This is a genomic window from Rhodanobacter sp. G1 (assembly GCF_055397855.1).
Genome location: NZ_AP039674.1, coordinates 2030749 through 2143710, shown reverse-complemented (window position 1 = coordinate 2143710; position 112962 = coordinate 2030749). Strand labels below are relative to the sequence as shown.

Here is a 112962-nt window from a genome sequence, read left to right as displayed (position 1 = left end):
GTTCGGCGATGCGCTCGGTGGCGCCGGCGGCGCGCAGCACGTCGCCCCACACTTCGGACAGCCCCGCCACCGAGCCGGCGGCGAGTACCGCGTACACCACGAACTGGGTCAGCACGCCGGTGCTCAGCGTGCCGGCCATCACGTCGCGCGCGCCGGCCCACAGCACCAGCGTGATCGCGCCGAAGAACAGCACGATCACCGTGGCGGTGAGCCAGGCGCGCATGCCGATCCGCTTGCGCGCGGAAGCCAGCGCGCGGGTGATGGCGCCGGTGTAGCGCGTGCTTTCGATGTTCTCGCGCGCGTAGGCCTTCACCGCGGGCGCGGCGTTGAGCGTTTCGTTGGCGATGGCCGCGGCGTCGGCCAGGCGATCCTGGCTGGTGCGCGACAGCTTCTGCACGCGCCGGCCGAACACGAGGATGGGCAGCATCACCGCGGGGATCACCAGCGCGGTGAGGCCGGCGAGGCGCGGGCTGGTCCACGCCATCATCGCGCTGGCGCCCAGCAGCATCACCACGCTGCGCAGTGCCACCGAGATGCCCGAGCCCACCAGCGCCTGGATCACTTCGGTGTCGGTGCCCAGGCGCGAGTTGAGTTCGCCCACGCGGCTGCGCTCGAAGAAGCCCACGTCCAGCCCGATCACGTGCGCGTAGAGCTGGCTGCGCAGCGAGGCCAATGCGCGTTCGCCCAGCAGGGTGATGCAGAAGTAGCGCGCCGCGGTGGCCACGGCCAGCACCAGCGCCAGCGCGAACAGGCCGAGGAAGGTGGCGTTGACCGCAGCGGGGTCGGCGTGCGCGAAGCCGTGGTCGATGATGCGCCGTATCGCCACCGGCAGCACCAGCGTCGCGCTGGACGACAGGCCGAGGAATACCAGCCAGCCCACCGCCAGCCGCCAGTGCGGCCTGAGGTACGGCCACAGTTGGCGCAGCGCGCCGATGCGGCGGGTGGGGCGGGGCTGGTCGGAATCGCTCATGGGCTCGATGGGGTCGGCTGGCAACCCGTTCCAGATGGGGCCGGCACGGCGCGATTCAATCAGGCCGCCTGCATCGCGGCCTGATTGCGTGCGCCCACCGCCAGCCGCGTGCGCAGGCGCAGGAAGGGGCGTTCGACGGCGTAATGCAGCAGCGCGCCGGTGGCGAGGATGGCCAGCGCATACGCGGCGAAGGCGGCCAGTCCGTGCAGCGCGGGCCAGCGCGGCAGCGCTTCGTGCACCGCATGCATCGCCAGCTTGTGGCTGAGGTAGAGGCTGTACGAAATGCCGGCGATCCAACCGGCGCCGGGGATGCGCCAGCGACCCAGCCAACTGCTGCTGCCCGCGCCCGCGGCCACCAGCAAGGCCATCGCCAGCGCCAGCAGCGGGAAGCCGAACACGCTGGCGGCGAAGCCGGTCTTGTCGCGGAACAGCCAGATCGCGGCGGCGACCAGCAGCAGGCCCGCGACGGCGAATGTGTTGGCGCGCCGTTGCACGCCCGCCCACCAGTGCGGCCGGTAGGCCTGGATCGTCGCCAGCAGCACGCCGGCCAGCAGGCCGTCCAGCCGCGTCCAGGTCGGGTAGTACACGCTTTCCAGCCAGTCCTTGCCGTGCAGCACGGCGTAGCCGCGCAGCAGCATGCCCATCGCCACGACCAGCACGCCGCAACCGACCACCAGCGCGCGCGACGAACGCCGGGCCAGCCACCAGGCCAGCAGCGGGAACAGCAGGTAGAAATGCTCCTCCACGCACAGCGACCACGCGTGCGAGAACGCCTGGTTGTGCTGGTAGTCGATCAACAGGTTCAGCGTGAAGGTGACGAACTGCCACGCCGGCTGCATGCCCGGCGCCTCGCGCCAGCCGGGAAACAGCAGGTACAGCGCCAGCACGGCGAAAAACACCGGCAGGATGCGGAACGCGCGGCGCAGGTAGAACGCGCCGAAGCGCAGCGGTTCGCCGCGACTCAGCGGTTCCAGCAACTGATGGCCGATCAGGTAGCCGCTGAGCACGAAGAACAGATCCACGCCCATCCAGCCGTAATCGACCATCGGCTGCAGCGGCCCGCCGATGCCGCCGATCATCCACGAGTGGAACAGCATCACCCAGACGATGGCGATGGCGCGCAGCAGGTCGAGGCCGGGCAGGCGGCTCATGGATTCCCCAAGGTGCGAAGGCATGTGGCCGGGCAGTATGCCGGCCGTGTGGGGCGAAAATCTGGCGCGCCGAAGGCTTTGTTCAATCCAGTCGGCGCGCTTCGATGCGGCCGCGGCTGAGGTCGCCGATGCGTGCCTGCGCCTCGGCGAAGCGCTGTGCCGGCAGCTCGAATTCCAGCGCCACGCCGTCCGCATCGAAGGCTTCGCGCACCGGCTCGGCGTCCAGTTCGCGCAGGCGCGCCTTGAACAGAGCCAGCTCCGCGAAGTCGCAGCGGAAGCCCAGTCGCGCCATCGCCACGATGGCCACGCGTTCGGCGATGCGCAGGCACTCCGCCGCGGTGCCGCCGTAGGCGCGGGCGAGGCCGCCGGCGCCGAGCTTGATGCCGCCGTACCAGCGCGTCACCACCACCACGACGCGGTCGCAGCCCTGGCCCTCGATCGCCTGCAGGATCGGCCGGCCCGCGGTGCCGCCGGGCTCGCCGTCGTCGTTGAAGCGGTAGTCCTGGCCGATGCGGTAGGCCCAGCAGTTGTGCGTGGCGTCCGCGGCGGACACCGCGCGCACGAAGGCCAGCGCCTGCTCCGGCGTGGCGACTGGCGCGGCTTGGGCAAGGAAGCGGCTTTTCTTGATGTCCTCGGCGTGACGGCAGGCGGCAACGAGGGTGTGCGGCGTTTCGCTCATGGGGCGCAGCGTAGGCGATGCGCGCCGCGGCGTCATGCCTTGCATTACCCTCACACCCTTGCCGCAGGCTTGGGCCGGCGGCCTCGATGGATGGAGCGGATGCGATGTCGATGGACATGCTGATCGTGCTCGTGCTGCTGGGCCTGGCACTGCGCGCGCTGAAGTGGCGGCGCACGGCGGGCGCCGCGCTGTGGCTGGCCGTGCTGCTGTTCCTGGCGACGGGCTGCGGCCTGCTGCCGGCATGGTTGCTGGGCAACCTGCAGGGGCCGTACGCGCGGCGCCCGACGATAGCCTGGGCGCCGCGCAACGCCATCGTGCTGCTGGGAGCGGGCACGGTGCGCACCCCGGACGGCGCGGTGGAACCCACGCTGTTCGCCAACGGCCGCATCAACGAGGCGCTGGCGCTGTACCGCGAGTGCAAGGCCAGCGGCAACGATTGCAAGCTCGAAGCAAGCGGCGGCGATGCGCTGCATACCGGCCAGCCGGAGGCCACGGTGTACGGCGCGCTGCTGCAACGCCTCGGCGTGCCGGCGGCCGACCTGCTGCTGGAGCCGCGCAGCATGAACACCTGGCAGAACGCCCAGTTCAGCGCGCCGCTGGTGCGCGGCTACGGCGCGCAGCGCGTGCTGCTGGTGTCCTCGGCCACGCACCTGCGTCGCGCCAGCCTGTATTTCGCGCACTTCGGCATCGCAACCACGCCGGTGCGCGGCGACTGGCTGAAGGAGCGCATGGACTGGTGGCCGCAGTCGTGGAACTTCGCGGTGACCGATCTGGCGTTGCACGAATACCTCGGCGTGCTGCGCTACCGCGTCTACAACGCGATGGGCTGGAACGCGGGGGCGACCAGCCCCGGCGACGCGTGAATCAGCTTCTGCGCATCACCATCAGGCGCAGTTCGCTCATGTCCTCGATGGCGTAGCGCACGCCCTCGCGGCCGAGGCCGGAGAGCTTCACGCCGCCGTAGGGCATGTTGTCCACGCGGAAGCTGGGGATGTCGTTGACCACCACGCCGCCCTGTTCCAGCTCGTCCCAGGCGCGCATGGCGTGCTCCAGGCTGTCGGTGAAGATGCCGGCCTGCAGGCCGTAGTCGGAGTCGTTGACCAGCGCGATGGCCTCGTCGATGGTCTGGAACGGCGCGAGCAGGGCGAACGGGCCGAACGCTTCCATGCGGTTCGCCTTGGCGTCGGTCGGCACGTCTTCCATCAATGTGGCGTCGAGCATGTTGCCGCTGCGCTTGCCGCCGCAGAGGATCCTGCCGCCGGCCCGCTTCGCCTCCATGATCCAGTCGTGCAGGCGCGTGGCGGCGGCCTCGTCGATCATCGGGCCGAGGAACACGCTCTTGTCCCTGGGGTCGCCGGCCTTGAGCTTCTTCGTGGCCGCGACGAGCTTCCTTTTCAGCGTCTCGTAGACGTCGGCGTGGGCGTAGATGCGCTGCACGCCGATGCAGCTCTGGCCGGACTGGTAGAACGCGCCGAAGATCAGCCGCTCCACCACCTTGTCCAGCTTCGGCCCCTGGTCGGCATCGACGATGCAGGCCGCGTTGCCGCCCAGTTCCAGCGTCACCTTCTTGTGCCCCGCGCGGGCCTTGAGATCCCAGCCGATCTGTCCGCCGGTGAAGGAGAGCAGCTTGAAGCGTTCGTCCTCCACCAGCGGCGCAGCGTGCGCGCCGTCCAGCGGCAGGATGGAGAACGCGCCCTTCGGCAGGTCGGTTTCCGCCAACACCTCGCCGATGATCAGCGCGCCGACGGGCGTCTTTTCCGAGGGCTTCAGCACGAACGGGCAGCCCGCCGCGATCGCCGGCGCCACCTTGTGTGCCACCAGGTTCAGCGGGAAGTTGAACGGCGTGATGAAGGACACCGGCCCCAGCGGCACGCGCTTGGTGTAGCCGTGGTAGCCATCGAGGCGTGCGGCGAGTTCCAGGTTCAGCGTCTCGCCGTTGATCCGCACGGCTTCCTCGGCGGCGATGCGGAAGGTCTCGATCAGCCGCGTCACTTCGCTGGCCGCGTCCTTGATCGGCTTGCCCGCCTCGATGCACAGCGCCTCGGCCAGCTCGTCGCGGCGCGTCTCGAAGCGATCCACGCAATGCTGCAGCACCGCCTGCCGTGCCCACGGCTTGAACTCGCGCATCGGCCTGGCCGCCTTCACCGCGGCGGCGATGGCCTTCTCGGTGACCTTGGCGTCGGGCATGGCCACGCGCGTGGCGAGCTTGCCGCTGTACTTGTCGAAGACGTCCAGCAGGGTCTTCGACGTCTGCGGCTGGTTGGCGAGGTAGTAGGGGTAGGTCTTGGCTAGCATGGATTTCTCCGGATCAGAGCGCCGCGCTCAGCTGGCGGATTTGTTCGTCGAGAATGCGATGGTTGTCGGAATAGTCGATGGCCAGGTCGATCAGGTGCACGCCGCCGGCGTCGAACGCCGCGCGCAGTGTGGGCAGGAAGGCGTCGGCGCTGGCCGGGCGGTGGCCGTGCGCGCCATGCGCCTCGGCGAACATCACGAAGTCCGGGTTGCCGAACTGCATGCCGTAATCGGCGAAACCCATGTCGGCCTGCTTCCAGCGGATCATGCCGTAGGCGTCGTCGCGCAGCAGCAGGATCACCAGGTCGAGCTTGAGCCGCACCGCGGTCTCCAGCTCCTGCGCGTTCATCATGAATCCGCCGTCGCCGCAGATCGCCAGCACCTTGCGGCCCGGATGCACCAGCTTCGCGGCCATCGCCGAGGGCAGGCCGGCGCCCATGGTCGCCAGCGCGTTGTCGAGCAGGATCGTGTTCGGCTGGCGGGCGCGGTAGTAGCGCGCGTACCACAGCTTGTACATGCCGTTGTCCAGGCATAGCACGCCGTCGTCCGGCATGCAGGCGCGCGTGTCGGCGACGACACGCACCGGATGCATGGGGAAGCGCGGGTCGTCGACGTGTTCCTCCGACTGCGTGCGGAATGCCTGGCGCACCTTACCGAAGAAGCCGAAGTCCCAGTGCGGCTGTTTCTGCAGCGCGTCGGTGAGCCGCTCGATGGTGTGCGCGATGTCGCCCACCACCTCGATCTGCGGGAAGTACACCGCATCCACCTCGGCGGCGGAGAAATTGATGTGGATTACCGTGCGCCGCCCCTTGTGCATGAAGAACGGCGGCTTCTCCACCACGTCGTGTCCGGCGTTGACGATCACGTCGGCGGCGTCGATCGCGCGATGCACGAAGTCGCCGTCGGACAGCGCGGCGTTGCCCAGCCACAGCGGGTGATCCTCGTCCACCACGCCCTTGCCCATCTGCGTGGTGAAGAACGGAATGCCCAGCTTGTCGATGAAGGCGCGCAGCGCCACCGCGGTGCGCTGGCGGTTGGCCGCCGCGCCGATCATCAGGATCGGATGCCGCGCCCGGCTGATCGCCTCGCCGGCCTGCACCAGCGCGGCGTCGTCGGGAGAAGGGCGGCGCGCGTACTCGGTGGGCAGCAGGATCGGGTCGTCCACTTCGTCGCGCGCGATGTCTTCGGGCAGCTCCAGGTGCGCCGCGCCGGGGCGTTCCTCCTCGGCGCGGCGGAACGCCTCGCGTATCCGCGCTGGTATCGTCGCGGCGGATACCAGCTGGCGCGTGTACTTGGTCAGCGGCTGCATCATGTCCACCACGTCCACCAGCTGAAACAGGCCCTGCTTGTGCAGGCGGATGGGTTTCTGCCCGGTGATCATCAGCATCGGCATCGCGCCGAGCTGCGCATAGGCCGCCGCGGTGACCAGGTTCGTCGCGCCCGGCCCCAGCGTGGACAAGGCCACGCCGGCCTCGCCGGTGAGCCGTCCCCAGGTGGCCGCCATGAAGCCCGCGGCCTGCTCGTGGCGGGTGACGATCAGCCGGATCGAGGACTCGCGCAGCGCTTCGACCAAGTCGAGATTCTCCTCGCCCGGCACGCCGAAGATGCAGCGCACGCCTTCGGCCTCCAGCGCCTTCACGAACAACGATGCAGCTTTCATGCACTCTTCTCCGCAGGAAGCAGACGGACAGGGTGCGTGATGCCATGTTCAATGCGTGTGAGCGGCTTTCATGCGTCGCCTGCGTGCGGCATCGGCATCGCGGATGCCGCGGAACTATTTGTCGAGCACGCGCAACTTCAGTTCGCCATCCGCGAGGCGGGCAAGCAGGTCGTCGCCCTCGTTCACGTCGGCTGGGGCGCGCACCACCTTGCCTTCGTCGTCGAACAGGATCGCGTAGCCGCGTTCCAGCGTGGCCAGTGGGCTCACCGCGTGCAGTGTGCGGGCGGCCTGTTGCAGGGCGTGGCGCTCGCGTTCCAGTTGGCGGGCGATGGCCTGGCGCAGGCGTTGCGATTGTTCGGCGAGCTGCCGTTGCAGCAGCGGCAGGCGCTGTTGCGGGTGGCGCGCCAGCAGGCGCGCATGCAGGCGATCCAGCCGGGTGCGTTCGCCCTGCCGGCGTTCGCGCAGCACGGCGAGCAGGCGGTGCCGAAGGTGGGCGAGCCGTTCGCGGTCGCGCGACAGCCGCGCCTGCGGACGCTGCGCCTGCAGGCGCGCGAGCAGGTGATCGACACGCTGGGTCAGCGATTGCAGGCGGCGCTGTTCGAACAGCGCCAGGCGTTGCCGCAACTGGCGCAGATGGCGCAGCGTGGCCTGCGCGTCGGGCACCAGCAGTTCGGCGGCAGCCGAAGGAGTAGGCGCGCGCAGGTCGGCCACGAAGTCGGCGATGCTGAAGTCCACCTCGTGGCCCACCGCGCTCACCACCGGCACCGCGCAGGCGTGGATGGCGCGCGCCACCGCCTCGTCGTTGAAGGCCCACAGGTCTTCCAGCGAGCCGCCGCCGCGGGTGAGCAGCAGCGCGTCGTAGCGTGCACTGGCCGAGGCTTTCTTCAGCATGGCGACGATGGCGGGCGGCGCCTCGCGGCCCTGCACCGGCACCGGCAGAACGTCCACTTCGGCCAGCGGCCAGCGGCGCGACAGCACGCTGAGCACGTCGCGGATCGCCGCGCCGGTGGCGGAGGTGATCACGCCGATGCGCCGCGCGTAGCGGGGCAACGGGCGCTTGCGCGCGGCGTCGAACAGGCCCTCGGCATCGAGCTGCGCTTTCAGCCGCTCGAACTCGCGCTGCAGCGCGCCTTCGCCAGCCGGCTCCATGTGCTCGGCCACGAGCTGGAATTCGCCGCGCGGCTCGTACAGGCCCACCCGCGCGCGCAGCAGCACCTGCATGCCGTCGGCGGGCCTGAAGCGCAGCGCGGCGCTCTTCGGGCGGAACATCGCGCAGCGCACCTGGGCGCCGCTGTCCTTCAGCGTGAAGTAGAGATGCCCGGAGGCGGGGCGCGCCACGTTGGACAGTTCGCCCTCGATCCACACCAGCGGCAGCGCGTCCTCCAGCAGCCCGCGCACCAGCCGGTTCAGCGTGCTGGGCGTGAGGATGTGGCGGGGCGGGGCGGTGTGGTCGTCGGGCGCGTGCATGGGCTGGCGAGACTAGCATGTCCGGACGGTGCCAGCGCTTGCGCAACAGTGGCTTGGCGGCGGTTGTGCATGTGATGCCTGATGTGCCGGTCGGGCGATTGTCACGTGCGTTGACTCGCTGCGTCCGCAGCTCGCCCTTCGGGCCATTCGCTGCGCGAATGTTCGCTTCGGCATTCTGCCTTCGCAGTCGCTAGACTTTCGACTTCACGCCGCAGCTTTCGCGGCGACGGACTTCCGGTTGCACGCAATGAACGATTCCATCAACACCAAGCCGCGCGAAGCCCTGCCGCTGGCGCGCCGTCCCAATGTCGGCGTGCAGATCGGCAAGGTGCGCGTGGGCGGCGGCGCGCCCATCGTGGTGCAGTCGATGACCAATACCGACACCGAGGATCCGGTGTCCACCGCGAAGCAGGTCGCCGAATTGGCGCGCGCGGGTTCCGAGCTGGTGCGCATCACGGTGAACACGCCGGCGGCGGCGGCGGCGGTGCCGCGTATCGCCGAGCGGCTGGCGATGATGGGCGTGGACGTGCCGATCATCGGCGACTTCCACTACAACGGCCACCAGCTCCTGGAGCAGGAACCGGCCTGCGCCGAGGCGCTGGCGAAGTACCGCATCAACCCCGGCAACGTGGGCTTCGGCAAGAAGAAGGACGCGCAGTTCGGCGCGATCATCGAGAAGGCGATCCAGTACGGCAAGCCGGTGCGCATCGGCGCCAACTGGGGCTCGCTGGATCAGAGCATGGTCGCCACCCTGATGGACGAGAACGCGCAGCGTGCCGAGCCGTGGGACGCGGGCCACGTGGCCCGCGAGGCGCTGATCCGCTCGGCGCTGGACTCGGCCGCGCTGGCCGAGAGGATCGGCCTGCCGCGCGAGCGCATCATCCTGTCGTGCAAGGTGTCCGGCGTGCAGGAGCTGATCGCTGTATATCGCGACTTGGCTCTGCGCTGCGACTATGCCTTGCATCTTGGCCTGACCGAGGCCGGCATGGGTTCCAAGGGCATCACCGCATCGAGCGCGGCGCTGGCGGTGCTGCTGCAGGAAGGCATCGGCGACACCATCCGCATCTCGCTCACGCCGGAGCCGGGCGCGTCGCGCACCGGCGAGGTGATCGTGGCGCAGGAGCTGTTGCAGACCATGGGCCTGCGCTCGTTCACGCCGCTGGTCACCGCCTGTCCGGGTTGCGGCCGCACCACCAGCGAGTTCTTCCAGGAACTGGCCAAGACCGTGCAGGAGCACGTGCGCGCGCAGATGCCGGCGTGGCGCGTGAAATACGACGGCGTGGAGAACCTCACCCTGGCGGTGATGGGCTGCGTGGTGAACGGGCCGGGCGAATCCAAGCACGCCAACATCGGCATCTCGCTGCCGGGCAACGGCGAGGCGCCGGCGGCGCCGGTGTTCATCGACGGCGAGAAGGCGATGACCCTGCGCGGCGACAACATCGCCAACGAATTCGTGGGCATCCTCGACGACTACGTGGCGCGCAAGTACGCCGCACGCGGCGGCTGAGCCGGGTGGCTGCCGGCGCGCAGGAAAGCCTGATCCTCGACGCCTGGCACGCGAACGCGCAGGCGTGGGAGCGCGCCGTGCGCGAGGGGCGCATCGAAAGCCGCAGGCTGGCGACCGACCAGGCCATCCTTGATGCCGTGCTGGCGCGTTCGCCGCGCTCGGCGATCGACGTGGGCTGTGGCGAAGGCTGGCTTGCTCGGGCGCTGGCCGGGAAGGGCGTGCAGGTGCTCGGCGTGGATGCGGTGCCGGCGCTGGTCGAAGCGGCGTGCGCCAAGGGTGGCGGCGAGTTCCGCGTCATGGCCTACGAAGAGATCGCCGCGGGTGCGCTGGATCGGCGGTTCGATGTTGTGGTCTGCAATTTTTCCCTGCTCGGCGGGGCGTCGGTCGATGCCTTGCTTGCTGCGTTGCCCGACCTGCTGGAGCCGGGCGGTGCGCTGATCGTGCAGACACTGCATCCGGCGATGGCCGGTGGATCCTATGAGGATGGCTGGCGCGAAGGTTCATGGGTTGGGTGCGGCGAGGGCTTCGGTAAAGCGGCGCCCTGGTATTTCCGCACCATGGGCAGTTGGGTGGCCGTTTTCGAGCGAGCGGGACTGAGTCTGGTGCGGCTTGTCGAGCCACTGCATCCGGACACGGGATGCCCAGCTTCGGTGATCTTCATTGCCGTGGCGCGCTAAGCGCAGTCGCCAGGCTGGATTCGTGATGCGCAGCCGGCCCAGTTGCCCATGCGGCCGGGCAGGGCGGCGAGCCGCGCCGCTTCGCGCAGGTAGTCCTCCCGAGGGATTTCCACGGCGCCCAGGCTGAGCGTGTGCGCATTTGCCACCTGCGCGTCGATCAGCGGCCAGCCCCATTGCCGCAGCAGTGCGGCCAACGCCATCAGCGCGAGCTTGGAGCCGCCGCTCTCGGCGCTGAACATCGACTCGCCGCAGAACAGCTGGCCGACCGCCACGCCGTAGACGCCGCCCACCAGCCGCACGTCGTCCCACACCTCCACGCTGTGCGCGTGGCCCAGGCGATGCAGCGCGGCGTAGGCGGCGATCATCTCCGGCACGATCCAGGTGCCGCCGCGACCTTCGCGCGGTTCGGCGCAGGCGCGGATGACCGCCTCGAACGCGGTGTCCACGCTCACGCGCCACGACTTGCCGCGCAGTTGCCGGCGCAGGCTGCGGTTGATGCGCAGCGTTTCGGTGCGGAACACGCAGCGCGGATCGGGCGACCACCACAGGATCGGCTCGCCCTCGCCGTACCACGGGAAGATGCCTTGGCCGTAGGCGGCCAGCAGCCGTGCGGGCGAGAGATCGCCGCCGAACGCCAGAAGGCCGTTGGGATCGCGCAGCGCATCGCGCGGATCGGGAAAGCGCTCCGGTGTGGCGGGATCGAGCAGGGGCAGGCGGATCATCGCTGACCGGCAAAGGGCGAGGGGGCGAATCTACTGCTTGCGCACGAAGCTGCGCATGGTCAGGCCCATGCTGGTGCGGAAGGCCGTGGGCCGCGGCATGCCTTCGTCGGCCGCGACAAAGACGAAGCGGTCGCCTTCGAGCCGGTAGATGGCGGGCAACGGCTTGCCGGCATCCGCGCCGATCGAATCGACCCAGGTGATGGACTTCGGCGTGGTGGACGCATCCAGCGTGAAGTCGCCTTCCAGCAGCAGTTCGCCCGGGACGGTGCGCACCTCGAAATGCTTGCCGCGGATCAGGGTGAGTGCGCCGGGAGCGCCGTGGTCGTCCGGCGGATCGATGATGCCGTTTTCCTCGAAGCCGGTTTGCTCCCAGACGCCTTGCAGGGCGGCAAGGTCGTCGGCTGAATCAGTCGGGTCGTTGTCGAGCGGCGAGGCCATGGCCATCCTTCGGTTGCGTGCCGCACCATGATGGCATGTCAGTGCCGGGCATAGGGGCTGCGTGCCATGCACTCGTCCGCGTAGCGATCCACGGCCTTCGCTTCTTCCCGCAGGGCCGCGCGCACCGCGGCACGGAAACCCTCGTGCACCAGCAGGTGCCGTGAGTGCGTGCGCATCGGGAGAAAGCCGCGCGCCAGCTTGTGCTCGCCCTGCGCGCCGGGCTCGAAACGCTGCAGGCCCTGCGCTATCGCGTATTCGATGCCGCGGTAGTAGCACAGCTCGAAGTGCAGGCCCGGCACGTCGATGCGGCTGCCCCAGTAGCGCCCGTACAGCGCGCCGTCGCCTTCGAGGAACAGCGCCATCGCGGCGATGCCTTCCGCATCAAACGCCAGCGCCAGTTGCGCCATGCCGCCCAACTGGCGGAAGAACGCGGGTGTCAGCGCGGCGTGGTTGCCCTTGGCGTCGAAGGTGGTGAGGTAGAGCGCGTGCACTGCGTCCCACTCGGCGGCCGTGAGCGTGCCGCCATCGCGCCAGGCGATGCGCAGGCCGCTGGCGGCGACGCGGGTGCGCTCGTGGCGGATGTTCATGCGCTTCTTGTGGCTGAGCGCGGCGAGGAAATCGTCGAAGTCGCGCCAGCCGCGGTTGTGCCAGTGGAACTGCACATCCGAGCGCGCCAGCCAGTCCGCATCGAAAGCACGGGTTTCATCGGCCGGCAGGAAGTTGGCGTGCAGCGACGAGAGTTGCAGGCGCTCCGCTTCGCGGCGCATCGCATCGACCAGCGCGACTTGCAGCCCGACATCGCCGCCGGTGAGCAGGCGCGGGCCGGTGATCGGCGAGTAGGGCACGCCGCAGAGCAGCTTGGGGTAGTAGTCGCCGCCGGCGCGTTCCCAGGCGGCGGCCCAGCTCCAGTCGAACACGAACTCGCCGTGCGAATTGCCTTTGAGGTAGAGCGGCGCGGCCGCGCGCAACTTGCCGTGCTCGTACAGGCCGAGATGGTGCGCCTGCCAGCCCCAGTCGGCGCGGATGCAACCGCTGTCTTCCAGCGCATGCAGGAAGGCATGCGAGACGAAGGGATTGCCATCGGGGCGCAGCGCGTCCCAGTCGGCGGCCGGGATGTCGGCGATGCGGTCGTGGAAGCGTGCTTCGGTCACGCGCAGAGGTTAGTGCAGCGCGGGCAACTGCGCGGCGAGCATCTGCACGAAGGCATCGGGGCGGCCGTAGCAGGTGTGGTGCGGCAACAGCGCGCGGCGCCCCTCGGTTTCCAGCAGCAGGGTGGGGAAGCCGTGGCCGCCCGCTTCGTCCAGCAGGCGACGGCTGGCCTGCACGTGTTCGAACACGGCATGGCCTTCGGCACGCATCAGGGCCTCCGTGAACTGCACGCCGTCCAACCCCGTTTCTTCGGCCAGTTCGGACAGCACCTGCGGTTCGACCACGCGCAGGCCACGCTGGTAGTGCGCGTTCTGGATCGCCACCAGCATGGGGTAGGCCTTCGTGGCGTCCAGCGCTTCGGCGGCCAGCACGGCGGCGATCGGCGGCAGCGAATACAGCACGGTGCCGTCGTCGGCCAGCAGGCCTTGTTTGTAGGCCTCGCCGAAGGGTTGGCCGCTGAGCTGGGCGATGCGTTCGTCGGAGTGCACGATGTGCTGCGCCAGCGCGGCGTCAACGTGGCGCGGCTCGCCGAACAGGCCGCCGCCGTGCAGGCGCAGCGCGAGGCGGCCGCCCAGTTGCGCCACGGCCGCGCTCACCAGCGGCTGTGCGGCGTAGCACCAGCCGCACAGCGGGTCGTGGATGTAATGCAGCGTGGCGGTGCTCATCGGGGGGCGATCCAACATCTCAAACTTCGTGGAGTCTTTGGCTTTTGCCCGTCATCCCGGCGAAGGCCCACTACTGTCCGGAATAATTTTGAACATTCGTGGCCGCGTTCTTTCTCGTCATTCCGGCGCAGGCCGGAATCCAGTGGCCGTGCGGCCTGAGCGAACATGGTCGCTACTGGATCCCGGCCTGCGCCGGGATGACAGTCTGGATAGGTGGTCGTTATCGGAAATGAAGTCGCCTTCTCGCAATGCTTCGTGCAAGCGGCGCGGGCCTTCATCCTTCGACACCATCCCCAGATTATTCAGGACAGCAGTGGGCGAAGGCCGGGATCCAGTAACCGCATCGCTCGAACAAGCGTGACCGTCACTGGACTCCGGCCTTCGCCGGAGTGACGAATGAAAAGCAGGTTCAGCCCGCCGGCTTCTGCTGCTCCAGCCAGCGCTCGGCGTCCAGCGCGGCCATGCAGCCGAAGCCGGCCGAGGTGATCGCCTGGCGGTAGACGTGGTCGGCCACGTCGCCGGCGGCAAACACGCCGGGCACCGAGGTCATGGTGGCCATGCCGTTCTGGCCGCTCTTGATCTTCAGGTAACCGTCGTGCATTTCCAGCTGGCCGGCGAAGATGCCGGTGTTGGGCGTGTGGCCGATCGCGACGAAGAAGCCGGTGGCGGCGATGTCGCGGGTGGCGCCGGAGTTGACGTCCTTCACGCGCACGCCGGTGACGCCGGAGTCGTCGCCCAGCACCTCGTCCACGGCGTGGTTCCACACCAGCTCGATCTTGCCGGCGGCGGCCTTCTCGAACAGCTTGTCCTGCATGATCTTCTCCGCGCGCAGCTTGTCGCGGCGATGCACCAGATAGACCTTGCTGGCGATGTTGGAGAGGTACAGCGCCTCTTCCACGGCAGTGTTGCCGCCGCCGATCACCACCACTTCCTGCTCGCGGAAGAAGAAGCCGTCGCAGGTGGCGCAGGCCGATACGCCCTTGCCCTTGAACTTCTCCTCGCTGGCGATGCCGAGGTACTTGGCGGTGGCGCCGGTGGCGATGATCAACGCGTCGGCGGTGTACTCGCCGGAGTCGCCGGCGAGGCGGAACGGGCGCTGCTTCAGATCCACCGTGTGGATGTGATCGAAGATCATCTCGGTGTGGAAGCGCTCGGCGTGCTCGGCCATGCGCTGCATCAGCGCGGGGCCCTGCAGGCCTTCCACGTCGCCCGGCCAGTTGTCCACGTCGGTGGTGGTCATCAGCTGGCCGCCCTGCTGCAGGCCGGTGATCATGGTCGGCTTGAGGTTGGCGCGCGCGGCGTACACCGCGGCGGTGTAGCCGGCGGGGCCGGAGCCGAGGATCAGCAGGCGGGTGTGCTTGGGCGTGGCGGTCATGCGCGGGTTCCTCAGGATGGTCGGCGGTTGCTGGCTATTCGCCGCAACCGGCGTGCAGGTTTCATCGCCGCGGCAGGCGCGGCGCGGAACCGCAAGGATGGGGAAGGTGGGCGGCCGATTCAAGGGACGGGTCGGCTACTGAAGCCTGCGCCGCCTGTGTAGACTTGCCCGGACTATCGACAACACGGAAGCACGTCCCGGTGGCGCCAAGCGCAAACGTCAAACAGAAGAAGGAGTCGGCCGGCCTGAGCGACGAGCTGAAGCGCCGCCTGCGCGAGGCCGGCGCCCTGGTGCTGCTGGCGCTGGCGCTGTACCTGCTGGTGTGCCTGTTCAGCTACGACGCGCAGGATCCGAGCTGGTCGCACGCCGGCGTGGTCGCGCACAGCCGCAACCTCGGCGGCACGGTGGGCGCCTACGTGGCCGACCTGCTGCGCTACCTGTTCGGCGCCGTGGCGTATTTCTTCCCCTTGCTGCTGCTGGCGCTCAGCGTGCCGGTGCTGCGCCAGCGCGGCGTGCTGCCGGTGCAGCCGTGGGAATCCTCGCTGCGGCTGGTCGGCTCGGTGTTCTTCTTCATCACCGCGCCGGGACTGTGCTGGCTCAATTTCCCGCTGAGCACGATGGCGCCGGAAGGCGCGGGCGGCGTGATCGGTCGCGCGGTGGCGCACGGCCTGCTTGCCGCGTTCGGCGACAAGGGCGCGCCGCTGCTGCTGCTCGCGCTGTTCCTCGTCGCGGTGACGCTGGCCACCGGGCTGTCGTGGTTCAAGGTGATGGACTGGACGGGCCAGGCCACGCTGCGCGCGGTCGCATGGCTGCGCGGCAAGCTGCGCGAAGCGCCCGACGCGATCAAGGCGCAGCAGGCGCGCGCCGAGCGCGACGTGGCGAAGAAGGCCGAGGCCGTGAAGCAGGCCAAGCGCGAGCCGGTGCGCATCGAGACGCCGCCGGCGCCGGTGGCCAAGAGCGAGCGCGCCAAGCTGGAAACGCAGATCCCGCTGTTCACCGGCGCCTCCGCGCCCGGCGAGTTGCCGCCGCTGTCGCTGCTGGACGAAGCGCCGGAGCAGGGGCCGGGCTATTCGGAAGAGACGCTGGAAGTGCTGTCGCGCCAGGTCGAGCTGAAGCTCAAGGACTTCCGCATCGAGGCCAAGGTGGTGGGCGTGTACCCCGGCCCGGTGATCACCCGCTTCGAGCTGGAGCCGGCCGCCGGCGTGCGCGGTTCGCAGGTGTCCAGCCTGGACAAGGACATCGCGCGCGGCCTGTCGGTGGTCAGCGTGCGCGTGGTGGACGTGATCCCCGGCAAGAACGTGATTGGCCTGGAGATCCCCAACACCAAGAAGCAGGTCGTCTACCTCTCGGAGATCCTGCGCTCGGACAAGTACGACCAGACCAAGTCGCCGCTGGCGCTGGCGCTGGGCAAGGACATCGGCGGTCGTGCGGTGGTGGCCGACCTCGCCAAGATGCCGCACCTGCTGGTGGCCGGCACCACCGGCTCGGGCAAGTCGGTGGCGGTGAACGCGATGGTGCTGAGCCTGCTGTACAAGGCCAGCCCCAAAGACGTGCGCATGATCATGATCGACCCGAAGATGCTGGAGCTCTCGGTGTACGAGGGCATCCCGCACCTGCTGGCGCCGGTGGTCACCGACATGAAGGAGGCGGCGAACGCGCTGCGCTGGTGCGTGGCCGAGATGGAGCGCCGCTACAAGCTGATGGCCGCGGTGGGCGTGCGCAACCTCGGCGGCTTCAACAAGAAGGTGAAGGACGCCGAGAACGCGGGCCAGCCGCTGCTGGACCCGCTGTTCCGCCCGAACCCCGAGATGCCCAACCTCGCCGCCGAGCCGCTGGAGCCACTGCCCTACATCGTCATCATCATCGACGAATTCGCCGACATGATGATGATCGTCGGCAAGAAGGTGGAAGAACTGATCGCCCGCCTGGCGCAGAAGGCGCGCGCCGCCGGCGTGCACCTGGTGCTGGCCACGCAGCGCCCGTCGGTGGACGTGATCACCGGCCTGATCAAGGCCAACATCCCCACCCGCATTGCGTTCCAGGTGTCGAGCAAGATCGACTCGCGCACGATTCTCGATCAGTCCGGCGCCGAGGCGCTGCTCGGTCACGGCGACATGCTCTACCTGCCGCCGGGCACCGCCATGCCCGAGCGCGTGCACGGCGCCTTCGTGGACGACCACGAGGTGCACAACGTGGTGAACTGGCTGAAGGCGCAGGGCGCGCCGCAGTACATCGAGGGCGTGCTGGAGGAAGTGCAGGCCACCGCCGACGGCAAGTTCATCAACGACTCCGGCCTGCCGCAGGAAGGCGAGGAAGGCGGCGACGCCGACGCCCAGCTCTACGACAAGGCCGTGGCCATCGTCACCCAGACCCGCCGCGCGTCGATCTCGGGCGTGCAGAGGCATCTGCGCATCGGCTACAACCGCGCCGCCCGCCTGATCGAGCAGATGGAGCAGGATGGCGTGGTCAGCGCCCCGCAGCACAACGGCAACCGCGAAGTACTGGCGCCGCCGCCGCCCAAGGGCTGAGGCTTTTGCTCCCTCTCCCCTCCGGGGAGAGGGCTGGGGTGAGGGGCCAGTCTTGCGGGGAACCAACAAGGTAGATCGCTCCAATCAGGCGGCCAGGCAAGATTCTCCCCTCATCCCAACCTTCCTCGCTCCTCAAAGCCGACGCCATCCATGGCGTCTCCCCGCGTACTCCCCGCAGGGGGGAAGGAGTGCAGCGTCGAACGGTTAAGCCTTCCCCTCTACAATGCCCGCACCGCATCGCGCACAGGGCTTCCATGAAACGCCTCATTCTCGCCGCCGCCGCCCTCCTGCTGTCGTTGGCCGGCACGGCCCAGGCCGCCACCGGCGCGGCCCGCGCACGGCTGGACGCGTTCGCCACCGGCCTGCATTCGCTCACCGGCAGCTTCACGCAGACCCTGGTCGATCCGAACGGCAACGCCGGCAAGACCAGCAGCGGCACGCTGGCGCTGGAGGCGCCGCGGCAGTTCCGCTGGGAAACCACGGCGCCGTACAAGCAGACCATCGTGGCCGACGGCAGCCGCGTGTGGATGTACGATCCGGAGCTGGAGCAGGTGACCGTGCGCATCCAGTCCAGCGAGGAATCGCATAGCCCGCTCACCGTGCTCACCGACCTCAGGCAGATGGACAAGGAGTTCAAGGTCAGCGAGCAGGGCACGCATGACGGCCTGGCCTGGCTGCGCCTCACCTCCACCGCCAAGGATCCGCAGTTCGCCTATGCCGACCTGGGCTTCGACGCGAACGGCCTGGCGCGGATGACCTTCAAGGATCAGCTCGGTTCCACCACCGACATCCGTTTCTCGGACTGGCAGCGCAATGTGGCGATTCCGCCGTCGGTGTTCACCTTCGTGCCGCCCAAGGGCGCCGATGTGATCGGCGATGCGCCGGTGCTGCAGGTCGAGCCGCTGAAGAACTGAGCGTGAGCCGCTGATGCCAGTACTGCGCCAATTGCCGCGCTGGGCCTGGTTCGGCACGGCCGTGCTGTCCTTGATCGCGGGACTGGTCAACGCCGCGGGTTACCTCGGCTTCCGCCACCAGTCGATCAGCAACATGACCGGCAACACCAGCCTGCTCGGCATCGCGCTGGGCAAGGGCGACGCCGGCGAGGCGCTGCACTGGGCGCTGACCATCGCCGCCTTCGTGCTGGGCGCGATGCTGAGCGGCATGATCGTGCAGCAGAGCACGCTGCGGCTGGGCCGACGCTACGGCGCGGCGCTGCTGCTGGAATCCCTGCTGCTGTTTGCCGCGGTGCCGCTGCTCGATGCTTCCGATTCGCTGGGCCTGTACCTGGCCTCGGCGGCGGTGGGGCTGCAGAACGGCATGGTCAGCGCGTACAGCGGCATGGTGATACGCACCACGCACGTCACCGGCATCTTCACCGACCTCGGCATCTACCTCGGCCACCTGCTGCGCGGCCTGCCGGTGGACAGGCTGCGCCTGCGCGTATGCGTGCTGGTGGCGGGGTGCTTCATGTTGGGCAGCGCCGTCGGCGCGGTGCTGTTCGCGCGCATGCAGGATCACAGCCTGCTGATCCCGGCGGCGCTCACCGGCATCTGCGGGCTGGCCTACGGCCTATATCGGCATTTCACGCCCGCCGCGGATCCGGGCGAGCCGTAGGGGCATGCCGCGACGCCGTCACTGGGCGAGCGTGCAGCAGTCGCGGCCGTGGTGCTTGGATTCGTAGAGCGCGGCGTCGGCGCGCGCCAGCCAAGAGTCCATGCTCTCGCCGGGCTTGAGCACGGCGACGCCTATGCTCACGGTGACGCTGATGTCGCGGCCTTCGTGCTGTACCCGGGTATTGCGCAGCGACTGGCGGATGCGCTCGGCGACCGCCATGGCGTGTTCGCTGGTGCTGTCCGGCAGGCACAGCACCAGTTCCTCGCCGCCGTAGCGGCCGACCAGGTCGTCGGCGCGCAGCTGCTGGCGGATGACGTTGGCGGTGGCGCGCAGCACCGCGTCGCCGCCGAGGTGGCCGTACTCGTCGTTGATGCGCTTGAAGTGATCCAGATCCATCAGGGCGGCGCAGGCCGTGTCGGAGGCATGCCGCACGCCCTCGGCCTGTTCGAGGAAGCGGCGCCGGTTGGACAGCCCGGTGAGTTCGTCGGTGCCGGCCAGCAGATCCAGCCGCTGGTTGGCGGCGCGCAGTTCGCGGGTGTGCTCGTCGATCTGCGCCTGCAACTGCTCGGCGCGGCGGCGCAACTGGATCGTACGCAGGTGCGCCAGCAGCGCGACCAGCGCCAGCACCGCCATCACCGCCAGTGCGCGCGCCCACACGGTTTCGTACCACAGCGGCGCCACCGTGATGGCGAGCGTGCTTTCCACCGTGCGCGCATGCCAGCCGCGCGGCACGGCGCGCAGGCGCAGCACGTAGCTGCCATGCGGCAGGTTGGTGTAGATCGCGCTGGGCGCGCTGCCCTTGGGCACGTCGATCCAGCCGTCGTCGAAGCCGTCCATGCGGTAGCTGTAGGAGGTTTCCTGCGGCGCCTGGTAGTCGAGCAGGGCGAAGTCCACGCGCAGGCTGCGCTCGTGCGCGGACAGCGCCAGCGCGTCATGCTCGCCGGACAGCTGGGTGAACGGCAGCGGGTGCCCGTTCACCAGCGCGTTGGTGATGCGCAGCGGGGCTTCCGTGACGCTCGGTTCACGCCACGTCGGCCGCACCACGGTGAGGCCGCCGAGGCCGCCGAACAGCAGCGTGTCGCCGGGCATGCGCGCGGCGGAGGCGTAGAAGATGTAGCTGGCGATGCGCTGGCCGTCGCGCATGCCGAGGTTGCTGATCTGCAGGGTGGTGCCGTCGATCTCGGCGATGCCGTTGGACGTGCTCGCCCATACGTTGCCGCGGTCGTCGGGCAGCAGGGCGGTGATCTTGTCGCTGACCAGGCCAGCATCGGTGCCGAAGCGCTGGAAGCGCCAGGGCGGGGCATTCCCTTGCGGCAGCATGGCGAGCCCGCCCAGGGTGCCCACCCAGACCCGGCCGCGCGTGTCGGTGGCGATGGAGGTCACCAGGTTCTGCGGCAGGCTGGTGGGGTCGCCCGCGCGTTGCGTGAGGGTGGCGAAGCCGCTGGTCTGCAGCGGGTCGCGCGCGATGCTGATGCCGTTGTTGGTGGCGTACCAGACCTGCGTGCCCACCAGCTTGATGTCGTGCACCGTGTTGTTGGCGAGGCTGCCGGGTCGGCCGGCATCGTGGGCGAAGTGGGTCAGTTCACCGCTGCGCGTGTCGTAGCGGTAGGCGCCGTTGTAGGTGCCGATCAGCATGTACGGGCCCACGCGCAGCAGGGTCAGCACGGGGCTGCCGTCCAGCGCGGGAAGGATGGCGTCCTGGATGTCAAAGGTCTGCGGGTCGATGCGCGCGATGCCCTGCGTGCCGACCCAGATCGAGCCGTCGGGCGCCTCGGCGATGCTCTGGATGTCGCGTCGCACCTGCGTGCCGGCCAGTTGCAGCTGGCGCACGCTGGCGGTAGCCGGATCGATGACGTCGATGTTGCCCGTGGCCATGCCCAGCCAGGCCCGGCCACGGCTGTCCACGTACACGCTGCGCACGTTGGGGTTGGAGAGCGCATGCGAGGTGTCGGCGGCGGGCGGCAGCGAGAACGCCACGCCGATGTTGGCCGAGGTGCGCGCCACGCCGAAGTCGGTGGCGGCCCAGGCATTGCCGGCGTTGCCGAGCAGCAGCGCGCGCACGGTGTTGCCGGGCAGGGAGGAGGGCAGCGAGGTGTCGTGGTCGAAGATGCGGGTGGCGGTGTCGCCGGCCGTGTAGGCGATGATGCCGTTGCCGTCGGTGCCGATCCACATGCGGTTGGGCCGCACTTCGAGGAAGTCGCGCGTGGTGGCCTGCCGCGCCATGCCGGCCAGGCCGCTGTAGCCGGGAATGGTGTGCCACTGGCCGCCGGTGTCGCGGTACACCGCGCCCATCTGCGCGCTGCCCACCCACAGCCGGCCTTCGGCGTCTTCGCGCACCGCCCAGATTTCGTCATGTAGCACCTGGTTTATCGTGCCGGCCGGGTATGGCGGCCGCACGAAATTCCGCTTGCCCGCGTAGCGCACGAACAGGCCGTTGTCGTTGCCCAGCCATACATTGCCGGCACGATCCTGGTACACCGTGAAATTGCGCAGCGACCGCATCGGCCCGATATCCACCGCGCTGATGCGGTCGCTATGCAGATCCAGGTAGTCCAGCCCGCCGTCGGTGGCGATCCACACGCCGCGGGCGCCATTCGGCGCAAGGGCGTAGATCTTGCGGTTGCCGGTGCCGCCGGGGCCGATCGGGTAGGTGCGGAAGTGGCCGGTTCGCGGATCGAAGCGCGTCAGCCCGCCCGCATTGGTGCCTATCAGCAGGCTGTCGTCCGGCAGCGAGAGCAGGCAGCGCACGTAGGTGTCGGGCAGGCCGGTGCCGGTGGCGCCGGTCAGTTCGTAGGCCTGGACGCGGTAGCCGTCGTAGCGTGCCAGGCCGCCCATGGTGCCGATCCACAGCAGGCCCTGACGATCCTGCGCCAGCGCGGTGGTGATGGTGTGCGGCAGGCCCTGGGCCATGCCCAGGCTGTCGAACCATGGCCGTTCCAGCGGGCGCCATGGGTCGGGGACGCTGGCCGCGCGCAGAACTGGCAAGGACAACAGCGTAAGCAGCGCCGCCAGCAGGATCGCGCGCAGGCCGGCGGATCGGTTCATGCGCGCAGCGCCTGCCCGTCGTTGTGCTTCAGGCGGCGGCGATGCGGATCGGAACGGAGACTGGTTCCACCGGACATGCGGGCCGTTTGGTGCGATGCGTGGTTCACGGCCGGATGATAGCCCGCAACATTCCCATGCGGAGCAGTGGTGGTCGCGGTCGCCGTATCATGTCGCCCATGTCGCGCAGCCCCTTGCAGCCCACGTCCTCCCTGTTCGCCGAACCCGAAGCGCTCAAGCCGCTGGCCGAGCGCATGCGCCCGCGCAACCTCGACGAGATCGTCGGCCAGCGCCGGCTGGTGGCGCCGGATCGTGCCCTGCGCCGCGCGCTGGAGGCGGGCCGGCTGCACTCCATGGTGCTGTGGGGGCCGCCCGGATGCGGCAAAACGACGCTGGCCCTGCTGGTGGCGCAGTACGCCGATGCCGACTTCAAGGCGATCTCCGCCGTGCTCTCCGGCCTGCCCGAGGTGCGCAAGGCGCTGGCCGAGGCCGAGGGGAACTTCGCCCAGGGCCGGCGCACCGTGCTGTTCGTGGACGAGGTGCACCGCTTCAACAAGACCCAGCAGGACGCCTTCCTGCCGCACATCGAGCGCGGCGTGATCCTGTTCGTGGGCGCCACCACCGAGAACCCCTCGTTCGAGCTGAACTCCGCGCTGCTTTCGCGCTGCCGCGTGCACGTGCTGGAGGCGGTGTCGGCGGACGACATCGTCGCCGCGCTCAGGCGCGCGCTGGCGGACACGGAGCGCGGCCTCGGCGCGCAGCAGTTGCAGGTGGACGACGCCTCGCTGCAGCTGATCGCCCAGGCCGCCGACGGCGACGTGCGCCGCGCGCTCACCCTGCTGGAAATCGCCGCCGAGCTGGCCGAGCACAACCGCATCGACCAGGCCACGCTGGAACAGGTACTTGCCGACCGCACGCGCCGTTTCGACAAGCAGGGCGAGCAGTTCTACGACCAGATCTCGGCGCTGCACAAATCCGTGCGCTCCTCCGACCCCGACGCCGCCGTGTACTGGCTGGCGCGCATGCTCGACGGCGGCTGCGACCCGCGCTACCTCGCCCGCCGCCTGACCCGCATGGCGGTGGAGGACGTGGGCCTCGCCGAGCCGCGCGCCTGGCGCATGGCGCTGGATGCCTGGGACACCTACGAGCGCCTCGGCAGCCCCGAGGGTGAACTGGGCCTGGCCCAGCTCGCGATCTGGCTGGCCGTGGCGCCCAAGAGCAACGCCGCCTACACGGCCTGGAACCAGGCACGCGCCGCGGTGCGCGAAACGGGCACGCTGGACGTGCCCATGCACCTGCGCAACGCGCCCACCAAGCTGATGAAGGGCCTGGGCTACGGCAAGGGCTACCAGTACGACCACGACGCCGAAGGCGGTATCGCGCTCGACCAGCAATGCCTGCCCGACGAACTGGACGGCACCGTGTTCTACGAACCAGTGGAACGTGGGCTGGAACTGCAATTGCGCGACAAGCTGCTGGCGCTGCGCGAAGCACGCCGCAAGGCGCGCGGCAAGGGCTGACGGAAATCCCGGGAAACTGTCGTCGTTCCTGCGCAAGCAGGAACCCAGCGCCTGTCGGCGCCCGAAGCCAAGGACACTGGACTCCAGCTTTCGCTGGAGTGACGGTGAGGCTCAGGCACGCCATCGAGCAACTTGCCGCGTTGCGGCGCAGCCGGCACGAAAGCGATAATCGCGGCCTTCGACCGCTTTCCGGATACCACCCATGCTCGACCCCGCCCTGCTGCGTTCGCGCCTCGCCGAAACCGCGGCGCGCCTCAAGGAAACCCGCGGCTTCGAGCTCGACGTGTCCGCCGTGGAAACGCTGGAAGCCGAACGCAAGCGCCTCGCCACCGAGACGCAGGACTTGCAGAACCTGCGCAACACCCGCTCCAAGGCGATCGGCCAGGCCAAGGCCAAGGGCGAGGACACCGCGCCGCTGATGGCCGAGGTCGCCGGCATCGGCGACAAGCTCAAGGCCAACGAGGCCCAGCTTGCCGAGGTGCAGGCCAGGCTCGCCGACATTGCGCTGCGCGTTCCCAACATCCCGCACGAGTCCGTGCCGCTGGGCAAGGACGAAAGCGGCAACGTCGAACAATCGCGCTGGGGCACGCCGCGCGCGTTCGACTTCGAGGTGAAGGATCACGTCGACCTTGGTGCGCGCCATGGCTGGCTCGACGCGGATGCCGGCGCCACGCTGTCCGGCGCGCGCTTCACCGTGCTGCGCGGAGAGCTGGCGCACCTGCACCGCGCGCTCGGCCAGTTCATGCTCGACCTGCACACGCGCCAGCACGGCTATCTCGAATGCAACGTGCCGGTGCTGGTCAATACCGACACGATGTACGGCACCACCCAGTTGCCCAAGTTCGAGGAAGACCTGTTCGCCACCCATGTGGGCGACAGCAGGCGTTACCTGATCCCCACCGCGGAAGTGGCGCTGACCAACCTCGTGCGCGACGCTATCGTCGAGGCCGACGCGCTACCGATGCGGCTCGCCGCGCATTCCATGTGCTTCCGCGCCGAGGCCGGCAGCTACGGCCGTGACACTCGCGGCATGATCCGCCAGCATCAGTTCGAGAAGGTGGAGATGGTGCAGGTCGCCACCGCCGGGCATTCGTATGCCCAACTGGAGGAAATGGTCGGCCACGCTGAGAAAGTGCTGCAACTGCTCGGCCTGCCGTACCGCAAGGTGCTGCTGTGCACCGGCGACATGGGTTTCCAGTCGAGCAAGACCTACGACCTGGAAGTGTGGCTGCCCAGCCAGAACACCTATCGCGAAATCTCCAGCTGCTCCAATTGTGAGGATTTCCAGGCCCGCCGCCTGCAGGCGCGCTGGCGCAACCCTACCACCGGCAAGCCCGAGCTGGTGCACACCCTCAACGGCTCCGGTCTCGCCGTGGGCCGCACCCTGGTGGCGGTGATGGAGAACTTCCAGAACGCCGATGGTTCGATCACCGTGCCCGAGGCGCTGCGCCCGTACATGGGCGGACAAGAGCGCATCGCGTGAACGTGCCTGCCGGGCGAAGCTGGGACAAGGTCGAGTACTGGAGCAGCTACTTCCTGCTGGCCGTGCTCGGCTCGGTGATCCTCACCCGCCTCGGCTTCGCCTCCGTGTGGTCGGTGCCGGCGCTGGACATCGCGCTGGGCGGCATCGCGTTGCTGTTGATCCTCGCCAGCCCCTGGATTGCCCGCCGCCGCCGCGGCCTGCGCATGGCCATCGTGGCCTACGCCGCCGCCACCCAACTGGTGCCGATGAGCGTGCGCCACCCGGCTGTGCTGCTGCCGCTGCTTGGCGCACTGATCCCGGTCGCCATCACGGTTTGGGCGCTGGTCGCACTGTCGCGCAAGGGCCGCGCGGGGCAGGGAACGGGGCATACCTGATAGGATGCGCGCCGGCCGCGGGTGAGCGGCCAGCGGAACAAATTCGGAGAGATGGCCGAGCGGTTTAAGGCACCGGTCTTGAAAACCGGCGAAGGGTCAAACCTTCCGTGGGTTCGAATCCCACTCTCTCCGCCAGTATCAAAAAAGCCCTGAAAATCAGGGCTTTTTTGTTGTCCTAGAGAAAGGCGCTTGGTCAAGTCGGTTGGTCAAATCCAATGCGGCTTGCACACCATCTTCTGCGCCATGTTTCGGGCGTGTTCCACTTCCGCCTGATCGTTCCGGCCGATCTTCAACCCCTCCTTGGGCGGCGAGTCATCAAGAAATCGCTGGGCACCCGCGACCCCACGTTGGCACGCTGGTGGGCTTACACGCTGGGCGCGCGCTATGCTCAACTCTTCGCCACGGCACGGAGCAGGGGGAGCGATATGGCCAAGGAACCCATGGAAGACGGCAGGTCGGCGCCGCCCGCGAAGAAGCAGGAAGTCAAACTCTGCACGGGCAGCGGCGATGAGCTGGTGGATTACGCCTGCGAGATACGCGCCGATGGCTCCATGCGTTTGGAAGCCAAGGACGAGGCCGACCACGCGCGCATGATGGCGGCGTTGAGGGAAGCCAAGGAAAAGCCAGCATGGTTGACGCAGGCGCCGGCGACCTCACGAATCTCCCCCGATGCGGAGGGGCTGGCCGGGGTGATGGAGCAACTGGGCGCCTCGCTCGCTCAATCGCTGTCCACGCCGGCCGCGCCCGCCGCGGCAGTGCCTTCCCGGCCCCGTGCGATTGGCCTGGCGGCGGATCAGTGGCTGAAAAGCATTGAGGCCGAGACGCTGCGCAAGACCCTGACGATCAAGTCCGCGGCCATCATGGGCTTTGCGCAGCACGTCGGTTTGAAGAAGCTGTTTCACGAGGTGCAGCGTGAGGATGTCCATGCGTGGGTGGAGGCGTTGCGGGCGAGTGGCTTACAGACGCCCACCTTGGTCAACAAGACCTCCTACTTGCGTGGCTTCTTCAACTGGGCGGTGCAAGCCGGGCATTACCCCAAGTTTCCCAAGGACGAAAACCCCGCGAAGGGGCATGTGATCTTCGGCAAGCGAGAGAAGTTGAAGCGGAAGGCGATGGGGTTCCGGGCCTTCACCCAGGAACAGATCCAGACGCTCTACGCGTCGGAGGCCTTGGCGACGCTGAGCGAGGGCGCGCGGTGGGGCGCGCTCATCGGTCTCTACACCGGGGCCCGCGTGTCGGAAGTGGGTCAGCTCGCATTGGCCGACTTCACCACCGTGGACGGGGTGCCCTGTTTGACCATCACGGACGACGGGGAAGGGCAGAGCATCAAGAACGAGGCCAGCCGGCGCACCATCCCCATCCATCCCGACTTGCTGACCTTGGGGCTTATGGAGCGGGTCGAGCAGTTGCGGAAGAAGGAGGAGACACGGCTGTTCCCCAAGGTAAAGGTTGGAGCGGTGAACGGGCAGGGCCAATGGCTCAGCAAGGCGTTCACCCGGCACATCGAGGCGGTCGGAATCACGAAGCCCGCCAAGGGCAAGTATGGGTTCCACAGCCTGCGGAAAACCGCGATACAGACGATGAAGTCAGCCAAAGTGCCCTTGGAGTGGCGTTGCGCCTACGTCGGGCATGACCTCGATGAGGAACATGTGGAGACGTATAGTGGGGAATACGGGCCGAGGGAGATGCTCGACATGACGGCCTTGGGCCTGAGCTGGGCATTAGGGCTTGCCTCAATGCGCAAAGTTTTATGGAGTGATAAAATGTAAGAGGCGCAGGCAGCCACATGGCTCCCTGAGAGCCACGAACCCGGTCGAGATGTTTGCCGCGCGTTACTCTGGTGTTTCCTCACTTTTCAAAAGACTAAATCTGATGACGATAAACTCAACGTTAGCAGTGCGTGATGCCGTGAAGCAAAGGCTTGCAACCATCAAAACCCCGATAGCTCCTGAAGCGGTGGCAAGGGTTGCTGTGCAACTGCTTGAGATTATCCAAATGCAGCCGCAGAAGTATCAGGCGCCTGCCACTGCCGACGTGTTCGGTTGGATGGTGGAACAGCTTGTGAGCAGCGCTGATGAGTACAAGCCAGGCTATCGTGTCTTGGCTCATGGCCTTGCCGGTGGGCTCTACGTAGGGGCTGACACTATCTGAGTAGGTCTCAACGGCCGTGAGATGATGACCTAACAGCGCAGACCTGCATTCACGTTGGTGGGAGCGGCCACCCTGGCAGCCTCTGAATATCGCACAAAGGCTTGCTGGAAGTAGGCAGTTAGAGGTCAAGAAGCCTGCTTGACAGTATTCAATGATTTTGATAGGGTATTAGCGAGATATCCTCTTGTGTAGGAAGCGAGGAAAAGCTATGTGTCAAGAAAACGATTTTGGTTTTGACTAAAAAGCGGCCCTTGGGCCGCTTTTATTATGTCTGTTTTTCACTTCCTCCATGTCAATCCTACATTACCAATCATATCGGTAGGAACGCTTGTGGCTGCGTGGGGCGTGAAGTCTCAGCAACGATTTGCGCGTATTAAACACACTCTGGATTTTGACAAAGATTTCAAGGATAACGAAAACGATAAGTTACTTGCGGCAAGGGACGTCTTAAGGAGATATTCTTGTCTTGAGTTGAGTGAACTTGCCTCTTCGGGTAACCGCAAAGATGCTAATTTTCAAGTTGTCGCACTTCAGTTGAGTGTTTGGGAAGGTGTCGCAATTGGCATTAAAGCTAAAGTCTATGATGAGAAGTTTCTTTTTGATGCGTATGCTTCAACAGTCGTCTCCCTGTATAAGATGGCGTTGCCATTTATAAAAGGTAGGCAAAAGTTAAATTCCAGACTTTATGCAAATTTTGTGTGGCTTGGCGTCAAATGGTTTTCCGAGCTTTCGGTGCCTCTTGAAATAGAAAAACATCGCCTAGAAATTGAGTCAAACGAAAGAATGGCGCAAGAGCTTCAGAGAGAAAAGATGCGTGAAGATTTGAGAAGAGAGATGGCGCAAGAATCCTCAGAGCGCGTCTTAGTGTTCTGCGAACACGACGCTCAGAGCCAAAGCTTTCCCCCGCAACGCTAAGCGTTGCTCACGCAGCAAGCGCCTGCCCTTCGGGCAGATCTGCGATGAACGCCGCCATGGTTTGCCGACCTTCCTTGTCCGGAGCGAAGGGGATGAGCTGGCGAAGATTGGCTTGGGTCAGCAATCGCCGACCTGCGGCGACAGCTTCCGTAGCCTGAACCAAGTTGGGCTCAATCCGCTCGCTCCACTTGGCCAAGTCCCGAAGCGTCTTTTCCTTGGCGCTGTCTACGTCTAGCCCCTTCACCGCCGCAAGACTGGTCATCTCGTCTACTAAGAGTCGACGCAGGTCATTCTCTTTGTAGAGGGCCGCTACTCCATCCAATTGCCCCACCGGATCCTCGATGTAGTTGATGCCCGGCTGGATGCGCTGCCTCATGGCCCGCATCCGTTCCAAGTCGTCTTTGGTGGCGACCCGGGAACGCGTAAGCACAGGGCTGCGTCGTCGCACCAGGCCATCTACGATGGCAATGATGGTGGGCGGCAATCCCTTCATCGGGTTGAGCAGATACTGAACTTGTTTGTAAACCCAGTTTGCGCCCAGGGGGTCGTTCCTGAGTGCGGCAATCCTGGCTTCGATCTGTGGGATGCGATGTTGCAACGCCGTCAGGGCATCCCGACGTTCTTTGTTGCGCAGATCCCGATCAAAAGCCTTGGCCAACCGCTTGAACTCAACATCGAAATACTTCTTGCCGCAGTCCTTGCCGATGTTCGTCACCTGCCCGGCGCTGGTGGCAACCAGATAGCCCCTCCCATGTGCCGTGTGGCAAGTCGAGAGACCGCAGGGCTGGAACGGAGTCAGGGCATAGCTGCCGATGATGCGATCGAGTTTGACGGTACGCGGGTTCAGGTTCGGAGTGAATCCCGGCCGGGATGTCACTTCCTCCCACGAGCCCAAGCGCACCAATCCTTGATCGGTGTTGATGGTGATCATCCACGCCCCCACAGGTTCTTGTTCGGAGCCTATCACCGTGACCCGATGATGGAGCGAATGTAAAGCACGCTTGACACATCTGAATCTTTTGCTTGGATGTCTACGTGGGGGCGGGCATGCATCAGGCCGGCAGCCGCACACGTTTCATGGTCAGGATGACCGATCGCCACCCTCGCCACCGGTGGCTCATCACGGAGGATGAATGTCACAGCATGCCCGCCCCCACCTTGAAACCCACAGCCGCGGCGCGGGCCACTCCGCCATCGCCGGGGTGGCGTACCGCCTTGGCCTGCGCCTCTACGACCGGCGCACCGGCCAATGGCACGACTACCGCCGGCGGAAGATCGGCGAAGAAATCGTCCGGGCGCTCACCGTCGCCCCCGATGGCGCACCGACCTGGGCGACGGATCCGGAAGAGTTGTGGAACCGGGCTGAGGCGGCGGAGAAACGTCGTGATGCGCAGGTGGCCCGTGACTATCGCATTCCCATCCCCTTCGGTCTGAGTGACCAGCAAGCCGGCGACCTGGCCGAAGCCATGGCGCGATTCATTTGCCAGGAGCTTCACACGGCCGTCTCCCTGGGTTTGCACCGCGACGCCGAAGTGGATGCGCTGGGAAGCGTGAAGCCACCGGAAAAACAGGGCTTCCACGCCCATCTCTACTTTCCGACCCGGCGGCTGGAAGAGATCCAGCAGGACGACGGCACCTCGGACTGGGGCCTGGGTGCCAAATTGGTGTTGCTCTCGAACAAGAACACGTCTGGAGCGTTTGTCGAACGGCTCAACGAGCGCTGGGCGGAACTGGCGAACCGCTACACCGCCGCCAACCAGCTCCCGGCTGACTACGACCACCGCAGCTACGCCCGGCAAGATTTGCCCATCACCCCGCAGCCCACGTTGGGGGCGGCCGTGACGGCCATGGAGCGGCGTGGTTTCTTCACTAGGCGCGGCGATGCCTTGCGCGGGGACATCGTCGTTCCGTCACTCGTCTACGAAGCCGCTCATGCCGTCGTGCTCGAAGAGCAGCAGCAGCGGCAGGCCCAGGCCGATGTGCGACGCGAAGCGGTGCAGCAGGTCGCCGCCGATCCAGCGCCGAAATCCTGTGCGGTGGCCGTTCAACCTGATGCAGCCCAGGCCCCCGCAGCCACCCCGTCATCCTCCACGGCGGCCAATCCACCCCTTACACTGCTGGAAGGGGCACCCGGTTCACTGCTGGCGAGGTTTCGCGAAAGGCTGCCCGCCCCCGAGGAGCCCGAGGCACGGCGATTGTTTGCCCAGGTGTTGCGCCTGGTGCGGTTGATCGAGAAGGTGTTGGGTGTCCTGGCTCGCCTGGCGATTCAACTCAGCGACCACCAGGCCGAACGCGACCGCCGCGAAGCGGCCGCGTTGACCCATGAGGATCAACACCGCGAACGGCGGGCGGTGCGTCAGTCCGTCCGGCAACGGTTGGCCGAATGGGAAACCGCACACCGGTGGCGATTGCGCACGGCCACCGTCATGGGCGAGCCCGTGGAGTGGCAACGGCTACATCGCGAGGTGAAGCGATGGGATGAGCAAACACACGAGGCTCAATCGGCCGCTCGACGTGTGCGGTCGCAGATCGCCACGTTTGACCAGGAGGGCTACCAACTGCGCGGCGACCAGCGCGAACAACTGGGGCGGCTCGGCGGGGCGCTGGATAGCGTCCGCGAGGCCAAGGTGGATTGGGTTCTGGCCCTGCGCACCGTGGCGACTGCCGAAGAACAGGACTGGATCAAGGCCGCGCGGCCGGTGCTGATTCGGGAAGACTGGAAGACTGCCGAACCGGTGCTTCGTCGGACGGCGTTGGAGCATCGGCCCAGGCTGGGGCGAATGGCGTAAATAGCCCTCTGATCAATCGGAGGTCTCAGGTTCTGGGCGATGCCTTCTCACGAAGAAGGCGATGCCAAGATTTCTTCACGGAAAGCGTCATGTGCTTCGCGCAGCGTGGGCGGTTCATTACCAGGATCTCTGGCAATGCGCGCTGCCAGATAGGACATGGCATAGCCCGCAATCATTCCGCTACTCCCCAACAGCGCCAACAGCTCTTGATCGCTGGCGTTGAACCCGAGGCTGGATGAATTGATCTTGTAGAGCATCACCACTTCTGCGCCCCCATGCACTAAACCATGAAGTTCCTTGGGCGAGAAAGCAAAGAGCCTAGACAAGGGTGCCCTGGATAGCTGTTGGGATATTTCGCTGAATGCTTGGGTGGCAACTTCTTCCATCTGCGCGAGGGAGACGGAGCGTTTTTTGCCGTCACAATCTGCTCGTTTGGGCAACTCATCATGCTCGATGAAGTCCATCACTTCCTGATCAGTGGTTGCATCCGAGTGAAAGAAAACCCCGCGCAGGAAGCATTCGATCTGAGGGCGAACCAAGGCCATCGCGGGCATGCCGTGATAGTGCGGCCCATGTTCCAACAAGAACGCCACCGCCTCGGCATGCTCCATCGAAGCCATCAACAACGCAGCACTCAGCTGTTTGCGAGGTGTTGCTTCCGGGAAGCGCATGGAGCTGACGAAGCTGCGCAGCTCTTCGACCATCAGGCGTGTTTTTGCTGCGGTTCTTTGAACTTTGAGACCGTCAAGCCTCTGGTGATGATGGTTTGCCATACCCTGCATGATTCCGAACCCAGTCGGGTAGTGCTAGAAATCTAAGCTCGCCAAGTATCCTATTCACACCAAAGGAAATGCGCATGTCCAAGCCAGGGGGAGCACATGAAGTGGTGAAGCAAGCTGCAGCACCCGAGCCGGGAAAGTCACCTTCATTGGCACAGTTGGCGATCCAAGTGTTCACCGCCGTGTCGCTCTTCTTGGTGGTGATGACGCCGATCATCTACTGCATCGGACGCGCGTATCACGATGGCTGGTATAGCGAGCTCAACTTGGATGGGAGCCTGTTTCCTCTCGACACCGCGAGCATGTTGACCCAAGGCTTTATGGTTGCAGCGGGCGGGTTGGCAAAACTGGCCTTGGCGACGCTTCATGCGCTGGCAGTCCACTTCTTTCTGTTGTTGTGCGTGGCCGTGACCGCAGGCATGACCTTGGCTGGCTGCAGGTGGATGGGACATCGACTGGATGAAAAGGTCGCCGGCAAGCCGAAAAGGTCAGATCAGGATCAACGTGCGTGGCAGCGCAGCCCTCGCTTCTTGATCATTAGTTCATTTCTGGTGGTGCTGCTCGCTCTGTGTGCTTGCTACGAGGCGATCTTCGGTTTGTCGCTCGTGGCTGCTTTGTTCACTCAACCGTTCTATCAGCTGGGGAGAGAAGATGCAGCGCAGTTGGTCGCCAAGGGCTTCAATCTTTCGCCCATGGTGACGGTCAAGTCACCCAACGGTGTTGTGCAGCGCCGGGAGATCACGTGTGGCCCGGCCTTTTGTGCGTTGTGGGGAGAGGGTCATGCCAGTCAGGCGCCGATCGCTATGGTCGGGTGGGCGGATGCGCCGTCACCGGGCAAATGACGATCAGGCGGCAGAGAAGTGAGCTTGCTCCACCCATGAGGTCACCGGTTACGAAGTAATCCTCTCAGGTTCTCTTGTAGGCGAATCATCACCATGTCTGCCTCGCCGTTCGGCATGGTGGCCGCTGTGAAAGGCACATGAGCGTAATAGAGATCATCGGCCTGCTTTTGCAGATCAATGCCCGCTGACGCGAAGCAGGCATGAGCGACTTTCGTCAAATCATCGAAGATGGAGATGGAGCCATCCCATGTCTCTGTGGTGTCCCAGAGCTTACGCAACGCGATCCACACTCCGGGGATGAGTGGCCCATAAAGGGAGCCGCCAAGGTCGGGGCACAAGGTCAATGGCTTGGCTTCACTCTCGACGCCATCCATATGGCCAAGAAGATATCCAGCCAACTTGAACGGCATGGCCAGTGGCTGACCTGCTTCTACGAGCAACTTATTGACGTCCGCGTGAGTGCGGAACAGTTTGATTGCTTCCTGCGCCTCGGTCAGCGATTTCTTCACGGCCTGATTGAAGCTCGACGCGTAGTTGGTCAAAAGCTCATCAGGGTTTCCAAAGGGAGCGCTGAGCCGGCACGCCGCATATTCCTCCCAACACGCGGTAGCCATTTGCAGCAGGAAGTGATCAACGAGAGCGGGCGGGCGGTATTTGAGCATCACGCCTGGCATGGCCTCATCACGCCATTTCAGCTCGACTACGTGCCCCAACTCATGCGCGAGGATGTTGATGGCGGTGTTGTGATGATGGTGTTCCGGATCGGTGATCTGTTCGATCATGCCCGCGTTGTAGACGACGTGTGCCATCGGTCTACCATCACGCAGAACATTCACGACCTTGGCCACACAAACGATGTCGTCGTTGTTGGTGTATTCCGCGGCGTCCGTCGTGGACTCGAAGCCGCGATCCACCGACTTCAATGCAGCATCAAAGTCATAGCCGACGGTCACGCCCGCGAGACGTTCAAGATCATAGAACCGGCTCAGCTCGATCAACCAGGCCGATAGTTCATCCGAAAACTTCTTCGTCTGTTCCGGATCATCCGGAAAATTCATGAGCGACAGCAGTGTGTTCGGCGGAAGGGTAGCAGGTGGGAGATCGGCCAGTTCGCTTTCCATGGGATGCCCTTCGACGTGGGTTTCCGGTCAGTCTCCCATGGACAGGTCTCGGATCATGAGACGGTGGCTGGCCAGCCTGTTCAATAATGGTGGCCAGGCAGTTCCGGATCAGTGTCCGACCTGTTGAAGATTTTCCAACTGGTTATTCTGGTCTACCTGGCCACTGAGTCTGAAACAGGCTGGCCACTCACACCGCAAACCGCATCAGAACGCCATTCCAACTTTTGGCGGCGCTCCGGGCCAGGGGCCGCTTCTCATTGGTAACTGGGGCACTGACTGGCCAGCGTTCTTGAACAACCTGGCCACCATAATGGTGTGCTGGCCACCCCGCGCGAAACCAAGCGAGGCGCGGGTTTCAGCCCTTCGGGCACTGGCATCGGAATTGCCCCGCGTTCGGCCAGACTGGGCGGCCAACTTATCCAGACTCGAGAAAGCGAAGCGAGTGGGTCAGGCCGCGCGAGCAGGCCGCTTCAAGGCGATGTGCTGGGAACGTTCGAGCACACGGCCAAAGATGGCCTCGGCGGCGGTTGGATCGTCAAAGAACCCGTCCCAGTCTTCGGGGGCATTCGGCGAGGCAATCAGCACCGCACTGTTGTGGCGGCGGCGCAGGTCGAGGATTTCCCGCAAGGCGTGGCTTTGCGGGCTGTTGGCGCGTTCGGTGGCGAAGTCATCCAACACCAGCAGCTTCATCCGGCCCAGCCGTTTCAGGAACGCGGGCCACGTGCCGCGGGTCTTCTCCATGGCGCATTCGGCCAGCAGTTCCGGCGTGCGTCGGTAGGCCACCGAGACCCGATGCAAAGCGGCCTCCCGTGCCAGGGCGGCGGCCAGATAAGTCTTGCCGGCCTGGGTCTCGCCGGTGATCAGGAGGGTGTGGCCGCGCTGAATCCAATCCCCGGTCGCCAAGTTGAACAGCAGTTGGGCCGGCAATCCGCGCGCGGCGCTAGGCTGGATGTCAGCCAGCGTGATGGTCAACGGCAGATCCGCTTGGGCGAGGAAGCGCCCGGCGCGCTTCGTGGCCGTGGCCTGGGTCTGGGCGTCCACCAACGCCAGGATGCAATCGGCGTGGGAGCGTCCCAAGCTCGCCGGATCTTCGGCCCACTGTTCCAGACGCGCGGCCATCGGGCCGAGCTTCAAGGCTTTCAGGGCGGCCACGGCGCGTTGCTGATCGCTCAACATGGCGTCTCCTCAGCCCGTTGGGTGTGGTAGCGGGCGCCCCGCGCGTGGGAAGCGCGGGGAGTGGGAGTTGACGTGGCCTCTTTGGCCGCCGCCTGGTTGTCGAGCAGGCGTTTCAGCGTGGTGATCCGCGGCGAGCGCAGCTCAAACGCTGCTTTGGCCACCTGATCCAGCACCGCCGTGCCGTGTTTGCGGGCCAGCGATCGCACCGCATCACAGGCGGGCAAGCCTCGGAACGGCTGGGATCGGTTGACCTGGTGTCGAACAAATCGCAGCACGTGCGGGCCGGCGTCCTGGGCCCAGGCCAGCATGCCGTCCGGGGTTCGTTCGGCTTGTGCCCGATGGGCCTCCGGCTGATGCGCGGACGCCGTGGTGTGCCCACCCACGATGACACTGCGAGGATGATGGGCCACGGTCTTTTGCCGATGACGCACCTCCACCGTGTCGTCGGTCAATCGGGCCTCCACCCGCTGCCCGATCAGGTCGTGGGGCACGGAATAGAAATGGCCGGCCACAGAAACGTGGTAGTCCTTCGGCACGGTCGGCACCACAATCCACTCCGCATAGACGTAGGGAGCGGATGGCAAGGGTCGCAGCACGGGTCGCTCCAACTGGTCGAACCGCTGCCGACGGCTGAGGCTGTCCTTGGCCATCGGCCGATCATTGGCTTCATCGAGCAGGGCCGCCACGGCGGCATTGAGTTCGTCCAGCGAGTAGAAGTGCTGGTGCCGCAATCGTGCCAGCACGCGATGCTGGGCGAACTTCACGCCGGCCTCCACCGACGCCTTGTCACGTGGATGGGAGGGGCGCGTGGGCAACACCGCCAGGCCGTAATGCCGAGCCAGGTCGGCATAGGCGCGCTGAATCTTCGGGGTTTTGCCTGCGGTGGTCACCGCCGATTTCAGGTTGTCCGGCACCAGCACCTGAGGCAAGCCGCCGAAGTAGTCGAACATCGCCACATGCGCCCGAAGGAAGTCCGGCACCTGCTGCGTCGCCGTGCACAGGGCGAACATCAGCGAACTGGCTCCCAGCACACCGACGAACAATTCCACCGGCACCTTCTGGCCCGAGGGATCAAGGTAGTGCGGTCGCAATCCCGAGTAGTCCACGAACACCCGCTCGCCCGGCACATGATGCTGGCGCATCACCGTCGGCAACGTGTCGCGGAAATCGCGCAGCTTGGCCGCCAATTGCGAATAGGACAGCGTTGTGTCGGGGCTCTCCCGCTTGTAGTCCTCCCAGAGCAGTTGAAGAGTCATGCCCTTGGCTTGGAGCTGGTCGTGGATCAGCGACAGGTCAGGCGTTTCCTTTCGACGACCGCCGGAGCGCGGCCGGTTCAATCGTTCCTGTAACGCCAGCGGCCCCAGCTCCACGATGTCCGCCCAAACCAATGCCTTCGCCCGGGCGAGTTGCCGATAGCGCCCCACGGTCGTTTTCGACACGCTCACGGAAGCGGCAATCTCCCGATCACTCAGGGTGGTCGTCAAGATCAGGCGAACAACATCGTAGGTTTGCATCGGCGGCTCCGTCGAGAAGAAGGGCCGCCGTTTTAGTCGAGGTTGGAGGGCTGTCAAGCCGGGTTCGGAATCGGTTCTGCGACGACGATGTTCCTCAAAAACCGCATCAGAATGCGGGTTTCAAGCGATGTCTCGGCGAAGCATCCGAAGGAAGAATCGATGGCCGAAGGCGAGTTTTGAGACAGCGGCCTCAGATGGCCGCAATCGGCCTTGCGGGTCAGCAAAAAAGAAAAGGCCGCCTCGGAGAGAGGCGGCCAGCGGTCGCGCCATCCGCGTCAGGATTTCAGCATCGCCGTCAGGCGCGCGTGCCATTCCTTCGCCAGTTCATGCTGGAAGTGGCCGCCCATTTTGATCCGATGGGTGGGGTGATCCAGGTTGTTGGTGGTGATGATCAGGAAATTGCTGTTATGCGCGATCATGCCGTATTGATTGGAACGATCCGTCCACTCGTGCTTCCAACTGCGAATGTCCGCCCGATCCAGAAGCCATTCCTTGCCCTTGATATCGCGGAACCACACTTGGCCCGTGGTGGCATTGATGGCGACGTTCTTGGTGTGGTGGGTGGTCTGGAAAGGTTGACCGTTCACTTGCAGCGTGATCGCCCCGGGGCCAGCGGTCTGGGGCTGGGTTTTGAACGCCGGGAAGAGCCGTGGCAGCAGGAACCACACGGCCACCATGCAGCCGGGCACCAGCAGGCCAGGGGGCAGGAAGCGAAGCCTGACGACGAAAAACAGGAGCCAGCCGGCCATGAACCCGGCCACGATGGCCAAAACGATGCGCCCCATCTGGATCAGGATGCCCATGATCAGCCTCCCGCCTTCTGTTCCAGCACCACTTGGCCCTGCGGGTCGAGCATCTGAATCTTCGTGATCTGAACCAACAGGGTCTGCGTGATGCCGCGGACTTTCTCGCCACCTTGGACATAGGCCCAGACCTTCACTTGGGGCATCCATCCCGCCGAAAGCCGGGACTGGATCGCCTTGGCTTGGGTTTCGTCCGGCACGCGCAGCCATTCGAAGGCGGCGGCATTCGTGGGGGCGATGTCAATCATGTTGACCCCGGCGATTTGCCCGTGCGACACCCCGGCCTGCGGGTTCATCAGTCCCGAGGTGAAGCCAAAGGCATGGTGGTCGAAGTTGTAAGGCGCAAGTTGGCCGCTCGTGTCCACCCACGAGATGTAGCGGTGATCCTTGGCCGTCGCCATTTCCGCATTGAGTTGAGGGAGGAGTGTGGCTTCCTTGTCTTTCTTCTGGAAGGGATCGGCCCCCATCAGAGTGGGATCAATGGCCCAGAGCATCATGTCGGACGGTTTCTCCCCGGAGAGGGCGTCATACATCACCCAGACCTGACGCGCCTGGGTGACCGGGACGTAAGCACTGTCTGGCGTGGACAGATCCGCTGTCGGCAGATCCGAGGAGCCACCGAGGGCAGCGGACACGCCACTGGGAGACTTCGAACACGCAGCAAGAGCGAGAACGAGGAGCAGAGTGAGGGAGCGCTTCATGCGGGTCTCCTCACTGATTGGACTGGTTCGATTCAGAACGGAGGTAGCGGCCCGTTTTGTCGAAGTAGAGGAACGTGTCGTTGCCACTGGTGTTCGCTTTGACCGGGGCGAAGGGGACGTAGTCACCCACGGAAGTCTTCGAAACGACGTATTGGTAATGGAGGCGTGTGGTGCCGTCGCTCTCCGTTTCGCGTTCCTGGGGCTGACCAAGCGCGGCGATGGCCTGGGTCATGGTTGTTTGATGCGGGACAAAACCTTGGACTGCATCCTGATTGAAGTCTTTGCCGATCGTGGTGGCGCAACCCGCCATCAGCATCACCGCAGCCAGCACGGCGGCCAGTTTCAGACTGTTCTTCATGAGGAACCCCTGTCTAGGCGCAGGTGAAGGTGGCGATCACCAAGGCCGCACCTGCGCCAACCTTGGCGAAGCGAGAGTAGCGTCGCTTAGTGAAACCAAGGGTAAACGAAAACACAAAGCCGGTGTATGGAAGGTTGGGTTATAGCTTGGGAGCCCGACTGGCTTTGGAGCGGGCCGATGGCACGGGCAAAGGAGCCGGCAGAGCGGGCCCCCAAGTCCCTCTACCGGCCAGAAAATCAGGTGTTCTTGGCGACACTGCGGGCCCTGCGCCAGCGCCACGGTCTGACCCAGGTGGAGCTGGCCGAACGACTGGGGCGATCCCAGAACTACGTGACCTCGGCCGAACGCGGAGTCATCCGGCTGGATGGGCTGCAACTTCGAGACTGGTGCTTGGCCTGTGGGTCAGATCTGACAGCCTGGGCGGCCGAGATCGAGCAGTCCTTGGGTGGTTCAGGCAAGGGCAAACGCAAGGCCCCGAAATAGACGAGCGGGGGCTTGGTCGGGCATAGCCAGGGGGTCTCAGCCTGATCCCTTCAACAAACATCAGGGCGCCGCTGACGGTCAGGCATCTGAGAAAGCCCATCATGGAAATCCTGGGCCTCCCTGAGTTTGAGATCTATGCAGGCGAGCTCAGGATGCACAAGATTGCCTAGGTGGTGTGCGATGAGATCGGCAGAGGTCAGCTCAATGGACTTATGAAGCTGAGGGAACAGAAGAAGGGCATAACCCATTGTGGGATCTATGAACCGACTGGCGAGGGTGCATGGTGCGAGTTTGACCGTGAACGGCATTTGTTGGTCGATCGACAAGGTCAGACAATAGGAGGGGCCTACCCTCATCACCGTCAGGGCCACAGCACCCGGATACCCGGTCATCTTCAAAAAAAGGGGATCTCTCGGGACGCCAAAGCTGGGGACGCCGGGGCTTTCCGGGTGTTCTGTTTCCCAGCAGTTCCTTCTCGCGTCTCGTGCATCCTGCGTTGACAGGTAGGCTTCGCCGAAAAGTGCGTAGCCGATGGCAAGCGTTATTTTTGCCATGAAGCGCCAGTCAAAATACATAAAAAGAGATGCGCGCCCAGGAACGGAGCCAGCACTCAATGCTTGCCGGATGATGGCAATGGTTGATTGCTCATCAGAGGATGCTGCATGGAACCCTTCCAGCCAATCTTCGGGCAGATCCAAAACAGTCACGCACAAGAGCCGCCGGATTTGCTTTCCACGAAAGGCTCGATGAAAACTGGCGAATGCCATTTTGAGCCGATCGGATGAGCCGGTTGTGGGGAACAGGAGCGCGGTAGACGGCTTGCGCTTCGTTGCGATTGGGTCGCCACCGAGATACCAGTAGAACCTCTCTTCACTATCACGTAACCAGATGACGCTTTCCCCTGATGGGCCCAACCAATGTTCAGCTACGTAACCTTGTGGAAGGTCAAGCTCAGGGAAATGGCTGATCCCCATGCAGATCATGGGGAGAGGGGCGTCGGCGAGATTGCTATACAGGCGGCGAGCTGCGGTTGCTAAGCGATTTGAGACGAACCAAGACTTGGCATAGGCGGCATCGACGAACAAACCGAGCCGGTTATTGCAGGTTTGGCATACGTTCCGAAGTAAATAGTGCGCGGGCGCGTGGGTGCCCCCCAGGAACTGGGGGATGGCATGTTCGATGGTGGCATCGGCCAGCGATTTGCGCTGGTCACAGTAAACGCATGTGAACCCTTCCGCGAGTGGCTCCATGGGGCATCCATTGAACTAGATCGTTATGGGAGGGGCAGGACGGGCACGTGACTTCCATGAGGTTCGCTTACCCTGGAAACTCGTCGTGATAGCCTTCCCGTACTTGGTCACCTCGGGAGGTCAAACTTTCCGACCTGGCTGGGCGTCGCAGGGCTTGTCTGGCTGGGAGGTCGATCCGATCCCTCTCTCTCCGCCAACACGATGGTTGATTTGCTCTTGCAGACCGCCAAAACAAAGCGACCGGCATGAGGCATGCCGGTCGCTTTGTTTTGGCGGTCTGGGTGCCCGCGCCCGCGGAACCATGGCCTGCCCGCTCTCCACCCGGTGCTACGCTGCCGAAGCCCCGCCGGGGCACCGTCCATTTCATCATTCAGAAGGGGTCGACCATGAATACCACGTCACGCCGCGTCTTGCTGGCCAGCATGCTCTGCCTGGGAGTGTCGGCTACCGCCTTTGCCGGAAACCTGCCGGCCACGGGGCTTGGGCAGGCATGGCCCAATGCCGCCGATGTCAGCGCCAGTCCGAGCTTCCACGTCTACGTGTTCATGCTGGGAGGCGTGAAGTACGTGCAGGTGAACGACATGAACGGCAATGTCCTGGGCGCGGTCGGCACGGCCGGCGGTCAGTTCATCACCTTGCCGGTGGGACGTTTCGCCCAGCTGGTGACCACGCCGCAGGATTCGGCTGCCGTCACCACCACCGCAACCCCGAGCGCCGCTCCTGCCGTCGTCTACCAGGACGGTGTGACCACGGTCACCGCCACGCCGCTGAGCGACGGCACGCTCCAACTCAACGCCGCCGCGGCGGCCACCGGTAACTGCGACCCGATCGAGTGCAACAATCATATCCAGTGACGATAAACCACTGGACGAGGCTCCCGGCAATCAGTTGTTGCCGGGAGCTTCGGGCTCGCGCAGTAGCACGCTGATCCGGTGGCTGCCAGGCAGCCACTTTTCGCGGCAAGCGCCTTCATAGGTCACCGCACGGTCGTGGATCGCCTGCAACCCCAGGCCGCTGGTGACTTGGTGCATCTGCGGCAGGAGTTCGTCCCATTGCACCTTGCCGGCGCGCGCGTGGTCAACATGGCCTTCGATGCGCAGCATCGCCTGCCGGCGCCCGTGCTTTCGGCAGCGAAGATGCAGGGTCATCCTGGCCACGTTCCTGGGTCGGCAGAGCGCGGCGACGGATTCGCACACGACGCGGTAGACGGCCAGTTGCAGAGCAGGGGACAAGCGATCGAACGGGCCGTGCAGTTCGCTCCAGTAGCTGATCCCGGCTACGTCCAGCATCCTGGCGATCGCGCCTTCCCGAACCGTCGCGGCCAGATCCCGATGCTCCCATGCGACCGGATGGAGCCCGTCGGCCAGCCGGTAGAGTTGATCCTGGGCGATCAGGGCATGGCGCCGGTATTTGGTGTCGTCCGTTCCGGGCTGCGGATGGCGAAGCCGCGCGGACATGGCCGCGAAGCCCGCGTTCACCGTTTCGCGCGCCTGCTCCACGGCGCGGGAGGCCATGAGCAACTGCGTCTCGCCGGACTGCATGTTGCGCCGGGCCAGGGCCAGCGCCATGCGCAGATCCGTGCGCTCGGCCTCCGTGCTCTGGCGCAGCACGGCGATCCGCTCTCCCAGCAGCAGCATGGTGCTGATGGCGAATGCGATGAAGACCTGTGCCTCCAACGTGTGGTGGTCGTAGCGTTCCGGCATCAGTGCCGTGATCGCGGTGCTCGCCAGCGTCCCGCCGATGGCGGCTCCCTGCCAGCCATGCCGCAGGGTGAGCCAGACCACCGGCACGAACAGGCCGACCTGCACGACCTGGCGCAGGGGGGCATCCGCCGGCGCCACGAACTCGATCCAGGCCAGCAGCGACAGGATGGGGGCGAGGATCGTCCCGCTTTCGATCAGCAGGCTTTTCCAGGCCAGTTGCCTGCCGAGTGACATCCACGAATGCCCCCTGCAGAACGAGCGCACGCACAACACCATGGGCACCAGGGTCAGCACGCCCAGGAAATTGCCCAGCCACCACCTCGCCGCCAGCTCGCCGTAGTGCACCACGTAGCCAGGGGGCAGCTTGGTGATGGCCAGCATCGCGATGTCGTAGCCGGACATGAGGAATGCGAGCAGCAGGGCGCATGCGAGCAGCGCTTCCATGCTCACCGTGTCCTTCGTCACGATGGGCCAACGCCTGCGGAAGAGGTTCACGACCGGCATCATGAACACGATGGAAGGCACCACGTTCAACACGGCCCAGGTCGTGCCCATTTGATCCACGCAGGCCAGGCTGAGATACGCGAGCGAAACGGCCTCGCCGGCAACCAGGGCGAGCCAGTAGCGGCGGTTGACCAGCAGCAGGACGGCAAGATGGAAACCAGTCAGGATCAGCCAGTGCGAGATGGAAAGCTCGCGCAGCAGCGTGACACCGATGCCGTACGAGACGGCAACGGCGATTTGGCTGCGCCAGGAACCTGTTGTGAATCCCCCTCCCATCGGCTTGCGCCTCGCTCCTTTGGTCGATGGCGTGCAGGAAGCCCGGTTGCCATGGCTCGCGACAAGGGCTGCAACAGTCTAGACGCAGAAATGGCATCGTGCCAGAAGATGGCAGGCCGAACCGGAGACGCGCAACGCCCCTTCAGGGGTGTCGCGTTTTCATGCGGTTCCGGAGGCCTCACTGGATCCGGGCGATGTTCCCGTTCGCATCCACCTGCACCAGGTCGCCCTGGCGGATGGCGCTGGCATCCTTGACCTGGACGTTCTGGTAGCTGCCGTTGCCCATCCTGATGCGCACGATCCAGCTGGTGTTGCCGCCGGCCTTGTTGCCGATTGCGTGGCCGGCGAAGCCGCCGCCCACGGCGCCGCCGACGGTGGCGAGCTTGCGCCCGTTGCCCTTGCCGACCTGGTTGCCGAGCACGCCGCCGGCAATGGCGCCGATGATCGCCCCGGCGGTGCCGTGGCCTCCGCCCTGGGTGACGTTCTGTTCCACGCGCACCACGGTGCCGCACTGGTCGCAACGCAGGTAAATGCCGTCGTTCCGCACCAGTACGCCGCTGCTTTGGGCGGCGGCGGTGCCGCTGGCGGCAACGCCGAGCATGGCGGCAAAGGGGAGGGCGAGCAGGAGCTTGGTGTTCATGGGGAGTCTCCTTGGTTGGTGGCGCGGGGTGGCGGCGCGGAACGATGCGGCCGACCGCAAGTTTATGCCATGGCTGCCCGGGATGAGTTGCAGGACGGTTTCCGGCGCTTTCCGGAGGGGCGGGCGCACCCCGGCGCATGCGGCAGAGCGCTGCCGAACGGGCTTGCGCGGGCCAATCGGTGCTGCTTGAATGATGCATCTTCCCTTGCCGCAGCGGCGTCAGCACGCCGCGAACGAGTCGACCATGCAGGCTGCCGTTTCCCCGATGGCTGTGGAAGAACTGGTCGGCAGGCTGGTCGATTCGATGGAACATGGCGATACGCTGGAAGCGTTGGTGCGCCCCCTGCTGGAGCTGCTGGAAGCGGTCACCGGCCTGGAGTCGACCTACCTCACCGCGGTCGACCAGGAGGCCGGCCTGCAGAGCGTGATGTACGCGCGCAACACCTGGCGCCTGAGCGTGGCCGAGGGGTTGACGGTGCCGTGGGAGGACACGCTCTGCCGGCGCGCGCTGGACGAGCAGATCAACTACACCGACGACGTTGCCGGCCGCTGGGGCGATTCCGCAGCGGCGCGCGAACTCGGCATCGCCACCTACGCCAGCGTGCCGGTGCGCACCACCGGCGGCAAGCTGTTCGGCACGCTGTGCGCCGCCAGCGACGAACGCAAGCCGCAGCGCGCCGACACGATCACGGTGATGCGGATGTTCTCGCAACTCATCGCGCGCCAGGTCGAGCGCGAAGGGCTGCTGGCCGCGCTGCGCAAGGCCAACGTCGCGCTGGCGGTCAGCGCGAACACCGACGAGGTCACGCGCCTGCCCAACCGGCGGGCGCTGCTGGAGGAAATGCGCCGGCGCATCCAGACGATGGCCACCGACGGCAAGGCGCTGCTGGTGGCCTTCGTCGACCTCGACGGCTTCAAGGGCATCAACGACCGCCACGGGCACGACATCGGTGACCGCTTCCTGATCGCCATCGGCGGGCGGCTGCAGGGCGCCCTGCGCGACGGCGATTTTGTGGCGCGGCTGAGCGGGGACGAGTTCGTGGTGCTTTCGGGCACGCGCCAGGAGCCGGCCGCGCAGGTGACCGACGTGATGGCCCAGCGCCTGCAGGCAGCATGCACCGGGCACTTTGCGCTCGACGACCTGGTGTTCGATTACGCCGGGCCGAGCATTGGCGTGGTGATGTCGGAGCCCGGCGAAACCGATGCGGAAGCCCTGCTGGCGCGTGCCGACGCCGAGATGTACAGGATAAAGCGCCTTCGCAGGGAGCGGCAGGACGGCTGAGCGGCCAGTGCCGTCGCGCTTCAGGCCGCGGGCGGCACATCCTGCGGTTCGTGCCGCAGCAGCCACGCAAGCACCGGCGGCGTGACTATCGCGGTGAGCAGGGACATCGCCACGATGATGGCGTAGACGCGGTTGTCGAACACGCCGGCGGCGAGGCCGAGGCTGGCGATCACCACGCCCACTTCGCCGCGCGGCACCATGCCGAAGCCCACGATGGTGGCGCCGCGCCGGCCCAGCGACAGCGCGCCCAGGCCGCCGCCGAACAGCTTGGAAATGATCGCGATCGCGGTGACCACCAGCAGCATCCACAGCGCGTCGGCGCTGGCCAGTTCGTGCAGGTCGATCTTGCTGCCGGTGACCACGAAGAAGAACGGGGTGAGCAGGGCCAGCAGCGGCTGGGTCTGCTGTTCCAGCGTGTGCTGCTGGCGCGTTTCGGAAGCCACCATGCCGGCGAGGAAGGCGCCGATGATCGCGGCGAGGCCGAACAGGGTTGAGACGTAGGCCAGGCCGAGGCACAGCGCCAGCGCGATCAGCAGCGGCGACTGCAGGTGGCGCGGCCTGTCCAGCCAGCTGGAGTTCCAGCGCATCACCCGTGCGCCGCCCCAGCCGACCACCGCGATGAAGCCGGCCGCCTCGCACAGCACCATCAGCAGCTTTCCCGGCTGGATGCCCTCGCCGCCCTGCAGCGACACCACCACGCCCAGCAGCAGCATGGCGAGGATGTCGTCGATCACGGCGGCGCCCAGGATCACGCGGCTTTCCACGCGCTGCAGCGCGCCCAGCTCCTGCAACACGCGCGCAGTGATGCCGGCCGAAGTGGCCACGAAGGCGGCAGCCACGAACATGGACTTGTCCCAGTCGAAGCCGTTGCCGTGCGCCCACAGCGTGCCCATGCCGAACGGCACCAGTACCCCGATCACGCCGACCAGCATGGCGGCCTTGCCGACTTTCTTCAGATCCTCCAGCCGCGTCTCCAGGCCCACCGAGAACAGCAGCAGCACCACGCCGATCTCCGCCAGCACGTCCAGCGGCGTGCCGGTGGCGACCTGGTCGGGCGTGATCCAGCCGAGCAGCGAGGGGCCGACCACGCAGCCGGCGGCGATTTCGCCCACCACGCCGGGCAGCTTCAGCCGCTGGGCGATTTCGCCGCCGACCTGGGCGGCGACGAACACGATGAACAGGGTGAGCAGGATGTCGTTGGCGTGATGCATGCGGGGCATGCTACACGGCGGGCGCTCAACGCGCGGCGGGCAGCGCCTCGGGCGCGCGGTCGGGGCGCAACTGGCCGAACACGCGGCTGGCACCGGCGGTGACCGCGGCCAGCAGCAGCACGGTCCAGCGGAACGCCACCACGAAATCCCCGGGCGTATGCCCGCGCAGCAGGGCCTGCATCAGCAGCGTGGAAAGCGCGATGCCGAAGCTCATCGCGAGGTATTGCACGGTGGACGCCATCGACGAGGCCATCGAGGCGTGGCGGATGTCCAGGTCGTTGTAGATCAGCGTGTTCATCACGGTGTACTGCAGGCCGGCGAAGCCGCCATAGCCGAAGGTGAACACGGCGATCACCCACGCAGGCGTGGTCGGCCCGAACAGCGCGAATGCGGCCAGCAGCAGCGCCACGATCAGGGTGTTGCCCAGCAGCAGGCGGCGATAGCCGAAATGCACCAGCACGCGGTTGACCACCCACTTCGCGGCGATCGAGCCCAGCGCCTGCGGCACCATCATCATGCCCGCCGCCAGCGGCGACCAGCCGCAGCCCACCTGCAGGAACAGCACCAGCAGCAGGAACATGCCGGAGATGCCCAGCCGCGTGGAAAGGCCGCCGGCGAGCGCCACCGACACGCTGCGCACGCGCAGCAGGGAAAGATCCGCCACCGGATGCGCGGTGCGCCGGCTGTGCCACACGTAGGCCACGCCGAGCAGCACGGCGATACCGCTGCACGCGGCCATTTCCGTCCACGGCACCGGATCGGCGCCGGCCAGTTCCGAAGCGGCGAGCAGCAGCGCGGAAGCCGCGGCGAACAGCAGGAAACCCGCGAGGTCGAAGCGGTTGGCCCGATCCAGCCGGTATTCGGGCATGTCGCGCCGGTTCATCCACACGCCGGCGATGGCCACCGGCACGTTGATCAGGAAGATCAGCCGCCACGAGGTGTATTCCACCAGCGCGCCGCCCAGGAAAGGCCCCAGCACCGAGCCGAGCAGGCCGAAGGTGGCCACCGTGCTCATCGCGCCCACGAATTCGCGCTTGTCGATGCTGCGCACCAGCACGTAGCGCCCCACCGGCATCAACGCCGCGCCACCCACGCCCTGCAGCACGCGCGCGGCCACCAGTTGGGGCAGCGATTGCGCCAGGCCGCACAGCAGCGAACCCACACCGAACAGCACGATGGCGGCGCCGAACACGCGGCGTGTGCCGAAGCGGTCGCACAGCCACGGGCTGGCCGGGATCAGGATCGCCAGGGTCAGCACGTAGCTGGTCAGCGCGCTGCGCATGCCCAGCGGCGTTTCCTTCAGGGCCTCGGCCATCGCCGGCACCGCGGTGTTGACCACGGTGGAGTCCAGTGCCTGCATGAAGAACGCCGCGGCCACCAGCCACAGCAGGCCACGGTAACGCTGGCGCGAGGAGTCGGCAGATGCCGCCTCGGCCGTGTCCGCCGTTGCGACGGCATCGGCAGGCGGGAGGGATTCGGGGGCATGCGGGGGCATTGCGCCAATGATAGCTGCTGCGACAGCTTGCTTTCCGTCGCGCCCCGAGTGGAGTCAGCCTTGTTTCATCGATCGACGCCCCAAGGTCGGAGTAGTGGCACAACCGGGATCGCTGCGCCGGGAGTCCCTCGCTCCGGCGCATGTTTTTGCGTGGCCCGAATTGCCTGCGACAGGACAAAGCCATGAGCCGCAAACCCGCCATCACCGTCTCCCGCCTCGACCTTGAACGCATCGAGGCCTTGCTCGACCACCTGCCGCCGGCACAGGCCGCGGCGCATGCCGCATTGCGCGAGGAACTGGATCGGGCCACGGTACTGGAGCCGACCGAGATGCCGGGCAACGTGGTGACGATGAACTCCACCGTGAGCTTCACCGGCGACAATGGCGCCGCGCCGTTGCGGATGACCCTGGTCTACCCGAACGCGGCCGGCAAGCCGGGCACGGTGTCGATCCTGGCGCCGGTGGGCAGTGCGCTGCTGGGCCTCGCCAAGGGCAAGCACATCGACTGGCCCACCCCGGATGGCCGCAGGCATCGCCTCACCGTGCTGTCGATCGACTACCAGCCGGAGGCGGCTGGGGATCTGCACCGCTGAGAGTGCCAAGCGCCATTTCGGCGCAGGCCCACAACTGTCCGGAATAATTTTGAACATTCGTGGCCGCGGTCTTTCTCGTCATTCCGGCGCAGGCCGGACAAGCGCGAAGCGCGCAGAACGCCCGCAGGGCGGCCCCGAAGGGGCGAGCGAAGCGAGTCATCCAGTGGCCGTGCGGCCTGAGCGAACATGGTCGCTACTGGATCCCGGCCTTCGCCGGGATGACAGTCTGGATAGGTGGTCGTTATCGGAAATGAAGTCGCCTTCTCGCAATGCTTCGTGCAAGCGGCGCGGGCCTTCATCCTTCGACACCATCCCCAGATTATTCCGGACAGCAGTGGGCGCAGGCCGGAATCCAGTCGAGCAACTCGTGCGCAGCACGCAAAATTAGTTTCGTTTCGCACGCATATTTCACGGGATGACCAGCCTCGCTGTCGTGAAGCGTCTCCGGCCTGCGCCGGAATGACGGGCTCGCAGCCGCCTATGGCTTGAAGTGGTGCACGAAGCCCACCTGGAAGCCGCCCGGCAGCCAGCCGATGATCAGCGACGACTTCCGGTGCGCGGCCCAGATGCCCACGCCAGCGCCCAGCGCGGCGCCGGCCAGCACGTCGGCCTGCGAGTGGCCGCGCGTCTTCATGCGCGCCGCCGCGTCGCAGGCGGGCAGCAGCGCCGGCGCGTAGATCGCCGGGTGGTCGTGGCCGTAGTTCACGATGAACGGCGCCGCCGGCCGTCGGCGAAGCACGGAGCGGACAGGCCGAAGGCGAGCAGTAGCAGTGCGGAACGTGCCATGCGCATGGGATGCCTCCCCGGCGGACGGGGGCGTGGCCGCCGGTGGTTCACCCTGGCCCCGCCGGCTTTCGATTCGCTTATCGCGAACATCCGTCGCGGCGTGCGTATCGTTAAACTTCGTGCATGAGCGCATTCCCCGTTTCCGCTGACAGCAAGGCCCGTGCCGCCGACCTGCGCGAACGCATCGAACAGGCCAACTACCGCTACCACGTGCTCGACGATCCGGAGATCACGGACGCCGAGTACGACCGATTGATGCGCGAGTTGGAGGCGCTGGAGGCAGCGCATCCCGAACTGGCCACGCCCGATTCGCCCACCCGCAAGGTGGGCGCGCGCGCCAGCGGCGGCTTCGCCGAGGTGCGCCACGCGATGCCGATGCTGTCGTTGTCCAACGCCTTTGAGCAGCCGGGCGAGGACGAGCGCACGCGTTTCCACGAGGTGGCCGAGTTCGAGCGGCGCATCGAGCAGACGCTGGATCGCAGCGAGCCGGTGTTCTCGGTGGAACCCAAGCTGGACGGTCTGGCGATCAGTCTGCGCTACGAGCACGGCCAGTTCGTGCAGGGCGCCACCCGCGGCGACGGCGAGACCGGCGAGGACGTCACTGCCAACCTGCGCACCGTGCGCGCGATCCCGCTCAAGTTGCGCGGCACCGGCTGGCCCGAGGTGCTGGAAGTGCGCGGCGAGGTCATCATGCTCCGCAGGGATTTCGAGGCGTTCAACGCGTATGCCCGCGCCCACGACGAGAAGACCCTGGCCAATCCGCGCAACGGTGCGGCGGGCTCGCTGCGCCAGCTCGATCCGGCGATCACGGCGAAGCGCAAGCTGAGTTTCTTCGCCTATGCGGTGGGCGTGGTGGAAGGCGGCGAGTTGCCGCCCACGCATTCGGCCACCTTGCGGCAGCTGCGCGAGTGGGGTTTCCCGGTATCGCCCGAAGTGGGCACGGCGCGCGGTTTCGCGGGCCTGATCGCCTATTTCGAACGCATCGGCGCGAAGCGCGACAGCCTGCCTTACGACATCGACGGCGTGGTCTACAAGCTGGACGACTACGCGGGGCAGCGCGAGATGGGCTTCGTGGCGCGCGCGCCGCGCTGGGCCATCGCGCACAAGTTCCCCGCGCAGGAGCAGAGCACCACGGTCGAGGCGATCGAGATCCAGATCGGCCGCACCGGCGCCGCCACCCCGGTGGCGAGGCTCAAGCCGGTGCAGGTGGCCGGCGTCACCGTCACCAACGCCACGCTGCACAACGCCGACCAGGTGGAACGGCTGGACGTGCGCGTGGGCGACACGGTGATCGTGCGCCGCGCCGGCGACGTGATTCCCGAAGTGGTGCGCGTGATGCCCGAGCAGCGTCCGCCGCACACGCAGCCGTGGACGATGCCCGCGCACTGCCCAGTGTGCGGCTCGGCGCTGCTGCGCGAGGAAGGGGAGGCTGCGTACCGCTGCTCCGGCGGCCTGGTCTGCGCGGCACAACGCAAGGAAGCATTGATCCATTTCGCCTCGCGCCGCGCGATGGATATCGACGGCCTCGGCGAGCGCTACGTCGACGCGCTGGTGGACTTCGGCTACGTGCACACGCCAGCCGACCTCTACAAGCTCACGCTGGACGACTTCCTGGAGATGAAGCGCCGCGCCGACGAACGCGACGGCACCACGCCCGAGACGGTGAAGGCCGGCAAGATCGCCACCAAGTGGGCGGAGAACCTGCTCGACGGCATCGCGGCCAGCAGGAACACCACGCTGGCGCGCTTCCTGTTCGGGCTGGGCATCATGCACATCGGCGAGAGCACGGCGAAGACGCTGGCCGCGTGGCTGGGCCGGCTGGAATTCGTGCGCAGCATGCCGGCGCCGGTGTTGCGCGTGCTGCCGGACATCGGCGGCGAGGTGGCGGCGTCCATCGCCGGGTTCTTCGCGCAGCCCGGCAACCAGCAGGTGGTCGACGCACTGCTGGCCGCGGGTGTGCATTTCGGCGACGAGGGCGAACCCTCGCCGAAGCTGCGCGAGCGGCTGGGCCTGGCCGTGCTGCTGGACATGGCGAACGTCAACAAGCTCGGCCCCAAGAGCACGTCGCTGCTGGCCGCGCAGTATCCGACGCTGCAGCGGTTGCTAGCCGCAGGGCAGGCGCAATGGATCACTGCCGGCCTGCCGCAGGCAGCCGCGATCAACCTCGACGCATACCTGGCAGATGCATCGCAACTGCATGAGCTGCGCGAGGCCGAGGCCGCGATGCAACGCCTGCTGGAAGTGATTCCCCAAGTGGCGCAGGCGGCGCGCCTGCCGCTGGAGGGCCAGACCGCGGTGCTCACCGGTACGCTGCCCACGATGAGCCGCGACCAGGCCAAGGAAAAGCTCGAAGCCCTGGGCGCGAAGGTTGCCGGCAGCGTGTCGAAGAAGACCAGCTTCGTGGTGGCCGGCGCGGAAGCCGGCTCCAAGCTCGACAAGGCGAACGAGCTGGGCGTGCCGGTATGGGACGAGGCGCAGTTGCTGGCCCTGCTGGCCGAGCACGGAGTCGCGCTGTGAAGAATCCGAACCTGCACGAAGCGCTGCAGTTGCGTGCGCGCCTCAACGCCTTGATCCGAGCGTTCTTCGTCGAGCGCGAGGTGCTGGAGGTGGAGACGCCGATCCTTTCCGCCGCCGGCAACACCGAGCCGAACATCGAGAGCTTCAGCACGCAGTTCAGCGGCCATGTCGATGCCGGCGCGCGCGAACGCTGGCTGCGCACCTCGCCGGAGTATCCGCTCAAGCGCCTCGTCGCCGCAGGCGTGGGCGACTGCTACGAACTGGGCCGGGTGTTCCGCAACGGCGAGGCGGGCGGGCGGCACAACCCCGAGTTCAGCATGCTGGAGTGGTACCGTGTGGGCTGGGATCATCGCCGCCTGATGCACGAGACCATCGAGCTGGTGGCGGCGGCGCTGGCGATGCTGGGCCGGCGCGCCGAGGTGCTGATCGAGGGTTACCGCCAGTTGTTCATCGACGAGCTGGGCATCGATTCCGCGCATGCGTCCATCGACGAGCTGCGCGCACCGCTGGCGGACTTCGGCATCGACCCCGCGGGGCTCACCCGCGACGACTGGCTGGATCTGCTGCTCACCCACAAGCTGCAGCCGGCGTTCCCGCGCGACCGCATCACGGTGATCCACGATTACCCAGCGAGCCAGTGCGCGCTGGCGAAAGTGCGCCCCGGCGATCCGCCGCTGGCCGAGCGGTTCGAGCTGTACCTCGGCCGCTACGAACTGGCCAACGGCTACCACGAGCTCAACGACGCGCGCGAGCAGCGCGCGCGCTTCGAGCGCGACAACGCCCGTCGCCGCGAGCGCGGCCAGCGCGAGGTTCCGCTCGACGAGAACCTGCTGGCCGTGCTCGACGCGTTGCCCGACTGCGCCGGCGTGGCGCTGGGCGTGGAACGCCTGCTGATGTGCCTGGCCGGCACCGATGCGATCGCCGACGTGCTGGCGTTCCCCTTTTCGGAAGCCTGACCGTGCCGGAGCCCCTGCTGCGCGGCATCCACCACGTCGCCCTGATCTGCTCGGACTATCCGCGTTCGAAGGCGTTCTACAGCGGGGCGCTGGGTCTGCGCGTCGTGCGCGAGGTCTACCGCGAGGCGCGCGATTCCTGGAAGTGCGACCTGGAAGTCGGCCCCGGCGTGCAACTGGAACTGTTCTCCTTTCCCGGCGCGCCGCCGCGTCCCTCCTGGCCGGAGGCGCAGGGGTTGCGCCATCTTGCGTTCGCGGTGGCCGACGTGGATGCCGCGACGGCGGAATTGACCGCGCACGGCGTGGCCTGCGAAGCGGTGAGGGTGGACGAATACACCGGCAAGCGCTTCGTCTTCTTCGCCGATCCGGACGGGTTGCCGATCGAGCTTTACGAGGCCTAGGCAAGATCACGTCGCGCGGCCAGGCGGCCGCGCGACGCATGCATTCGCTCAGGCCCGGTCGCCCTTGATGTCGGGCAGGGCGGGACGGTCGCTCCACAGATAGCGGTAGATCAGGCCGCCGATGATGCCGCCGATGATCGGCATCACCCAGAAGAACCACAGCTGCCCCAGCGCCCAGCCGCCCTGGAACAGGGCCACGCCGGTCGAGCGCGCCGGGTTCACCGAGGTGTTGGTGACCGGGATGCTGATCAGGTGGATCAGGGTCAGCGCCAGGCCGATGGCGATGCCGGCGAAGCCCACCGGTGCGCTCTTGTGGGTGGCGCCCATGATGATGAAGATGAAGAAGCCGGTCATCACGATCTCGCACACCGCCGCGGCGCCCATCGAATAGCCGTCCGGCGAATGCGCGCCGAAGCCGTTCGAGGCGAAGCCGCTGCCAACGGGATCGAAGCCCGTCTTGCCCGAGGCGATCACGTACAGCACCGCGCCGGCCACGATGCCGCCGATCACCTGCGCGACGATGTACGGAATCACTTCCTGCATCGGGAAGCGGCCGCCGGCGGCGAGGCCGCAGGTCACCGCCGGGTTGATGTGGCAGCCGGAAATGTGGCCGATGGCGTAGCACATCGTCAGCAGGGTGAGGCCGAAGGCCAGCGCCACGCCGGCGTAGCCGATGCCGAAGGGATAGCCGTCCGCGCCGGCCACGTGCGCAGCCAGCACCGCGCTGCCGCAGCCTCCCAGTACCAGCCAGAACGTGCCGAAGAATTCGGCGGCCATGCGTTTGCCCAGGTTCATCGAAAACTCCTTCTCGATTGCTTGATTGGACACGAGCGTCGCGGCGATGCGACGCATGCCGGATGACTGGCCGGAGGCCAGGGTCGAACGAAGTTTCCTCTCCCCCTGAAAACGGCGCCGGGCGAGTCGCATGCAAGCCGACCGGTTCGCCCGTGTGGCCCGGCATCCCGCCGGACGGGACGAGCATAGGGGATGCGGGCGGCATCGCGTAGTGTCGCGGGCTGGGTTATGGTGCCGAACCCTTTCCTTACCGGGCCGCTGTTCCCACATGAGCGAAGCCACGACATTGTCGACACCGGACATCGCAGGCGTGGCGGCACGCCGGCTGGATCGCCGCGACGCGCGCACCCTGCTGCTGTCCGCGCTGGGCGGCGCGTTGGAGTTCTACGACTTCGTGGTGTTCGTGTTCCTCACGCAGCAGCTGGGCGCGCTGTTCTTCCCGCGGGGCACCGCGCCGTGGCTGGCCGACATCAAGGTCTACGGCATCTTCGCGGCAGGTTACCTGGCGCGCCCGCTGGGCGGCATCGTGATGGCGCATTTCGGCGACCGCTCGGGACGCAAACGCATGTTTACCCTCAGTGTGTTCCTGATGGCGCTGCCGACGCTGGCGATCGGCCTGCTGCCGACCTATGCGCAGGTCGGCATGCTGGCGCCGCTGCTGCTCCTGCTGCTGCGCATCGTGCAGGGCATCGCGGTGGGGGGCGAGGTGCCGGGCGCCTGGGTGTTCGTGGCCGAGCATGCGCCGCCCGGGCGCGTGGGCTTCGCCTGCGGCAGCCTCACCGCGGGGCTGACCGCGGGCATCCTGATCGGCTCGCTGCTGGCCGCCTGGCTCAACGCGCGGCTGGATGCGGCGCAGTTGCTGGACTGGGGTTGGCGCGTGCCGTTCCTGCTCGGCGGCGTGTTCGGTTTCGCCGCGGTGTGGTTGCGCCGCTGGCTCAGCGAGACGCCGGTGTTCGCGGAGATGCGCGAGCGCCAGCAGCTCAGCCGCGAGCTGCCGCTGCGCGCGGTGCTGGCCGGACACCGGCGCGGCGTGGCGGTATCGATGCTGGTGACCTGGATGCTCACCGCCGCCGTGGTGGTGCTGATCCTGATGCTGCCGACGCTGGCGCCGCACGGTTTCGGCATTTCGCCGAAGCAGGCCTTCCTCGGCAATGCGCTGGCGGCTTGCGCGCTCACCGCGGGCTGCATGGTCTACGGCTGGCTGGCCGACCGTCTCGGTGTGCTGCAGACCCTGCTGGCCGGCTCGCTGCTGCTGGTCGCCGGCACCTGGGCGCTGTTCGCCGACCTCGCCGCGGGCGGCGCGCATTTCCTGTCGCTGTACGCGCTGGCCGGCCTGCTGGTGGGCGTGGTCGGCGTGGTGCCGGTGGTGATGGTACAGGCGTTCCCGCCGCCGGTGCGCTTTTCCGGCCTGTCGTTCTCGTACAACGTGGCCTACGCCGTGTTCGGCGCCGGCACCGCGGCGATGATCGGCTGGCTTGCCGCGCACGCCGGGCGCATGGCGCCGGCGCATTACGTGACGATCACGGCGCTGGTGAGCATCGGCACCTGTTTGTGGTTGCTTGCCCGCGCCAAGGTGGGCGAGCTCGAACGCTCCTGAGCCGTGTGTAGTCTTGCCCGTCATTCCGGCGAAGGCCGGAATCCAGTGGCGTTGTGTTCCATGCCCCGGAGCAGAGGCACTGGATTCCGGCCTTCGCCGGGATGACGGGCAAAAACGTTCCTAGAACTCCAGCTCCTGCGTGGCGCAGAGATAGTCCACCATCGGCGCCACGCGCTTGAAGCAGGCCACCGCCCACGGCAGCAGTTCCGTGGAGCAGGCCAGTGCCTCGCCGAAGCCTTCGCCGGCGGCGAAATCCTTGCGCTTCAGGTCTTCGATCAACTCGTGGTTGGGGTCGTAGCCGTGCGGCGGGCGTTTCAGCGATTCGCCCCAGAAGCTCATGTGCTCGCGGAAGGCGGGGCTTTGCGTGGCCTTCTTCCAGGCGGCGGGATTGTCGGCGAGGAAGGCGCGGATCTTCTTCAGCGCGTCGGGCTCGGGGTGCCACATGCCGCCGCCGCCGAAGCAGTCGCCGGGCTGGATGTGCAGGTAGAACGCCGGCGCGGGGATCTCGTGGCGGCGCTCGTGGAAGAAGCGCGAGCCCTGCCACGGCTTGTACGGCAGCTTGTTGTTGGAGTAGCGGGTGTCGCGGTAGATGCGGTACAGCGAGCCGCCGTTCTTGCGTGGGTCGGCGCGGTAGTGCGGGCTGATCTTCGCCAGCGGCGCCTGCAGGTCGGTGATGAGCTGCAGGAAGGGTTCGCGCACGTGGCGCTCGTAGTCGTTCTTGTGCGCGGCGAACCACTCGCGGCTGTTGTTGCGGTCGAGCGCGCGCAGGAACTTGAAGGTGGCGGGGGTGAAGTAGGCGTGGTGCATGGGGATTCCGTCAGAGACTGGCGGCGAGTTCCTCGCCCCAGGCTTGCAGTTGGTCGATGATCGTCGTTTTTCCCTGCCGCGAAGGATCGGCGCGCAGCGCGGCCAGCGTGGCGAAGTAATCCTCCAGCGTCAGCGTGGTCAGCGCCGTGACGCGGGTCAGCCGGGCGCGACGGAAGTTTTCCCAGCGCTCGCGTTCGTCCGCGTCCAGCGTCTCCGGCCAGTTGCGCGCGCGGTAGCGGAACAGCAGTTCCGCATAGCGCGGATCGCGGAACGCGAAGGCACGCGCGCCGAGCTGTTCCGGTGGCGTGGCGCGCACCTCGCGCAACAGGCGCTTGTCCGCGTCGGGCAGGAAGCCTGAGTACAGCGCGAGTTCCGGGTCTTCCGGCGGCGGCAGTTCGGCGGCGCGGGCGAACACGCGGGAAACCTTGGCGGCGAGGCCATCGGCGGCGGCCAGCGCATCGCGGTGGGCCAGGCAGCGCGCGGTATCGAGCTGCAGGCGCGCCGTATCCACGCCTTTCAGCGCCGAAAGCGGCGCCAGCGCGGGCGCGCGGTTCGCGCGCACGGTACGCAGCGGGATGCGCTCGACGTCTTCCGGCAGGTCGGCGCGCGCGGTGAACACGCGGTCGGCGATGGCGTCCTCGTCCAGCGCCAGCAATTCGGCGGGATCGGCGGCGAGGTCGTAGACGATGATCTCGCCGGGACGCGAGGGATGCATCGCCAGCGGCGCGATCAGCGCGAGGCAGTGCCGGCTGGACGGGTAGCGCGAGGAGACGTGCACCAGCGGCGTCATGGCCGCCACGTCCAGCAGCTCGAACACGCGCTGCTTGCGGCGCAGCGCGTAGAACCAGTCCCATAGCCTGGGCTGGCGCACGCGGATCAGCCGGGCGAGGTCGATCAGCGCGTGCACGTCGGAGAGCGCGTCGTGCGCGCGCTCCTGCTGCAGGCGGTTGGCGGCGGCGAGGTGCTCCAGCTTGAAGCTGGGCGTGCCGTCGTCGCGCACGGGCCATGCGATGCCCTCGGGCCGCAACGCTTCGCACATGCGCGCGAGGTCGATCAGATCCCAGCGCGAGTTGCCGTTCTCCCACTCGCGGCCGTATGGCTCGAAGAAGTTGCGGTAGAGCAGTTGCCGCGTCACCTCGTCGTCGAAGCGCAGCGAGTTGTAGCCCACGCCGCAGGTGCCCGGCGCGGCGAGCTGTTCGTGCACGAGCGCGGCGAATTCGGCTTCGTTCACGCCTTCGCGCTCGGCCTGCTGCGGCGTGATGCCGGTGATCAGGCAGGCCTCGGGCTGGGGCAGGCTGTCGCGCGGCGGCCGGCAGAAGAACATCACCGGCTCGCCGACGATCTCCAGTTCCAGGTTGGTGCGGATGCCGGCGAACTGCACCGGACGGTCGCGCCGGGTGTCGGCGCCGAAGGTTTCGTAGTCGTGCCAGAAGAAGGTCTGCATTTCACGATCATCGCATGCTGGGCGTGGGGGTTCCCCGCCGCGCCAGCTGCGGCAGGGCTGCGGCGGCTCCGGCATGACGACATCGGTTTCCCCTTTCGCGGGAAGGCGGACAAAAAGCCGTCGTTCAGACCGCCGCTTGATAGACTGCGCGGCGAAGGAGAACTCATGAGCCAAGCCAACGACGACAACCTGATCTGGATTGATCTGGAGATGACCGGCCTCGACACCGACGCCGACTCGATCCTGGAAATCGCCACCATCGTCACCGACAAGGAACTCAACGTACTGGCCGAAGGGCCGGTGTTCGCGATACGCCACGAGCTGGATCGGCTGGAGGCGATGGACGCCTGGAACCGCAACCAGCACGGCAAGTCCGGCCTGTGGCAGCAGGTGCTCGATTCCACCGCCGACCATGCCGCCGCCGAGCAGGCCACGCTGGATTTCCTGCGCGAGTGGGTGCCGGCGGGCAAGTCGCCGATGTGCGGCAACTCGATCTGCCAGGATCGCCGCTTCCTGCATCGGCAGATGCCGCGACTGGAGCGTTTCTTCCACTACCGCAACCTCGACGTCTCCACCCTGAAGGAGCTGGCGCGGCGCTGGTCGCCGGCCATCGGCAAGGGCCTGAGCAAGGAGTCCGCGCATACCGCGCTGTCGGATATCCGCGATTCCATCGAGGAGCTGCGCTATTACCGCAGCCACATGGGCGCGCTGGGCGGGCAGCAGCCGGCATGAACGCGCTCGATGCCATGTTCGCGCCCGTGCTCGACTGCGCCGGCCGCAGGCTGGTGCTGGATCGCCCGCGCGTGGCCGGCATCCTCAACGTCACGCCCGACTCGTTCTCCGACGGCGGCGAGCACGCCACCGCGGAAGCGGCCGTGGCGCATGGCCTGGCGCTGGCGGAGCAGGGCGCCGACATGCTGGACGTGGGCGGCGAATCCACCCGCCCCGGCGCGGGCGACGTCACCGTCGAGGAAGAGCTGCGCCGCGTGATCCCGGTGATCGAGCAACTGGCGAAGCGCACGCAACTGCCCATCGCCGTCGACACCTCCAAGCCGGAGGTGATGCGCGCCGCGGTGGCCGCGGGCGCCGGCATGGTCAACGACGTCTACGCGCTGCGCCGCGATGGCGCATTGGACGCGGTGGCCGAACTCGGCGTGCCGGTATGCCTGATGCACATGCAGGGCGAGCCGCGCAGCATGCAGGACGCGCCGCACTACGACGACGTGGTGGGCGAGGTGCATCGCTTCCTTACGGATCGCCTGTTCGCCTGCGAGCTGGCCGGCATCGACCGGCGCAAGGTGATGGTCGACCCCGGCTTCGGCTTCGGCAAGAACCTGGAACACAACCTCGCCCTGCTGCGCGCGCTGGAGCGCTTCGCGGATCTGGGCAGCGGCGTCTATGCGGGTTTGTCGCGCAAGTCGATGATCGGCGAGTTGACCGGCCGCAAGCTGCCGGCCGAGCGTGCCGCCGGTTCCGCCGCTGCCGCGCTGATTGCAGTTCAGCGCGGCGCGCGCATGGTGCGCGTGCATGACGTGGCCGCGACCGTGGATGCGCTGGCGGTATGGCAGGGCGTGCATGCGGGCGACGCCGCGCCGCGCCGCGATCCGAAACCGTCTGCGCCGCGCTGGCCGGACGACGACTGAAAGAACCGACAGGGCGGCGGCGCACGAAGCGCCGTTGCCGGGACAGGGATCCTTTTCGGGAAGGCAACCATGAGTCAATGCAAGTATTTCGGCACGGACGGCATTCGCGGTGCGGTGGGCGTGTGGCCGATCAACGCCGAGTTCATGCTGCGTCTCGGCCGCGCGCTGGGAGCGGTGCTGAACCGGCAGGGCGGCGCCCGGCGCACCGTGCTGATCGGCAAGGACACCCGCGTTTCCGGCTACATGTTCGAGGCCGCGCTGGAGGCGGGGCTGGTCTCCGCCGGCGTGGACGTGCGCATGCTGGGGCCGATGCCGACGCCGGCGGTGGCCTTCCTCACCCGTTCGCTGCGCGCCGAGGCCGGCATCGTCATCAGCGCCTCGCACAACCCGCACCACGACAACGGCATCAAGTTCTTCTCCGCGCACGGCGAGAAACTCGGCGACGCGATGGAGGCCGCGATCGAGGCGGAGATCGACGCGCCCTTCGTCACCGTGCCTTCCGAGCAACTGGGCAAGGCGCGCCGCATCGACGACGCGGCGACGCGCTACGTGGAGTTCTGCAAGAGCACGGTGGCCGAGGATTTCAGCCTCAACGGCCTGAAAATCGTGCTGGACTGCGCCAACGGCGCCACCTACCAGATCGCGCCCAAGGTGTTCGCCGAACTGGGCGCCGAGGTGACCGCCTTCGGCGACAAGCCGGACGGCTTCAACATCAATCGCGACGTAGGCTCCACCCATCCGCAGGCGCTGCAGCGCGCGGTGCAGGAACTGGGCGCGGACATCGGCATCGCCTTCGACGGCGACGGCGACCGCGTGCAGATGGTGGATCGCCACGGCGTGCTCGCCGACGGCGACGACCTGCTCTACGTGATCGCGCGCGCCTGGCATGCGCGCGGCCAGCTGCAAGGCCCGGTGGTCGGCACGCTGATGAGCAACTACGGCCTGCAGCTGGCGCTGGACAAGCTCGGCGTGCCGCTGCTGCGCGCCAAGGTGGGCGACCGCTACGTGCTGCAGCAGCTCAAGGAGCACGGCGGTGTGCTGGGCGGCGAGACTTCCGGCCACATCCTGTGCCTGGATCGCGCCACTACCGGCGACGGCATCGTCTCCGCGCTGGCCGTGCTGGAGGCGCTGGCCGGCGAGGATTTCGCCGCGGCGCGCCAGGGCCTGCGCAAGCTGCCGCAGGTGATGATCAACGTGCGCGCCGAGGGCGCGCGCGAAGCCTTGGACAGCGCCATGGTGCGGCAGGCGCTGGCCGATACCGAACGCGCCCTGCAGGGCCGCGGCCGCGTGGTGCTGCGCGCCTCGGGCACCGAGCCGCTGGTGCGCGTCACCGTGGAAGGCGAGGACGGCGCCGAAGTGCGGCAGTTGGCGCAAAGCCTGGCCGACGTCGTAAAATCCGCCGCAGAACGCTCGTGAACCAGCCGGCTCGTGCCGGCCACAGGTGAGAGGAACCGGTCGCCAGGGAATGGCCCGACGTGAAACGCCCCTGCGGTGGCGTATCACCAATCGACCGCAGCCCTGACCGGACACGACCCATGAAAAACGTTCCCACCCTCGACATCCGCCGTTACGACAGCGACCGCGAGGCCTTCGTCGCCGAGCTTGGTGCCGCCTACCGCGAATTCGGCTTCTGCTGCATCAGCGGACACGGTATTCCGCGCGAGCTGGTCGACGGCGCCTACGACGCCTTCCAGCGCTTCTTCGCGCTGCCCACCGAAACCAAGATGAAGTACCACGTGCCGGGCAGCGGCGGCGCGCGCGGCTACACGCCGTTCAAGGTGGAAACCGCCAAGGACAGCAAGCACGCCGACCTCAAGGAGTTCTGGCACGTCGGCCGCGAGATCGCGCGCGACTCGAAGTTCGCCGACGTGATGGCGCCCAACCTGTGGCCGGCCGAGGTGCCGGAGTTCCACAAATACGGCTACGGCCTGTTCGAGGCGCTGGATCAGCTCGGCACCCGCGTGCTGCGCGCGCTGGCCCTGCACATCGGCCTGCCCGAGCACTATTTCGAGGACAAGACCGACCAGGGCAACTCCATCCTGCGGCCGATCCACTACCCGCCGATCACCGACGACAACGTGCCCAACGTGCGCGCCGGCGCGCACGAGGACATCAACTTCATCACCCTGCTGGTGGGCGCCAGCGCGGAAGGGCTGGAAGTGCTCACCCGCGAGGGCGAGTGGCTGCCGATCACCACCGAGGGCGACGCCATCGTGGTGAACATCGGCGACATGCTGCAGCGGCTGACCAACCACGTGTACCCGTCCACCACGCACCGCGTGGTGAACCCGCAGAACGCCAACGCGCGCAAGCCGCGCTACTCGGTGCCGTACTTCCTGCACCCCAACCCCGACGTGGTGCTCGACCCGCTGCCGCAGTGCGTGACGCCGGACAACCCGAAGCGCTACGACACCAGTATCACCTCGCACGAATACCTGCTGCAGCGGCTGCGCGAGATCAAGCTGATCTGACAGGCTGTTCCTGGTCTATCCCGCGCCACGCCCGATTACCCAGTCATTCCCGCGCAAGCAGGACAAAGCGAGCGCTATCGCGTGTGGAGGGCATCGAGGCCGCGCTTTTGCTCGTCATTCCGGCGCAGGCCCACTACTGTCCGGAATAATTTTGAACATTCGTGGCCGGGGTCTTTCTCGTCATTCCGGCGCAGGCCGGAATCCAGTGGCCGTGCGGCCTGAGCGAACATGGTCGCTACTGGATCCCGGCCTTCGCCGGGATGACAGTCTGGATAGGTGGTCGTTATCGGAAATGAAGTCGCCTTCTCGCAATGCTTCGTGCAAGCGCGCGGGCCTTCATCCTTCGACACCGTCCCCAGATTATTCCGGACAGCAGTGGGCCTGCGCCGGAATGACGAGCCGGAGAGGTTGTCGCTACCGGGAACCTCGAAAAACCTCCGTCACCTCGGTGCAAGCTGAGGCCCTTTGTTTCGGCCCCTCAAGCCATCCAGAAGAACACCGCCGTCATGCGCTTGCTGGCGGCGTCCTCCAGTCCCCAGTAGGCGCTGGCGCTGTGGATGATGTTGGCCTTGTACAGCAGCAGGCGGTTGAAGCGGTGCGCGACGTGCACGTCCTCGGCGAAGGCGTCGGGCCGCACGAACCGGCTGCCCAGCGCGTCGACCAGGTTGCGGTGCGGCGGTTGCACGATGTTGCCGCCCAGTTGGCCGCCGGGCATGCGCTGGCGGAAGAAGCTGGTGCCGCAGTTTTCCGGTACCAGCGGATTGAGATAAAGCACGGCGGCGTAGCGGCACAGGTGCAGGGAGTCGGTGTGCGGCTTCACCGCGCCCTCGACCGCGCCCACCACCTGCACGCAGTTGTGATTGAGCTTCTGCCCGGCCTTGGTGCTTTCCACCCAGAGCCTCTTCGCGCCGGTGGCGTCGCGTACCTTGGCTTCGACGATCGCCAATTCGGATTCCGACAGCGCGGGCATCGCGCGCATGCCGGGCCAGGCTTCGCCCGTGGTCGGAAAGCCGTATTCCCAGTCGGTTCCGGCAAGGCAGCGCTCGCGCACCGCCAGCGGATCGGGCAGGGCGTCGTCCAGTACCCAATAGTCGCGGCCTGGGGTGGGCTTGCGGTAGGGCAAGGGGCGCATCTGGGCAGGGAACAGGCTCATGCGGCTTCTTCACCGGACTGGCGATAGCGCCGGGCCTGCCGTGCCGAAAGGCGCAGCGCCAGCTTGTCCGGCATCAGCTTGAACACGCCCTTGATGAAGCGGTTCACGCGGCCGGTGACATGCACCGCATCGCCGCGCTCCACCGCGGCGATGCCCTCGGCCACCACCTCGTCGGCGCTCTGCCACATGAAGCCCGGCATCTTGTTCATCAGCGCGCGCGTGCCGGTGACGTCGTGGAATTCCGAATACGTGAAGCCGGGGCACAGCGCGCAGACATGCACGCCGCGCTCGCGGTTTTCCAGCGCCAGGCCCTGCGAGAACTTGACGAGGAAGGCCTTGTCCGGCGCATACAGCGTGTGCCCCGCCGTGCCCGGCACGTGCCCGGCCAGCGAAGCCACGTTGACGATGCGGCCATGGCCGCGCTCGCGCATGCCGGGCAGCAGACGCCACGCGAGCTCCAGCGGCGCGGTCAGCAACACCTGCAGGAAGTCGGCGTGCGTACGCCAATCGTTCGCCGCGAACGTGCCGGGCACACCGTAGCCGGCGTTGTTGATCAGCCAGTCCACCGCGAGCCCGCGCCGCGCGAGTTCATCGCACAGCATGCGAGGCGCAGCGGGGTCGGCCAGGTCGGCCGCCAGCACGGTTATCGTGCCACCATGCCGCTGATGCAGTTCCGCGGCCAGCGCTTCGAGCCGGTCGACGCGCCGCGCGGTGAGCACGAGGTCGTGACCTCGCGCGGCGAGCGCGCGGGCGAAGGCGGCGCCGATGCCGGCGGATGCGCCGGTGACGAGGCTGAGCGGGCGGGCTGACGTCATGCGCTTCTCCTGAAAGAGGTCGTCGCATCTTGGCCGTTGCGCCGCAGCAATACCAGTCCTCTATCAACCTGTAAAATCTCGGGTTTATTCAAACGGAACTGCCCCGGACATGCGCAAGAAGCTCGTCGCCGCCAACTGGAAGATGCACGGCAGCCGTTCGATGGCCACCGCCCTGTGCGGCGGGATCGCCGTCGCCGACACCGGCGGCATCGACGTGGTGCTCTGCCCGCCGTTCCCCTATCTGGGCGAAGTGGCTGCTGCCTGTGGCGAAGCAGGCATCGGCGTGGGCGCGCAGGATCTCAGCGAGCACGAAGGGCAGGGCGCGTATACCGGCGAGGTCTCCGCCGCGATGCTCGCCGATTGCGGTGCACAGTGGGTGCTGGTGGGGCACTCCGAACGTCGCCAGTACCACGGCGAAAGCGATGCGCTGGTGGCGCGCAAGTTCGCCGCCGCGCGTGCTGGCGGCCTCACGCCCATCCTTTGCGTGGGCGAGACGCTGGCGCAGCGCGAAGCCGGCGAAACCGAAGCCGTCGTTTCGCGCCAGTTGCGGGCCGTGCTGGAAGCGTCTGGCATCGCCGCATTCGATACCGCGGTGATCGCTTATGAGCCGGTGTGGGCCATCGGCACCGGCCGCACCGCGACGCCGGAACAGGCGCAGCAAGTCCATGCGTTCATCCGTAGCCAACTTCAAAAGGAAGATGCTATGATTGCCCGTCTGACTCGGCTGCTTTACGGCGGCAGCGTCAAGGCGGCCAATGCCGCCGAGTTGTTCGCGCAGTCGGATGTGGATGGGGGGCTGATCGGTGGAGCCTCGTTGACCGCTTCCGACTTCCTTGGAATCTGCGCAGCGGCGCGCTAGTCGCCACGGGTTCGATCGCAATGTTTGTCATTTTCAGCGTGTTTTACATCCTGATCGGCGCGGCCATGACCGTGCTGATCCTGTTGCAGAATGGCGAAGGCGCCAGTGCCGGCTCCGGCTTCGGCGGCGGCGCTTCGGCCACGGTGTTCGGTGCGCGCGGTTCGGCCAACTTCCTGACCCGCGCCACGGCCGTGCTGGCTGCGCTGTTCTTCACGCTCAGCCTCGGCATGGGCGTGTACCTGCACAGCCACGGCAACGCGCAGAGCAGTGGCGCCGATCTTGGCGTGATGGCCGGCATGAGCAAGCAGCCGGCGCCAGCCAAGCAGGCCCCGGCATCCACCACTCCGGTCAACCCGGAAGTGCCCGCCGCCACGAACGCGACGGCGCCCACGGCTCCGGCCGCGAGCAAGCAACAAGGCGAAGTCCCGGCTGCGCCGGCTCCGCAAAAGCATCAATAAGCAAGACACCTGCCCAGGTGGCGGAATTGGTAGACGCACTACCTTGAGGTGGTAGCGCTGAAAGGCGTAGGGGTTCGAGTCCCCTCTTGGGCACCAATGAACATCAAGCAGCAACTGTCGTATCGAACCGCGCCCATGGCGCGGTTTTTTTTGGCCTGATCGCGGGTGCCAAGAGGGGACTCGAATTCGTGCGGCGTCAGCCGGCAGCCATGTGCCGCGCGCAGGCGGCTGCGCGCGCTTGCAGCAGCTCGTGTTCGCGCGTGTTGCGGGTCAACGCGGCTGCGCGTTCGAACTCCGCGCGGGCTTCGTCGTGGCGCTGGAGTTTCTCCAGCAGGTCGCCGCGCATGGCGGGCAGCAGGTGATAGTTCGCCATGACCGGTTCGTCGCGCAGCGCATCGGCGAGCGCGAGGCCTGCCGCAGGCCCGTCGGCCATTGCCACGGCCACCGCGCGGTTGAGTTCCACCACCGGGGATGGCGTGATGGCGGCCAGCGTGGCGTACAGCGCGGCGATGCCGCTCCAGTCGGTCTGTTCCGCCGTGTTGGCGCGGGCGTGGCAGGCGGCGATGGCGGCCTGCAGGGTGTAAGGCTCTTCGCTGCCGCCCAGCCGCTGCGCGCGATCCAGCGCGGTGAGGCCGCGCTGGATCAGCAGCCGATCCCAGCGCGCACGGTTCTGCTCCAGCAGCCGGATGGGCGTGCCGTCCGCTTCGCTGCGCGCATGCGTGCGCGAAGCCTGCAGTTCCATCAGCGCGAGCAGGCCGAACACCGATGCCTGCCGCGGCATCAGTCCGGCCAGGATGCGACCCAGCCGCAGGGCTTCCTCGCACAGCGCTGGGCGCATCCAGTCGTCGCCCGCGGTGGCGGTGTAGCCTTCGTTGAAGACCAGGTAGATCACGCCGAGCACGGCGTCGAGACGCTCGGCCAATTCCTCGCCATGCGGCACCTCGAACGGCACCTGCTTCTCGGCCAGCGTGCGCTTGGCGCGCACGATGCGCTGGGCGATGGTGGGCTCAGGCTGCAGGAAGGCGCGGGCGATCTCGACAGTACTGAGGCCGCCGAGCATGCGCAGGGTGAGCGCCACGCGCGATTCGGCGGGCAGCGCGGGATGGCAGGCGGTGAAGATCAGCCGCAACAGGTCGTCGCCGATGTCGTCGTCAAGCGTGGCGTCGGTGTGGGGCATGGCATCGGCCTGTTCGGCCTCCAGTTCGCGCGCGATTTCCGCATGCTTGCGCTCCATCAGCTGGTGGCGGCGCAGGCGGTCGATGGCGCGGCGTTTCGCCGTGGTCGTCAGCCACGCGGCGGGGTTGTCCGGCACGCCGTTCTGTGGCCACTGCTCCAGCGCGGTCACCAGCGCGTCCTGCGCCAGCTCTTCGGCCAGGCCCACGTCGCGCAGCATGCGCGCGAGCCCGGCGATGATGCGCGCCGATTCGATGCGCCAGATGGCTTCGATGCTGCGATGGGTGTCGGTCGCCGTCATGACGACCGATCAGATCATCATCGCCCCACGGCGGCAAGGCGTCATACGGCGGGCGGGCAGTTGATCATCCACGGCACGCCGTAGCGATCCACCAGCGAACCGAAGCGCGCGGCCCAGAACGTCTGCTGGATGGGCATCTGCACCGTGCCTCCTTCGGCCAGCGCATGGAAGATGCGCTCGGCCTGTTCCGGCGAGTCGAGCTGGATCGACACCGAGCAACCCTTGATCGGCGTGTAGGGGCATTGCGGCGCCATCGCATCCGAGGCCATCAGCACCTGGTCGCCCACTTCCAGCCGCACGTGCATCATCTTGTCGCGCATTTCCGGCGGCATGGGCATCTCGGGCGGCGCGTCGCCGTAGCGAGCACGCACGGTGATCTTGCCACCGAAGCAGCCGGCGTAGAAATCGAAGGCGGCTTCGGCGTTGCCATCGAAATTGAGGTAGGCGACGAATTGCATGGCGGTACTCCTCGCTGGCTAGGGTTTACTGGCGGGTGCCGATCTGCGTGCGCAGGCTCGCTTCCTGTTCGCGCAGGGCGTCCGTGAACTTGTCGCCGAAGTCCTCGGCCTCGAACACCGGGCGGATCTCCACTTCGGCGCCGCTGTCGAACGGGGCGCGCTTCAGCCATTCGATAGCCTCGGCCATGGACTTCACCTGCCACAGCCAGAAACCGGCGATCAGTTCCTTGGTTTCGGCGAACGGGCCGTCGATCACGCTGCGCTGCGCGCCGTCGAAGCGCACGCGCGCGCCGCGCGAACTGGGGTGCAGGCCTTCGCCGGCCAGCATCACGCCGGCCTTCACCAGTTCCTCGTTGAATTGGCCCATGGTGGCCAGCCGTTCGGTGCTCGGCATCACGCCGGCCTCGGTGTCGCGGGTCGCTTTCACGATGACTATGCAGCGCATCGGCTGTCTCCAGTGGGTTGTGTGGTGCCGCTTTCCACAGGTACGACGAACGACGATGCGCCGGATCGACACGGCGCACGCGGATTTTTCCGGAACCCGGAACCGGCTCAGGAGGCCCGGTTGTGCGAGCGCATGGTGCGCTGCTTCTCGATCTGCCAGTCGCGCTGCTTTTCGGTGTCGCGCTTGTCGTGCTCCTGCTTGCCGCGCGCCAGGCCCACTTCCACCTTGACCTTGCCGTTCTTCCAGTACATCGCGGTGGGCACCAGGGTGTAGCCCTTGCGTTCCACTGCGCCGATCAGTTGGTCGATTTCCTTGCGGTGCAGCAGCAGCTTGCGTGTGCGCCGGTCTTCGGCGATGACGTGGGTGGAGGCGCTGATCAGCGGAGGGATCGAGGCGCCGACCAGGAAGATCTCGCCCTTGATCACGATCGCGTAGCCGTCGCCGAAATTGATCCGCCCCGCGCGCAGCGCCTTCAGCTCCCAGCCCTGCAGCGCGACGCCGGCCTCGTAGCGCTGGTCGATGTGGTACTCGAAGCGCGCGCGCTTGTTGAGCGCGATGGTGCCGGTGCCCTTGGTGGTGTCCTTGTCCTTGCTCTTGGCCATGTCCGCTAAACTTCGGGCCTCTGGGCGGCCACACTGCCCGCGCGCCCGGTTGGAGCAGCGCTTTTATTGAAAGTGCATCCATGGATGGATGCCCGTTTGATCTTCGCATTCAAGGACGAATGCATAAAACACCGAGTGCGTTCAGGGATGGGCGCCCGTTTGATTTTCGCATTCATGGACGAATGCACAAATGCCGCATGCACAAACCAAGGAACGCCGTGATCGAGATACGCCGCAGCGCGCTGGTGCGCCATTCGCCGGAACAGATGTTCGATCTGGTCGATGGCGTGGAAGCATACCCAAAGCGCTTCCCGTGGTGCTCGTCGTCCGCCGTGATCGAGCGCGACGGCAACGTGCTGGTGGCGCGCCTCGACCTGCATTTCGCCGGCTTGCGGCACAGCTTCACCACGCGCAACACCGCCGAGCGGCCGCACCGCATCGACATCCGCCTGGTCGAAGGCCCGTTCCGCTCGCTGGATGGCCACTGGGGCTTCACCGCGCTGGGCGACGACGGCTGCAAGGTGGCCTTGACGCTGGATTTCGATTACGCGGGGATCGGCGGCAGCGTGCTCAAGCTGGGTTTCCAGAGCCTGGCCAACCGCATGGTGGACGATTTCTGCCGCGCGGCGGATCAACTGCATGGCTGAGCCGGCGATCATGGTGGAGGTGGTGCATGCCGGCGAACGGCGCATCTGGCGTTGCCGTGTCCCGCTGCCGCCCGGAAGCACTGCGATGCAGGCGGTGGAGGCCGCCGGGTTGTTGCCGTCGCTGCCGTTGGAAGTGGTGAATCCGTTGCGGCTGGGCATCTTCTCGCGCCGCGTCGATGCCGGCCACGTGCTGCGCGACGGCGACCGGGTGGAGATCTACCGGCCGCTGGCGCTGGATCCGATGGCCGCGCGCCGGCGCCGGGCCGACCAGGGCTGATTCGCGGTACCGTAGAAACTCAGTGGCCGCCCTGGCTGTCGCCGCTGTTGCCGTTGTCGCTGCCGCCGCCGCCGAAACCACCGGAATCCTTGCTGTCCTTGCCGCTGGTGTCCTTGTCGCCCTTTGCGTCGTCGACCGAGTAGTTGACGTTGAGCTTCTTGCTCTCCTTGAGCAGGTTCTTATTGCTTTCAAGGTAGGGGCTGCCTTCGACGCGCGCCAGGATGTCGTTGTCGAAGTACAGGGTCATGGTGCTGACCTGCATCGGGCCGCCGCGGTGCGAATAGGTGGATGTGTAGTCCCAACGGCTCTGGTCGAACGGCGTGGCCACCGAAGGCGTGCCCACCAGCAGCAGCACCTGGCGCTTGGTCAGTCCGGGCTTGAGCTGATCCACCGCCTTCTTGTCGATGGTCTTGTCGAGCAAATTGCCCTGCCGCACGTCCTGCGTGTAGACCAGGTGGCAGCCGGAGACGGCGAGCGCCAACGCGGCGACGACCGGCAGGGTGATCAGCTTGTGCATGCGTGGTTGCGTCCAGATCGTGAAGGTGTCGGATGATACACTACCGGTTCGGCATCACCGCGCCGGCGTGAGGTAGCTGCGATGGAACAGGAAACCCAGGAACTACGGCGGGTCGGCCTCAAGGTGACCCATCCGCGCATGCGCATCCTGCAGATCTTCGACGAGGAGGAGGGCAACCACCTCACCGCCGAGGACGTCTACAAGAAGCTGCTCGCCCACCAGGAAGACATCGGCCTGGCGACGGTGTACCGCGTGCTCACCCAGTTCGAGGCGGCGGGCATCGTCGTCAAGCACAATTTCGAAGGCGGCCAGGCCGTCTACGAACTCGACCGTGGCAAGCATCACGATCACATGATCGATGTGGACAGCGGAAAGGTGATCGAGTTCGTCAGCGATGAGATCGAACGCCTGCAGCAGGAGATCGCCGCGCGCCACGGTTACGTGATCGAGGATCACAGCCTGGTGCTGTACGTGCGTCCCAAGCATCGCGGCGGCTCGCGCAAGGGGTGAGTCAGGTGGCGGCTTAGAGCCTGTTCACGATCTCCCCATGGCCCGCGCCGGGAGCTGTTTGCACGCAGATCAAGGAAGAACGAAGGAGTGGACGTCCGTCCACGACTGAGTGATGACGCAGGGATGGGGGCAAACAGGCCCGGCCCTTCGGGTTGCCTTGCCGTGGCCGCCATGCGGCAGCGCGCGGCTTGGCTTGCCAGCCAGGCAAGCACTGCGCCACGCACTACCACCTGACGGCCACGGCAAGGCAACGCGGGTCATGGGGAGATCGTGAACAGGCTCTAAAGCGCGGAGCACACGCTTCGGGCGCAGGCCGCACGAGACGAACCGGGATCGCGCCGGCGGCGGCCGGAAGGGCGGCCGGAAAAGGTTTGGCGCATAAAAAAATCGCGAGGAAGGACTCCTGTCCACCTCGCGATTGCCTCGTACCTGTCTGGAGTCCGACGTGGCGAATTGCTCGCCCGGCGGTTCCAAGGTAACGACCAGATGGCGTCCTGCCATCTTTCCGGAGTCACCGTCCCCACGAGGACTCCGGTACGCCATCTCACGATGGCGGCTCCCCCACATCGATGGAGCGATCCTAACGAAGCTTTCACGCCCTGGATATCGGAAAATTTCCTAGACAGCCCGAAGTGTGACGGGTAAGTCGTTGTTGCTTCGCAACAAGACGCGCAGATGCACGCCGCATGGGGATGGCCGCAGCCGGAACAGGCCACCCAGCGAGGTCACGCGGTCGCGCATGCCCTGCAGGCCGCGGCCGCCGCGCGATGGTCGCTCGGGCGGCAGGCCGATGCCGTTGTCGCGCAGGTCGAGCAGGGCCAGCACCACGCCGTGCCGCTCGCCGATGCGCAGGCGCAGGCGGAATTCGCTGGCCTTGGCGTGCTTCACGGCATTGGTGGCGCTTTCCTGCGCCAGCCGGTAGATCGTGGTGCGGGTGTCGTCGTCGAGCAGGCGCGGGTCGCCATGCAGTTCGGTGCGGTAGTGGATGCCTGCGGCTTTCAGCAGGTCGCGGATCGGGCCTTCGTCCAGCGCGCGCAGCAGGCCGAATTCGTCCAGCACGGCGGGGCGCAGGTCGTCCAGCAGGCGGTGCAGGGCGCGGCGCATGTGGGCGAGGATGCCGTTGATCGAGGTGCCGATGTCCTCCATGCCTGCCTGTTGCAGGCGGGCTTGGGCCAGCTTCACGTGGGTCTGGATCGCGGTGATGTTCTGGCCCAGTTCGTCGTGCAGCTCGGCAGCCATGTGCCGGCGCTGGTTTTCCTCGGCCTGCAGGTTGCCGCGGGCGGCGGCGCGCAGTTGCCGCGCCAGCTGATCCAGCCGCCGGTTGACCGCGGCGAGATGGGTGTTCTGTTCGGCCACGCGCAGCTTGCTTCGGCGCAGGGCATCGGTGGCCGAGCCCAGCATCAGCGCACCGCTGCCGGCCACGGCCAGGAACAGGTAGCCTGTGCCCGACGGCACGTGGCCCAGCCGCTGGTCGAACAGGGTCATGCCCAGGCTGGAGACGGTCATCGCCAGCGCCGCGCCGCGCCAGCCGTGGCGGAACGCGAAGAACAGCACCGGCGCCAGCGATAGCGCGCGGGTGAATTGGGGCTGCGCCGTGGCGCGTTCGGACAGCAGCAGGATGGCCATGGCCGGCAGCATCACCAGCAGGCCGTCCAGCAGCAGGCTGTTCGCGGCCTGCCGATCCGGCGGCGCGCGCAACAGCAGCACCATCACCGGCAGCACCAGCAGCACGCCGAGATAGTCGCCCAGCAGCTCGTTGCCCAGCAGGCGGATCAGCGTGCCTTCGGCCGCGGCGCTGTGGATCGCCGTGAGCAGACCCACGTTCACCGCCGCGGTGGCGAGCACGGCGAGCATGGCGGCCAGCAGCAGGCGCGCCGTGTCCTGCGGGTTGTGCAGGTTCGCGCCGGCATGCGGATTGAGCCGGCGCAACAGCCATACGCTCGCCACGGTCGCCAGCAGCTCGGGCAGCTCGCCCAGGAAATAGCCATGCCAGCCCGTCGGCAGGCCATCGTGCAGGCCCATGCCGGCAGAAGCGGCCAGTTCGGCCCCGATCAGCCAGCCCCAGCAGCGCATCGGCAACAGCAGCAGCGCACCGAAGCGCAGGCCGTAGGGCAGCGTCCAGTACGGCTGCGTGGTGGGTTGCAGCAACAGCCACAACAGCAGGTAGGCCGCGCCCAGCAACGGGCCGGATTGCAGGGGACGGGGGAGCTTGCTGCGCATCCCTCGATGGTACATGGCCGATCCGCGCCGCAGTGGCAAGGGCGGCGGGAACATCCGGGCCGCGAAGCCCGGATGCTTTCTGCAACTCAAGCTCCTAGAGTAGACCCATGTACAGCATTGTCCTGGTCGACGACCACGCCATCGTGCGCGAAGGCTTCAAGCGGCTGATCGGGTTGGAGCCCGATTTCAAGGTGGTGAGCGAGTGCCGCAGCGCGGACGATGCCGTGGAGGCGGTGGCGCAGCATCGCCCCGACCTGGTGGCGCTGGATCTCTCCCTGCCTGACGGCAGCGGCCTGCCGCTGATCGAGCACCTGCGCAGCGTGGCGCCGGATACGCGCATCGTGGTGCTGAGCATGCACGACGGCGAGCCCTACGTTTCCGAAGCCTTGCGCCGCGGCGCAAGCGGCTATGTGACCAAGGGCGTGGCGCCGGAGGAACTGGTGGCCGGCCTGCGCGCGGTGATGCAGGGCGACCAGTTCCTGAGTTCCGACCTGCGCCAGCGCCGCGCCGAACAGCCGGAATCCGTGCTCGACCCCTTGAACCGCCTCACCGCCCGCGAGAACGAGGTGTTCCTGCTGCTGGCCTGCGGCAGGACGCCCAAGCAGGTGGCGGCGGAACTGGGCATCGGCCAGAAGACCGTCTACATCCACCGCGCCAGCGTGATGGGCAAGCTCAATGCGGGCTCGGAACTGGAGCTTTACCGCATGGCCAGCGAGCGCGGATTGCTGCCGGCCGCCAGCTAGGCCTGCGCGCGCTCCAGCATCTGCTTCGCGTGGGCGCGTGTCTCGCGGGTGATCTCCACGCCGCCCAGCATGCGCGCCAGCTCGTCGCGCCGGCCCTCGGCGTCCAGCGGCTGGATCTGCGTGCGGGTGTGGCCGCCTTCGCTGTGCTTGCTCACGTACAGGTGCGCGTGGCCCTGTGCGGCCACCTGCGGCAGGTGGGTCACGCACAGCACCTGGCGCTGGCCGCCCAGTGCGCGCAGCTTCTGGCCCACCACTTCGGCCACCGCGCCGCCGATGCCGCTGTCCACTTCGTCGAACACCATGGTGCCCACGCTGTCGTTGCCCAGCGTGGCGACTTCGATGGCGAGGCTGATGCGCGCCAGCTCGCCGCCGGAGGCCACCTTGCGCAGGGCGCGCGGTGGTTGGCCGGGGTTGGCGCTGACCAGCAGCTCGCAGCGTTCGCGACCCTGCGGGTCGGGTTCTTCGCCGTCGACGGGTTCCAGCTCGACCGTGAGCACGCCGCCGGCCATGCCCAGCTCGGCCATCAGCGCGCCGACTTCCTTGCCCAGCGTGTCGGCGGCCTTGCGGCGCGACTTGCCCAGCCTGTCGGCGGCCTGCTCATAGTCGGCGCGGGTGCGTTCGCGCTGGGCGGCGAGCTGCTCCAGCGCTTCGCCGGCGCCTTCCAGTTCGGCCAGTTCGTCGCGCAGCGCCGCGGCCTTGTCGTGCAGTTCGGCGACGGGCAGGCGGTGGCGCCGGCCGAGTTCGTGTAGGCGGGCGAGGTGGGCGTCCACTTCGGCGAAACGCTCGGGGTCGAGATCGACGTCCTGCGCGTAGCGGCCCAGCGTGTCGGCGGCTTCGCCCAACTGGATCGCGGCGTTGTCCAGCAGTTCCAGCGCGGGATTCAGCGCCTCGTCCAGCATGGCCAGTTTGCCGAGTTCGGCATGGGCGCGGCCCAGCGCGCGGCGCAGCGCGAACTCGCCGTCGCCGTCCAGCAGCTCGACCACGCCGGCGGCGCCCTCGGCGAGCCGGCCGGCATTGGCCAGGCGCTTGTGGCTGGCTTCGAGTTCCGCCAGCTCGGCGGGCGGCAGCGTCCATTGCTCCAGCTCGGCGAGTTCGTGGCGCAGCAGCGCCAGCCGTTGCTCGCGATCCTCGCCGCCGCTGAGGCGACGTATGCGTGCGCCCAGCTCGAGCCATTGCGTGGCCAGCTCGCGCACCTGGGTGGCCAACGGTTCGTGGCCGGCGTAGGCGTCGAGCAGGGCGAGCTGGTGCGCGCGGGAGAGCAGGGCCTGGTGCTCGTGCTGGCCGTGGATTTCCACCAGCAGGGTGGCGAGCTCGGAAAGCTGGCCGACGCTGGCGGGGCGGCCGTTGATCCAGGCGCGCGAGCTGCCCTCGGCGCGGATCACGCGGCGCAGCTGGCAGGCCGTGCCGTCGTCCAGTTCCTCGCGTGCCAGCCAGGCGCGGGCCTCGGGCAGGGCGGCGAGGTCGAATTCGGCGGACAGTTCGGCGCGGTCGCTGCCCGCACGCACCATGCCGCTGTCGGCGCGGGCGCCGGCGAGCAGCAGCAGGGCGTCCACCAGCAGCGACTTGCCGGCGCCGGTTTCGCCGCTGACTACGGTGAGCCCGGCGCCGAAATCGACTTCGGCCTGTTCGACGACGGCGAATTGGCGGACATGGAGCGAGATGAGCATGGCGGGCTGGCGGCAGTCCGTGTGTGGATCGGGCGATTGTAGTAGGAGCCCGCGCGGCGGAAGTCGTCCGGGTCGCATTCGCCTCGAACGTCTTCGCCGCGCAGGCCCCATGCCTGCCGCTACAATGCCGCGGCGCTTGCATGGCGGGCGCGCAGACCCTATCTCTTGGTCGTCTCACCGATTGCTACAGCGCATGTCCCGTCACCACGCCCATGAACTCGATGCACGCACGCGGCGCCTGCTGCGCAGCCTGATCGCGCAGTATCTGGTCGACGGCGAGCCGGTGGGTTCGCGCACGCTGTCGCGCTCGTCGGGGCTGGACGTGAGCCCGGCGACGATCCGCAACATCATGGCCGACCTGGAAGAGGCCGGCCTGGTCGCCTCGCCGCATACCTCGGCCGGGCGCATTCCCACGCCGCGCGGCCTGCGCCTGTTCGTGGACAGCCTGATCGAGCTGCAGCCGCTGCCGCACGAGGAAATGGCCCGCCTGCAGCGCGAGCTGCCGCCGGGGCAGGCCACCACGCGCGACCTGCTGGGCAACGCCTCGGCCCTGCTGTCGGCGATGACCCGTTTCGCCGGCGTGGTGACGGTGCCGCGGCAGGCGGACTTCCCGCTGCGCCACATCGACTTCGTGCCGCTGCCGGATGCGCGGGTGCTGGTGATCCTGGTGTTCTCCGACAATCAGGTGCAGAACCGCGTGGTGCAGCTGGCCAAGCCGCTGGAAGGCCGCGAGCTGGAGCAGGCGGCCAACTACATCAACGCCCATTTCGTCGGCCTGCGCGTGGACGACATCCGCGCCCACCTGCTGGCCGAGCTGCGTGCCGCGGGCAGCGAGCTGAACCGGCTGGTGGCGAACGCCACCGAGCTGGCCACGGCCTCGTTCGCGCCGCAGGCCGACGGCGACGACGTGCTGGTCAGCGGCCAGACCAACCTGATGGCCTGCGCCGAACTGGCCGACCTGCAGCGCCTGCGCGAGTTGTTCGAGGCGTTCCAGCAGAAGAACGGCTTGCTGCAGTTGATGGAGTCCTGCGCGCGGGCGCCCGGCGTGCGGCTGTTCATCGGCGAGGAATCGGGGTTTGCCGCGCTGGACGGCTGCAGCGTGGTCACCGCCAGCTACGGTGCGCAGGGGCGCGTGCTGGGCGCGGTGGGCGTGATCGGTCCCACCCGCATGGCCTACGAGCGGGTGATCCCGGTGGTGCAGGCCACCGCCGGCCTGCTCAGCGACGCCTTGAATCGCGTCGCGGCGGCCTCATAAGGGAGGCGGGGATTGCCCGCAAGTTTTATCGCTCGGCCACATGCTGGCCACGGACAAGGTTTGGAGCCACTCATGCAGAACAACGATCCGCACCCGGCACACGGTGCCGACGCCGCCAGCGAGGCGCTCCACGCCGACCTGGAAGCGCTCAAGGCCCGCGTGGCCGAGCTGGAAGCCAGCAACACCGAACTGCGCGAAACCGTGTTGCGCGAGAAGGCCGAGCTGGAAAACCAGCGCCGCCGCCTGCACCGCGACCTGGAGCAGGCCCGCCGTTTCGCCAACGAGAAGCTGCTGAACGAGTTGCTGCCCGTGTTCGACGGGCTGGAAAGCGGCTTGGCGGTGGAAACCGCCGACGTGGCGGCGATGCGCGAGGGCCTGGGCCTCACCCTGAAGTCGCTGCTCAAGATGGGCGAGAACCACGGCCTGGCGCAGGTCGATCCGCTGGGCCAGCCGCTCGACCCGGAGCGCCACCACGCGGTGAGCATGGTCGAGGCGCCCGGCGCGGCGGCAGGCACCGTGGTCAGCGTGCTGCAGAAGGGCTACGTGCTGAACGACCGCCTGCTGCGCCCCGCGCTGGTGGCCGTGGCGAAAGACTGAACCGCGCGCCATCGGGCGCGACGCATCCGGAGTTCCGTCGGCATTGATTCGCCGCACGCGAACCCCATCTGGAAAACCATTGCGCGGCCGTGGCGCCGCTTACGAGATTCGGGAGCTAACACATGGGCAAGATCATCGGCATCGACCTGGGCACCACCAATTCCTGCGTGTCCGTGATGGACGGCAGCACCACCAAGGTCATCGAGAACGCGGAAGGCGATCGCACCACGCCCTCCATCGTCGCTTTCAGCAAGGACGGCGAAGTGCTGGTCGGCGCGCCGGCCAAGCGCCAGGGCGTGACCAATCCCAAGAACACCTTCTATGCGGTGAAGCGCCTGATCGGCCGCAAGTTCACCGACGCCGAGGTGCAGAAGGACATCCACATCGTGCCGTACAGCATTGTCGCCAACGACAACGGCGACGCCTGGGTGGCGACCGCCGACGGCAAGAAGATGGCGCCGCCGGAAGTCTCCGCGAAGGTGCTGATGAAGATGAAGAAGACCGCCGAGGACTATCTCGGCGAGCCGGTCACCGAAGCTGTGATCACGGTGCCCGCCTACTTCAACGACAGCCAGCGCCAGGCCACCAAGGATGCCGGCCGCATCGCCGGCCTGGAAGTGAAGCGCATCATCAACGAGCCCACCGCGGCCGCATTGGCTTATGGGCTCGACAAGAAGGGCGGCGACCGCAAGATCGCGGTGTACGACCTGGGCGGCGGCACCTTCGACGTCTCGATCATCGAGATCGCCGAGGTCGACGGCGAGAAGCAGTTCGAAGTGCTGGCCACCAACGGCGACACCTTCCTCGGTGGCGAGGACTTCGACATGCGCGTCATCGACTACCTCGTCGAGGAATTCCAGAAGGATCAGGGCATCGACCTGCGCAAGGATCCGCTGGCCCTGCAGCGCCTGAAGGACGCCGCCGAGCGCGCCAAGATCGAGCTGTCCTCCTCGCACCAGACCGAGGTGAACCTGCCGTACGTGACGGCCGACGCCTCGGGTCCCAAGCACCTCAACATCAAGCTCACCCGCGCCAAGCTGGAGGCGCTGGTGGAAGACCTGGTCAAGCGCACCATCGAGCCCTGCCGCACCGCGCTCAACGACGCCGGCCTGCGCGTGTCCGACATCGACGAGGTGATCCTGGTCGGCGGCCAGACCCGCATGCCCAAGGTGCAGGAGTCGGTGAAGGACTTCTTCGGCAAGGAGCCGCGCAAGGACGTCAACCCGGACGAGGCCGTGGCCGTGGGCGCGGCGATCCAGGGCGGCGTGTTGGGCGGCTCGGTGAAGGACGTGCTGCTGCTCGACGTGACTCCGCTGTCGCTGGGCATCGAGACCATGGGCGGCGTGATGACCAAACTGATCGAGAAGAACACCACGGTGCCGACCAAGGCGGCGCAGACGTTCTCCACCGCCGACGACAACCAGACCGCGGTGACCGTGCACGTGCTGCAGGGCGAGCGCGAGCGCGCCAACGCCAACAAGTCGCTGGGCAAGTTCGACCTGCAGGGCATCGAGCCGGCGCCGCGCGGCATGCCGCAGATCGAGGTGACCTTCGACATCGACGCCAACGGCATCCTGCACGTGTCGGCCAAGGACAAGAAGACCGGCAAGGAGCAGAAGATCGAGATCAAGGCCGGCTCGGGCCTCTCCGAGGAGGAGATCGCCCGCATGGTGGCCGACGCCGAGGCCAACAAGGAAGAGGACAAGAAGTTCCACGAGCTTGTCGGCACCCGCAACAAGGCCGACCAGTTGGTGCACGCCACCCGCAGCGCGCTGAAGGAGCACGGCGGCAAGGTCGGCGCACAGATCGGCAGCATCGAGGAGGCGCTGTCGGAACTGGAGAAGGTCAAGGACGGCGACGACAAGGCGCTGATCGAGTCCAAGATCACCAAGCTGGAGCAGGCCGCGCAGGCGCTGTACGCCGCGGCCCAGGGCGGCCCCGCCGATGCCGGTGCGCAGCCGGGCCCGGGCGGCTCGGCCCAGCCCGACGACGTGGTGGACGCCGAGTTCACCGAGGTGAAGGACGACAAGAAGTAATCGCGCCCTGGCTCAAAACGAGCGCCGCGAAAGCAACGCTCGTTGTTGAAAAGTGCGGCCAGGGATGGCCGCCCGTTTGAGTTTCGCGCTCATGGACGAGCGCACAAGCTTTTCTGGGGGAAGCGATGGAAAAGGGGCGTCTGGAAGCCTTCAGCGATGGCGTGATGGCCATCATCATCACCATCATGGTGCTGGAGCTGAAGGTGCCGCATGGCGCGGGCTGGGAGGTGCTCGCCGCACAGTGGCCGGTGTTCCTCAGCTACGTGCTGAGCTTCGTCTACGTGGGCATCTACTGGAACAACCATCACCACTTCCTGCATACGGCGAAGAAGGTGGACGGCAGCGTGCTGTGGGCCAACCTGCACCTGCTGTTCTGGCTGTCGCTGATGCCGGTGGCCACGGGCTGGATGGGCGAGAACGAGTTCGCCCGGCTGCCGGTGGCGGTCTACGGTTTCGTGCTGCTGATGTGCGCCATCGCCTGGCTGCCGCTGCAATACAGCCTGATCTGCGCCAACGGCGGCAAGACCTCGCTGCTGGCGCAGGCGGTCGGCGGCGACTGGAAAGGCAAGCTGGCCGTCGCCATGTATCTGTCGGGCATCCTGCTGGCGTTCGTGGCGCCGTGGGTGTCCTGTGTTCTCTATGCCACGGTGGCAGCGATCTGGTTCGTTCCTGATCGGCGCATCGAATCGCGGATCAAGCAATGAGCAAGCGTGATTACTACGAAGTCCTCAGTGTCGAACGCACGGTCACCGAGGTCGAGCTGAAGAAGTCCTTCCGCCGCCTGGCGATGAAGTACCACCCGGATCGCAACCCCGACGATCCCGCGGCGCAGGAGAGGTTCAAGGAGGCCAAGGAGGCCTACGAAGTGCTCTCCGACGCGCAGAAGCGCGCCCTGTACGACCAGTACGGCCACGCCGCCTTCGAGGGCGGAATGGGTGGCCGCGGCGGCGCCGGCTTCGGCGACATGGGCGATATCTTCGGCGACATCTTCGGCGACATCTTCGGCGGAGGCCGCGGTCGCCAGCCGCGCCGCGGCGCCGACCTGCGCTACATCATGGAACTCGACCTGGAAGAGGCCGTGTTCGGCGTCGAACGCAAGATCGAGATCCCGTCCCAGGTCAACTGCCACCATTGCAACGGTAGCGGTTCGGCCGACGGCAAGACCACGCAATGCAAGACCTGCCACGGCCATGGCCGCGTGCGCATGCAGAACGGCATCTTTTCGATCCAGCAGGCCTGCCCGCATTGCGGCGGCAGCGGCCAGGCCATCGAGAAGCCCTGCAAGCAGTGCCACGGCGAAGGCCGGCTGGAGGAAACCCGCGCGCTGTCGGTGAAGATCCCCGCCGGCGTGGACAACGGCGACCGCATCCGCCTCACCGGCCAGGGCGAGGCCGGCCCGTCCGGCACGCCGGCAGGCGACCTGTACGTGGAAGTGCGCGTGCGCGAGCACAGGATTTTCCAGCGCGAGGGCAACGACCTCTACTGCGAGGTGCCGATCCGTTTCTCGCAGGCTGCCTTGGGCGCCGAATTGCCGGTGCCCACGCTGGAAGGCGAGGTGCCGATCACCATTCCGCCGGAAACCCAGACCGGCCAGAGCTTCCGCCTGCGCGGCCGTGGCGTGAAATCGGTGCGCAACGGCCGTACCGGCGACCTGATCTGCCGCGTGGTGGTGGAAACCCCGGTGCGCCTCACCCGGCAGCAGCGCGAGCTGCTGGAACAGCTCGAGGCCAGCTTCAACGAAGGCAAGGCCGCGGAGCACATGCCGCGCGCGCAGAGCTGGTTCGACGGCGTGAAGCAGTTCTGGTCGAAGGTGACTTCGTAAGCTGCTAACTTTGGACGTCCATTTGCCGCGCTCGCCGGGATGTCCGCCATGACCAGTTCGCCGATCCGCCTCGCCATCAACGGCGCCTCCGGCCGCATGGGGCGGGCGCTGCTTTCGCTGCTGCGCGAGGACGGCCGCTTCGAGTTGGCGCATGCGGTGGTGTCGCCAGGCTCGCCGCACGACGGCGAGCCGGTCTGGCTGGGACAGGCCCTGCGCCATGCGCACGACTGGTCGCGCGCGCCCGCGCTCGACGCGGTGATCGACTTCAGCGGCACGGCCGGCCTGGCCGCCGCGCTGGATCATTGCCTTGCACGCGGCATCCCGCTGGTCACCGGCACCACCGGCCTCGACGCTGCCCTGCAGGCGCGGCTGGAGGCCGCCGGCGAGCGCATCGCGCTGCTGCGCGCGGCGAACTTCAGCCTCGGCGTGGCGCTGCTGACGCGCCTGTTGCGCGAGGCCGCCGCCGCGCTGCCGGAGTGGGATCTGGAAATCGTCGAGGCCCACCACGGCCGCAAGCAGGACGCGCCCTCGGGCACCGCGCTGGCGCTGGGGCAGGTTGCCGCCGCCGCGCGCGACACCACGCTGGACGCCTCCGCCGTGTACAGCCGCGAAGGTCGCACGGGCGAGCGCGTTCCCGGCAGCATCGGCTTCGCCGTCGTGCGCGGCGGCGACATCGTGGGCGAGCACCAGGCGCTGCTGATCGGGGCGGGCGAACGGCTGGAACTGGGGCACCGCGCCATCGACCGCGCGATCTTCGCCCGTGGCGCGCTGCAGGCGGCGCACTGGCTGGTCGGCCGTGCCGCCGGGCATTGGCGGCTGGAAGACGTACTCGCCACGCCGGGCTGAGCGCGGCCGCACGAACCCGCAAAAACTTGCCATGCCCTGCGGCAGCCGCTAGCGTCGCCCGTTTGTCGCCATCGCGCTTGGCCCGTGCATTCCATGCTGCTTGCCCTCGTCTTGTTCCTCGCTTCCGCCGGTGCGATCTATCTCGCCTGCGAGTACTTCGTCAACGGCGTCGAGTGGCTGGGCCGCAAGCTCGATCTGGGCGCCACCGCCACCGGCACCGTGCTGGCCGCGTTCGGCACCGCCTTGCCGGAGAGCGCGGTCACCTTCATCGCGGTGATCTTCGGCAAGACGCCCGAGGCGCGCGACATCGGCGTCGGCGCCGCGATGGGCGGGCCGCTGGCGCTGGCCACGGTGGCCTATGCGGTGGTCGGCATCGCGCTGTGGAGCAACCGCAAGCGCCTGCAGCGCACGGACGGCCTGGTGCACGTCGACCACCGGCGGCTGGCGCGCGACCAGGCATGGTTCCTGGCGATCTTCGCGCTCAAGGTCGGCCTGGGCCTGGTGGCCTTCGCGTTCAAGCCCGCGCTCGGCGTGGTGTTCCTGCTGGCCTACGCGCTGTACGTGTGGCGCGAGATGCGCAGCGACGACACGGCGCCGGAAGAGGAGGAGATCGAGCCGCTGAAGCTGCGTCCGCGCGATGCCGCGCCCGCACTGCGCTGGGTGGCGGCGCAGGCCACGGCGGCGCTTACCGTGATCGCGGTGGCTTCGCGCGTGTTCGTGGGCCAGCTTGAGGCGATCGGCGCGGCTTTCGCGCTGCCGCCGCACCTGGTGGCGCTGGTGCTGAGCCCGGTGGCGACCGAGCTGCCGGAGACGCTCAATGCGCTGATCTGGGTGCGCCAGGGCAAGGAGCGCCTGGCGCTGGCCAACATCTCCGGCGCCATGATGATCCAGGCCACCATCCCCAGCGCGCTGGCGATCTTCGCCACGCCGTGGCTGTTCGACACGCCGCTGATCGTGTCCGGCGTGCTCACCGCGGCGGCCATCGCCTACCTGTGGTGGCTGTTCCGCCGCGGCCGCGTGGACGCTCGCCGGCTGTTGCCGGTGGGCCTGCTGTACGGCGTGTTCGCCGTTTTCGTGGCCTGGCATTTCGCCCGCTGACGGAGCGGCTCAGTCGCGATGCGCGGCGTTGCGGTCGCGGCCGGCGCCGTAGCGCGTGTCCAGCTTGCCGAACAGCTTCTTGAACAGGCGGGAGAACTTGCCGCGCCTGGTCTTGCGCAGTTTCTCCTCCTCGCTGGTGAGCCAGGCCACCTGGATCACCCGGCGCTCGCCCTCGTAGGGCAAGTGGCCGTGGAATGAGTTGTCGCTGCGCTTGAACACGGCGAACTCGCCATACAGCGGCGGCAGCTCGGGCGCCACCAGGGCATCGATGTCGTCGATCCTGGCGAGGAAGCGCAGGCAGCCGTCGCTGGTGTCGGGCCACCGTGGGTTGAGGTAGAGCAGGGCGGTGGCCACCTTGGACTTGCTGTCGGTGTGGATGGTGCCGTGGCGCCTGTTGAGCAGGCGGCACAGCGTCACCAGGGTCGGGTACTGGCCGAGGTTCTCGATGCCCAGCTTGCCCCCGATCAGGTCGGCGAAGCCGGGCGCGGTGAGCTGTTCGACTAGCGTATTGATGGTTGGGCCGCAGTCGGCCGGATCCCACGGGAAGAAGCCGGCACTGGGGTAGCGCGGGAAATCGCGATCCAGGTCGCCGCGGGCCTCCTCGGGCAACTGGCCGTGAGCCACCATGAAGGGGAACGGCTCAAGCCGCACCAGGGTGTCCGGGCGGTCGAGGCGGGTCGGGTCGAGCAGGGCGTCCTGGCTCATGGCGGTGCTTCGTTACCCTTGGTTGACGTCGCGCGAGTGTAGCGTCGCACGACGATACGCAAGCTGACGAAATCCACGCTTCATGCACGATCCGAAGTGGACAGAAAGCGCCCCGACGCCTATCATTGCCACCCGCCCGAACGTCCTCCCTTCCAAGGTTCACAAGCCTGCTTCCCGCGGCTTGCGGACTTTGCTGCACCCGAAAGGCGGTTCCCATGTCCATCCCCGCTCTGCTTGCCCTCGAAGACGGCAGCGTGTTCCACGGCCACGCCGTGGGCGCCTCCGGCGAAACCGTCGGCGAGGTGGTTTTCAATACCGCCATGACCGGGTACCAGGAGATCCTCACCGATCCCTCGTACTCGCGCCAGCTCGTCACCCTCACGTATCCGCACATCGGCAACACCGGCTGCAACGCCGAGGACGCCGAGTCCACCGCCGTGCACGCTGCCGGCCTGATCGTGCGCGACGTGCCGCGCCGCGCGAGCAATTGGCGCAGCAGCGAAAGCCTGCCGGACTATCTCGAGCGCCACGGCATCGTGGCCATCGCCGGTATCGACACGCGCCGGCTCACCCGCATCCTGCGCGACAAGGGCGCGCTCGGCGGCTGCATCGTGGCCGGCGAAACCGTCGACGCCGAAGCTGCACTGGCGAAGGCGCGCGCTTTCCCCGGTCTCAATGGCATGGATCTGGCCAAGGTGGTCAGCGTCGCCGCGCCGTACCAGTGGCAGGAAGGCGTCTACGACCTCGACAAGACGGCCTTCAATCGGCCATGCACGCCGTCCAGGGGCAAGCGCTTCAAGGTGGTGGCCTACGACTTCGGCGTGAAGCAGAACATCCTGCGCCTGCTGGCGGAGCAGGGCTGCGACATCACCGTGGTGCCCGCGCAGACGCAGGCGGCCGACGTGCTGGCGATGGAGCCCGACGGCGTGTTCCTCTCCAACGGCCCCGGCGACCCGGCGGCCTGCGACTATGCCATCGCCGCCGCTAGGGTTTTCCTCGAGGCGAAGATCCCGCTGTTCGGCATCTGCCTCGGTCACCAGATCATGGGACTGGCGCTGGGCGCGAAGACGCTGAAGATGAAGTTCGGCCACCACGGCGCCAACCATCCCGTGAAGGATCACGACGACGGCCGTGTGCTGATCACTTCGCAGAACCACGGCTTCGCGGTCGATCCGGCCACGCTGCCGGCCAACGTGCGCGTCACCCACAGCTCGCTGTTCGACGGTTCGCTGCAGGGCTTCGCGCTCACCGACCGCCCGGCGTTCTGCTTCCAGGGCCACCCGGAGGCGAGCCCCGGCCCGCACGACATTGGTTATCTCTTCGATAGGTTTGCAAAGATGATGTCCGCCAAGCTGATGCAGGAGGCCCGCTGAGATGGCCAAGCGTACCGACATCAAGAGCATTCTCATCATCGGCGCCGGCCCGATCGTCATCGGCCAGGCCTGCGAGTTCGACTACTCCGGCGCACAGGCCTGCAAGGCGCTGAAGGAAGAGGGCTACCGCGTCATCCTGGTGAACTCCAACCCCGCCACCATCATGACCGACCCGGAGACGGCCGACGCCGTCTACATCGAGCCGATCAACTGGCAGACGGTGGAGCGCATCATCGCCAAGGAGCGCCCGGACGCGGTGCTGCCGACGATGGGCGGCCAGACCGCGCTGAACTGCGCGCTCGACCTCGCCGACCACGGCGTGCTGGACAAGTACGAGGTCGAGCTGATCGGCGCCAAGCGCGACGCGATCCGCATGGCCGAAGACCGCGAGCTGTTCAAGCAGGCGATGGCCGAGATCGGCCTGGACTGCCCCAAGGCCGAGGTCGCCCGGAGCTTCGAGCAGGCGCTGGACATCCAGACCCGCGTGGGCTTCCCTACCATCATCCGCCCCAGCTTCACGCTGGGCGGTTCGGGCGGCGGCATCGCCTACAACAAGGAAGAGTTCGAGGAGATCGCCAAGCGCGGCCTTGACCTTTCGCCCGTGCACGAGATCCTCGTCGAGGAGTCGGTGCTGGGCTGGAAGGAGTTCGAGATGGAGGTGGTGCGCGACACCGCGGACAACTGCATCATCGTGTGCTCCATCGAGAACCTCGACCCGATGGGCGTGCACACCGGCGACTCGATCACCGTGGCGCCGGCGCAGACGCTCACCGACAAGGAATACCAGCGCCTGCGCGATGCCTCCATCGCGGTGCTGCGCAAGATCGGCGTGGACACCGGCGGCTCCAACGTGCAGTTCGGCATCAACGCCGAGAACGGCCGCGTCGTCGTCATCGAGATGAACCCGCGCGTGTCGCGCTCGTCCGCGCTGGCCTCCAAGGCCACCGGTTTCCCGATCGCCAAGATCGCGGCGAAGCTGGCGGTGGGCTACACGCTGGACGAGCTCAGGAACGACATCACCGGCGGCCTCACGCCGGCTTCGTTCGAGCCGACCATCGACTACGTGGTCACCAAGATTCCCCGGTTTGCGTTCGAGAAGTTCCCGGCCGCCGACGCGCGCCTCACCACCCAGATGAAGTCGGTGGGCGAGGTGATGGCGATGGGTCGCACCTTCCACGAATCGCTGCAGAAGGCGCTGCGCGGCCTGGAGATCGGCAAGACCGGCCTCAACCCGACCGGGCTGGATCTCGGCTCGGACGACGGCATCGCCAGGCTCAAGCGCGAGCTGCGCGAGCCGCGGCCCGATCGCGTGTTCCATCTAGCCGACGCGTTCCGCGCTGGCCTCTCGCTGGACGAGGTGTACGGCCTCAGCCGCGTCGATCCCTGGTTCCTCGCCGCGTTCGAGGACATCGTGCTGGCCGAGCAGGACGTACAGGCGCAGGGCATCGCCGCGCTGGACGCGCCGCGCATGCGCGAGCTGAAGCGCATGGGTTTCGCCGACGCGCGCATCGCGGAGCTGATCGGTTCCGACGAGGCCGCCGTGCGCCACCTGCGCCGCACCCTGGGCGTGCGCCCGGTGTACAAGCGCGTGGACTCCTGCGCCGCCGAGTTCGCCACCACCACGGCCTACATGTACTCGACCTACGAGGAAGAGTGCGAGGCCAACCCGACGAACCGCGACAAGATCATCGTGCTCGGCGGCGGCCCCAACCGCATCGGCCAAGGCATCGAGTTCGACTACTGCTGCGTGCACGCCGCGCTGGCGCTGCGCGAGGACGGCTATGAAACCATCATGGTCAACTGCAACCCGGAAACCGTCTCTACCGACTACGACACTTCGGATCGCCTGTATTTCGAGCCGTTGACGCTGGAAGACGTGCTGGAGATCGTCGACCTGGAGAAGCCCAAGGGCGTGATCGTGCAGTACGGCGGCCAGACCCCGCTGAAGCTGGCGCGCGCCTTGGAAGCGGCCGGCGCGCCTATCATCGGCACTTCGCCCGATTCCATCGACCTCGCCGAGGATCGCGAGCGCTTCCAGCAGATGATCGTGAAGCTGGGCCTGCGCCAGCCGCCGAACCGTACCGCGCGCAACGCCGACGAGGCGCTGGCGCTGGCACGCGAGATCGGCTACCCGCTGGTGGTGCGCCCGAGCTACGTGCTGGGCGGCCGCGCGATGGAGGTGGTGTACGACGACGCCGACCTGTCGCGCTACATCCGCGAGGCGGTGCAGGTGTCCAACGACTCGCCGGTGCTGCTGGATCGCTTCCTCGACCATGCGGTCGAGGTGGACGTGGACATCATCGCCGACCAGGCCGGCAACGTGCTGATCGGCGGCATCATGGAGCACATCGAGGAGGCCGGCGTGCATTCGGGCGACTCGTCCTGCTCGCTTCCGCCGTATTCGCTCGGCGCCGAGGTGCAGGACGAAATGCGCCGGCAAGTGGCTGCCATGGCGAAGGAGCTGAAGGTCGTCGGCCTGATGAACACCCAGTTCGCGATCCAGGGCGACACCGTGTTCATCCTTGAAGTGAACCCGCGCGCCTCGCGCACCGTGCCGTTCGTCTCCAAGGCCACCGGCGTGCCGCTGGCCAAGATCGCCGCGCGCGCGATGGCCGGCAGGTCGCTGCCGGAGCAGGGCACCACGAAGGAAGTGATTCCCTCGTACTACTCGGTGAAGGAAGCGATCTTCCCGTTCCTGAAGTTCCAGAACGTGGATCCCATCCTCGGCCCCGAGATGCGTTCCACCGGCGAAGTGATGGGCGTGGGCCGCAGCTTCGGCGCAGCCTTCGCTCGCGGCCACGATGCCGCCGGCATCAAGGCGCCGCCCAGGGGCAAGGTGTTTGTGTCGGTGCGCGACGCCGACAAGGATCGCCTGCTGCCGGTGGCGCAGGAGGTGCTGCGCCGCGGCTTCAGCTTGGTCGCCACCGCCGGTACGGCGGCCTACCTCAGTGAGCGCGGCGTGGTCTGCGAGCGCATCAACAAGGTGGCCGAGGGCCGTCCGCACATCGTCGACCTGATCAAGAACGGCGAGATCGTCTATATCGTCAACACCACCGAGGGCAAGCAGGCGATCGCCGACTCGTTCTCGATCCGGCGCGAGGCGTTGCAGCAGCGCGTCACCTATTCCACCACCGTCGCAGGCGCGCGTGCGCTGGTGCATTCGCTGGATTTCCACGACAGCGAAGCCGTGCACAGCCTGCAGGAACTGCACAAGGAGCTGAGCGCATGAGCAATCGCGCCCCCATCACCAAGGTCGGTTCGGAGCGCTTGCGCGCCGAGCTGGAAAAGCTGAAGTCGGAAGACCGGCCGCGCATCATCGCGGCCATCGCCGAGGCGCGTGCGCACGGCGACCTCAAGGAAAACGCCGAATATCACGCCGCGCGCGAGCTGCAGAGCTTCATCGAGGGCCGCATCGGCCAGCTCGAGGCGCTGCTTTCCACTGCCGAGGTGATCGACGTGTCGCGCCTCAACCCGGGCAGCAAGGTGGTGTTCGGCGCCATCGTGGATCTGGCGGACGAGGACAGCGGCGCCGAAGTGACCTACCAGATCGTGGGCGACCTCGAAGCCGACATCAAGCAGGGCCTGATCGCCGTGTCCTCGCCGATCGCCCGCGCCTTGATCGGCAAGAACGAAGGCGACAGCTTCGAGTTCACCGCGCCGAACGGCGTGAAGCACTACGAAATCATCGGCGTGCGCTACGCGTAGGACGCGTATTCCGGTGTGCGGTCGCGCGCACGGCCCCAAAGCAAAGGCCCCGCATTCGCGGGGCCTTTGCTTTGGGGCACAAAAAAACCGCGAATCGCGCGGCTTTTTTGTAGGCACATGCCGCGCCGGAATCAGCGCTGGCGGGCCTTGAAACGCGGGTTGCTCTTGCAGATCACGAACACCTTGCCGCGACGACGCACGATCTTGCAGTCGCGGTGCCGCGCCTTGGCGGACTTCAACGAGTTAAGCACCTTCACGGCGAGCTCCTGATACCAAACGAAAAACGACAGCGCGCGAGTATAACCTGCTGAATCGCAAGTCACAAGTTGCCGTTGTCGCGCGCGAACTCATCCACGGTGGCCAGGAACTGCGCCAGCACCGGCGAAGTATCGTCGACGCGGCTGGCCACGGCCAGCAGCAATTGAGCGGCGGGATCGGCCAATGGCACGTAGCTGACCCCGGCCAGGTGCACCGCGCGCATCGTCGCCGGCACAAGCGCCACGCCCAGGCCGGCGGCCACCAGCGCCAGCATGCCGCTGATCTGCCGGGCCTGCTGCACGGTGCGCGGCTGGAAGCCGGCGGCGCCGGCCAGCGTGGCCAGCCGGTCGTTCAGGGTAGCGGCCACGTCGCGCGACTGCGTGACGAAATCCTCGTTGGCCACCTCGGCCATGTGCAACTCGCTGCGCGTGGCCAGCGCATGGCTGGACGGCAGGGCGAGCATCAGCGGCTCGCGATCCAGCAGGCGCAAGCGCAGCTTGCGGGCGTCCTGCAGGTGTCGCGGCTCGGTGCGCACGAAGCCGACGTCGATCTCGTTGGCGAGCAGGGCGGCGAATTGCGGGGCGTTGTTCATCTCGCGCAGTTGCACGTCCACGCCGGGCGCCACCTGGCGATGGCGGAGCAGGGTGCCGGGCAGGGCGGGATGGAACGACACCGAGAGGGTATAGGCCAGCCGCAACTGGCCGCTGTGGCCGGCGGCGACGGCCGTGGTGCGGCTGCGCGCCAGCTCGGCCTGCGCCAGTATCTGGCGTGCCTGTTCGAGGAAGACCTTGCCCGGCTCGGTCAGCGCGACCTTGCGCTTGTTGCGTTCCAGCAGGGAGACGCCAAGGTCGCGCTCCAGTGCCTGGATCTGCTGCGACAGCGGCGGTTGCGAAATGTGCAGGCGGATCGCGGCCCGCGTGAAGCTCAGCTCCTCGGCGACCGCGACGAAGTAGCGCAACTGGCGGAAGTCAAACATATATGGATCGCATATAAATAACGATCTAAATATATATTGGATACTTGAACGTGTCGCTCATAAAATGCCTCCCGTCCCACCATCCTCCCCCCTCCCCCGATGGTGGCGACCACGCCTCGCGGCGACGCTGGATACGATACGCCACTCCCCCTCCCTGGCTTATCGATGCGTCGCGTCGCGAGGCGTTTTTTTTGAAGGTCAGAGCTGGCAAGCCAGTCGCGTGCCCTGGTCGATGGCCCGCTTCGCATCGAGTTCCGCAGCCACGTCGGCGCCGCCGATGAGATGCGCGGCGATGCCCATGCCCGCCAGCTCGTCGGCCAGTCTGCGATCCGGCTCCTGGCCGGCGCAGACCACCACGTTGTCGACCGGCAGCAGCTGCGGCTGGCCGTCGATGGTGACGTGCAGGCCGGCGTCGTCGAAGCGCTCGTAGCCGACCTTCCCCAGCATGGTCACGTGCTTGGCCTTGAGCGTGGCGCGGTGCACCCAGCCGGTGGTCTTGTTGAGCCGGGCACCGGGGCGGCCTTCGCTGCGCTGGAGCAGCCAGACCTGGCGCAGCGGCGCCTCCGGCTGCGGTTTCAGCAGGCCGCCGCGCTGCGACTGTTGCGTGTCCACGCCCCATTCGCGCGACCAGCGCGCCACGTCGGTGGTGGGCGAGGGCTGCTGTTCGACCAGGAACTCCGCCACGTCGAAGCCGATGCCGCCGGCGCCGATGATAGCCACGCGCGGCCCGACCGGCCGGTCGCGCGCCAGCACGTCGAGGTAGCCCAGCACACGCGGATCGTCGCTGCCGGGGAAGCGCACCTTGCGCGGCGTCACGCCGGTGGCGACCACCACTTCGTCGTAGCCGGCGGCCTTGAGCGAGTCGGCATCGGCCGCGTGGCCCAGCTCCAGTGCGACGCCTGCGTCGGCAAGGCGGTGGCGGAAGTAGCGCAGGGTTTCGTGGAACTCTTCCTTGCCGGGAATCCGCTTGGCGTAGTTGAACTGGCCGCCGATGTCGGCGGCCTTGTCGATCAGGGTCACGGCGTGACCGCGCTCGGCCAGCGTGGCGGCGCAGGCCATGCCGGCCGGGCCTGCACCGACCACGGCGATGCGCCTGCGCTGTGTCGCCGGTTCGATCTTCAGCTCGGTCTCGTGGCAGGCACGCGGGTTGACCAGGCAACTGGCACGTTTGTTCTGGAACACGTGGTCGAGGCAGGCCTGGTTGCAGGCGATGCAGGTGTTGATGCGCTCGCCGCGGCCGGCCTTCGCTTTGTTCGCCCACTCGGGGTCGGCCAGCAGCGGGCGCGCCATCGACACCATGTCGGCGTCGCCGTCGGCCAGCACGCGCTCGGCCACTTCGGGCACGTTGATGCGGTTGGTGGCGATCAGCGGGATGGACACCTCGCCCTTGAGCTTCTTCGTCACCCAGGCGAAGCTCGCGCGCGGCACGCTGGTGACGATGGTGGGCACGCGCGCCTCGTGCCAGCCGATGCCGGTGTTGATGATGCTGGCGCCGGCCGCCTCGACGGCCTTGGCCAGCGCCACGATCTCGTCCCAGCTCTGGCCGCCTTCGACCAGGTCGAGCATCGACAACCGGTAGATGATGATGAAGTCGCGGCCCACGGCCTCGCGCGTGCGGCGCACGATCTCCACCGGGAAGCGCATGCGCCGTTCGGCGTCGCCGCCCCAGGCGTCGTCGCGCTGGTTGGTGCGCGCGGCGATGAACTGGTTGATGAGATAGCCCTCCGAGCCCATCACCTCGACGCCGTCGTAGCCGGCCTTGCGGGCCAGTTCGGCGCAGCGCACGAAGTCGCGGATGGTGCGCTCCACGCCGCGCGCGGAGAGCGCCTTGGGCGTGAACGGGGTGATCGGCGACTTGATCCGCGACGGCGCCACCGACAGCGGATGGTAGCCGTAGCGCCCCGCATGCAGGATCTGCATGCAGATGCGGCCGCCTTCGGCATGCACGGCATCGGTGAGCCTGCGATGGCGCGCCACGTGCCAGGGCATCGAGAGGCGGCCGCCGAACGGCTTCAGCCAGCCGCGGATGCTGGGCGCGATGCCGCCGGTGACCATCAGGCCCACGCCGCCGCGGGCGCGTTCGGCGAAATAGGCGGCCAGCTTGTCGAAGTCGGCGGCCTTGTCCTCCAGCCCGGTGTGCATCGAGCCCATCAGGATGCGGTTGGGCAGGGTGACGTGGCCCAGATCAAGCGGGGCGAACAGATGGGGGTAGTTCATGGCGCGACCGTGTTCAAACGATCGTATGAATGTGCCCGTTGCCGCACCCGGACGCAAGCGGCGTCTTCGGCCTCAGGCCTGTAGCTGATCCACCAGGGCGATGTAGCGGCGCATTGCCTCGTCCTGCGGCAGGCCGCGCAATTGCACCCAGGCCCCGTGCTTGGCGGTGCCCACGAAGTCGAAGAAGCCGGGCTGTTCGCCGTGCGCATCGCCTTCCGCTCCCTGTTTGTATAGGGCGTAAAGCTTGAGCAGGGTGTCGTTGTCGGGGCGGTAGTCCAGCCGTTTCACGGCCTCGGCGGCCTGCTTGAATGCGTGGCGGAGGTCGTCGGTCATGGCGAATCGGCAGGGGATGACCCGGGATTTCGCCATGGTACGCGATGCCGCCGGGGGCGGCGCGATACCATGGGTGTCCCCGTGTGACCAGGAGCCGCCATGAGCCGTACCGCCATCGTCCCCGTGCTGACCATCGACGGCCCCTCGGGCTCGGGCAAGGGCACGATCAGCCGGCGCGTGGCCGAGCACCTGGGCTGGCGGCTGCTGGACTCCGGCGCGCTGTACCGGGCGGTGGGCTATGCCGCCGGGGCGGCGGGGCTGGATCTGTCCGACGTGGAGGCGGTGACCCGCTGCGCGCAGGCCACCAAGATCCGCTTCCAGTCCAGCGCCGATGGCAGCGACACCCGCATCCTGGTCAACGGCCACGACGCCACCGACGAGCTGCGCACCGAAACCGCCGGCGCGGCGGCCTCGGCGATCGCCTCGCTGGCCCCGGTGCGGCAGGCGCTGGTGGAGCTGCAACTGGGCTTCCGCAAGGCGCCCGGGCTGGTGGCCGATGGGCGCGACATGGGCACGGTGATCTTCCCCGACGCGCCGTTCAAGGTGTTCCTCACCGCCAGCGCCGCCGAGCGGGCGAAAAGGCGCTATAAGCAGTTGAAGGAAAAGGGACTCAGCGTTACACTAGCGAGTCTTCAGCGCGAGATCGAGGCGCGCGACCATCGCGATGCGTCGCGGGCGGTCGCGCCGCTCAAGCCGGCGCCGGAGGCCGTGCAGGTGGACACCACCGGCATGGCCATCGACGAGGTGGTCGCAAAAGTTCTTGCCGTCGTGCAGCCCTGAGCGGGTTGTGCGGCGGTTTTCGTTCCCTGCCCATGGTGGGCGGGGCTCAACCATGGTGGCGAGGCGCGCTCCGCAAGGGCGTTCCGAAGGCACCCCGACCGGTGGGCCGTTGTCGTTGCGTTTCCAGTCCGGAGCGCCGCAATCGTCCTTTCCCATTCTGGAATCAACATGACCGAAAGTTTTGCCGAACTGTTTGAACAGAGCCAGCAGGCCATCGCCAAGCTGAAGCCCGGCGCCATCGTCACCGGCATCGTGGTGGAAATCCGCAACGACGTCGTCGTGATCAACGCGGGCCTGAAGAGCGAAGGCATCGTCCCGATCGAGCAGTTCAGGGGCGAAGACGGCACCCTCGAAGTGAACGTCGGCGACCACGTGAAGGTGGCCCTCGAAGCGCTCGAGGACGGCTTCGGCGAAACCAAGCTGTCGCGCGAGAAGGCCAAGCGCTCGATGGTGTGGGACGACCTCGAAGAGGCGTTCGACAAGGAAGAGACCATCAAGGGCATGATCTCCGGCAAGGTCAAGGGCGGCTTCACCGTCGACATCAAGGACGTCCGCGCGTTCCTGCCGGGCTCGCTGGTCGATGTGCGCCCGGTGCGCGAGCCGACCTACCTCGAGGGCAAGGAACTCGAGTTCAAGATCATCAAGCTCGACCGCAAGCGCAACAACGTGGTGGTCAGCCGCCGCGCCGTCGTCGAGACCGAGTTCTCCGCCGAGCGCGAGCAGCTGCTGGAGCGCCTGGTCGAAGGCGCCATCATCAAGGGTGTGGTCAAGAACCTCACCGACTACGGCGCGTTCGTGGATCTGGGCGGCATCGACGGCCTGCTGCACATCACCGACATGGCGTGGAAGCGCGTGCGTCATCCGAGCGAAGTCGTCAACGTCGGCGACGAGCTGGAAGTGCGCGTGCTGAAGTTCGACAAGGAGCGCAACCGCGTCTCGCTGGGCCTGAAGCAGCTGGGCGACGATCCGTGGGTGAACATCTCGCGCCGTTACCCGGTTTCCAGCCGCCTGTTCGGCAAGGTCTCCAACGTCACCGACTACGGCTGCTTCGTCGAGATCGAGCCGGGCGTCGAGGGTCTGGTGCACGTGTCCGAGATGGACTGGACCAACAAGAACGTCAACCCGGCCAAGGTGGTGCAGGTCGGCGACGAAACCGAAGTGATGGTGCTGGACGTGGATGAAGAGCGTCGCCGCATCTCGCTGGGCATCAAGCAGACCCGCTCCAACCCGTGGGAAGCCTTCGCCGCCATGCACAAGAAGGGCGACAAGGTTTCCGGCCAGATCAAGTCGATCACCGATTTCGGCGTGTTCATCGGCCTGGACGGCGGCATCGACGGCCTGGTGCACCTGTCCGATATCTCCTGGCAGATGTCCGGCGAAGACCTCGTGCGCAACTTCAAGAAGGGCGACGAGATCGAGGCCGTGGTGCTGGCGGTGGATCCGGAGCGTGAGCGCATCTCCCTCGGCATCAAGCAGATGGAGCAGGATCCGTTCGGCCAGTTCATGGGCAACAACCCGCGCGGCAGCATCGTCACCGGCACGGTGAAGGAAGTGGACGCCAAGGGCGCGGTGATCGACCTGGGCGAGGGCGTCGAGGGTTACCTCCGCGCCAACGACATCGCCAAGGAGCGCATCGACGACGCCACCCAGCACCTGAAGGTGGGCGACAAGGTCGAAGCCAAGTTCACCGGCATGGATCGCAAGGGCCGTCAGCTGTCGCTGTCGATCCGCGCCAAGGACGAAGAGGACGTGGCCGAAGCGATGGCCGAATACTCCTCGGCCGCCGGCGGCACCACCAAGCTCGGCGCGCTGCTCAAGGAGCAGATGAACAAGGCCGATTGAGGCACCGCAAGAAGGGCCCGGGACGGCGTTGACCGTCCCGGGCCAGCAGCGCAGCAGCATACGTCGCGGATCAGGGGAACATGACCAAATCCGAATTGATCGAGGCGCTGGCCAGGCGCCAGACCCACCTTGCCTTTGCCGATGTCGAACTGGCGGTCAAGAGCGTGGTCGAGCAGATGAGCCAGGCGCTGTCGCAGGGCGAGCGTATCGAGATACGCGGCTTCGGCAGCTTCGCGCTGCATTACCGGCCGCCGCGCATCGGGCGCAATCCCAAGACCGGCGATTCCGTGGCCTTGCCTGGCAAGCACGTGCCGCACTTCAAGCCCGGCAAGGAACTGCGCGAACGCGTCAACCTGCGGCTGGAAGAGGCTGCCGCCGGCTGACACGGGATGCCGCGCGAATCGATGAAGGCAGGCAGCGTGAGCTGATCCTGCCTTTTCTTTTTCTTTGGCTTTCGCGATCGTCCATGACCGCGAGGATCAGGCGGTTGGCCGTCCATGGCCGCACTTGGGGTTTTCTTTTGCGATCGTCCTTGATCGCGAAGATCAAACAGGCGACCGTCCATGGCCGTGCTCTTCAATCTCTTCGCTCTGGTTTCATGGCTGAATCGCAACGGCATTGAAGGGGATTGCTTGCTGCGCCGCCCGCAGTCGATCGGGTAAAGTCGCACGATGCGCTTGATCGTGATCTTCGTCCTCGTCTTCTTCGTCGCCGCCGGCGTGGTGGTGGGCGCGCTCAATGCCGGGCTGGTCGATTACGACTTCGCTTTCGCGCGCGTGTCGATGCCCAAGGGGGCCGCGTTGCTGGCCGCACTGGTGCTGGGCTGGCTGCTGGGCGGCCTCACCGCGTGGCTTGGCGTGAGCCTGCGGCATCGGCGCCGCATGAAGGCCGGCAAGAAGCAGGCACGCGCATGATGCACTGGTACGCGTTGCTGCCGCTGGCGGCGCTCGCCTTCGCGCTCGGCTGGTGGGCGTCCCGGCGCGCCAGTGCGCGGCGCTCCGGCGAGGCGGTCAACGAACTTTCGTCGGACTATTTCCGGGGCCTGAACTACCTGCTCAACGAGGAGCAGGACAAGGCGATCGAGGTGTTCCTCAAGCTCGCCGAATACAACCGCGACACGGTGGAGACGCACCTCGCGCTGGGCAACCTGTTTCGCCGGCGCGGCGAGGTGGATCGCGCCATCCGGCTGCACCAGCACCTGGTGTCGCGGCCGAACCTTTCCGAGCCGGCCAAGACCGTGGCCTTGCTGGAACTGGGCGAGGACTACATGCGCGCGGGCCTGCTCGATCGCGCCGAGGCGCTGTTCGACGACCTGGTGGCGATGGACGCGCATGCGCCTTCGGCGCTGCGCCACCTGATCGCGATCTACCAGCACGAGCGCGACTGGAACAAGGCCATCGAGCACGCGCGCCGGCTGGAGGCGATGACCGGCGAGGACGAGTCGCCGATGATCGCGCAGTTCTATTGCGAGCTGGCCGAGCGCTCACGCCAGCATGGCGCACGGGTCGAGGCGCGCGACTATCTGGAGCATGCTTTCCGTTGCCAGCCTGATTGCGTGCGCGCATGGATGCTGACCGGGCGCCTGTACGCCGAGGACGGCCAGCACGCCGAAGCGGTGCAGGCTTATGAAGCGGCCATCGGCGCGGACATCGCCTTCGTGCCGGAGATCCTGCCGCCGCTGTTGAACAGCTATGCCTGTTCGCAGCAGATGGATCGCGCCGAACGCTTCCTGCGGGAGCTGCTGGAGCGCTACCACGGCATCTCGCCGGTGCTGGCGCTGACCCGGTTGTACCAGCAGCGCGACGGCCAGCGCGAGGCGGTGGGTTTCCTTACCGGGCAGTTGCGCCAGCGCCCGTCGGTGCGCGGCCTGATGGCGTTGATCGACGCCACGATGGATCGGATCGAGGGCGAGGCGCGCGAGAACTTCCTGATCTTGCGCGATCTCACCCGGAAGCTGCTGGAAGGGCAGGCGATGTACCGCTGCAGCCGCTGCGGCTTCGGCGCCAAGGCGCACCACTGGCAGTGCCCGAGCTGCAAGAGCTGGAGCACGATCCGGCCCATCCACGGCGTCGCCAACGAGTGACGCCCGTGCTCTCGGCCATGGGATGGTTGCTGTTGTCCTTCGTGATCGCGTGGTTGTCGGCGCGCGCGGCGATCGCCTATGCGCATCGCCGCGGCATGCTGGACAGGCCCGGCCAGCGACGATCCCACAGCGTCCCCACGCCGCGCGGCGGCGGCATCGGCATTGTCCTTGCCAGCCTGGTTTGCCTGGTGGGCGTATGGTTCGGAGCACGGGAGCCTTGGCCGCTGCCGGTCGAGGCTGGCTTGCTGGTGGCGCTGCTGCTGGTGGCGCTGGCCGGCTGGTGGGACGACCACCGTTCGTTGCCGATCCTGCCCCGTTTCGGCGCGCAGTTGCTGGCCGTGCTGTTGTTCGCCATCGCCATGGGCGTGGAAGGCATGTCGTGGTGGTGGTTGCCGCCGATACTGCTGGCCGGCGCATGGAGCATCAACCTGCACAACTTCATGGACGGCATCGATGGCCTGCTGGCCCAGCAGGCGATATTCGTGGGCACGGGATTGGCCCTGCTGGCTGGTTCTGCAGGGCAGCCTGCACTGGCTCTGGCTGCCGCCTGCCTGGCCGCCGCCAATCTCGGCTTCTGGTGCCTCAACCGCCCGCCGGCGCGCATCTTCATGGGCGACGTGGGCAGCGGCAGCGTGGGCCTGCTGATCTTCGCAGACACGGCGATGCTGTGGCGGGCGAATGCCGCCCTGTTGTGGCCGGCGCTGATCCTTTCCTCCGCCTTCGCCGTCGACGCCAGCCTCACCCTGTTGACGCGATATTTCCGCGGGCGACGCTGGTACAGTGCGCACCGCGAGCATCTGTACCAATGGCTGGTCAGGCGCGGCCTGACGCATGCCGGGGGAGGCGCGGTCTACATGGCATGGAACCTGTTGTTTGCCGCACCGCTGGCGTGGTTGGCCTGGAGTCATCCACGGCTGGCTCCGCCGATTACCATGGGCGCCTACATGTCGGCAGCGGGGCTGTGGCTGCTGCTCAAGCGCCGCTGCCTGCGGCGCAACGCGACCAAAGGAACGCCATGACGCTGCGCAGGATCGTCGGCATCATCCACCCCCGCATGGCCGTCATGCTGCATGACTTGGCCATGGCGGCGTTCGCCTGGTGGGTCGCCAAGCTGTTGCGTTATGCGGTGCGGCCGGAAGACGTGCTGCATTTCCGCTGGTTCGAGCTGCCGGTGGTGTTGCTGGCACAGGGGCTGATCTTCCACTGGACAGGCCTGTACAAGGGCGTGTGGCGCTTCGCCAGCCTGCCGGATCTATGGAACATCCTGCGGGCCGTGGCGTTGGGCTCGGCGACGATCGGGCTACTGCTTTCGATGTTCAATCGTCTGCAGGGCGTGCCGCGCTCGATGCTGCTGCTGTACCCGGTGGTGTTGGCCATCGCGCTGGGCGTGCCGCGGCTGGCCTACCGCTATTGGAAGGACAGTCGGGGTGGCATGGCCGGGCAAGGCGTGATGATGCGGCGGGTGCTGATCGTCGGAGCGGATCGCGCCGGTGAGGCGCTGTCACGCGACCTGCAGCTCGACGGCGGCTACAGGGTGGTGGGCTTCCTGGATGACCGCCCCGCATTGCGTGGTGCCAGCATCAACGGCTACCCCGTGCTGGGCCGGTTCGACCAGTTGCCCGAGATCGCCCGCGAGGCGGCGGTGGAGATGTTGCTGATCGCGTTGCCAGACGCTACGGCCAATGAGATGCGCCGCGTGGTGGCGCTATGCGACGCCAGCGATCTACCCTACCGCACGGTGCCGCGGCTGGACGACGTGCTGGCCGGCCGCGCGCAACCCAGCGAGATCAAGGAGGTGGCGATCGAGGATCTGCTCGGCCGCGACGCAGTGGAACTGGACTGGACGGCGATCCGCGAAACCATGGGTGGGCGTCGCGTGCTGGTCACCGGCGGCGGCGGCTCGATCGGTTCGGAGCTGTGCCGCCAGGTGGCGCGGCTGGGCGCGCAGTCGCTGGTGGTGGTCGACCACAGCGAGTTCAATCTCTACAGGATCACTCGCGAACTGCGGACGAATTACCCGGACTTGCTGCTGGAAGGCGTGCTGGCCAGTTGCGGGGACACCGTGCTGATGCGCCGGGTACTGGCCGAGGCGAAGCCACAGGTGGTCTTCCACGCCGCGGCCTACAAGCACGTGCCGATGCTGCAGCATCAGTTGCGCGCGGCCTTCCTCAACAACGTGCTGGGCACGCGCACCATGGCCGACCTCTCGCACGAGGCGGGCGTGGAATGCTTCGTGCTGATCTCCACCGACAAGGCGGTCAATCCCACCAGCGTGATGGGCGCCTGCAAGCGCATCGCCGAGATCTGGTGCCAGAACCTCGACGCGCATGCCGGCACGCGCTACGTCACCGTGCGTTTCGGCAACGTGTTGGACTCGGCCGGCTCGGTGGTGCCGTTGTTCCGCCAGCAGATCCGCAACGGCGGGCCGGTCACCGTGACCCATCCGGAGATGTCGCGCTATTTCATGACCATTCCCGAGGCCTGCCAGCTGATCCTGCAGGCCGCCAGCCTCGGCAAGGGCGGCGAGATCTTCGCGCTGGACATGGGCGAGCCGATGAAGATCCGCGACCTCGCCGAACAGATGATCCGCCTGGCCGGCAAGAAGCCGGGCAGCGAGATCCCCATCGTCTATACCGGCCTGCGCGCGGGCGAAAAACTGTTCGAGGAACTGTTCCATCCGCTGGAGCAGTATTGCGCCACCACGCACGCCAAGATCTTCCTGGCGCAGCATCGCCAGGTGTCCTGGGAGCTGCTGCAGGCGATGATGCACAAGGCGGCCGACATGGTCGCCGCCGACAACGACGAAGAACTGCGACGCTGCGTTTCCAGCCTGTTGCCCTCGTTCCGCTGGGTCGAAACGGCGCAGTCGGACAACGTGGTTCCGCTACGCCACCATGAAACCGGAGAGAAGTGAGTGAGCAAGCCCTTGCGCAAGGTGGTGTTCCCCGTGGCCGGCCTGGGCACGCGTTTCCTCCCCGCCACCAAGGTGGTGGCCAAGGAAATGTTGCCGGTGCTGGACAAGCCGCTGATCCAGTACGCGGTGGACGAAGCCGTCGATGCCGGCGCCGACACGCTGATCTTCGTCACCAACCGCTACAAGCACGCCATCGCCGACTACTTCGACAAGGCCTATGAGCTGGAGGCGAAGCTGCAGGAGAAGGGCAAGGACGCGCTGCTGGCGCTGGTGCAAGGCACGCTGCCGAAGCACGTGCGCGCGATCTTCGTCACCCAGCCCGAGGCGCTGGGCCTGGGCCATGCCGTGCTGTGCGCCAAGCCGGTGGTGGGCGACGAGCCGTTCGGCGTGGTGTTGCCCGACGACCTCATCTGGAATGGCCAGATGGGAGCAGGCGCCGGCAAGGGCGCGCTGCGCCAGATGGCCGAACTGGGCGAGCGCGAAGGCGCCGGCGTGATCGCGGTGGAGGAAGTGCCGCAGAACGAAACCGACAAGTACGGCATCGTCGACGCCACGCGCATCGACGAACGCAGCGCGCGGATCCGCCACATGGTGGAGAAACCCAAGCCGACCGACGCGCCGTCCAACCTCGCCGTGGTCGGCCGCTACGTGCTGCCGGGACGCATCTTCCAGTTGCTGGAGCAGACCACGCCGGGCGCGGGCGGTGAAATCCAGCTCACCGACGCCATCGACGCCCTGCTCAAGGAGCAGGGCAAGGTGCTGGCCTACCGCTTCGAGGGCACCCGCTTCGACTGCGGCAACAAGGCCGGCCTGGTGCGCGCCACCATGCACATGGCGCTGCAGGATCCCGCGCTGGCACCGGTGGTGCGCGAGATCGCCGCCACGCTCTGACAGGCATGGCTGACTGGCACGGCATCGCCGTGCCAGAATCGTGACTGCGTCCTGCCATGTTGGCGGCGCAGGATGCGCATGGGGAATTCCATCGTCGGGCCTCGCCTTCGCGCGCGAGGCCTGTTCGCATGGCGGAGCCCCGGCATCGGTCGCAACGGCCGCTGCCATTCGACGGACGAATCAGGGGAACACCATGGATCTGCTGCGGTTCCTGTTGTTGTTGCCGGTGCGCCTGCTGCGCGCCGTGGGGCGCGCGCTTGGCTGGGCCTTGCGGCCGCTGCTCGGCAACGTGCAATGGTCGGCGCCGGGCTGGATGCACGCCGTGCGGCGCAACCCGCTGCGCTCGGCCGGCGCCGTGCTGGCCGCGGTCGTGCTGGCCGGCGGCGGCTGGTACGGCTGGCATTGGTACAGGAACCGCCCGCGTCCGCCGCAGCCGCAACGGATCACCTGGCAGGTGGAGGCGCCCGCGCTCACCGACTACGGCAAGCAGCCCATCGTGGTGCATCCGCTGGAACTCGCGTTTTCCGGATCGGCCGCGCCCATCGAGCGCGTCGGCAAGCCGGTGACCGAGGGCATCGCCATGAGCCCGGACACCAAGGGCCAATGGCTCTGGGTGGACGACCACACGCTGCGCTTCACTCCCGCCGCAGACTGGCCGGTGGGCCAGCACTACAAGGTGCGTTTCGACGTGCGCAAGGTCTTCGCGCCGCAGGCGCTGTTGGCCGACGACGCCTTCGAGTTCGACACCGCGCCGTTCACCGCCACGCTGGGCAAGGGCGAGTTCTACCAGGATCCGCAGGACGCCACCGCCAAGCAGGTGATCGTGCCGGTGGATTTCAGCTACCCCATCGATGCCGCGCAATTCGAGCGGCGCATCGCGATGGCGCTGGCCGACAAGGACGGCAAGCGCGGTGACGCGCTGAAGTACACGGTCACCTACGATCCGACCCGCCTGCACGCGTGGATCCACTCGCAGCCGCTGGCGTTGCCGCACGACGACGGCGCGGTGGCCATCACCATCGACAGCGGCGTGCGCAGCACGCGCGGCGGCGCGGGCACCACGGATGCGCTCAAGGCCAGCGTGCGAATCCCCGGCCTCTACAGCCTCACGGTGGACGACCTCTCGCCCACGCTGGTGGACAACGACAAGTACGAGCCCGAGCAGGTGCTGGTGGCGAACTTCAGCGGCGCCGTGCGCAGCGGCGACGTGGCCGACGCGATCCAGGCCTGGGTGCTGCCCGCGAACAGGCCGGGCCAGCCGGCTTCCGGCGACGGCACGCCCTACGACTGGGACGCTTCCGAAGTGGGCGAGGACGTGCTGCGCAAGTCGCAGCCGCTGAAACTCGACGTGGTGCCCACCGAGAACGACTACCAGGAACTGCAGAGCTTCAAGTACCACGCGGTGCCGGGACAGCGCGTGTACGTGCGCATTGGCAAGGGCGTGAAGTCGTTCGGCGGCTACGTGCTGGGCCGGCCGGTGGCGCAGGTGTTCACGGTGCCGGACTATCCCAAGCTGCTGCGCTTCATGGCCGACGGCTCGCTGCTGTCGCTGGGCGGCAGCAAGCGCGTCTCGGTGGTCTCACGCAACATGCCCGGCATGCGGGTGGAGATCGGCCGCGTGCTGCCCGACCAGTTGCAGCACCTGGTCAGCCTCAATTCGGGCGACTACGGCCATCCGCAATTGCCTTACGACTTCGACGAGAGCCATATCGTCGAGCGCTACGAGATCAAGCGCTCGTTCCCGCAGGGCAGTCCGGGCCAGGCGCATTACGAGGGCGTCGACCTCGGCCAGTATCTCAAGCCGGGACGGCGCGGCGTGTTCTGGCTGCATCTCTCCGGCTACGACCCGGCGGCAGCCGCCAAGCGCGCGGCTGAAGCGGCCAAGGCGCGCGCGCTGGCGCGGCAGGGCTTGGCGCCCGCGCCGGGCCAGTCGGCAAGCTCGCCGGCTGCGGCGTCCAGCACCGCATCGGCGAACGACGACGATGCGGATAGCAACAACAATGGCGACAGCGGCGATAACGATGCCTCGTCCGGCGACAACCGCCTCATCGTGGTCACGGACCTCGGCATGCTGGTGAAGCAGGCGCTGGACGGCAGCCAGGACGTGTTCGTGCAGTCCATCCACGACGGCCAGCCGGTGGCGGGCGCCAGCGTGTCCGTGCTCGCGGTGAACGGGCAGACGCTGTACACACAGGCCACCGGCGCCGACGGCGTGGTGCATTTCCCCAGCCTCAAGGGGCTGGATCGCGAGAAGAAGCCCGCGCTGTACGTGGTGAGCAAGGGCGAGGATCTGTCCTTCCTGCCCATCGGCAGCTACGACCGCCAGCTCGACTTCTCGCGCTTCGACATCGGCGGCGAAACGAACGCGGCGAACCCCGGCCAGCTCGGCGCCTACCTGTTCTCCGACCGCGGCATCTACCGCCCCGGCGACACCTTCCACATCGGCCTGATCGTGCGCGCGGCGGACTGGGCGCGCAACGTGGCGGGCATTCCGCTGCAGGCCGAGATCGTCGATCCGCGTGGCGTCACCGTGAAGCAACAGTCCATGTCGATGGACGCCAGCGGCTTCGGCGAGCTGAGCTACACCCCGGCCGAAACCGCGCCCACCGGCACCTGGGCGGTGAACCTCTACATCGTGCGCGGCGGCAAGGCCGACACGCAGATCGGCAGCACCACGGTGCAGGTGAAGGAGTTCCTGCCCGACCGCATGAAGGTGAGTGCCAAGCTCTCGCAACAGGTGGCCGAAGGCTGGGTGAAACCCGACCAGCTCAAGGGCCTGGTCGACGCGCAGAACCTGTTCGGCACGCCCGCCGCGGATCGCCGCGTGGAAGCCTCGCTCACCCTGCGCCCGGCCTGGCCCGCCTTCCACAGCTGGCCCGACTACCACTTCTACGACATCCGCCGCGCCAAGGACGGCTACGAGGAAAACCTCGCCGACGGCAAGACCGACGACAAGGGCCACGCCGAGTTCGACCTCGACCTCAAGAAATACGCCGACGCCACCTACCAGCTCTACTTCCTCGCCAAGGCGCACGAGGCGGACGGCGGCCGCAGCGTGGCGGCCGCAGCGCAGACCCTGGTGTCGTCCAACGACTGGCTGGTGGGCTACAAGAGCGACGACGCGCTCGACTACGTGAGCCGCAACGCGGCGCGCAAGGTGCGCCTCGTGGCGATCGGCCCCGACGCGAAATCCATCGCGCTGGACGGCCTCAAGGCGCAACTGGTCGAACGCCGCTACGTCTCGGTGCTCACCAAGCAGGATTCGGGCGTCTACAAGTACGAATCCAAGCTCAAGGAAATCCCGGTGGACGAGAAGCCGCTGGCGATTCCCGCAGGCGGCATGGATTACCCGCTGGCCACCGACAAGCCCGGCGACTACGCGCTGCTGATCCTGCGCGGCAGCGACCGCAAGGAGGTCAACCGCGTCAGCTACTCGGTGGCCGGCAACGCTGACCTGTCGCGTTCGCTGGAACGCAATGCCGAGCTGCAGCTGAGCCTGGACAAGGCCGACTACAAGCCCGGCGACACCATCCACATCGCGGTGCACGCGCCGTACGCCGGCAGCGGCCTCATCACCATCGAGCGCGACAAGGTCTATGCGCACGCCTGGTTCCATGCCGACACCACCAGCTCGGTGCAGAGCATCACCCTGCCCAAGGACTTCGAGGGCAACGGCTACGTCAACGTGCAGTTCGTGCGCGATCCGTCCTCCGACGAGATCTTCATGAGCCCGCTGTCCTACGGCGTGGCGCCGTTCTCGGTGAACCTCGACGCGCGGCGCGACGCGCTCACGGTGGACACGCCCGCGCTGGTGAAGCCGGGCGACACCGTGACCTTCAAGCTGCACGCCGCGCAGCCGGCCAAAGTGGTGTTGTTCGCGGTGGACGAGGGCATCCTGCAGGTGGCGCGCTACAAGCTGGGCGACCCGCTGAAATACTTCTTCCGCAAGAAGATGCTGGAGGTGAAGACCTCGCAGATCCTCGACCTGATCCTGCCCGAGTTCGAGAAGCTGATGGCGCTGTCCGCCGCGCCGGGCGGCGACGCCGACGCGGCGATCAGCCGCCAGCTCAACCCGTTCAAGCGCAAGCGCGACAAGCCGGTGGCGTACTGGTCGGGCATCGTCGACGTCGACGGCGAAAAGGACTTCAGCTACACCGTGCCCGACTACTTCAACGGCCGCGTGCGCGTGATGGCGGTGGCGGTGTCGGCGGATCGCATCGGCACCTGGGAAGGCGCCACCACGGTGCGCGGCGACTTCGTGCTCTCGCCCAACGTGCCTACCACGCTGGCGCCGGGCGACGAGGCCGAGGTGAGCGTGGGCGTGGCCAACAACCTCACCGACATCGGCGCCAAGGCGGTGCCGGTGGCGGTGACGCTCAAGACCGGCCCGCAATTGCAGGTGCTTGGGCCGGCCACGCAGGACGTGAGCCTGGCCTCGATGCGCGAAGGCGTGCTGCGCTTCCGCGTCAAGGCCACCGACAAGCTGGGCTCCGGCCATCTGGAATTCGCCGCCAGCTACGGCGGCAAGTCGGCGCGGCAGGGCATCGACCTGTCGGTGCGTCCGGCGGCGGCCTACCGCACCCAGGTGGACGTGGGCCGCGTGGAAACGGGCAGCCAGTCCGACCTCAAGCCGCTGCGCGCGATGTACGACGCCTACGCCTCGCGCGACGCGGCGATATCCTCGCTGCCGGTGGTGCTGGCGCAAGGCATCACCAGCTACCTGGTGAACTACCAGAACTACTGCAGCGAGCAGATCGTCAGCTCGGCGATGCCGCGGTTGATCGTGTCGAAGTGGCCGGTGGTGCCGGTGTTCGCGCACGCGCTGCAGCCGGCCTTCGGCGACAAGAGCATCGGCAACGACCAGGCGCTGGCCAACTTCCTCGACGTGCTGCACTCGCGGCAGAACGGCGCGGGCGGCTTCGGCCTGTGGTCGGCCACGCCGGACGCGGAGCCGTTCGTCTCCGACTACGCGATGAACTTCCTGATCGAGGCGCGCGAGCGCGGCGTGACGGTGCCGCAGGACATGTTCGACGCCGGCAACCAGTACCTCAAGCAGATGGCTGCCGACGACAGCATGGACACGCTCGACCAGTTGCGCGAGCGCGCCTATGCCGTGTACCTGCTGACCCGGCAGGGCAACGTCACCACCAACGAACTGGCGGCGGTGCAGAAGCGCCTGCAGGATCTGTATCCCAACGACTGGAAGAACGACCTCGCCGCCGCGTGGCTGGCCGCCTCGTACAAGCTGCTCAAGCAGGACGCCGAGGCGAACCGCCTGATGGCGGGCCCGCTCAGGCTGCTCACCCGCGCCAAGGCCGCCGAGGACTTCGTCTACGGCTATTACTACGACCCGCTGACCCGCGACGCCAGCGTGCTGTACCTGATTGCCAAACATTTCCCGCAGGAAGCGAAGTCGCTGCCGACGCGCGTGTTCGAGAACCTCTCCTGGCCGCTCGCGCACAACGACTACAACACCTTGTCGTCCGCGATGACCGTGTTGGCGCTGGACAGCTACGCGCACGACACCGCCGCGGGGCTGGACAAGCTGGGCATGGCCGAAGTGCTGGCCGACGGCAGCGCCAAACCCATCGGCCAGCCGCAGGGCGGCATGCTGCTGGGCGGCAGCTGGGACAGCGCGGCGAAGGCGTTGCGCTTCACCAACCAGGGCGTGCTGCCGGCCTGGCGCATCGCTACCCAGGGCGGCTACGACCGCGGCGCGTCGAAGGACGCGATCAAGCACGGCATCGAGATCGTGCGCGAGTACACCGACACCCACGGCAAGCCGCTGAACAAGATCACGGTGGGCGAGGAGATCGACGTGCACATCAAGATCCGCGCCACCGGCAACGACGGCGTGGGCAACGTGGCCATCGTCGACCTGCTGCCGGGCGGCTTCGATCCGGTGCTCCAGCCGCCGCCCGCCGCACAGGCAGACGGCAATGCCTCCGGCGACAGCGGCAATGGCGACGACGGCAGCGACACGCCCCAGCCCGCCGCGTGGCGTTCGCCCATCGGCTTGTCCACCTCGACCTGGCAGCCCGAGTACGCGGACATCCGCGAGGATCGCGTGGTGATCTACGGCACGGCCACGCCGGACGTGCGCGAGTTCGTCTACCGCATCAAGGCCACCAACGCCGGCAGGTTTCAGGTGCCGCCGGCCTATGCCGAGCAGATGTACGACCGTTCCATCCAGGCGCAGTCTCCCGGCGGCGCGGTGTTGAACGTGGTGCAGCCGTGATCGAAGCCGACAAGCCCCTCTCCCCTTGGGGGAGAGGGCCAGGGTGAGGGGCGGGTGCTCGCCGTGACGCCCGTACCGAAAGCCATTGCCACCGCCTTCATCCGCTGGCTCCGCCGCTGGCAGAACTGGCTGGCCGCCTTCGCCCTGCTTGCCGCCGTGCTCGTTGGCTGCCGCCTGTGGCCGCACCCGCCGTTGCGCGAACGCCTGCCCAGTTCCACCGCCTTCTACGACGACAGCGGCCATCTGCTGCGGCTGACCCTGGCCAGCAACCAGCAATACCGCCTGTGGGTGCCGTTGCAGCGGATCTCGCCGCAGCTCGTCGAAGGCGTGCTGCTGCACGAGGATCGCTGGTACCGCTGGCATCCCGGCTTCAATCCGTGGGGGCTGCTGCGCGGCGCGTGGGTCACCTATGTGCGGCATCGCCACCCGCAGGGCGGCTCCACCATCACCATGCAGCTCGCGCGCCTGCTGTGGGGGCTGGACACGCGCACGCCGCTGGGCAAGCTGCGGCAGATCGCATACGCGGTGCGGCTCGAACTGTTCTACTCCAAGCGCGCCATCCTCGAGGCCTACCTCAACGACGCGCCCTACGGCGGCAACGTGCAGGGCGTGGGCGCCGCCAGCCTCGCGTATTTCGGTAAGCCGGCCGGCGACCTCACCTTGCCCGAAGCGCTGACGCTGGCGGTGATCCCGCAGGAGCCGTCGCGCCCGTTGCAGAAGGGCGGCGCGCTCATCAATCCCGCGCTGGCGCAGGCGCGCAACGATCTTTATGCGCGCTGGCTGCGCAGGCATCCGCGCGACGCTTCGCTGAAGCCGCTGTTCGACCTGCCGCTCACGCTGCGGCCGCTGAGCAGGCTGCCGTTCGAGGCGCCGCACGCAGTGGATCAGCTGCTCGCCGCGTCGCGCGTGAGCGGCGAGCGCCTGCCGCCGCGCGTCGTCACCACCATCGACCTCGACCTGCAGCACGGCCTCGAACGGCAGGTGGCGAACTACGTGCAGCGCAACGCATCGCGCGGCATCTACAACGCGGCGGCGCTGCTGATCGACACCCGGGACATGGGCATCAAGGCGATGGTGGGCTCGGCCGACTACTTCGATGCCGGCATCGAGGGGCAGGTCAACGGCACGGACGCCAAGCGCTCGCCCGGTTCCACGCTGAAGCCCTTCATCTACGCGCTGGGTTTCGACCAGGGCGTGCTGCATCCGCAGACCGTGCTGCGCGACGTGCCGACCTCGTTCGGCCCGTATACGCCAGAGAATTTCGACGGTCATTTCCTCGGGCCGATCACCGCCACGCAGGCGCTGATCCGCAGCCGCAACATCCCCGCCGTGTGGGTGACCTCGCAACTGCACCAGCCCAGCCTGTACGACTTCCTGCGCGAAGCCGGCATCGGCCGCATGGCCAGCGAGCAGCACTACGGCCTCGCCCTCGTGCTGGGCGGCGGCGAGGTGACCATGCAGGAACTGGGCGACCTGTACGCGATGCTCGCCAACCGCGGCATGCTGCAGCCGCTGCGCCTGCGCGAAAGCGATCCGCAGGTAGCCGGCACGCGCCTGCTCAGCGATGCGTCCAGCTTCATGGTGATGGACATGCTCAGGCAGAATCCGCGCCCGGACGCCGCCTTCGGCGCCGAGAACACGCGCCTGCCGGCGTACTGGAAAACCGGCACCTCGTGGGCTTTCCACGATGCGTGGACGGCCGGCGTCTTCGGCCCCTACGTGCTGGTGGTGTGGGTGGGCAATTTCGACGGAACGCCGAACAATGCCTTCGTGGGCGTGGATGCCGCCGCGCCGCTGTTCTTCCAGGTCGTCGATGCCTTGCGCGCGGAACGGCCGCACCTGCAGGAGCCGGTGCGGCACATGCCGGCCAACCTCAAGCGCGTGCAGATCTGCCTCGCCAGCGGCGACCTGCCCAGCCAGTGGTGCCCGCAGCGCGGCTGGACGTGGTTCATTCCCGGCAAGTCGCCGATCCGCGTGGACAATATCTACCGCCCGTTGGTGATCGACGACGCCACCGGGCTGCCGGCCTGTCCGCCGTATGCGGACAAGCGCACGCACGTGGAAGTGTTCGAGTTCTGGCCGTCCGATCTCGCCCAGGTGTTCTCCCAGGCCGGCATCCCGCGCCGCAAGCCGCCGCAGAATCCGGCCTGCCGCGATGCAGGCCGGCCGCTGGGCGATCCGCCGCAGATCACCTCGCCGCTGCGCGCCAGCACCTACGCGATGCGCCTCGACCAGTCGGACAGGACGAGCATCGCCTTCAGCGCCACCGCCGACGCCGACGTGCATGCGCTGTACTGGTTCGTGGACGATGCCTACGTGGGGCAGGGCAGGCCAGGGGCCAGCCTGTTCTGGCAGGCGCGCAACGCCGGCAGCTACCGCGTGCGCGTGGTGGACGACCACGGCCGCAGCGACGAGCGCGCGTTGCAGGTGAGCCTGGTGCAATGAGGCCGGCGTAGCAGATGGGCTATGCTCCAGGGTCTTGCAGACGCACAGGGGCGTTCGCGGATGAAGCAACCAGCGGTTCCGTCGTATTACGCAGCCACCGCCACGCCGTACGAAGCGCACGCGCCCTTGCAGGGGCGGCAGGAGACACGCATCGCCGTCGTCGGCGGCGGCTACGCGGGCCTCAATACCGCCCTGGGCCTGGCTGAGCGCGGCGTACGCGACGTGGTGCTGCTGGAGCGCGAACGGATCGGTTTCGGCGCATCCGGCCGCAATGGCGGTTTCGTGTTCGCCGGCTATTCGCTGGGCGAGCAGGCACTGCTCGACCAACTGGGCGAAGCGCGTGCCCGCGCATTGTTCGGCCTCACCACGGCCGCGGTCGAGCGCATCCGCACGCGCGTGGCGCAGTACGCCATCGCCTGCGACGCGATGGATCAAGGCGTGATCTGGGCCAACTGGTTCCGCGATCCCGAAGTGTTGCGCCGGCGCCAGCAACTGCTGGCCGATCGCTACGGCGTGCATTGGGACTGGCTGCCGCAGGAGGAATTGCGCGAGCGCGTGCTGAGCGACCACTATTTCGATGGCCTGTACGAGCGCAACGCGCTGCATCTCCACCCGCTCAACTACGCCATCGGCCTGGCGAACGCGGCGGCCGGGCAGGGCGTGCGCATCCACGAAGAGAGCGAGGTGTGGCAACTCAGGCGCGAAGGTTCGCGCTGGCTGCTCGGCACCCCGAACGGCGAACTGCTGGCCGAACAAGTCGTGCTGGCCTGCGGCGGCTACCTCGCCGGCCTGCGCAAACCCATCGACCGCGCGGTGCTGCCCATCGCCACCTACGTGATGGCCACCGAACCCTTGGGCGACCGTCTTGCCGAATGCCTCGCCACGCGCGCGGCGGTGTACGACAGCCGCTTCGCCTTCGACTATTACCGCCCGCTGCCCGACACGCGCCTGCTGTGGGGCGGCCGCATCTCCATCCGCAACCGTTCGCCGCAGGCGGTGCAGCGTCTGCTCCGGCACGACATGGCGCGGGTGTTCCCGCAACTCAGGGATGCGAAGATCGACTACGCGTGGTCGGGCCTGATGAGCTATGCGCGCCACCAGATGCCGCAACTCGGCCGCGGCGAAGGCGACGACGCGGGCCTGTGGTGGGCGCAAGCCTTCGGCGGCCATGGCCTCGCGCCCACCTGCGCGGCAGGCGAGCTGCTGGCCGCGGCCATCGCGGAAGGCGACGAGGCTTGGCGGCAGTTTTCCGGTTACGGCCTGGCGAACACGCACAAACCCTTTGGCCTGCTCGCCGCGCAGCTCAACTACTGGTGGCAGCAGGCGCGCGACGGATTCAAGACGAGGCTGGAAGGATGAGCGAGACGACGGCGGAAATCAGCTGGGCCGATTTCGAGAAGGTGCTGATCGTGGCCGGCACGATCACCCGGGTGGAGGCTTTTCCCGAGGCGCGCAAGCCGGCCTGGAAGGTGTGGGCGGATTTCGGCCCCTACGGCGAAAGGAAGACCAGCGCGCAGGTCGTGGCGCTTTACAAGGCGGAGGATCTCGTCGGCCGGCAGATCGTGGGCGTCATCAATTTCCCCGAGAAGCAGATCGGCCCGTTCCGCTCGCAGTTCCTGCTCACCGGCTTCCCCACACCGGAGGGCGTGGTGCTCACCGCTGTCGAGCGCACGGTGCCCAACGGCACGCGGCTGGCCTGAAGTGTTCGCGTTGCGCGAAGCACGCGCGGAAGATGCCGCCGAGATAGCCCGGCTGGCCTCGGAGCTGGGCTATCCGGCAAGCACGGATGCCATGCAGACGCGGCTGCGATCGCTGCTGCCGTTGCCGCAACATCGCATCGTGGTGGGGCAGGGCGAGCGTCTGCTCGGCTGGATCGCGATGGAGCGCCGGAACACGCTGGAGTCCGGGGAGTTCATCGAGATCGTCGGGCTGGTGGTGGATGCGGCGGCGCGCGGCCAGGGCGTCGGTCGTGCCTTGGTGCAGGATGCCGAGGCATGGGCGGTGGGGCAGGGCTTCGACGCGGTTCGCGTGCGCTCCAACGTGGCGCGCGATGCGTCCCATCCGTTCTACGAGAGTCTCGGCTATGCGCGCATCAAGACCCAGCACGCGTACCGCAAGGTGTTGAGATAAACCTGTGGCCCGCTGCGCATCCCGCGGCTACGCGCGATCCAGCCACACCTCCAGCCCCTGCGCGTTCAGTTCGATATCCATCGCCAGCAATGCGACGAGTGCCTCGCGCCCCTGCGCCCAGCCGTGCGCGATGGCGCGTCCGGCATAGAGGTCGGTCAGTGCTGCGGTCAGTGCGGCATGCCGGTCGGGTTGGCCTTGCGCGGCGCGTGCAATCGCCACCATCGCGTCGATCTGTTCGTGCAGGTGCCCGGCAAGCCGCGGAATGTCCTCGACGCGCCCGTAGTGGGTGAGGTACATCGCGGCAGGATTCAGCGCGACAAGGCGTTCGATCGATGCGTGCAGCGCTTCCGGGTCGAACTGCACCGGCGTGGTGGTGGGTAGCACGAACGGGCCATTCGCGGTGTCGAACTCGCGGTAGGACAGGCCGAACACGTCGCCGGTGAAACAGGTGTTGCTGCGCGCGTCGTGTATTGCGATGTGGTGCCTCGCATGGCCGGGTGTGTCCAGGCAGCGCAGCGCGCGGCCGGCGAGATCGACCACGTGGCCATCCTTCGCTTCCACCACGCGTTCGGCAGGCACCGGGCGCAGGCGGCCGTAGGTCGATTCCATCACCGCTTCGCCGTAGACCGCGCTGGCGCCGGCCCAGAGTTGCGCAGGGTCGATCATGTGCCGCGCGCCGCGCGGATGCACCATGAGCTTCGCGTTCGGCAGGCGCGCCATCAGCTCGCCCGCGCCGCCGGCGTGATCCAGGTGCACGTGGGTGAGGATCAGCCAGTCCACGTCCGCCGGTGCGAGGCCGGCGCCATCCAGCGCCGCCAGCATGCGCGGCACCGCGTGGTTGGTGCCGCAGTCGACGAATGCGCCGCGCCCGTTCTCCACGACGAGATAGGCCGCGTCGAAGCGCGGCCGCACGAAGCCGGTGTCGATGGTGTGGATGCCCTGTACCGTCATGGCCGGCTCCGTCGCGATGGGTGTTTCCAGCGTAGCAAATGCGCAGTGCATGTCCCGCCGTGGCCGCTGCCCGGTGGCCGCACTTTGTAAAGTTATGTAATGCGGCGCCGTAGCCCGCAGACGATCTGGTACGTTCTCGAACAGTCGCAAGTTTGTGCATTCGAGTACGGCGGGGCCAGTATGCAGCGCATCTTCATCGTCGGTTGTCCGCGTTCCGGAACTACGTTGGTGCAAGCGATGCTGGCGAGGCACCCCGCCGCGCTCTCCCTGCCGGAGACGGCGTTTTTCGAGCACCTGTACGGCAACGTGGAATGGCGCTGGGGCGACAGCGCCGCCAGGCCGCGGCGCCGCTTGCGGCAACGGCTGGGCCTGGCGCACCAGCAGGGGCGCGCGGCGCTCGGCGCCTTGCGCGGGCAGTTGCCACACGACGGCAGCCGCCTTCCGCATTGGCCGTTGCGCACCGCGAGCTGCGTGCGCCGCTTCATCGGCATGCTCGATGCGCGTGCGCGCGCCGATGGGCGCACCGCATGGATCGAGAAGACCCCGAGCCACCTGCTGTACATCCCGGAGATCGAGCGTTACGTGCCGGATGCGCGCTTCGTGCACGTGATCCGCCAGGGCGAGGACGTGCTGGCTTCGATCGCTGACGCCAGCATGCGCTACGTGGAGATGGGGATCTTCAGCGGAGGCACGGCGAAATGGCTGCTGCGATGGAACCACGCGACCCGGATCCATCGCGAGCATGCCTCGCGGCCCAACCATCACCTCGTTTTCCTGGACGACCTGATCCGCGACCCGCAGGGCGAGTGGCGGAAACTGTGCGCCTTCCTGGATTTCGATCCCGCCGTCGAACTGGCGGACAGCATCGGCAAGGCGATCACCGACCTGAGCGAAGAGCCCTGGAAGAACGATGCGGTGAGCGGGCAACCGACCAAGCCGCGGCGCAAGGCCGAGAAACTGTTCGGGCCGCAGGCGCGCGAATGGGTGCAGCAGAAGCTGGTGCCCTACGAGGAGTTGCGCCGCAGTTGCGTCCGGGGCAGGTAGACTGGCGGCGGGATAATCGTCCATGTCGCGCGCGGAGGTGCTCATGGCTACCGGATGGGCAGGCGATGGCGCCGTGCAGGATCAGATCGACGCCACCGTGGCGGACGCGGTGCAACGCGCCCGCAATCAGCTGAAGAGCGGCCCCAGCCTCGCCCGCTGCGAGGAATGCGACGCGACCATTCCCGAGGCGCGGCGCCTGGCCGTGCCGGGCGTGCGCCTGTGCGTGGCCTGCCAACAGGCGCAGGACGCCGAGCGCGCCGCCAAC

100 protein-coding genes, 2 tRNA genes and 1 pseudogene (2 of these 103 cut by a window edge) are annotated in these 112962 nt (G+C 67.2%); 59 read left to right on the top strand and 44 right to left on the bottom strand.

Annotated elements, in window-relative coordinates:
* The 3 genes from ACZ5Z2_RS09660 to ACZ5Z2_RS09650 all read right to left on the bottom strand — a co-directional run.
* On the bottom strand, positions 1-970 hold the 5' portion of the coding sequence (locus ACZ5Z2_RS09660) for an ABC transporter transmembrane domain-containing protein (protein ID WP_464758368.1). 797 nt of this gene lie to the left of the window's left edge; 970 of the gene's 1767 nt are visible here — the first part of the coding sequence; the start codon lies at positions 968-970; its stop codon lies off the left edge, out of view.
* Positions 971-1029: 59 nt separating this feature from the next.
* Positions 1030-2121: an acyltransferase family protein gene (locus ACZ5Z2_RS09655; RefSeq protein ID WP_464758367.1), complete on the bottom strand. Its 1092-nt coding sequence runs from the start codon at positions 2119-2121 to the stop codon at positions 1030-1032.
* An 82-nt stretch (positions 2122-2203) separates the two neighbouring features.
* Positions 2204-2800 carry an IMPACT family protein gene (locus ACZ5Z2_RS09650; RefSeq protein ID WP_464758366.1) on the bottom strand — a complete coding sequence of 199 codons (597 nt, stop codon included), beginning with the start codon at positions 2798-2800 and terminating at the stop codon, positions 2204-2206.
* Between the two features lie 104 nt (positions 2801-2904).
* Between ACZ5Z2_RS09650 and ACZ5Z2_RS09645 the strand changes: the two genes are divergently transcribed.
* Positions 2905-3663 carry a YdcF family protein gene (locus ACZ5Z2_RS09645; RefSeq protein WP_464758365.1) on the top strand — a complete coding sequence of 253 codons (759 nt, stop codon included), beginning with the start codon at positions 2905-2907 and terminating at the stop codon, positions 3661-3663.
* A gap of 1 nt (position 3664) precedes the next feature.
* On the opposite strand, the gene ACZ5Z2_RS09640 is transcribed toward ACZ5Z2_RS09645, so the two are convergent.
* The 3 genes from ACZ5Z2_RS09640 to xseA form a co-directional block, all read right to left on the bottom strand.
* The gene (locus ACZ5Z2_RS09640; protein ID WP_464758364.1) at positions 3665-5095 is read right to left on the bottom strand and encodes an aldehyde dehydrogenase family protein; all 1431 of its coding nucleotides are present in this window, start codon (positions 5093-5095) and stop codon (positions 3665-3667) included.
* Between the two features lie 13 nt (positions 5096-5108).
* Positions 5109-6752 (bottom strand): acetolactate synthase large subunit, encoded by a 1644-nt coding sequence (locus ACZ5Z2_RS09635; RefSeq protein WP_464758363.1) that lies wholly within the window; start codon positions 6750-6752, stop codon positions 5109-5111.
* 114 nt (positions 6753-6866) lie between these two features.
* Positions 6867-8219 carry an exodeoxyribonuclease VII large subunit gene (gene xseA, locus ACZ5Z2_RS09630; protein ID WP_464758362.1) on the bottom strand — a complete coding sequence of 451 codons (1353 nt, stop codon included), beginning with the start codon at positions 8217-8219 and terminating at the stop codon, positions 6867-6869.
* A gap of 247 nt (positions 8220-8466) precedes the next feature.
* Here xseA and ispG point away from each other — a divergent pair, with 247 nt between their 5' ends.
* Positions 8467-9726, top strand: a complete 1260-nt coding sequence (ispG, locus tag ACZ5Z2_RS09625) for a flavodoxin-dependent (E)-4-hydroxy-3-methylbut-2-enyl-diphosphate synthase (protein ID WP_464758361.1) — start codon at positions 8467-8469, stop codon at positions 9724-9726.
* 5 nt (positions 9727-9731) lie between these two features.
* Positions 9732-10403 carry a class I SAM-dependent methyltransferase gene (locus tag ACZ5Z2_RS09620; protein WP_464758360.1) on the top strand — a complete coding sequence of 224 codons (672 nt, stop codon included), beginning with the start codon at positions 9732-9734 and terminating at the stop codon, positions 10401-10403.
* Here the strand turns inward: ACZ5Z2_RS09620 and aat are convergent.
* From aat to trxB, 5 genes are all read right to left on the bottom strand, one after another.
* Positions 10400-11125: a leucyl/phenylalanyl-tRNA--protein transferase gene (aat, locus tag ACZ5Z2_RS09615; protein WP_464758359.1), complete on the bottom strand. Its 726-nt coding sequence runs from the start codon at positions 11123-11125 to the stop codon at positions 10400-10402. The two genes, ACZ5Z2_RS09620 and aat, sit on opposite strands and share 4 nt — an antisense overlap.
* Before the next feature lie 30 nt (positions 11126-11155).
* On the bottom strand, positions 11156-11563 hold the full coding sequence (locus ACZ5Z2_RS09610; protein WP_464758358.1) for a TIGR03067 domain-containing protein: 408 nt from the start codon (positions 11561-11563) through the stop codon (positions 11156-11158).
* Between the two features lie 38 nt (positions 11564-11601).
* Complete coding sequence (locus tag ACZ5Z2_RS09605; protein WP_464758357.1) at positions 11602-12714, bottom strand: GNAT family N-acetyltransferase; 1113 nt, start codon at positions 12712-12714, stop codon at positions 11602-11604.
* A gap of 9 nt (positions 12715-12723) precedes the next feature.
* Positions 12724-13377: a DsbA family protein gene (locus ACZ5Z2_RS09600; RefSeq protein WP_464758355.1), complete on the bottom strand. Its 654-nt coding sequence runs from the start codon at positions 13375-13377 to the stop codon at positions 12724-12726.
* A 409-nt stretch (positions 13378-13786) separates the two neighbouring features.
* Positions 13787-14752, bottom strand: coding sequence for a thioredoxin-disulfide reductase (trxB, locus tag ACZ5Z2_RS09595; protein ID WP_464758354.1), 966 nt, complete (start codon positions 14750-14752; stop codon positions 13787-13789).
* Between the two features lie 200 nt (positions 14753-14952).
* Here trxB and ACZ5Z2_RS09590 point away from each other — a divergent pair, with 200 nt between their 5' ends.
* From ACZ5Z2_RS09590 to ACZ5Z2_RS09580, 3 genes are all read left to right on the top strand, one after another.
* On the top strand, positions 14953-17280 hold the full coding sequence (locus ACZ5Z2_RS09590; RefSeq protein WP_464758353.1) for a DNA translocase FtsK: 2328 nt from the start codon (positions 14953-14955) through the stop codon (positions 17278-17280).
* A 254-nt stretch (positions 17281-17534) separates the two neighbouring features.
* Positions 17535-18194 (top strand): outer membrane lipoprotein periplasmic chaperone LolA, encoded by a 660-nt coding sequence (lolA, locus tag ACZ5Z2_RS09585; protein WP_464758352.1) that lies wholly within the window; start codon positions 17535-17537, stop codon positions 18192-18194.
* A gap of 13 nt (positions 18195-18207) precedes the next feature.
* A complete protein-coding gene (locus tag ACZ5Z2_RS09580) occupies positions 18208-18894 on the top strand; it encodes a YoaK family protein (RefSeq protein ID WP_464758350.1) in 687 nt (228 codons plus the stop codon).
* Between the two features lie 18 nt (positions 18895-18912).
* Here the strand turns inward: ACZ5Z2_RS09580 and ACZ5Z2_RS09575 are convergent, their stop codons facing one another.
* Entirely contained in the window at positions 18913-21939 is a 3027-nt protein-coding gene (locus ACZ5Z2_RS09575) for a diguanylate cyclase (protein ID WP_464758349.1), read from the bottom strand.
* A 176-nt stretch (positions 21940-22115) separates the two neighbouring features.
* Here ACZ5Z2_RS09575 and ACZ5Z2_RS09570 point away from each other — a divergent pair, with 176 nt between their 5' ends.
* The 7 genes from ACZ5Z2_RS09570 (at position 22116) to ACZ5Z2_RS09540 (ending at position 28379) form a co-directional block, all read left to right on the top strand.
* Positions 22116-23456: a replication-associated recombination protein A gene (locus ACZ5Z2_RS09570; RefSeq protein WP_464758348.1), complete on the top strand. Its 1341-nt coding sequence runs from the start codon at positions 22116-22118 to the stop codon at positions 23454-23456.
* Positions 23457-23658: 202 nt separating this feature from the next.
* Complete coding sequence (gene serS, locus ACZ5Z2_RS09565; RefSeq protein WP_464758347.1) at positions 23659-24939, top strand: serine--tRNA ligase; 1281 nt, start codon at positions 23659-23661, stop codon at positions 24937-24939.
* Complete coding sequence (locus ACZ5Z2_RS09560; protein ID WP_464758346.1) at positions 24936-25313, top strand: LrgA; 378 nt, start codon at positions 24936-24938, stop codon at positions 25311-25313. Before serS ends, ACZ5Z2_RS09560 begins: the two co-directional genes overlap by 4 nt.
* A 45-nt stretch (positions 25314-25358) precedes the next feature.
* A tRNA-Ser gene (locus tag ACZ5Z2_RS09555) sits at positions 25359-25448 on the top strand.
* An 80-nt stretch (positions 25449-25528) separates the two neighbouring features.
* Complete coding sequence (locus tag ACZ5Z2_RS09550; RefSeq protein ID WP_464758345.1) at positions 25529-27082, top strand: DUF6538 domain-containing protein; 1554 nt, start codon at positions 25529-25531, stop codon at positions 27080-27082.
* 49 nt (positions 27083-27131) lie between these two features.
* Positions 27132-27464 (top strand): hypothetical protein, encoded by a 333-nt coding sequence (locus tag ACZ5Z2_RS09545; protein ID WP_464758344.1) that lies wholly within the window; start codon positions 27132-27134, stop codon positions 27462-27464.
* A gap of 267 nt (positions 27465-27731) precedes the next feature.
* The gene (locus tag ACZ5Z2_RS09540) at positions 27732-28379 is read left to right on the top strand and encodes a DUF4760 domain-containing protein (protein WP_464758343.1); all 648 of its coding nucleotides are present in this window, start codon (positions 27732-27734) and stop codon (positions 28377-28379) included.
* Positions 28380-28386: 7 nt separating this feature from the next.
* Here the strand turns inward: ACZ5Z2_RS09540 and ACZ5Z2_RS09535 are convergent, their stop codons facing one another.
* Entirely contained in the window at positions 28387-29310 is a 924-nt protein-coding gene (locus tag ACZ5Z2_RS09535; RefSeq protein WP_464758342.1) for a hypothetical protein, read from the bottom strand.
* A gap of 202 nt (positions 29311-29512) precedes the next feature.
* Here ACZ5Z2_RS09535 and ACZ5Z2_RS09530 point away from each other — a divergent pair, with 202 nt between their 5' ends.
* Entirely contained in the window at positions 29513-31168 is a 1656-nt protein-coding gene (locus ACZ5Z2_RS09530; protein ID WP_464758341.1) for a MobA/MobL family protein, read from the top strand.
* 47 nt (positions 31169-31215) lie between these two features.
* On the opposite strand, the gene ACZ5Z2_RS09525 is transcribed toward ACZ5Z2_RS09530, so the two are convergent.
* Positions 31216-31950, bottom strand: coding sequence for a DUF6988 family protein (locus tag ACZ5Z2_RS09525; RefSeq protein WP_464758340.1), 735 nt, complete (start codon positions 31948-31950; stop codon positions 31216-31218).
* Positions 31951-32024: 74 nt separating this feature from the next.
* On the opposite strand from ACZ5Z2_RS09525, the gene ACZ5Z2_RS09520 reads away from it, so the two are divergent.
* A complete protein-coding gene (locus ACZ5Z2_RS09520) occupies positions 32025-32789 on the top strand; it encodes a hypothetical protein (protein ID WP_464758339.1) in 765 nt (254 codons plus the stop codon).
* Positions 32790-32830: 41 nt separating this feature from the next.
* On the opposite strand, the gene ACZ5Z2_RS09515 is transcribed toward ACZ5Z2_RS09520, so the two are convergent.
* From ACZ5Z2_RS09515 to ACZ5Z2_RS09490, 6 genes are all read right to left on the bottom strand, one after another.
* Positions 32831-33910 (bottom strand): hypothetical protein, encoded by a 1080-nt coding sequence (locus ACZ5Z2_RS09515; RefSeq protein WP_464758338.1) that lies wholly within the window; start codon positions 33908-33910, stop codon positions 32831-32833.
* Positions 33911-34357: 447 nt separating this feature from the next.
* Entirely contained in the window at positions 34358-35086 is a 729-nt protein-coding gene (locus ACZ5Z2_RS09510; RefSeq protein ID WP_464758337.1) for an ATP-binding protein, read from the bottom strand.
* Positions 35080-36600 (bottom strand): IS21 family transposase, encoded by a 1521-nt coding sequence (gene istA, locus ACZ5Z2_RS09505; protein ID WP_464758335.1) that lies wholly within the window; start codon positions 36598-36600, stop codon positions 35080-35082. Before istA ends, ACZ5Z2_RS09510 begins: the two co-directional genes overlap by 7 nt.
* A 275-nt stretch (positions 36601-36875) precedes the next feature.
* The gene (locus ACZ5Z2_RS09500; RefSeq protein ID WP_464758333.1) at positions 36876-37403 is read right to left on the bottom strand and encodes a hypothetical protein; all 528 of its coding nucleotides are present in this window, start codon (positions 37401-37403) and stop codon (positions 36876-36878) included.
* A 2-nt stretch (positions 37404-37405) separates the two neighbouring features.
* Positions 37406-38104, bottom strand: a complete 699-nt coding sequence (locus ACZ5Z2_RS09495; RefSeq protein ID WP_464758332.1) for a hypothetical protein — start codon at positions 38102-38104, stop codon at positions 37406-37408.
* 10 nt (positions 38105-38114) lie between these two features.
* Positions 38115-38462 (bottom strand): hypothetical protein, encoded by a 348-nt coding sequence (locus ACZ5Z2_RS09490; RefSeq protein WP_464758331.1) that lies wholly within the window; start codon positions 38460-38462, stop codon positions 38115-38117.
* Positions 38463-38639: 177 nt separating this feature from the next.
* Here ACZ5Z2_RS09490 and ACZ5Z2_RS09485 point away from each other — a divergent pair, with 177 nt between their 5' ends.
* Positions 38640-38945: a helix-turn-helix domain-containing protein gene (locus ACZ5Z2_RS09485; RefSeq protein WP_464758330.1), complete on the top strand. Its 306-nt coding sequence runs from the start codon at positions 38640-38642 to the stop codon at positions 38943-38945.
* A 50-nt stretch (positions 38946-38995) separates the two neighbouring features.
* Here the strand turns inward: ACZ5Z2_RS09485 and ACZ5Z2_RS09480 are convergent, their stop codons facing one another.
* Positions 38996-40195: an HNH endonuclease gene (locus ACZ5Z2_RS09480; protein ID WP_464758329.1), complete on the bottom strand. Its 1200-nt coding sequence runs from the start codon at positions 40193-40195 to the stop codon at positions 38996-38998.
* A gap of 386 nt (positions 40196-40581) precedes the next feature.
* Here ACZ5Z2_RS09480 and ACZ5Z2_RS09475 point away from each other — a divergent pair, with 386 nt between their 5' ends.
* Entirely contained in the window at positions 40582-41049 is a 468-nt protein-coding gene (locus ACZ5Z2_RS09475) for a hypothetical protein (RefSeq protein WP_464758328.1), read from the top strand.
* A 30-nt stretch (positions 41050-41079) separates the two neighbouring features.
* On the opposite strand, the gene ACZ5Z2_RS09470 is transcribed toward ACZ5Z2_RS09475, so the two are convergent.
* Entirely contained in the window at positions 41080-42678 is a 1599-nt protein-coding gene (locus ACZ5Z2_RS09470; protein ID WP_464758327.1) for an MASE1 domain-containing protein, read from the bottom strand.
* A 178-nt stretch (positions 42679-42856) separates the two neighbouring features.
* Positions 42857-43318, bottom strand: a complete 462-nt coding sequence (locus ACZ5Z2_RS09465; protein ID WP_464758326.1) for a glycine zipper 2TM domain-containing protein — start codon at positions 43316-43318, stop codon at positions 42857-42859.
* 244 nt (positions 43319-43562) lie between these two features.
* Here ACZ5Z2_RS09465 and ACZ5Z2_RS09460 point away from each other — a divergent pair, with 244 nt between their 5' ends.
* Positions 43563-44600 carry a GGDEF domain-containing protein gene (locus ACZ5Z2_RS09460; RefSeq protein WP_464758325.1) on the top strand — a complete coding sequence of 346 codons (1038 nt, stop codon included), beginning with the start codon at positions 43563-43565 and terminating at the stop codon, positions 44598-44600.
* A gap of 20 nt (positions 44601-44620) precedes the next feature.
* On the opposite strand, the gene ACZ5Z2_RS09455 is transcribed toward ACZ5Z2_RS09460, so the two are convergent.
* Positions 44621-45811, bottom strand: a complete 1191-nt coding sequence (locus tag ACZ5Z2_RS09455) for a cation:proton antiporter (protein ID WP_464758324.1) — start codon at positions 45809-45811, stop codon at positions 44621-44623.
* Positions 45812-45836: 25 nt separating this feature from the next.
* Entirely contained in the window at positions 45837-47306 is a 1470-nt protein-coding gene (locus tag ACZ5Z2_RS09450) for an MFS transporter (protein ID WP_464758323.1), read from the bottom strand.
* A gap of 182 nt (positions 47307-47488) precedes the next feature.
* Between ACZ5Z2_RS09450 and rnk the strand changes: the two genes are divergently transcribed.
* Complete coding sequence (gene rnk / locus ACZ5Z2_RS09445; RefSeq protein WP_464758322.1) at positions 47489-47899, top strand: nucleoside diphosphate kinase regulator; 411 nt, start codon at positions 47489-47491, stop codon at positions 47897-47899.
* Between the two features lie 478 nt (positions 47900-48377).
* Here rnk and ACZ5Z2_RS09440 read toward each other — a convergent pair whose 3' ends face one another.
* The gene (locus ACZ5Z2_RS09440; protein ID WP_464758321.1) at positions 48378-48605 is read right to left on the bottom strand and encodes a hypothetical protein; all 228 of its coding nucleotides are present in this window, start codon (positions 48603-48605) and stop codon (positions 48378-48380) included.
* 203 nt (positions 48606-48808) lie between these two features.
* Here ACZ5Z2_RS09440 and ligA point away from each other — a divergent pair, with 203 nt between their 5' ends.
* The 3 genes from ligA to gloA2 are packed head-to-tail and all read left to right on the top strand — an operon-like array spanning position 48809 to position 52556.
* Positions 48809-51202 carry an NAD-dependent DNA ligase LigA gene (ligA, locus tag ACZ5Z2_RS09435; protein ID WP_464758320.1) on the top strand — a complete coding sequence of 798 codons (2394 nt, stop codon included), beginning with the start codon at positions 48809-48811 and terminating at the stop codon, positions 51200-51202.
* The gene (gene epmA / locus ACZ5Z2_RS09430; RefSeq protein ID WP_464758319.1) at positions 51199-52158 is read left to right on the top strand and encodes an EF-P lysine aminoacylase EpmA; all 960 of its coding nucleotides are present in this window, start codon (positions 51199-51201) and stop codon (positions 52156-52158) included. Before ligA ends, epmA begins: the two co-directional genes overlap by 4 nt.
* Before the next feature lie 14 nt (positions 52159-52172).
* Positions 52173-52556 carry an SMU1112c/YaeR family gloxylase I-like metalloprotein gene (gene gloA2, locus ACZ5Z2_RS09425; protein ID WP_464761690.1) on the top strand — a complete coding sequence of 128 codons (384 nt, stop codon included), beginning with the start codon at positions 52173-52175 and terminating at the stop codon, positions 52554-52556.
* A gap of 48 nt (positions 52557-52604) precedes the next feature.
* On the opposite strand, the gene aqpZ is transcribed toward gloA2, so the two are convergent.
* Positions 52605-53351 carry an aquaporin Z gene (aqpZ, locus tag ACZ5Z2_RS09420; RefSeq protein WP_464758318.1) on the bottom strand — a complete coding sequence of 249 codons (747 nt, stop codon included), beginning with the start codon at positions 53349-53351 and terminating at the stop codon, positions 52605-52607.
* A gap of 268 nt (positions 53352-53619) precedes the next feature.
* Between aqpZ and ACZ5Z2_RS09415 the strand changes: the two genes are divergently transcribed.
* Positions 53620-54948: an MFS transporter gene (locus ACZ5Z2_RS09415; protein WP_464758317.1), complete on the top strand. Its 1329-nt coding sequence runs from the start codon at positions 53620-53622 to the stop codon at positions 54946-54948.
* Between the two features lie 120 nt (positions 54949-55068).
* Here ACZ5Z2_RS09415 and ACZ5Z2_RS09410 read toward each other — a convergent pair whose 3' ends face one another.
* Positions 55069-55755 carry a DUF2461 domain-containing protein gene (locus tag ACZ5Z2_RS09410; protein ID WP_464758316.1) on the bottom strand — a complete coding sequence of 229 codons (687 nt, stop codon included), beginning with the start codon at positions 55753-55755 and terminating at the stop codon, positions 55069-55071.
* A gap of 10 nt (positions 55756-55765) precedes the next feature.
* Positions 55766-57199, bottom strand: a complete 1434-nt coding sequence (gene sbcB / locus ACZ5Z2_RS09405) for an exodeoxyribonuclease I (protein WP_464758314.1) — start codon at positions 57197-57199, stop codon at positions 55766-55768.
* 165 nt (positions 57200-57364) lie between these two features.
* Between sbcB and orn the strand changes: the two genes are divergently transcribed.
* From orn to ACZ5Z2_RS09385, 4 genes are all read left to right on the top strand, one after another.
* A complete protein-coding gene (orn, locus tag ACZ5Z2_RS09400; protein WP_464758313.1) occupies positions 57365-57931 on the top strand; it encodes an oligoribonuclease in 567 nt (188 codons plus the stop codon).
* Positions 57928-58842, top strand: coding sequence for a dihydropteroate synthase (folP, locus tag ACZ5Z2_RS09395; RefSeq protein ID WP_464758312.1), 915 nt, complete (start codon positions 57928-57930; stop codon positions 58840-58842). The genes orn and folP overlap by 4 nt, the downstream gene beginning before the upstream one ends.
* Positions 58843-58911: 69 nt before the next feature.
* Positions 58912-60258: a phosphoglucosamine mutase gene (gene glmM, locus ACZ5Z2_RS09390; RefSeq protein WP_464758311.1), complete on the top strand. Its 1347-nt coding sequence runs from the start codon at positions 58912-58914 to the stop codon at positions 60256-60258.
* 119 nt (positions 60259-60377) lie between these two features.
* Positions 60378-61313, top strand: a complete 936-nt coding sequence (locus ACZ5Z2_RS09385) for an isopenicillin N synthase family dioxygenase (RefSeq protein WP_464758310.1) — start codon at positions 60378-60380, stop codon at positions 61311-61313.
* Positions 61314-61791: 478 nt separating this feature from the next.
* Here the strand turns inward: ACZ5Z2_RS09385 and ACZ5Z2_RS09380 are convergent, their stop codons facing one another.
* Together ACZ5Z2_RS09380 and ACZ5Z2_RS09375 are read right to left on the bottom strand one after the other, a co-directional pair.
* Positions 61792-62466 carry a DUF6445 family protein gene (locus tag ACZ5Z2_RS09380; protein WP_464758309.1) on the bottom strand — a complete coding sequence of 225 codons (675 nt, stop codon included), beginning with the start codon at positions 62464-62466 and terminating at the stop codon, positions 61792-61794.
* Positions 62463-63281, bottom strand: coding sequence for an SDR family NAD(P)-dependent oxidoreductase (locus ACZ5Z2_RS09375; RefSeq protein ID WP_464758308.1), 819 nt, complete (start codon positions 63279-63281; stop codon positions 62463-62465). The genes ACZ5Z2_RS09380 and ACZ5Z2_RS09375 overlap by 4 nt, the downstream gene beginning before the upstream one ends.
* Before the next feature lie 109 nt (positions 63282-63390).
* Between ACZ5Z2_RS09375 and tpiA the strand changes: the two genes are divergently transcribed.
* From tpiA to ACZ5Z2_RS09360, 3 genes are all read left to right on the top strand, one after another.
* Positions 63391-64140: a triose-phosphate isomerase gene (tpiA, locus tag ACZ5Z2_RS09370; RefSeq protein ID WP_464758306.1), complete on the top strand. Its 750-nt coding sequence runs from the start codon at positions 63391-63393 to the stop codon at positions 64138-64140.
* 20 nt (positions 64141-64160) lie between these two features.
* Positions 64161-64598 carry a preprotein translocase subunit SecG gene (gene secG, locus ACZ5Z2_RS09365; RefSeq protein ID WP_464758305.1) on the top strand — a complete coding sequence of 146 codons (438 nt, stop codon included), beginning with the start codon at positions 64161-64163 and terminating at the stop codon, positions 64596-64598.
* Between the two features lie 11 nt (positions 64599-64609).
* Positions 64610-64694, top strand: a tRNA-Leu gene (locus tag ACZ5Z2_RS09360).
* A gap of 100 nt (positions 64695-64794) precedes the next feature.
* Here the strand turns inward: ACZ5Z2_RS09360 and ACZ5Z2_RS09355 are convergent.
* The 4 genes from ACZ5Z2_RS09355 to smpB form a co-directional block, all read right to left on the bottom strand.
* Positions 64795-66072 carry an RNA polymerase sigma factor gene (locus tag ACZ5Z2_RS09355; RefSeq protein WP_464758303.1) on the bottom strand — a complete coding sequence of 426 codons (1278 nt, stop codon included), beginning with the start codon at positions 66070-66072 and terminating at the stop codon, positions 64795-64797.
* Between the two features lie 41 nt (positions 66073-66113).
* Positions 66114-66530, bottom strand: a complete 417-nt coding sequence (locus ACZ5Z2_RS09350; RefSeq protein ID WP_464758302.1) for a VOC family protein — start codon at positions 66528-66530, stop codon at positions 66114-66116.
* 25 nt (positions 66531-66555) lie between these two features.
* Positions 66556-66975, bottom strand: coding sequence for a YciI family protein (locus ACZ5Z2_RS09345; protein WP_464758301.1), 420 nt, complete (start codon positions 66973-66975; stop codon positions 66556-66558).
* 107 nt (positions 66976-67082) lie between these two features.
* Positions 67083-67577 carry an SsrA-binding protein SmpB gene (gene smpB, locus ACZ5Z2_RS09340; protein WP_192165691.1) on the bottom strand — a complete coding sequence of 165 codons (495 nt, stop codon included), beginning with the start codon at positions 67575-67577 and terminating at the stop codon, positions 67083-67085.
* A 218-nt stretch (positions 67578-67795) separates the two neighbouring features.
* On the opposite strand from smpB, the gene ACZ5Z2_RS09335 reads away from it, so the two are divergent.
* Both ACZ5Z2_RS09335 and ACZ5Z2_RS09330 read left to right on the top strand, forming a co-directional pair.
* Positions 67796-68224 (top strand): type II toxin-antitoxin system RatA family toxin, encoded by a 429-nt coding sequence (locus ACZ5Z2_RS09335; protein ID WP_464758300.1) that lies wholly within the window; start codon positions 67796-67798, stop codon positions 68222-68224.
* Positions 68217-68501, top strand: a complete 285-nt coding sequence (locus tag ACZ5Z2_RS09330) for an RnfH family protein (protein ID WP_464758299.1) — start codon at positions 68217-68219, stop codon at positions 68499-68501. Before ACZ5Z2_RS09335 ends, ACZ5Z2_RS09330 begins: the two co-directional genes overlap by 8 nt.
* Positions 68502-68520: 19 nt before the next feature.
* On the opposite strand, the gene ACZ5Z2_RS09325 is transcribed toward ACZ5Z2_RS09330, so the two are convergent.
* Positions 68521-69018 carry an outer membrane protein assembly factor BamE gene (locus tag ACZ5Z2_RS09325; RefSeq protein ID WP_464758298.1) on the bottom strand — a complete coding sequence of 166 codons (498 nt, stop codon included), beginning with the start codon at positions 69016-69018 and terminating at the stop codon, positions 68521-68523.
* A gap of 81 nt (positions 69019-69099) precedes the next feature.
* On the opposite strand from ACZ5Z2_RS09325, the gene fur reads away from it, so the two are divergent.
* Entirely contained in the window at positions 69100-69528 is a 429-nt protein-coding gene (gene fur / locus ACZ5Z2_RS09320; protein WP_464758296.1) for a ferric iron uptake transcriptional regulator, read from the top strand.
* 618 nt (positions 69529-70146) lie between these two features.
* Here the strand turns inward: fur and ACZ5Z2_RS09315 are convergent.
* Positions 70147-71748: an MASE1 domain-containing sensor histidine kinase gene (locus ACZ5Z2_RS09315; RefSeq protein ID WP_464758295.1), complete on the bottom strand. Its 1602-nt coding sequence runs from the start codon at positions 71746-71748 to the stop codon at positions 70147-70149.
* Between the two features lie 107 nt (positions 71749-71855).
* Between ACZ5Z2_RS09315 and ACZ5Z2_RS09310 the strand changes: the two genes are divergently transcribed.
* The gene (locus ACZ5Z2_RS09310; RefSeq protein ID WP_464758293.1) at positions 71856-72491 is read left to right on the top strand and encodes a response regulator transcription factor; all 636 of its coding nucleotides are present in this window, start codon (positions 71856-71858) and stop codon (positions 72489-72491) included.
* Here ACZ5Z2_RS09310 and recN read toward each other — a convergent pair.
* Positions 72488-74158, bottom strand: coding sequence for a DNA repair protein RecN (gene recN / locus ACZ5Z2_RS09305; protein WP_464758292.1), 1671 nt, complete (start codon positions 74156-74158; stop codon positions 72488-72490). The two genes, ACZ5Z2_RS09310 and recN, sit on opposite strands and share 4 nt — an antisense overlap.
* A 193-nt stretch (positions 74159-74351) precedes the next feature.
* On the opposite strand from recN, the gene hrcA reads away from it, so the two are divergent.
* From hrcA to ACZ5Z2_RS09270, 7 genes are all read left to right on the top strand, one after another.
* Positions 74352-75413, top strand: coding sequence for a heat-inducible transcriptional repressor HrcA (hrcA, locus tag ACZ5Z2_RS09300; RefSeq protein WP_464758291.1), 1062 nt, complete (start codon positions 74352-74354; stop codon positions 75411-75413).
* 72 nt (positions 75414-75485) lie between these two features.
* Positions 75486-76010 carry a nucleotide exchange factor GrpE gene (gene grpE / locus ACZ5Z2_RS09295; protein ID WP_464758290.1) on the top strand — a complete coding sequence of 175 codons (525 nt, stop codon included), beginning with the start codon at positions 75486-75488 and terminating at the stop codon, positions 76008-76010.
* 122 nt (positions 76011-76132) lie between these two features.
* Positions 76133-78046, top strand: coding sequence for a molecular chaperone DnaK (dnaK, locus tag ACZ5Z2_RS09290; RefSeq protein WP_464758289.1), 1914 nt, complete (start codon positions 76133-76135; stop codon positions 78044-78046).
* A gap of 125 nt (positions 78047-78171) precedes the next feature.
* Complete coding sequence (locus tag ACZ5Z2_RS09285; protein WP_464758288.1) at positions 78172-78750, top strand: TMEM175 family protein; 579 nt, start codon at positions 78172-78174, stop codon at positions 78748-78750.
* Positions 78747-79868: a molecular chaperone DnaJ gene (gene dnaJ, locus ACZ5Z2_RS09280; RefSeq protein WP_464758287.1), complete on the top strand. Its 1122-nt coding sequence runs from the start codon at positions 78747-78749 to the stop codon at positions 79866-79868. Before ACZ5Z2_RS09285 ends, dnaJ begins: the two co-directional genes overlap by 4 nt.
* A gap of 48 nt (positions 79869-79916) precedes the next feature.
* On the top strand, positions 79917-80714 hold the full coding sequence (dapB, locus tag ACZ5Z2_RS09275) for a 4-hydroxy-tetrahydrodipicolinate reductase (RefSeq protein ID WP_464758286.1): 798 nt from the start codon (positions 79917-79919) through the stop codon (positions 80712-80714).
* A 93-nt stretch (positions 80715-80807) separates the two neighbouring features.
* A complete protein-coding gene (locus ACZ5Z2_RS09270) occupies positions 80808-81812 on the top strand; it encodes a sodium:calcium antiporter (RefSeq protein WP_464758285.1) in 1005 nt (334 codons plus the stop codon).
* A gap of 9 nt (positions 81813-81821) precedes the next feature.
* Here ACZ5Z2_RS09270 and ACZ5Z2_RS09265 read toward each other — a convergent pair whose 3' ends face one another.
* On the bottom strand, positions 81822-82517 hold the full coding sequence (locus tag ACZ5Z2_RS09265) for a 2OG-Fe(II) oxygenase (protein ID WP_464758284.1): 696 nt from the start codon (positions 82515-82517) through the stop codon (positions 81822-81824).
* Between the two features lie 215 nt (positions 82518-82732).
* Here ACZ5Z2_RS09265 and carA point away from each other — a divergent pair, with 215 nt between their 5' ends.
* From carA to greA, 3 genes are read left to right on the top strand one after another with little or no spacing between them, the layout of a single operon-like run.
* A complete protein-coding gene (gene carA / locus ACZ5Z2_RS09260) occupies positions 82733-83890 on the top strand; it encodes a glutamine-hydrolyzing carbamoyl-phosphate synthase small subunit (protein WP_464758283.1) in 1158 nt (385 codons plus the stop codon).
* Position 83891: 1 nt separating this feature from the next.
* A complete protein-coding gene (gene carB, locus ACZ5Z2_RS09255; protein WP_464758282.1) occupies positions 83892-87119 on the top strand; it encodes a carbamoyl-phosphate synthase large subunit in 3228 nt (1075 codons plus the stop codon).
* Entirely contained in the window at positions 87116-87595 is a 480-nt protein-coding gene (gene greA, locus ACZ5Z2_RS09250) for a transcription elongation factor GreA (protein ID WP_464758281.1), read from the top strand. The genes carB and greA overlap by 4 nt, the downstream gene beginning before the upstream one ends.
* A 131-nt stretch (positions 87596-87726) precedes the next feature.
* Here the strand turns inward: greA and ykgO are convergent, their stop codons facing one another.
* From ykgO to ACZ5Z2_RS09230, 4 genes are all read right to left on the bottom strand, one after another.
* A complete protein-coding gene (gene ykgO / locus ACZ5Z2_RS09245) occupies positions 87727-87852 on the bottom strand; it encodes a type B 50S ribosomal protein L36 (protein ID WP_007080705.1) in 126 nt (41 codons plus the stop codon).
* Between the two features lie 62 nt (positions 87853-87914).
* A complete protein-coding gene (locus ACZ5Z2_RS09240) occupies positions 87915-88829 on the bottom strand; it encodes a LysR substrate-binding domain-containing protein (protein ID WP_464758280.1) in 915 nt (304 codons plus the stop codon).
* A gap of 198 nt (positions 88830-89027) precedes the next feature.
* A complete protein-coding gene (locus ACZ5Z2_RS09235) occupies positions 89028-91046 on the bottom strand; it encodes an oxidoreductase (protein WP_464758279.1) in 2019 nt (672 codons plus the stop codon).
* A gap of 72 nt (positions 91047-91118) precedes the next feature.
* Entirely contained in the window at positions 91119-91379 is a 261-nt protein-coding gene (locus ACZ5Z2_RS09230) for an acyl-CoA-binding protein (RefSeq protein WP_464758277.1), read from the bottom strand.
* Positions 91380-91478: 99 nt separating this feature from the next.
* Here ACZ5Z2_RS09230 and cmk point away from each other — a divergent pair, with 99 nt between their 5' ends.
* The 13 genes and pseudogenes from cmk to ACZ5Z2_RS09165 all read left to right on the top strand — a co-directional run bounded on the left by cmk (position 91479) and on the right by ACZ5Z2_RS09165 (position 110702).
* Positions 91479-92159 carry a (d)CMP kinase gene (gene cmk / locus ACZ5Z2_RS09225; RefSeq protein WP_464758276.1) on the top strand — a complete coding sequence of 227 codons (681 nt, stop codon included), beginning with the start codon at positions 91479-91481 and terminating at the stop codon, positions 92157-92159.
* Positions 92160-92327: 168 nt separating this feature from the next.
* Positions 92328-94001 (top strand): 30S ribosomal protein S1, encoded by a 1674-nt coding sequence (rpsA, locus tag ACZ5Z2_RS09220; protein ID WP_464758275.1) that lies wholly within the window; start codon positions 92328-92330, stop codon positions 93999-94001.
* A gap of 65 nt (positions 94002-94066) precedes the next feature.
* Positions 94067-94384 (top strand): annotated as a pseudogene (locus ACZ5Z2_RS09215) (integration host factor subunit beta); the annotation flags it as partial.
* A gap of 288 nt (positions 94385-94672) precedes the next feature.
* Positions 94673-94915 carry a lipopolysaccharide assembly protein LapA domain-containing protein gene (locus tag ACZ5Z2_RS09210; protein WP_464758274.1) on the top strand — a complete coding sequence of 81 codons (243 nt, stop codon included), beginning with the start codon at positions 94673-94675 and terminating at the stop codon, positions 94913-94915.
* A complete protein-coding gene (gene lapB / locus ACZ5Z2_RS09205) occupies positions 94915-96084 on the top strand; it encodes a lipopolysaccharide assembly protein LapB (RefSeq protein ID WP_464761689.1) in 1170 nt (389 codons plus the stop codon). The genes ACZ5Z2_RS09210 and lapB overlap by 1 nt, the downstream gene beginning before the upstream one ends.
* 5 nt (positions 96085-96089) lie before the next feature.
* A complete protein-coding gene (locus tag ACZ5Z2_RS09200) occupies positions 96090-97103 on the top strand; it encodes an MraY family glycosyltransferase (RefSeq protein WP_464758273.1) in 1014 nt (337 codons plus the stop codon).
* Entirely contained in the window at positions 97100-98998 is a 1899-nt protein-coding gene (locus ACZ5Z2_RS09195) for a polysaccharide biosynthesis protein (RefSeq protein ID WP_464758272.1), read from the top strand. The genes ACZ5Z2_RS09200 and ACZ5Z2_RS09195 overlap by 4 nt, the downstream gene beginning before the upstream one ends.
* The gene (gene galU / locus ACZ5Z2_RS09190) at positions 98999-99889 is read left to right on the top strand and encodes a UTP--glucose-1-phosphate uridylyltransferase GalU (RefSeq protein WP_464758270.1); all 891 of its coding nucleotides are present in this window, start codon (positions 98999-99001) and stop codon (positions 99887-99889) included.
* A 193-nt stretch (positions 99890-100082) separates the two neighbouring features.
* The gene (locus ACZ5Z2_RS09185) at positions 100083-106127 is read left to right on the top strand and encodes an alpha-2-macroglobulin (RefSeq protein ID WP_464758269.1); all 6045 of its coding nucleotides are present in this window, start codon (positions 100083-100085) and stop codon (positions 106125-106127) included.
* A 63-nt stretch (positions 106128-106190) separates the two neighbouring features.
* Positions 106191-108572 carry a penicillin-binding protein 1C gene (gene pbpC, locus ACZ5Z2_RS09180; protein WP_464758268.1) on the top strand — a complete coding sequence of 794 codons (2382 nt, stop codon included), beginning with the start codon at positions 106191-106193 and terminating at the stop codon, positions 108570-108572.
* A 60-nt stretch (positions 108573-108632) separates the two neighbouring features.
* Positions 108633-109931: an NAD(P)/FAD-dependent oxidoreductase gene (locus ACZ5Z2_RS09175; protein WP_464758267.1), complete on the top strand. Its 1299-nt coding sequence runs from the start codon at positions 108633-108635 to the stop codon at positions 109929-109931.
* The gene (locus ACZ5Z2_RS09170; RefSeq protein WP_464758266.1) at positions 109928-110272 is read left to right on the top strand and encodes a tRNA-binding protein; all 345 of its coding nucleotides are present in this window, start codon (positions 109928-109930) and stop codon (positions 110270-110272) included. The genes ACZ5Z2_RS09175 and ACZ5Z2_RS09170 overlap by 4 nt, the downstream gene beginning before the upstream one ends.
* Position 110273: 1 nt before the next feature.
* Positions 110274-110702, top strand: a complete 429-nt coding sequence (locus tag ACZ5Z2_RS09165) for an N-acetyltransferase family protein (RefSeq protein ID WP_464758265.1) — start codon at positions 110274-110276, stop codon at positions 110700-110702.
* 27 nt (positions 110703-110729) lie between these two features.
* Here the strand turns inward: ACZ5Z2_RS09165 and ACZ5Z2_RS09160 are convergent, their stop codons facing one another.
* Positions 110730-111653 (bottom strand): MBL fold metallo-hydrolase, encoded by a 924-nt coding sequence (locus ACZ5Z2_RS09160; protein ID WP_464758264.1) that lies wholly within the window; start codon positions 111651-111653, stop codon positions 110730-110732.
* 99 nt (positions 111654-111752) lie between these two features.
* Between ACZ5Z2_RS09160 and ACZ5Z2_RS09155 the strand changes: the two genes are divergently transcribed.
* Together ACZ5Z2_RS09155 and ACZ5Z2_RS09150 are read left to right on the top strand one after the other, a co-directional pair.
* Entirely contained in the window at positions 111753-112697 is a 945-nt protein-coding gene (locus tag ACZ5Z2_RS09155) for a sulfotransferase family protein (RefSeq protein ID WP_464758263.1), read from the top strand.
* A 43-nt stretch (positions 112698-112740) separates the two neighbouring features.
* On the top strand, positions 112741-112962 hold the 5' portion of the coding sequence (locus ACZ5Z2_RS09150) for a DksA/TraR family C4-type zinc finger protein (protein WP_464758262.1). It continues 42 nt past the right edge of the window; 222 of the gene's 264 nt are visible here — the first part of the coding sequence; it begins with the start codon at positions 112741-112743; the stop codon falls past the right edge of the window.

Bases quoted from the DNA above. Each gene is read 5' to 3' on its own strand.
- ACZ5Z2_RS09160 (WP_464758264.1), bottom strand. From the start codon at position 111,653: ATGACGGTACAGGGCATCCACACCATCGACACCGGCTTCGTGCGGCCG.
- tpiA (WP_464758306.1), top strand. From the start codon at position 63,391: ATGCGCAAGAAGCTCGTCGCCGCCAACTGGAAGATGCACGGCAGCCGT.
- ACZ5Z2_RS09345 (WP_464758301.1), bottom strand. From the start codon at position 66,975: ATGCGCTGCATAGTCATCGTGAAAGCGACCCGCGACACCGAGGCCGGC.
- ACZ5Z2_RS09510 (WP_464758337.1), bottom strand. From the start codon at position 35,086: ATGTTGAGCGATCAGCAACGCGCCGTGGCCGCCCTGAAAGCCTTGAAG.
- grpE (WP_464758290.1), top strand. From the start codon at position 75,486: ATGCAGAACAACGATCCGCACCCGGCACACGGTGCCGACGCCGCCAGC.
- smpB (WP_192165691.1), bottom strand. From the start codon at position 67,577: ATGGCCAAGAGCAAGGACAAGGACACCACCAAGGGCACCGGCACCATC.
- dnaJ (WP_464758287.1), top strand. From the start codon at position 78,747: ATGAGCAAGCGTGATTACTACGAAGTCCTCAGTGTCGAACGCACGGTC.
- folP (WP_464758312.1), top strand. From the start codon at position 57,928: ATGAACGCGCTCGATGCCATGTTCGCGCCCGTGCTCGACTGCGCCGGC.
- ACZ5Z2_RS09415 (WP_464758317.1), top strand. From the start codon at position 53,620: ATGAGCGAAGCCACGACATTGTCGACACCGGACATCGCAGGCGTGGCG.
- ACZ5Z2_RS09315 (WP_464758295.1), bottom strand. From the start codon at position 71,748: ATGCGCAGCAAGCTCCCCCGTCCCCTGCAATCCGGCCCGTTGCTGGGC.
- ACZ5Z2_RS09230 (WP_464758277.1), bottom strand. From the start codon at position 91,379: ATGACCGACGACCTCCGCCACGCATTCAAGCAGGCCGCCGAGGCCGTG.
- ACZ5Z2_RS09195 (WP_464758272.1), top strand. From the start codon at position 97,100: ATGACGCTGCGCAGGATCGTCGGCATCATCCACCCCCGCATGGCCGTC.
- ACZ5Z2_RS09520 (WP_464758339.1), top strand. From the start codon at position 32,025: ATGTCCAAGCCAGGGGGAGCACATGAAGTGGTGAAGCAAGCTGCAGCA.
- carA (WP_464758283.1), top strand. From the start codon at position 82,733: ATGTCCATCCCCGCTCTGCTTGCCCTCGAAGACGGCAGCGTGTTCCAC.
- ACZ5Z2_RS09355 (WP_464758303.1), bottom strand. From the start codon at position 66,072: ATGACGGCGACCGACACCCATCGCAGCATCGAAGCCATCTGGCGCATC.
- ACZ5Z2_RS09570 (WP_464758348.1), top strand. From the start codon at position 22,116: ATGTCGCGCAGCCCCTTGCAGCCCACGTCCTCCCTGTTCGCCGAACCC.
- ACZ5Z2_RS09550 (WP_464758345.1), top strand. From the start codon at position 25,529: ATGCGGCTTGCACACCATCTTCTGCGCCATGTTTCGGGCGTGTTCCAC.
- dnaK (WP_464758289.1), top strand. From the start codon at position 76,133: ATGGGCAAGATCATCGGCATCGACCTGGGCACCACCAATTCCTGCGTG.
- ACZ5Z2_RS09640 (WP_464758364.1), bottom strand. From the start codon at position 5,095: ATGCTAGCCAAGACCTACCCCTACTACCTCGCCAACCAGCCGCAGACG.
- ACZ5Z2_RS09460 (WP_464758325.1), top strand. From the start codon at position 43,563: ATGCAGGCTGCCGTTTCCCCGATGGCTGTGGAAGAACTGGTCGGCAGG.
- ACZ5Z2_RS09475 (WP_464758328.1), top strand. From the start codon at position 40,582: ATGAATACCACGTCACGCCGCGTCTTGCTGGCCAGCATGCTCTGCCTG.
- ACZ5Z2_RS09545 (WP_464758344.1), top strand. From the start codon at position 27,132: ATGTTTGCCGCGCGTTACTCTGGTGTTTCCTCACTTTTCAAAAGACTA.
- ACZ5Z2_RS09655 (WP_464758367.1), bottom strand. From the start codon at position 2,121: ATGAGCCGCCTGCCCGGCCTCGACCTGCTGCGCGCCATCGCCATCGTC.
- ACZ5Z2_RS09580 (WP_464758350.1), top strand. From the start codon at position 18,208: ATGCCAGTACTGCGCCAATTGCCGCGCTGGGCCTGGTTCGGCACGGCC.
- ACZ5Z2_RS09155 (WP_464758263.1), top strand. From the start codon at position 111,753: ATGCGGCGCCGTAGCCCGCAGACGATCTGGTACGTTCTCGAACAGTCG.
- ACZ5Z2_RS09310 (WP_464758293.1), top strand. From the start codon at position 71,856: ATGTACAGCATTGTCCTGGTCGACGACCACGCCATCGTGCGCGAAGGC.
- ACZ5Z2_RS09650 (WP_464758366.1), bottom strand. From the start codon at position 2,800: ATGAGCGAAACGCCGCACACCCTCGTTGCCGCCTGCCGTCACGCCGAG.
- ACZ5Z2_RS09350 (WP_464758302.1), bottom strand. From the start codon at position 66,530: ATGCAATTCGTCGCCTACCTCAATTTCGATGGCAACGCCGAAGCCGCC.
- ACZ5Z2_RS09185 (WP_464758269.1), top strand. From the start codon at position 100,083: ATGGATCTGCTGCGGTTCCTGTTGTTGTTGCCGGTGCGCCTGCTGCGC.
- ACZ5Z2_RS09540 (WP_464758343.1), top strand. From the start codon at position 27,732: ATGTCTGTTTTTCACTTCCTCCATGTCAATCCTACATTACCAATCATA.
- ACZ5Z2_RS09470 (WP_464758327.1), bottom strand. From the start codon at position 42,678: ATGGGAGGGGGATTCACAACAGGTTCCTGGCGCAGCCAAATCGCCGTT.
- ACZ5Z2_RS09500 (WP_464758333.1), bottom strand. From the start codon at position 37,403: ATGGGCATCCTGATCCAGATGGGGCGCATCGTTTTGGCCATCGTGGCC.
- ACZ5Z2_RS09530 (WP_464758341.1), top strand. From the start codon at position 29,513: ATGTCACAGCATGCCCGCCCCCACCTTGAAACCCACAGCCGCGGCGCG.
- lapB (WP_464761689.1), top strand. From the start codon at position 94,915: ATGCACTGGTACGCGTTGCTGCCGCTGGCGGCGCTCGCCTTCGCGCTC.
- ACZ5Z2_RS09330 (WP_464758299.1), top strand. From the start codon at position 68,217: ATGGCTGAGCCGGCGATCATGGTGGAGGTGGTGCATGCCGGCGAACGG.
- aqpZ (WP_464758318.1), bottom strand. From the start codon at position 53,351: ATGAACCTGGGCAAACGCATGGCCGCCGAATTCTTCGGCACGTTCTGG.
- ACZ5Z2_RS09480 (WP_464758329.1), bottom strand. From the start codon at position 40,195: ATGGAGCCACTCGCGGAAGGGTTCACATGCGTTTACTGTGACCAGCGC.
- rnk (WP_464758322.1), top strand. From the start codon at position 47,489: ATGAGCCGCAAACCCGCCATCACCGTCTCCCGCCTCGACCTTGAACGC.
- ACZ5Z2_RS09525 (WP_464758340.1), bottom strand. From the start codon at position 31,950: ATGCAGGGTATGGCAAACCATCATCACCAGAGGCTTGACGGTCTCAAA.
- serS (WP_464758347.1), top strand. From the start codon at position 23,659: ATGCTCGACCCCGCCCTGCTGCGTTCGCGCCTCGCCGAAACCGCGGCG.
- sbcB (WP_464758314.1), bottom strand. From the start codon at position 57,199: ATGCAGACCTTCTTCTGGCACGACTACGAAACCTTCGGCGCCGACACC.
- fur (WP_464758296.1), top strand. From the start codon at position 69,100: ATGGAACAGGAAACCCAGGAACTACGGCGGGTCGGCCTCAAGGTGACC.
- ACZ5Z2_RS09385 (WP_464758310.1), top strand. From the start codon at position 60,378: ATGAAAAACGTTCCCACCCTCGACATCCGCCGTTACGACAGCGACCGC.
- ACZ5Z2_RS09535 (WP_464758342.1), bottom strand. From the start codon at position 29,310: ATGATCACCATCAACACCGATCAAGGATTGGTGCGCTTGGGCTCGTGG.
- ACZ5Z2_RS09325 (WP_464758298.1), bottom strand. From the start codon at position 69,018: ATGCACAAGCTGATCACCCTGCCGGTCGTCGCCGCGTTGGCGCTCGCC.
- dapB (WP_464758286.1), top strand. From the start codon at position 79,917: ATGACCAGTTCGCCGATCCGCCTCGCCATCAACGGCGCCTCCGGCCGC.
- ACZ5Z2_RS09270 (WP_464758285.1), top strand. From the start codon at position 80,808: ATGCTGCTTGCCCTCGTCTTGTTCCTCGCTTCCGCCGGTGCGATCTAT.
- ACZ5Z2_RS09455 (WP_464758324.1), bottom strand. From the start codon at position 45,811: ATGCATCACGCCAACGACATCCTGCTCACCCTGTTCATCGTGTTCGTC.
- ACZ5Z2_RS09265 (WP_464758284.1), bottom strand. From the start codon at position 82,517: ATGAGCCAGGACGCCCTGCTCGACCCGACCCGCCTCGACCGCCCGGAC.
- hrcA (WP_464758291.1), top strand. From the start codon at position 74,352: ATGTCCCGTCACCACGCCCATGAACTCGATGCACGCACGCGGCGCCTG.
- glmM (WP_464758311.1), top strand. From the start codon at position 58,912: ATGAGTCAATGCAAGTATTTCGGCACGGACGGCATTCGCGGTGCGGTG.
- ligA (WP_464758320.1), top strand. From the start codon at position 48,809: ATGAGCGCATTCCCCGTTTCCGCTGACAGCAAGGCCCGTGCCGCCGAC.
- rpsA (WP_464758275.1), top strand. From the start codon at position 92,328: ATGACCGAAAGTTTTGCCGAACTGTTTGAACAGAGCCAGCAGGCCATC.
- ACZ5Z2_RS09450 (WP_464758323.1), bottom strand. From the start codon at position 47,306: ATGCCCCCGCATGCCCCCGAATCCCTCCCGCCTGCCGATGCCGTCGCA.
- ACZ5Z2_RS09170 (WP_464758266.1), top strand. From the start codon at position 109,928: ATGAGCGAGACGACGGCGGAAATCAGCTGGGCCGATTTCGAGAAGGTG.
- ispG (WP_464758361.1), top strand. From the start codon at position 8,467: ATGAACGATTCCATCAACACCAAGCCGCGCGAAGCCCTGCCGCTGGCG.
- ACZ5Z2_RS09575 (WP_464758349.1), bottom strand. From the start codon at position 21,939: ATGAACCGATCCGCCGGCCTGCGCGCGATCCTGCTGGCGGCGCTGCTT.
- ACZ5Z2_RS09375 (WP_464758308.1), bottom strand. From the start codon at position 63,281: ATGACGTCAGCCCGCCCGCTCAGCCTCGTCACCGGCGCATCCGCCGGC.
- xseA (WP_464758362.1), bottom strand. From the start codon at position 8,219: ATGCACGCGCCCGACGACCACACCGCCCCGCCCCGCCACATCCTCACG.
- aat (WP_464758359.1), bottom strand. From the start codon at position 11,125: ATGATCCGCCTGCCCCTGCTCGATCCCGCCACACCGGAGCGCTTTCCC.
- ACZ5Z2_RS09210 (WP_464758274.1), top strand. From the start codon at position 94,673: ATGCGCTTGATCGTGATCTTCGTCCTCGTCTTCTTCGTCGCCGCCGGC.
- cmk (WP_464758276.1), top strand. From the start codon at position 91,479: ATGAGCCGTACCGCCATCGTCCCCGTGCTGACCATCGACGGCCCCTCG.
- ACZ5Z2_RS09485 (WP_464758330.1), top strand. From the start codon at position 38,640: ATGGCACGGGCAAAGGAGCCGGCAGAGCGGGCCCCCAAGTCCCTCTAC.
- recN (WP_464758292.1), bottom strand. From the start codon at position 74,158: ATGCTCATCTCGCTCCATGTCCGCCAATTCGCCGTCGTCGAACAGGCC.
- ACZ5Z2_RS09610 (WP_464758358.1), bottom strand. From the start codon at position 11,563: ATGGCCTCGCCGCTCGACAACGACCCGACTGATTCAGCCGACGACCTT.
- lolA (WP_464758352.1), top strand. From the start codon at position 17,535: ATGAAACGCCTCATTCTCGCCGCCGCCGCCCTCCTGCTGTCGTTGGCC.
- ACZ5Z2_RS09490 (WP_464758331.1), bottom strand. From the start codon at position 38,462: ATGAAGAACAGTCTGAAACTGGCCGCCGTGCTGGCTGCGGTGATGCTG.
- ACZ5Z2_RS09410 (WP_464758316.1), bottom strand. From the start codon at position 55,755: ATGCACCACGCCTACTTCACCCCCGCCACCTTCAAGTTCCTGCGCGCG.
- carB (WP_464758282.1), top strand. From the start codon at position 83,892: ATGGCCAAGCGTACCGACATCAAGAGCATTCTCATCATCGGCGCCGGC.
- ACZ5Z2_RS09635 (WP_464758363.1), bottom strand. From the start codon at position 6,752: ATGAAAGCTGCATCGTTGTTCGTGAAGGCGCTGGAGGCCGAAGGCGTG.
- ACZ5Z2_RS09285 (WP_464758288.1), top strand. From the start codon at position 78,172: ATGGAAAAGGGGCGTCTGGAAGCCTTCAGCGATGGCGTGATGGCCATC.
- ACZ5Z2_RS09380 (WP_464758309.1), bottom strand. From the start codon at position 62,466: ATGAGCCTGTTCCCTGCCCAGATGCGCCCCTTGCCCTACCGCAAGCCC.
- istA (WP_464758335.1), bottom strand. From the start codon at position 36,600: ATGCAAACCTACGATGTTGTTCGCCTGATCTTGACGACCACCCTGAGT.
- ACZ5Z2_RS09600 (WP_464758355.1), bottom strand. From the start codon at position 13,377: ATGAGCACCGCCACGCTGCATTACATCCACGACCCGCTGTGCGGCTGG.
- ACZ5Z2_RS09235 (WP_464758279.1), bottom strand. From the start codon at position 91,046: ATGAACTACCCCCATCTGTTCGCCCCGCTTGATCTGGGCCACGTCACC.
- greA (WP_464758281.1), top strand. From the start codon at position 87,116: ATGAGCAATCGCGCCCCCATCACCAAGGTCGGTTCGGAGCGCTTGCGC.
- ACZ5Z2_RS09495 (WP_464758332.1), bottom strand. From the start codon at position 38,104: ATGAAGCGCTCCCTCACTCTGCTCCTCGTTCTCGCTCTTGCTGCGTGT.
- secG (WP_464758305.1), top strand. From the start codon at position 64,161: ATGTTTGTCATTTTCAGCGTGTTTTACATCCTGATCGGCGCGGCCATG.
- ACZ5Z2_RS09645 (WP_464758365.1), top strand. From the start codon at position 2,905: ATGTCGATGGACATGCTGATCGTGCTCGTGCTGCTGGGCCTGGCACTG.
- orn (WP_464758313.1), top strand. From the start codon at position 57,365: ATGAGCCAAGCCAACGACGACAACCTGATCTGGATTGATCTGGAGATG.
- ACZ5Z2_RS09240 (WP_464758280.1), bottom strand. From the start codon at position 88,829: ATGTTTGACTTCCGCCAGTTGCGCTACTTCGTCGCGGTCGCCGAGGAG.
- ACZ5Z2_RS09175 (WP_464758267.1), top strand. From the start codon at position 108,633: ATGAAGCAACCAGCGGTTCCGTCGTATTACGCAGCCACCGCCACGCCG.
- trxB (WP_464758354.1), bottom strand. From the start codon at position 14,752: ATGACCGCCACGCCCAAGCACACCCGCCTGCTGATCCTCGGCTCCGGC.
- ACZ5Z2_RS09465 (WP_464758326.1), bottom strand. From the start codon at position 43,318: ATGAACACCAAGCTCCTGCTCGCCCTCCCCTTTGCCGCCATGCTCGGC.
- ACZ5Z2_RS09515 (WP_464758338.1), bottom strand. From the start codon at position 33,910: ATGGAAAGCGAACTGGCCGATCTCCCACCTGCTACCCTTCCGCCGAAC.